The 110509-nt window shown below is 69.3% G+C and carries 105 protein-coding genes, 1 pseudogene and 1 riboswitch (2 of these 107 cut by a window edge); of the genes and pseudogenes, 44 read left to right on the forward strand and 62 right to left on the reverse strand.

The genetic code is table 11. From position 1 onward, the window contains the following. The 7 genes from AVKW3434_RS03250 to AVKW3434_RS03280 form a co-directional block, all read right to left on the reverse strand. A protein-coding gene (locus tag AVKW3434_RS03250) for a penicillin-binding protein 1A (protein WP_284404338.1) crosses the window boundary here: on the reverse strand, positions 1 to 1610 show its 5' portion. It extends 967 nt beyond the left edge of the window; only the first 1610 of its 2577 coding nucleotides appear in the window; the start codon lies at positions 1608 to 1610; its stop codon lies off the left edge, out of view. Positions 1611 to 1706: 96 nt separating this feature from the next. Continuing rightward, on the reverse strand, positions 1707 to 3938 hold the full coding sequence (gene ligA / locus AVKW3434_RS03255; protein ID WP_502869022.1) for an NAD-dependent DNA ligase LigA: 2232 nt from the start codon (positions 3936 to 3938) through the stop codon (positions 1707 to 1709). Then, positions 3928 to 4464, reverse strand: coding sequence for a hypothetical protein (locus AVKW3434_RS03260; RefSeq protein WP_284404341.1), 537 nt, complete (start codon positions 4462 to 4464; stop codon positions 3928 to 3930). Before AVKW3434_RS03260 ends, ligA begins: the two co-directional genes overlap by 11 nt. A gap of 33 nt (positions 4465 to 4497) precedes the next feature. Then, positions 4498 to 5604, reverse strand: a complete 1107-nt coding sequence (locus AVKW3434_RS03265; protein ID WP_284404343.1) for a cell division protein FtsZ — start codon at positions 5602 to 5604, stop codon at positions 4498 to 4500. A gap of 28 nt (positions 5605 to 5632) precedes the next feature. Further along, complete coding sequence (gene smc, locus AVKW3434_RS03270; protein ID WP_284404345.1) at positions 5633 to 9157, reverse strand: chromosome segregation protein SMC; 3525 nt, start codon at positions 9155 to 9157, stop codon at positions 5633 to 5635. 211 nt (positions 9158 to 9368) lie between these two features. Continuing rightward, positions 9369 to 9701 (reverse strand): YnfA family protein, encoded by a 333-nt coding sequence (locus AVKW3434_RS03275; protein ID WP_284404347.1) that lies wholly within the window; start codon positions 9699 to 9701, stop codon positions 9369 to 9371. Positions 9702 to 9777: 76 nt separating this feature from the next. Beyond that, positions 9778 to 12930: a bifunctional diguanylate cyclase/phosphodiesterase gene (locus tag AVKW3434_RS03280; RefSeq protein WP_284404349.1), complete on the reverse strand. Its 3153-nt coding sequence runs from the start codon at positions 12928 to 12930 to the stop codon at positions 9778 to 9780. A 239-nt stretch (positions 12931 to 13169) separates the two neighbouring features. Between AVKW3434_RS03280 and AVKW3434_RS03285 the strand changes: the two genes are divergently transcribed. Together AVKW3434_RS03285 and AVKW3434_RS03290 are read left to right on the forward strand one after the other, a co-directional pair. Beyond that, positions 13170 to 13640, forward strand: a complete 471-nt coding sequence (locus AVKW3434_RS03285; RefSeq protein ID WP_284404351.1) for a CopD family protein — start codon at positions 13170 to 13172, stop codon at positions 13638 to 13640. Positions 13641 to 13700: 60 nt separating this feature from the next. After that, positions 13701 to 14099 (forward strand): VOC family protein, encoded by a 399-nt coding sequence (locus tag AVKW3434_RS03290; protein WP_284404353.1) that lies wholly within the window; start codon positions 13701 to 13703, stop codon positions 14097 to 14099. Between the two features lie 218 nt (positions 14100 to 14317). Here the strand turns inward: AVKW3434_RS03290 and AVKW3434_RS03295 are convergent, their stop codons facing one another. From AVKW3434_RS03295 to AVKW3434_RS03305, 3 genes are all read right to left on the reverse strand, one after another. Further along, on the reverse strand, positions 14318 to 14662 hold the full coding sequence (locus tag AVKW3434_RS03295; protein WP_284404355.1) for a DUF3325 domain-containing protein: 345 nt from the start codon (positions 14660 to 14662) through the stop codon (positions 14318 to 14320). Next, positions 14655 to 16337 (reverse strand): PepSY-associated TM helix domain-containing protein, encoded by a 1683-nt coding sequence (locus AVKW3434_RS03300; RefSeq protein WP_284404357.1) that lies wholly within the window; start codon positions 16335 to 16337, stop codon positions 14655 to 14657. The genes AVKW3434_RS03295 and AVKW3434_RS03300 overlap by 8 nt, the downstream gene beginning before the upstream one ends. A gap of 87 nt (positions 16338 to 16424) precedes the next feature. Next, a complete protein-coding gene (locus tag AVKW3434_RS03305; RefSeq protein ID WP_272569545.1) occupies positions 16425 to 16724 on the reverse strand; it encodes an iron uptake protein in 300 nt (99 codons plus the stop codon). Between the two features lie 177 nt (positions 16725 to 16901). Between AVKW3434_RS03305 and AVKW3434_RS03310 the strand changes: the two genes are divergently transcribed. Continuing rightward, entirely contained in the window at positions 16902 to 17573 is a 672-nt protein-coding gene (locus AVKW3434_RS03310; protein ID WP_284404359.1) for a hypothetical protein, read from the forward strand. Between the two features lie 45 nt (positions 17574 to 17618). On the opposite strand, the gene AVKW3434_RS03315 is transcribed toward AVKW3434_RS03310, so the two are convergent. After that, positions 17619 to 18884, reverse strand: coding sequence for an SLC13 family permease (locus AVKW3434_RS03315; RefSeq protein WP_284404360.1), 1266 nt, complete (start codon positions 18882 to 18884; stop codon positions 17619 to 17621). Positions 18885 to 19126: 242 nt separating this feature from the next. Between AVKW3434_RS03315 and AVKW3434_RS03320 the strand changes: the two genes are divergently transcribed. Together AVKW3434_RS03320 and AVKW3434_RS03325 are read left to right on the forward strand one after the other, a co-directional pair. Next, entirely contained in the window at positions 19127 to 20962 is a 1836-nt protein-coding gene (locus tag AVKW3434_RS03320) for an ABC transporter ATP-binding protein (RefSeq protein ID WP_284404362.1), read from the forward strand. 234 nt (positions 20963 to 21196) lie between these two features. Next, the gene (locus tag AVKW3434_RS03325; RefSeq protein ID WP_284404364.1) at positions 21197 to 21349 is read left to right on the forward strand and encodes a hypothetical protein; all 153 of its coding nucleotides are present in this window, start codon (positions 21197 to 21199) and stop codon (positions 21347 to 21349) included. Between the two features lie 133 nt (positions 21350 to 21482). Here the strand turns inward: AVKW3434_RS03325 and AVKW3434_RS03330 are convergent, their stop codons facing one another. The 7 genes from AVKW3434_RS03330 to AVKW3434_RS03360 all read right to left on the reverse strand — a co-directional run bounded on the left by AVKW3434_RS03330 (position 21483) and on the right by AVKW3434_RS03360 (position 27705). Beyond that, on the reverse strand, positions 21483 to 22403 hold the full coding sequence (locus tag AVKW3434_RS03330) for an NAD(P)/FAD-dependent oxidoreductase (RefSeq protein ID WP_284404366.1): 921 nt from the start codon (positions 22401 to 22403) through the stop codon (positions 21483 to 21485). Then, positions 22393 to 22854, reverse strand: a complete 462-nt coding sequence (locus tag AVKW3434_RS03335; protein ID WP_284404368.1) for an Rrf2 family transcriptional regulator — start codon at positions 22852 to 22854, stop codon at positions 22393 to 22395. Before AVKW3434_RS03335 ends, AVKW3434_RS03330 begins: the two co-directional genes overlap by 11 nt. A 77-nt stretch (positions 22855 to 22931) precedes the next feature. Next, a complete protein-coding gene (locus tag AVKW3434_RS03340) occupies positions 22932 to 23492 on the reverse strand; it encodes a sugar O-acetyltransferase (protein ID WP_284404370.1) in 561 nt (186 codons plus the stop codon). 162 nt (positions 23493 to 23654) lie between these two features. Continuing rightward, positions 23655 to 23978 (reverse strand): helix-turn-helix domain-containing protein, encoded by a 324-nt coding sequence (locus AVKW3434_RS03345; protein WP_284404372.1) that lies wholly within the window; start codon positions 23976 to 23978, stop codon positions 23655 to 23657. A 31-nt stretch (positions 23979 to 24009) separates the two neighbouring features. Beyond that, a complete protein-coding gene (locus AVKW3434_RS03350) occupies positions 24010 to 25323 on the reverse strand; it encodes a type II toxin-antitoxin system HipA family toxin (RefSeq protein ID WP_284404375.1) in 1314 nt (437 codons plus the stop codon). A 114-nt stretch (positions 25324 to 25437) separates the two neighbouring features. Continuing rightward, complete coding sequence (locus AVKW3434_RS03355) at positions 25438 to 26727, reverse strand: M20/M25/M40 family metallo-hydrolase (RefSeq protein WP_284404376.1); 1290 nt, start codon at positions 26725 to 26727, stop codon at positions 25438 to 25440. Positions 26728 to 26817: 90 nt separating this feature from the next. Beyond that, positions 26818 to 27705, reverse strand: coding sequence for a LysR family transcriptional regulator (locus tag AVKW3434_RS03360; RefSeq protein WP_284404378.1), 888 nt, complete (start codon positions 27703 to 27705; stop codon positions 26818 to 26820). 98 nt (positions 27706 to 27803) lie between these two features. Here AVKW3434_RS03360 and AVKW3434_RS03365 point away from each other — a divergent pair, with 98 nt between their 5' ends. Next, complete coding sequence (locus AVKW3434_RS03365) at positions 27804 to 28232, forward strand: nuclear transport factor 2 family protein (protein ID WP_284404380.1); 429 nt, start codon at positions 27804 to 27806, stop codon at positions 28230 to 28232. Here AVKW3434_RS03365 and AVKW3434_RS03370 read toward each other — a convergent pair. Then, a complete protein-coding gene (locus AVKW3434_RS03370; RefSeq protein ID WP_284404382.1) occupies positions 28219 to 29145 on the reverse strand; it encodes a LysR family transcriptional regulator in 927 nt (308 codons plus the stop codon). The genes AVKW3434_RS03365 and AVKW3434_RS03370 overlap by 14 nt on opposite strands. 108 nt (positions 29146 to 29253) lie before the next feature. Between AVKW3434_RS03370 and metE the strand changes: the two genes are divergently transcribed. Continuing rightward, on the forward strand, positions 29254 to 31647 hold the full coding sequence (gene metE, locus AVKW3434_RS03375) for a 5-methyltetrahydropteroyltriglutamate--homocysteine S-methyltransferase (RefSeq protein WP_284404384.1): 2394 nt from the start codon (positions 29254 to 29256) through the stop codon (positions 31645 to 31647). A gap of 14 nt (positions 31648 to 31661) precedes the next feature. Here metE and AVKW3434_RS03380 read toward each other — a convergent pair whose 3' ends face one another. Next, positions 31662 to 32612 (reverse strand): hypothetical protein, encoded by a 951-nt coding sequence (locus AVKW3434_RS03380; RefSeq protein ID WP_284404386.1) that lies wholly within the window; start codon positions 32610 to 32612, stop codon positions 31662 to 31664. 214 nt (positions 32613 to 32826) lie between these two features. On the opposite strand from AVKW3434_RS03380, the gene AVKW3434_RS03385 reads away from it, so the two are divergent. Further along, on the forward strand, positions 32827 to 32985 hold the full coding sequence (locus AVKW3434_RS03385; RefSeq protein ID WP_284404388.1) for a DUF3309 family protein: 159 nt from the start codon (positions 32827 to 32829) through the stop codon (positions 32983 to 32985). Positions 32986 to 33115: 130 nt separating this feature from the next. Here the strand turns inward: AVKW3434_RS03385 and AVKW3434_RS03390 are convergent, their stop codons facing one another. The 4 genes from AVKW3434_RS03390 to AVKW3434_RS03405 form a co-directional block, all read right to left on the reverse strand. Beyond that, a complete protein-coding gene (locus AVKW3434_RS03390) occupies positions 33116 to 33646 on the reverse strand; it encodes an EF-hand domain-containing protein (RefSeq protein ID WP_284404390.1) in 531 nt (176 codons plus the stop codon). Positions 33647 to 33865: 219 nt separating this feature from the next. Next, entirely contained in the window at positions 33866 to 35332 is a 1467-nt protein-coding gene (cycA, locus tag AVKW3434_RS03395; RefSeq protein WP_284404392.1) for a D-serine/D-alanine/glycine transporter, read from the reverse strand. A 616-nt stretch (positions 35333 to 35948) separates the two neighbouring features. Beyond that, positions 35949 to 36404, reverse strand: coding sequence for a DUF2846 domain-containing protein (locus AVKW3434_RS03400; protein ID WP_284404394.1), 456 nt, complete (start codon positions 36402 to 36404; stop codon positions 35949 to 35951). A 107-nt stretch (positions 36405 to 36511) separates the two neighbouring features. After that, on the reverse strand, positions 36512 to 37420 hold the full coding sequence (locus AVKW3434_RS03405) for a LysR family transcriptional regulator (RefSeq protein ID WP_284404396.1): 909 nt from the start codon (positions 37418 to 37420) through the stop codon (positions 36512 to 36514). Positions 37421 to 37673: 253 nt separating this feature from the next. On the opposite strand from AVKW3434_RS03405, the gene AVKW3434_RS03410 reads away from it, so the two are divergent. The 4 genes from AVKW3434_RS03410 (at position 37674) to mmsB (ending at position 41923) form a co-directional block, all read left to right on the forward strand. Next, positions 37674 to 39212 carry a CoA-acylating methylmalonate-semialdehyde dehydrogenase gene (locus AVKW3434_RS03410; RefSeq protein ID WP_284404399.1) on the forward strand — a complete coding sequence of 513 codons (1539 nt, stop codon included), beginning with the start codon at positions 37674 to 37676 and terminating at the stop codon, positions 39210 to 39212. A 53-nt stretch (positions 39213 to 39265) separates the two neighbouring features. Then, entirely contained in the window at positions 39266 to 39691 is a 426-nt protein-coding gene (locus tag AVKW3434_RS03415; RefSeq protein WP_284404400.1) for a lysozyme inhibitor LprI family protein, read from the forward strand. An 80-nt stretch (positions 39692 to 39771) separates the two neighbouring features. After that, the gene (locus AVKW3434_RS03420; RefSeq protein ID WP_284404402.1) at positions 39772 to 40938 is read left to right on the forward strand and encodes an acyl-CoA dehydrogenase family protein; all 1167 of its coding nucleotides are present in this window, start codon (positions 39772 to 39774) and stop codon (positions 40936 to 40938) included. Positions 40939 to 41026: 88 nt separating this feature from the next. Further along, positions 41027 to 41923 (forward strand): 3-hydroxyisobutyrate dehydrogenase, encoded by an 897-nt coding sequence (gene mmsB / locus AVKW3434_RS03425; RefSeq protein WP_284404405.1) that lies wholly within the window; start codon positions 41027 to 41029, stop codon positions 41921 to 41923. A gap of 50 nt (positions 41924 to 41973) precedes the next feature. Here the strand turns inward: mmsB and AVKW3434_RS03430 are convergent, their stop codons facing one another. Beyond that, complete coding sequence (locus tag AVKW3434_RS03430; protein ID WP_502869023.1) at positions 41974 to 42549, reverse strand: retropepsin-like aspartic protease family protein; 576 nt, start codon at positions 42547 to 42549, stop codon at positions 41974 to 41976. Positions 42550 to 42835: 286 nt separating this feature from the next. Here AVKW3434_RS03430 and AVKW3434_RS03435 point away from each other — a divergent pair, with 286 nt between their 5' ends. Beyond that, positions 42836 to 43537: a superoxide dismutase family protein gene (locus AVKW3434_RS03435; protein WP_284404407.1), complete on the forward strand. Its 702-nt coding sequence runs from the start codon at positions 42836 to 42838 to the stop codon at positions 43535 to 43537. After that, entirely contained in the window at positions 43537 to 45636 is a 2100-nt protein-coding gene (locus AVKW3434_RS03440) for a TonB-dependent receptor family protein (protein WP_502869024.1), read from the forward strand. The genes AVKW3434_RS03435 and AVKW3434_RS03440 overlap by 1 nt, the downstream gene beginning before the upstream one ends. 42 nt (positions 45637 to 45678) lie before the next feature. Here the strand turns inward: AVKW3434_RS03440 and AVKW3434_RS03445 are convergent. The 3 genes and pseudogenes from AVKW3434_RS03445 to xopAJ form a co-directional block, all read right to left on the reverse strand. After that, positions 45679 to 46524: pseudogene (locus AVKW3434_RS03445) on the reverse strand (fumarylacetoacetate hydrolase family protein). 63 nt (positions 46525 to 46587) lie between these two features. Then, entirely contained in the window at positions 46588 to 46884 is a 297-nt protein-coding gene (locus tag AVKW3434_RS03450) for a hypothetical protein (protein ID WP_284404411.1), read from the reverse strand. Further along, the gene (gene xopAJ / locus AVKW3434_RS03455; protein WP_284404619.1) at positions 46881 to 47864 is read right to left on the reverse strand and encodes a XopAJ/AvrRxo1 family type III secretion system effector zeta toxin; all 984 of its coding nucleotides are present in this window, start codon (positions 47862 to 47864) and stop codon (positions 46881 to 46883) included. The genes AVKW3434_RS03450 and xopAJ overlap by 4 nt, the downstream gene beginning before the upstream one ends. Positions 47865 to 48330: 466 nt before the next feature. Here xopAJ and AVKW3434_RS03460 point away from each other — a divergent pair, with 466 nt between their 5' ends. The 3 genes from AVKW3434_RS03460 to AVKW3434_RS03470 all read left to right on the forward strand — a co-directional run bounded on the left by AVKW3434_RS03460 (position 48331) and on the right by AVKW3434_RS03470 (position 50713). Beyond that, a complete protein-coding gene (locus tag AVKW3434_RS03460) occupies positions 48331 to 48939 on the forward strand; it encodes a chromate transporter (RefSeq protein ID WP_284404413.1) in 609 nt (202 codons plus the stop codon). Then, entirely contained in the window at positions 48936 to 49535 is a 600-nt protein-coding gene (locus AVKW3434_RS03465) for a chromate transporter (protein WP_284404415.1), read from the forward strand. Before AVKW3434_RS03460 ends, AVKW3434_RS03465 begins: the two co-directional genes overlap by 4 nt. A 218-nt stretch (positions 49536 to 49753) precedes the next feature. Then, positions 49754 to 50713 (forward strand): aldo/keto reductase, encoded by a 960-nt coding sequence (locus tag AVKW3434_RS03470; RefSeq protein ID WP_284404417.1) that lies wholly within the window; start codon positions 49754 to 49756, stop codon positions 50711 to 50713. Positions 50714 to 50729: 16 nt separating this feature from the next. On the opposite strand, the gene ribB is transcribed toward AVKW3434_RS03470, so the two are convergent. The 4 genes from ribB to AVKW3434_RS03490 form a co-directional block, all read right to left on the reverse strand. Further along, positions 50730 to 51404 carry a 3,4-dihydroxy-2-butanone-4-phosphate synthase gene (gene ribB, locus AVKW3434_RS03475; protein ID WP_284404621.1) on the reverse strand — a complete coding sequence of 225 codons (675 nt, stop codon included), beginning with the start codon at positions 51402 to 51404 and terminating at the stop codon, positions 50730 to 50732. A 192-nt stretch (positions 51405 to 51596) separates the two neighbouring features. Further along, a riboswitch (FMN riboswitch) is annotated at positions 51597 to 51803 on the reverse strand. A gap of 3 nt (positions 51804 to 51806) precedes the next feature. Beyond that, a complete protein-coding gene (locus AVKW3434_RS03480) occupies positions 51807 to 52619 on the reverse strand; it encodes an SIR2 family NAD-dependent protein deacylase (RefSeq protein WP_284404420.1) in 813 nt (270 codons plus the stop codon). 16 nt (positions 52620 to 52635) lie between these two features. Next, positions 52636 to 53385, reverse strand: coding sequence for a 23S rRNA (guanosine(2251)-2'-O)-methyltransferase RlmB (gene rlmB, locus AVKW3434_RS03485; protein WP_272552603.1), 750 nt, complete (start codon positions 53383 to 53385; stop codon positions 52636 to 52638). Positions 53386 to 53499: 114 nt separating this feature from the next. Beyond that, positions 53500 to 54195: an ABC transporter ATP-binding protein gene (locus AVKW3434_RS03490; protein ID WP_272569367.1), complete on the reverse strand. Its 696-nt coding sequence runs from the start codon at positions 54193 to 54195 to the stop codon at positions 53500 to 53502. Between the two features lie 15 nt (positions 54196 to 54210). Between AVKW3434_RS03490 and AVKW3434_RS03495 the strand changes: the two genes are divergently transcribed. Then, entirely contained in the window at positions 54211 to 54870 is a 660-nt protein-coding gene (locus tag AVKW3434_RS03495; RefSeq protein ID WP_284404423.1) for an arylesterase, read from the forward strand. A gap of 84 nt (positions 54871 to 54954) precedes the next feature. Here AVKW3434_RS03495 and AVKW3434_RS03500 read toward each other — a convergent pair whose 3' ends face one another. From AVKW3434_RS03500 to AVKW3434_RS03510, 3 genes are all read right to left on the reverse strand, one after another. Then, positions 54955 to 55131 (reverse strand): hypothetical protein, encoded by a 177-nt coding sequence (locus AVKW3434_RS03500; protein WP_284399897.1) that lies wholly within the window; start codon positions 55129 to 55131, stop codon positions 54955 to 54957. Positions 55132 to 55240: 109 nt separating this feature from the next. Then, a complete protein-coding gene (locus AVKW3434_RS03505) occupies positions 55241 to 56464 on the reverse strand; it encodes a PLP-dependent transferase (RefSeq protein WP_284404425.1) in 1224 nt (407 codons plus the stop codon). A 103-nt stretch (positions 56465 to 56567) separates the two neighbouring features. Further along, positions 56568 to 57029: a BON domain-containing protein gene (locus AVKW3434_RS03510; RefSeq protein ID WP_272569363.1), complete on the reverse strand. Its 462-nt coding sequence runs from the start codon at positions 57027 to 57029 to the stop codon at positions 56568 to 56570. Positions 57030 to 57178: 149 nt separating this feature from the next. On the opposite strand from AVKW3434_RS03510, the gene AVKW3434_RS03515 reads away from it, so the two are divergent. From AVKW3434_RS03515 to AVKW3434_RS03530, 4 genes are read left to right on the forward strand one after another with little or no spacing between them, the layout of a single operon-like run. Further along, positions 57179 to 58849 carry a SulP family inorganic anion transporter gene (locus AVKW3434_RS03515; RefSeq protein ID WP_284399906.1) on the forward strand — a complete coding sequence of 557 codons (1671 nt, stop codon included), beginning with the start codon at positions 57179 to 57181 and terminating at the stop codon, positions 58847 to 58849. A 55-nt stretch (positions 58850 to 58904) separates the two neighbouring features. Next, positions 58905 to 59687: a GGDEF domain-containing protein gene (locus AVKW3434_RS03520; protein ID WP_372588176.1), complete on the forward strand. Its 783-nt coding sequence runs from the start codon at positions 58905 to 58907 to the stop codon at positions 59685 to 59687. Between the two features lie 10 nt (positions 59688 to 59697). Next, a complete protein-coding gene (locus AVKW3434_RS03525; protein WP_272569360.1) occupies positions 59698 to 60549 on the forward strand; it encodes a MinD/ParA family protein in 852 nt (283 codons plus the stop codon). A 43-nt stretch (positions 60550 to 60592) separates the two neighbouring features. Beyond that, a complete protein-coding gene (locus AVKW3434_RS03530; protein ID WP_284404428.1) occupies positions 60593 to 61375 on the forward strand; it encodes a sulfurtransferase in 783 nt (260 codons plus the stop codon). A gap of 55 nt (positions 61376 to 61430) precedes the next feature. On the opposite strand, the gene AVKW3434_RS03535 is transcribed toward AVKW3434_RS03530, so the two are convergent. The 4 genes from AVKW3434_RS03535 to AVKW3434_RS03550 form a co-directional block, all read right to left on the reverse strand. Further along, complete coding sequence (locus tag AVKW3434_RS03535) at positions 61431 to 62315, reverse strand: pirin family protein (protein ID WP_284404432.1); 885 nt, start codon at positions 62313 to 62315, stop codon at positions 61431 to 61433. Beyond that, positions 62312 to 62719: an OsmC family protein gene (locus tag AVKW3434_RS03540; RefSeq protein ID WP_272569354.1), complete on the reverse strand. Its 408-nt coding sequence runs from the start codon at positions 62717 to 62719 to the stop codon at positions 62312 to 62314. The genes AVKW3434_RS03535 and AVKW3434_RS03540 overlap by 4 nt, the downstream gene beginning before the upstream one ends. 51 nt (positions 62720 to 62770) lie before the next feature. Next, complete coding sequence (locus tag AVKW3434_RS03545) at positions 62771 to 63325, reverse strand: flavodoxin family protein (RefSeq protein ID WP_272569353.1); 555 nt, start codon at positions 63323 to 63325, stop codon at positions 62771 to 62773. Positions 63326 to 63407: 82 nt separating this feature from the next. Then, the gene (locus tag AVKW3434_RS03550; RefSeq protein ID WP_272569352.1) at positions 63408 to 64109 is read right to left on the reverse strand and encodes a pirin family protein; all 702 of its coding nucleotides are present in this window, start codon (positions 64107 to 64109) and stop codon (positions 63408 to 63410) included. A gap of 110 nt (positions 64110 to 64219) precedes the next feature. On the opposite strand from AVKW3434_RS03550, the gene AVKW3434_RS03555 reads away from it, so the two are divergent. The 5 genes from AVKW3434_RS03555 (at position 64220) to AVKW3434_RS03575 (ending at position 69210) form a co-directional block, all read left to right on the forward strand. Further along, complete coding sequence (locus tag AVKW3434_RS03555; protein ID WP_284404435.1) at positions 64220 to 65158, forward strand: LysR family transcriptional regulator; 939 nt, start codon at positions 64220 to 64222, stop codon at positions 65156 to 65158. 88 nt (positions 65159 to 65246) lie between these two features. Then, positions 65247 to 66392 (forward strand): NAD(P)/FAD-dependent oxidoreductase, encoded by a 1146-nt coding sequence (locus tag AVKW3434_RS03560; RefSeq protein ID WP_284404436.1) that lies wholly within the window; start codon positions 65247 to 65249, stop codon positions 66390 to 66392. Further along, positions 66389 to 67372: a tRNA glutamyl-Q(34) synthetase GluQRS gene (gene gluQRS, locus AVKW3434_RS03565; protein WP_284404438.1), complete on the forward strand. Its 984-nt coding sequence runs from the start codon at positions 66389 to 66391 to the stop codon at positions 67370 to 67372. Before AVKW3434_RS03560 ends, gluQRS begins: the two co-directional genes overlap by 4 nt. Beyond that, a complete protein-coding gene (gene trmB / locus AVKW3434_RS03570) occupies positions 67342 to 68136 on the forward strand; it encodes a tRNA (guanosine(46)-N7)-methyltransferase TrmB (protein ID WP_284404441.1) in 795 nt (264 codons plus the stop codon). The genes gluQRS and trmB overlap by 31 nt, the downstream gene beginning before the upstream one ends. Before the next feature lie 27 nt (positions 68137 to 68163). Then, positions 68164 to 69210, forward strand: coding sequence for a GGDEF domain-containing protein (locus AVKW3434_RS03575; RefSeq protein ID WP_284404443.1), 1047 nt, complete (start codon positions 68164 to 68166; stop codon positions 69208 to 69210). A 73-nt stretch (positions 69211 to 69283) separates the two neighbouring features. Here the strand turns inward: AVKW3434_RS03575 and alaS are convergent, their stop codons facing one another. From alaS to AVKW3434_RS03595, 4 genes are all read right to left on the reverse strand, one after another. Then, on the reverse strand, positions 69284 to 71911 hold the full coding sequence (gene alaS / locus AVKW3434_RS03580) for an alanine--tRNA ligase (RefSeq protein WP_284404445.1): 2628 nt from the start codon (positions 71909 to 71911) through the stop codon (positions 69284 to 69286). 214 nt (positions 71912 to 72125) lie between these two features. Continuing rightward, positions 72126 to 73250, reverse strand: a complete 1125-nt coding sequence (locus AVKW3434_RS03585; RefSeq protein WP_284404447.1) for an ROK family protein — start codon at positions 73248 to 73250, stop codon at positions 72126 to 72128. 216 nt (positions 73251 to 73466) lie between these two features. Then, positions 73467 to 74657: a YeeE/YedE family protein gene (locus tag AVKW3434_RS03590; RefSeq protein ID WP_284404450.1), complete on the reverse strand. Its 1191-nt coding sequence runs from the start codon at positions 74655 to 74657 to the stop codon at positions 73467 to 73469. 84 nt (positions 74658 to 74741) lie between these two features. Continuing rightward, positions 74742 to 75713, reverse strand: a complete 972-nt coding sequence (locus AVKW3434_RS03595; protein ID WP_272569341.1) for a sulfurtransferase — start codon at positions 75711 to 75713, stop codon at positions 74742 to 74744. 167 nt (positions 75714 to 75880) lie between these two features. Here AVKW3434_RS03595 and AVKW3434_RS03600 point away from each other — a divergent pair, with 167 nt between their 5' ends. Continuing rightward, complete coding sequence (locus AVKW3434_RS03600; protein WP_349816822.1) at positions 75881 to 76294, forward strand: c-type cytochrome; 414 nt, start codon at positions 75881 to 75883, stop codon at positions 76292 to 76294. Between the two features lie 27 nt (positions 76295 to 76321). Here AVKW3434_RS03600 and AVKW3434_RS03605 read toward each other — a convergent pair whose 3' ends face one another. From AVKW3434_RS03605 to AVKW3434_RS03630, 6 genes are all read right to left on the reverse strand, one after another. Next, positions 76322 to 77254, reverse strand: coding sequence for a CysB family HTH-type transcriptional regulator (locus AVKW3434_RS03605; protein WP_284404455.1), 933 nt, complete (start codon positions 77252 to 77254; stop codon positions 76322 to 76324). 188 nt (positions 77255 to 77442) lie between these two features. Beyond that, positions 77443 to 78513 (reverse strand): FecCD family ABC transporter permease, encoded by a 1071-nt coding sequence (locus tag AVKW3434_RS03610; RefSeq protein ID WP_284404457.1) that lies wholly within the window; start codon positions 78511 to 78513, stop codon positions 77443 to 77445. Further along, positions 78510 to 79508, reverse strand: coding sequence for an ABC transporter substrate-binding protein (locus tag AVKW3434_RS03615; RefSeq protein WP_284404459.1), 999 nt, complete (start codon positions 79506 to 79508; stop codon positions 78510 to 78512). The genes AVKW3434_RS03610 and AVKW3434_RS03615 overlap by 4 nt, the downstream gene beginning before the upstream one ends. Further along, positions 79505 to 80281: an ABC transporter ATP-binding protein gene (locus AVKW3434_RS03620; protein ID WP_272569337.1), complete on the reverse strand. Its 777-nt coding sequence runs from the start codon at positions 80279 to 80281 to the stop codon at positions 79505 to 79507. Before AVKW3434_RS03620 ends, AVKW3434_RS03615 begins: the two co-directional genes overlap by 4 nt. A gap of 1 nt (position 80282) precedes the next feature. After that, positions 80283 to 82445 (reverse strand): TonB-dependent receptor, encoded by a 2163-nt coding sequence (locus AVKW3434_RS03625; protein WP_284404462.1) that lies wholly within the window; start codon positions 82443 to 82445, stop codon positions 80283 to 80285. 401 nt (positions 82446 to 82846) lie between these two features. Beyond that, positions 82847 to 83575 (reverse strand): nitroreductase family protein, encoded by a 729-nt coding sequence (locus AVKW3434_RS03630; RefSeq protein ID WP_284404464.1) that lies wholly within the window; start codon positions 83573 to 83575, stop codon positions 82847 to 82849. Between the two features lie 134 nt (positions 83576 to 83709). On the opposite strand from AVKW3434_RS03630, the gene AVKW3434_RS03635 reads away from it, so the two are divergent. Next, entirely contained in the window at positions 83710 to 84273 is a 564-nt protein-coding gene (locus tag AVKW3434_RS03635; RefSeq protein WP_272569334.1) for a TetR/AcrR family transcriptional regulator, read from the forward strand. Positions 84274 to 84309: 36 nt separating this feature from the next. Here AVKW3434_RS03635 and AVKW3434_RS03640 read toward each other — a convergent pair whose 3' ends face one another. The 11 genes from AVKW3434_RS03640 to AVKW3434_RS03690 all read right to left on the reverse strand — a co-directional run bounded on the left by AVKW3434_RS03640 (position 84310) and on the right by AVKW3434_RS03690 (position 92436). Beyond that, on the reverse strand, positions 84310 to 84561 hold the full coding sequence (locus tag AVKW3434_RS03640) for a hypothetical protein (RefSeq protein WP_284404467.1): 252 nt from the start codon (positions 84559 to 84561) through the stop codon (positions 84310 to 84312). Positions 84562 to 84804: 243 nt separating this feature from the next. Next, positions 84805 to 85020 (reverse strand): TOBE domain-containing protein, encoded by a 216-nt coding sequence (locus AVKW3434_RS03645; RefSeq protein ID WP_284404470.1) that lies wholly within the window; start codon positions 85018 to 85020, stop codon positions 84805 to 84807. 79 nt (positions 85021 to 85099) lie between these two features. After that, the gene (locus AVKW3434_RS03650) at positions 85100 to 85921 is read right to left on the reverse strand and encodes an ATP-binding cassette domain-containing protein (protein ID WP_284404472.1); all 822 of its coding nucleotides are present in this window, start codon (positions 85919 to 85921) and stop codon (positions 85100 to 85102) included. A 4-nt stretch (positions 85922 to 85925) separates the two neighbouring features. After that, complete coding sequence (locus tag AVKW3434_RS03655; RefSeq protein WP_284404474.1) at positions 85926 to 86882, reverse strand: aliphatic sulfonate ABC transporter substrate-binding protein; 957 nt, start codon at positions 86880 to 86882, stop codon at positions 85926 to 85928. Positions 86883 to 87041: 159 nt separating this feature from the next. Continuing rightward, a complete protein-coding gene (gene ssuC, locus AVKW3434_RS03660) occupies positions 87042 to 87896 on the reverse strand; it encodes an aliphatic sulfonate ABC transporter permease SsuC (RefSeq protein WP_284404476.1) in 855 nt (284 codons plus the stop codon). Continuing rightward, a complete protein-coding gene (locus AVKW3434_RS03665; protein ID WP_284399990.1) occupies positions 87893 to 88267 on the reverse strand; it encodes a VOC family protein in 375 nt (124 codons plus the stop codon). The genes ssuC and AVKW3434_RS03665 overlap by 4 nt, the downstream gene beginning before the upstream one ends. A gap of 15 nt (positions 88268 to 88282) precedes the next feature. After that, positions 88283 to 89446 (reverse strand): FMNH2-dependent alkanesulfonate monooxygenase, encoded by a 1164-nt coding sequence (ssuD, locus tag AVKW3434_RS03670; protein WP_284404478.1) that lies wholly within the window; start codon positions 89444 to 89446, stop codon positions 88283 to 88285. A gap of 19 nt (positions 89447 to 89465) precedes the next feature. Then, positions 89466 to 89651 carry a hypothetical protein gene (locus tag AVKW3434_RS03675; RefSeq protein WP_272569327.1) on the reverse strand — a complete coding sequence of 62 codons (186 nt, stop codon included), beginning with the start codon at positions 89649 to 89651 and terminating at the stop codon, positions 89466 to 89468. A 12-nt stretch (positions 89652 to 89663) separates the two neighbouring features. Further along, entirely contained in the window at positions 89664 to 90626 is a 963-nt protein-coding gene (locus tag AVKW3434_RS03680; RefSeq protein WP_284400002.1) for a sulfonate ABC transporter substrate-binding protein, read from the reverse strand. A gap of 148 nt (positions 90627 to 90774) precedes the next feature. Next, positions 90775 to 91365, reverse strand: coding sequence for an NADPH-dependent FMN reductase (gene ssuE, locus AVKW3434_RS03685; protein WP_284404481.1), 591 nt, complete (start codon positions 91363 to 91365; stop codon positions 90775 to 90777). A gap of 48 nt (positions 91366 to 91413) precedes the next feature. Then, the gene (locus AVKW3434_RS03690) at positions 91414 to 92436 is read right to left on the reverse strand and encodes a sulfate ABC transporter substrate-binding protein (protein WP_272569324.1); all 1023 of its coding nucleotides are present in this window, start codon (positions 92434 to 92436) and stop codon (positions 91414 to 91416) included. A 143-nt stretch (positions 92437 to 92579) separates the two neighbouring features. On the opposite strand from AVKW3434_RS03690, the gene AVKW3434_RS03695 reads away from it, so the two are divergent. The 10 genes from AVKW3434_RS03695 (at position 92580) to AVKW3434_RS03740 (ending at position 103447) form a co-directional block, all read left to right on the forward strand. Further along, the gene (locus AVKW3434_RS03695; RefSeq protein ID WP_092743728.1) at positions 92580 to 92852 is read left to right on the forward strand and encodes an oxidative damage protection protein; all 273 of its coding nucleotides are present in this window, start codon (positions 92580 to 92582) and stop codon (positions 92850 to 92852) included. 28 nt (positions 92853 to 92880) lie between these two features. Further along, positions 92881 to 94845: a bifunctional tRNA (5-methylaminomethyl-2-thiouridine)(34)-methyltransferase MnmC2/FAD-dependent 5-carboxymethylaminomethyl-2-thiouridine(34) oxidoreductase MnmC1 gene (mnmC, locus tag AVKW3434_RS03700; protein WP_284404622.1), complete on the forward strand. Its 1965-nt coding sequence runs from the start codon at positions 92881 to 92883 to the stop codon at positions 94843 to 94845. A 170-nt stretch (positions 94846 to 95015) separates the two neighbouring features. Next, positions 95016 to 95819, forward strand: a complete 804-nt coding sequence (locus AVKW3434_RS03705) for a sulfite exporter TauE/SafE family protein (RefSeq protein WP_284404497.1) — start codon at positions 95016 to 95018, stop codon at positions 95817 to 95819. A 10-nt stretch (positions 95820 to 95829) separates the two neighbouring features. Further along, complete coding sequence (locus AVKW3434_RS03710) at positions 95830 to 97668, forward strand: nitrite/sulfite reductase (RefSeq protein WP_284400013.1); 1839 nt, start codon at positions 95830 to 95832, stop codon at positions 97666 to 97668. Positions 97669 to 97703: 35 nt separating this feature from the next. Continuing rightward, positions 97704 to 98084 (forward strand): DUF934 domain-containing protein, encoded by a 381-nt coding sequence (locus AVKW3434_RS03715; protein WP_272569319.1) that lies wholly within the window; start codon positions 97704 to 97706, stop codon positions 98082 to 98084. A 49-nt stretch (positions 98085 to 98133) separates the two neighbouring features. Continuing rightward, positions 98134 to 99066, forward strand: a complete 933-nt coding sequence (cysD, locus tag AVKW3434_RS03720; protein WP_272569318.1) for a sulfate adenylyltransferase subunit CysD — start codon at positions 98134 to 98136, stop codon at positions 99064 to 99066. Beyond that, positions 99066 to 100445, forward strand: a complete 1380-nt coding sequence (locus AVKW3434_RS03725) for a sulfate adenylyltransferase subunit 1 (protein WP_284404500.1) — start codon at positions 99066 to 99068, stop codon at positions 100443 to 100445. Before cysD ends, AVKW3434_RS03725 begins: the two co-directional genes overlap by 1 nt. Positions 100446 to 100547: 102 nt before the next feature. After that, positions 100548 to 100871: a ferredoxin FdxA gene (fdxA, locus tag AVKW3434_RS03730; RefSeq protein WP_092743740.1), complete on the forward strand. Its 324-nt coding sequence runs from the start codon at positions 100548 to 100550 to the stop codon at positions 100869 to 100871. Between the two features lie 53 nt (positions 100872 to 100924). After that, positions 100925 to 101977, forward strand: a complete 1053-nt coding sequence (locus tag AVKW3434_RS03735) for an NAD(P)/FAD-dependent oxidoreductase (protein WP_284404624.1) — start codon at positions 100925 to 100927, stop codon at positions 101975 to 101977. A gap of 189 nt (positions 101978 to 102166) precedes the next feature. Next, positions 102167 to 103447: a purine-cytosine permease family protein gene (locus AVKW3434_RS03740; protein WP_284404502.1), complete on the forward strand. Its 1281-nt coding sequence runs from the start codon at positions 102167 to 102169 to the stop codon at positions 103445 to 103447. Between the two features lie 175 nt (positions 103448 to 103622). Here AVKW3434_RS03740 and thiD read toward each other — a convergent pair whose 3' ends face one another. After that, entirely contained in the window at positions 103623 to 104477 is an 855-nt protein-coding gene (gene thiD / locus AVKW3434_RS03745; RefSeq protein ID WP_284404504.1) for a bifunctional hydroxymethylpyrimidine kinase/phosphomethylpyrimidine kinase, read from the reverse strand. A gap of 247 nt (positions 104478 to 104724) precedes the next feature. Here thiD and AVKW3434_RS03750 point away from each other — a divergent pair, with 247 nt between their 5' ends. Genes AVKW3434_RS03750 through AVKW3434_RS03765 form a run of 4 tightly spaced genes read left to right on the forward strand, consistent with a single transcriptional unit; the run spans position 104725 to position 107798 of the window. Continuing rightward, entirely contained in the window at positions 104725 to 105852 is a 1128-nt protein-coding gene (locus AVKW3434_RS03750) for an FAD-dependent oxidoreductase (RefSeq protein ID WP_284404507.1), read from the forward strand. Further along, complete coding sequence (thiS, locus tag AVKW3434_RS03755; protein ID WP_272569312.1) at positions 105849 to 106046, forward strand: sulfur carrier protein ThiS; 198 nt, start codon at positions 105849 to 105851, stop codon at positions 106044 to 106046. The genes AVKW3434_RS03750 and thiS overlap by 4 nt, the downstream gene beginning before the upstream one ends. A gap of 5 nt (positions 106047 to 106051) precedes the next feature. Next, positions 106052 to 106882, forward strand: a complete 831-nt coding sequence (locus AVKW3434_RS03760; protein ID WP_284404511.1) for a thiazole synthase — start codon at positions 106052 to 106054, stop codon at positions 106880 to 106882. Further along, positions 106875 to 107798 carry a thiamine phosphate synthase gene (locus AVKW3434_RS03765; RefSeq protein WP_284404513.1) on the forward strand — a complete coding sequence of 308 codons (924 nt, stop codon included), beginning with the start codon at positions 106875 to 106877 and terminating at the stop codon, positions 107796 to 107798. The genes AVKW3434_RS03760 and AVKW3434_RS03765 overlap by 8 nt, the downstream gene beginning before the upstream one ends. Before the next feature lie 93 nt (positions 107799 to 107891). On the opposite strand, the gene AVKW3434_RS03770 is transcribed toward AVKW3434_RS03765, so the two are convergent. Next, on the reverse strand, positions 107892 to 110102 hold the full coding sequence (locus tag AVKW3434_RS03770; protein WP_284404515.1) for a hypothetical protein: 2211 nt from the start codon (positions 110100 to 110102) through the stop codon (positions 107892 to 107894). 112 nt (positions 110103 to 110214) lie between these two features. Here AVKW3434_RS03770 and AVKW3434_RS03775 point away from each other — a divergent pair, with 112 nt between their 5' ends. Then, positions 110215 to 110509, forward strand: the start of a protein-coding gene (locus tag AVKW3434_RS03775; RefSeq protein WP_284404517.1) for a 3-hydroxyacyl-CoA dehydrogenase. 1238 nt of this gene lie beyond the right edge of the window; only the first 295 of its 1533 coding nucleotides appear in the window; it begins with the start codon at positions 110215 to 110217; its stop codon lies beyond the right edge, outside the window.

The raw sequence follows: 110509 nt of genomic DNA on the forward strand, positions 1-110509 counted from the left end.
GACTCGCGCACGCCCATGGCCTGCGCCCACCGCGCCACGCGCTCGGGGCCGACCCTCTGCATGACCTGCGCGGTGATGGTGTTCTTGGAGTAAGCCAGGCCGTCGGCCAGCGTCATGGGCGCGTTGCTGGGCGGGCCTTCGTCCGTGGGGCGCCAGACCTGGCGGCCGCTCAGGGGAATCTCCACCGCCTCGTCCATCAGCGTGTCGGAGGGCAGCATCCCGTTGGCGAAGGCCGCACCGTACACGAACGGCTTGAAGGTCGAGCCCGGCTGGCGGCGTGCGGCCTGCACGTGGTCGAAGGGGTCGGTGGCGAAATCGCGGCTGCCCACCCAGGCCCGCACCTCGCCGCTGCGCGGGTCCAGCGCCAGGAAGCCGGCCTGCACGCGCGTCTTTTGCTGCCGCAGCTGGCGCATGAAAGCGGCGTCGTCCAGCAGGCCCTGCAGGGCTTCGTCGGGTGTGGCGCCCTTGGCCACGGCGGCCTCGTACTGCGCCGATTCGCGCACCAGCGCCTGCACCAGCGGGCCCTTGGGGTTCCAGGCGCTGCGCGAGGCCCAGGCGCCGTCGGCCACGCCCTGCAGCTGCCGGCCCTGGCGGGCGACCGCCTGGTTGGCAAGGGTCTGCAGGCGCGAATCGATGGTGGTGCGGACCACCAGTCCGTCGGCATACAGGCTGTAGCCGTTGCGGTCGGCCCAGTCGATGAGCTGCTTGCGCAGCTGCTGCGCCAGGTGCGGCGCGGGGCCGGCGGTTTCGATCTGGCGCTCGAAGCGGATGCGCAGCGGCCGGCGCGACAGGGTGTCGTACTGCTCGGCGGAGAGCTTGCCGCGCTTTTTCATCTGCGACAGCACGGTGTTGCGCCGCTCCTGCGCGCGCTCGGGGTTGAGCACGGGGTTGTAGTAGCTCGTGCCCTTGAGCATGCCGATGAGGGTGGCGCTCTCCAGCACGGTGAGCTTGTCGGCCGACTTGTCGAAGTACGTGCGCGCGGCCATCTCGATGCCGTAGGCGTTGTACAGGAACGGCACGGTGTTCAGGTAGGTCTCCAGGATCTCGTCCTTGGAGTACAGCACCTCGATCTTGAGCGCGGTGATGGCCTCCTTCAGCTTGCGCGTGAGCGTGGGCGCGCGGCCGATGTCCTCGGGGTAGAGGTTGCGCGCGAGCTGCTGCGTGATGGTGGAGCCGCCCTGCTTGTCGCCGCCCAGGGTGCGGATCAGCGCCGAGCCGGTGCGCCGCCAGTCGAGGCCGAAGTGGTCGTAGAAGCGGTGGTCCTCGGTGGCGATGAGCGCGTCCTTCACCGAAGGGGCGATGTCCTCCAGCGCCACCCATTCGCGGTTGACCCATTTGTATTCGGCCAGCAGGCGGCCATCGGCCGAGACGAGTTGCGCGGGCTGTTCGGTCTTGGCCTTGCGGATGTCGCTGATGGCCGGGGTGAACGGGACCAGGGCCAGCACGTACAGCAGCAGGGCCAGGGGCACGGCCAGCAACGCCCAGAGCACCGCGCGGCGGGACCGCAGGTGGCGGGCGGCGAAGGCCCAGGCGCGCGCCAGCAGCGGCGCGGCGTGGCCCCGCCACGCGGCCGTCAGGCGCGCGCGCAGGGAAGCAAGCACAGGGGGCATCGGGGGCTCAATGGTCGAAAAGGGCTCATGCCCTAGATTTATATGCCTTGATAGCTATCAAATACATAGCAAATGCACGGTAGCGACAGCGCATGCTCATGCGCTCTCGCGGCCCAGCAAGGCCAGCATGCCGGCCTCGTCGAGCACGGGCACGCCCAGCTCCTGCGCCTTCACCAGCTTGCTGCCGGCCTCCTCGCCGGCGACGACGTAGCTGGTCTTCTTGCTGACCGAGCCCGCCACCTTGGCGCCGGCCGCCTCCAGCAGGTCCTTGGCCTCGTCGCGGCTGAGGGTGGGCAAGGTGCCGGTGAGCACGATGGTCTGGCCAGCCAGGGGCAGCACGGCCCGCTCGGCCGGCGCGCCCTCGGGCCAGGTGACGCCGCAGGCGCGCAGTTGCTCTACCACCTCGCGGTTGTGCGGCTGGTCGAAGAAGGTGCGAAGGGACTCGGCCACGATGGGGCCGACGTCGTTCACCTCCAGCAACTGCTCCACGCTCGCGTCCATGATCGCGTCCAGGCCACCGAAGTGGCGCGCCAGGTCCTTGGCGGTGGCCTCGCCGATGTGGCGGATGCCAAGGCCGAACAGAAAGCGCGGCAAGGTGGTCTGCTTGGATTTCTCCAGCGCGGCGAGCACGTTCTGGGCCGACTTTTCCGCCATGCGCTCCAGGCCGCTGAGGGCGGTGAGGCCCAGGCGGTACAGGTCGGGCAAGGTGCGGATGACCTGGCCCTCGACCAGCTGGTCCACCAGCTTGTCGCCCAGGCCTTCGATGTCCATGGCGCGCCGCGCGGCGAAGTGCAGGATGGCCTCCTTGCGCTGCGCGGCGCAGAACAGCCCGCCCGAGCAGCGGTGGTTGACCTCGCCCTTTTCGCGCACCACGGCGCTGCCGCAGATGGGGCACTGCCGGGGCATGCGGAAATTGGGCACGTAGGGCTGGCGCGGCGGTGCGGGCAGGCTGACGGGCGCGTCGCTGCCGGCGGCATCGGCCAGATCGACCAGGTCCACCAGCGCATCGGTGGCCGCCGCGGCGGCGGCGTCTTCACGGACGGGCTCGGGCGCCGGCATGGCCGCGCCCAGCGCCGGCGGCACCACGGCCACGACCTCGGGAATCACGTCGCCCGCGCGCCGCACGATCACCTGATCGCCCACCCGGGCCTTCTTGCGGCGCAGCTCGAACAGGTTGTGCAGCGTGGCGTTGGTGACGGTCACCCCGCCCACGAACACCGGCGCCAGCCGCGCCACGGGCGTGAGCTTGCCGGTGCGGCCCACCTGCACATCGATGCCGTCCATGCGCGTGACCATCTCCTGCGCGGGGTACTTGTGCGCCACGGCCCAGCGCGGCTCGCGCGTGACGAAGCCCAGCTGGCGCTGCAGGTCCAGGCGGTTGACCTTGTAGACCACGCCGTCGATGTCGTAGGGCAGGCGGTCGCGCGAGGCGCCGATCTCCTGGTGGAAAGCGATCAGTTCGTCTGCGCCGTGCGCCACGCGCACCTGCGCCGCCACCGGAAAACCCCAGCCTTTCAGCGCCTGCAGCATGTCGTAGTGCGTGCCGAAGTCGGGCCCGCCCTCGCCGGCCGGCGTGACGTCGCCCAGGCCATAGGCGAAAAAGCTCAGAGGCCGCTGCGCCGAGATGCCCGAATCGAGCTGCCGCACCGCCCCCGCCGCCGCGTTGCGCGGATTGACGAAGGTCTTGCCGCCGGCCTCGCGCTGGCGTTCGTTGAGCTGGTCGAAATCGGCGCGGCGCATGTAGACCTCGCCGCGCACCTCCAGCACCGGGGGGGCGCCGTTCTTGCCGCCCGTGGGCAGCGTCAAGGGAATCTGGCGGATGGCGCGCACGTTGTGCGTCACGTCCTCGCCGACCTCGCCGTCGCCGCGCGTGGCGGCCTGCACCAAGCGGCCGTTTTCGTAGCGCAGGCTCATGGCCAGGCCGTCGAATTTGGGCTCGGCCACGTATTCGACGGGCGCATCGCCTTCGGCCAGCTTCAGCTCGCGCCGCACGCGGGCATCGAAGGTGCGGGCGCCGCTGGCTTCGGTGTCGGTTTCGGTGCGGATGCTGAGCATGGCCACGCGGTGGCGCACGGGCGACAGGCCCTCCATCACCGCGCCGATCACGCGCTGGGTGGGCGAGTCGGGGGTGACGAGGTCCGGGTGGGCCTCTTCCAGCGCTTGCAGCTCACGGAACACCCGGTCGTACTCGGCATCGGGCACCGTGGGCTCGTCGAGCACGTAGTACTGGTGGGCCCAGCGGTTGAGCTGGGCGCGCAGCGCGTCGACGGCCTCGGCGGCTTGCAGGGGCAGCGCTCCGGCTGCGGAAGGTTTGGAATCAGTCACCACGGATGGAACCCAGAAAAGTAGGAGGCTCCTGCACGTTCACAGGAATGGCATCGGGCATGGCGCGCTGCAGGAAATCCACGACCCGCGCATCGAGCCGACCGAACCCGGGGCGCACCTCGATGGGCTCGCCCGCGTGGCGCTCGAACACGTAGCTTCGCTGGCCCGGCGTGCCCTTGACCACGATGGCCCGGACGTCTGCCAGCGGCACCTGCACGTGGCCGGGGCGCACGTTTTGGGGCAGGCTCAGGAAGACTTCCGAACCGTCGATGCGCACCAGGGGCTTGCCCATGCGGCCGAATTGGCGCCGGGCACGCCAACCGGCGATGGCGGGGGCGATGAAAAACCCCAGATAGAACAGGCCAAAGTAGTTGAACCTGCCGATCGTCCGGTACTGCCACAGCGCAACACCCGCGACCACCAGGCAGCCGATGGCTGGCAACCACCGATCCAGGACGGCGTTCGAGGGGCGAAACAGCCCCTGGGGTGTTTCCACCACCGGGGGAAACAGCACGTGCCACCAGCGCATGGGGTGTCCTTTCGGCCCGGGATGACCGGCCACTCAGCTGAACAGGCGGCGCGCCAGCAGCGAGCCGGCCGACAGCTCGCGGCTGTCGAGCTTGTCGTACAGCAGCTCCAGGTCGGCGGCGATGGGGTCCATGGTCATGGCGGGCAGCGGCGTGCCGTTCTGGTCGCACAGCGCGCCGTCCATGGCCTCGCCCAGGGCGGCGGCCACCTCGCGCAGGCGCGCGAACGGCTGCTCGGAGCGGTGCACCTGGGCCACGTCCAGGCTCAGCGTGATGTCGCGGATGGCCGACTGCTCGGGGTCGTCGGACAGGGCGAACTGCGTGTCGTAGGCCAGGGTGAGGACCGGCGGCAGGCCCGGGCCGCTCGCGGGCAGCACCAGCCGGCCGGGAATGGCGCCCGGCGTGAACCCCAGGCGCACGGCGTTCTGCTGCACGTAGCCGGGGCTCCAGGCCGCATGCCGCGCACGCAGCACGAAGGCCAGTTGCGCGTCGTGGTCGCCGGCGAACTGGTCCAGTTCGCGGGCGCGGGCCACCTCGTGCAGCATGTCGGGGAAGTCGGCCGCGGCGTTGATGGCGTCGGCGAAGCCCTGGGCCTTGACGACGAACTCCGAGAACTCGATCTCGTTGAGCGCGCCCACGCGGTTGGCCAGCTGCACGCCGGCCTGGAAGTGGCTGTAGCGCTGGCCTGCCACGGGCGTCTCCCACTGCTGCGTGGATTCGTTGAAGCCCTCGATGGCGAAGGCCTTGCTGCCGGCGCGGCGCGTGGGCGGCAGGGCCACCAGGGCCGCGTCGCCCGAGACGATCTGCTCGGCCACCAGCGGGGCGATGGCGTCGATCAGCGGGTCCAGCCCGCCGCGGCGCTCGGACGGCGGCACGGGCAGCTGCATCGCATCGCGCAGGTCCACGGTGTGGCCGTCGAAGGACGGGTCCGTTCCCGCGCCGGGCGCATCGGCACCCTCCACCGGGGCGCCGCCGGCATCGAAGGCGGGCTCCTGGCGCAGCGCGGGCTCGGCCGCGCCGTCGGGCTCGGGCGGTTTCGCGCGCTTGGGGGCGTTGCGGTGGGCGGACCAGGCGTTGAAGGCGACGATGGCCGCCAGAACGACGCCGCCCGCGATGATGAGGCCGAGTTGGAAGTTGCTCATGGTGAAAAAACGTGCGGCTTCTGGGGGTTCAGGCATCGGCCATGGACAGCGCGGACTCCATGTCCACGGCCACGATACGCGAGACGCCCTGCTCCTGCATGGTCACGCCGATCAGTTGTTCGGCCATTTCCATGGCGATCTTGTTGTGGCTGATGAAAAGGAACTGTGTGCCGCTGCTCATGCTGGACACGAGCTTGGCGTAGCGTTCGGTGTTGGCATCGTCCAGCGGCGCGTCCACCTCGTCCAGCAGGCAGAACGGTGCGGGGTTGAGCTGGAAGATGGCAAAGACGAGCGCGATGGCAGTCAGGGCCTTCTCGCCGCCGGACAGCAGGTGGATGGTCTGGTTCTTCTTGCCCGGCGGCTGCGCCATCACCTGCACGCCGGAGTCGAGGATTTCGTCGCCGGTGATGATGAGGCGCGCATTGCCGCCGCCGAACAGCTCGGGGAACATGCGCCCGAAATGGCCGTTCACCGTCTCGAAGGTGCCCGAGAGCAGTTCGCGGGTTTCGGCGTCGATCTTGCGGATCGCGTCCTCCAGCGTGTTCATGGCTTCGGTCAGGTCGGCGGTCTGCGAGTCGAGGAAGGTCTTGCGCTCGCGCGCGAGGTTCAACTCCTCCAGCGCGGCAAGGTTGACCGCGCCCAGGGCCGCGATCTCGCGGTGCAGGCGGTCGATCTCGCTTTGCAGGCCGGCCGAGCGCACGCCGCCGGCCTCGATGGACTGCGCCACCGCCTCCAGGTCGGCCTGTGCGTCGGCCAGCAGCGTGGTGTATTGCTCCAGGCCCAGGCGCGCGGCCTGCTCCTTGAGCTGGAATTCGGTGATGCGGGCGCGCAGCGGATCGAGCGCGCGTTCCAGCTGCATGCGGCGCTCGTCGCTCGCGCGCAGCTTGGCGGTGAGGTCGTCGTATTCGCTGCGCTGGGCGCCCAGGGCTTTCTCGCGCTCCATCTTGAGGTCCAGCGCCTGCTGCAGGCCGCCCTGCGCCGCGGCGTCGGACAGCCGCGCCATCTCGTCGCGGGCGCGCTGCTGTTCATCGGCCAGCGCGCGGGTCTGGCTGCCCGCCGTGTCCAGCGTGCGGGCGAGTTCGGCCCGGCGCGCCTCCAGGCTGCGGCGGGAGAACGTGGCCTCCTGCGCCTGGCGCTCCAGGCTGCGCTGCTGCTCGCGGCATTCGGCGAGCTTGCGCTCGGCGGCGATCACGCGCTCGTCCAGTTGCGCGTGGCGCTCCTGGCTGTCGGCCAGCTGCATGTCCAGCTCTTCGAAGCGCACCTCGGCCGTCACGCGGCGCTCCTGCAGGTCGGCCAGCTGCGCCTCGACCTCGGCCAGGTCGGCGCCGATCTGCTCGCTGCGCGCGCGGGCCTGGTCGGCCAGTTGGGTCAGGCGCAGCGTTTCCACCTGCAGTTCGTGGGCACGGCTTTGCGCCTCGCTGGCTTCGCGGCGCGCGGCCACGAGGCGCTGCGAGGCGTCCGCGTAGGCCGACTCGGCGCGCACCAGGGCCGTGCGCGACTCCTCGCTGATGAGGGCCTGGGCGCGCAGTTCCTTTTCGAGGTGCTCGATCTCCTGCGCGCGGGCCAGCAGGCCGGACTGCTCGGAGTCCTGTGCATAAAAGCTCACGCTGTGCGCGCTGACCGCATGGCCCGTGGGCACGTAGACCACCTCGCCGGGCTGCAGCGTGGGGCGGCGGTTCAGGGCCTCGTCGAGCGTCTGCGCGGTGTAGCAGCCCTGCAGCCAGTCGGTGAGCACGGCGCGCAGGCCGGCATCGTTCAACCGAAGCAGATCGGACAGGCGGGTGGCGGCGCCGGTGGGCTCGGGGATGCCGGCGGGCGGCGCGGTGTAGAAGGCCAGCCGGGCCGGTGGCGCATCGTTGCCGCCCGCGCCGAGAAAGCCGCGCACGCTGTCCAGCCGGCTGACTTCGAGGGCGCCCAGGCGCTCGCGCAGCGCGGCCTCCAGCGCGTTCTCCCAGCCGGGCTCGATGTGGATGCGGCTCCACAGGCCCTGCAGGCCGTCGAGGCCGTGGCGCGCCAGCCAGGGCTGCAGCTTGCCATCGGTCTTGACCTTCTCCTGCAGCGCCTTCAGCGCCTCCATGCGCGCCGACAGGTCGGCCTGGCGGGCGCTTTCCACGTTCACGGCCTGCTGGCGGGTGCGGCGGTCCTCGTCCAGCTGCGGCACGGATTCCTGCAGTTCGGCCAGCCGGGCCTCTGCCATTTCGGCGCCCTCCTGGGCGGCATCGAGCTGGCCGCGCAGATTGACCAGCCGCGCCTCGTCGGGCGCGGCCAGCGCGTTGCGGTCGGTGCGCAGGCGCTCGTGGCGGGCATCGAGCTGGCGGCTTTGCTCGTCGATGCTGCGCTGCTCGGCGGCCAGCACACCGATCTGCTGCTGCACCTGCACCACGGCGCCGCGCTGCTCGTTGGCACGCTGCTGGCCCTGGCGCAGCGCCTCTTCGAGGTCGGGCAGCTGCAGGGCCTGTTCCTCGACCTGGGCGGCCAGCAGTTCGGCACGTTCGTCGGCGTCCACGCCGGCACCGGCGAGGTTCTCCATCTCGTGTTCGGCCTCTTCCTTGCGGGCCGACCACTGCGCGATCTGCTCGGCAAGCTGGGCAAGGCGCAGTTCCACGCGCTGGCGGCCTTCCACCACGTAGCGGATCTCGGCCTCCAGGCGGCCCACTTCGGCCGTGGCCTCGTAGAGCTTGCCCTGGGCCTGGTTGACGTGGTCGCCCGCGGCGTAGTGCGCCTGGCGGATGGTTTCGAGGTCGGATTCGACCGAGCGCAGGTCGGCCATGCGCGATTCGAGGTCGTTCACGGCCTGCAGGCCGTCGGCGCGCACCTTGGCCTGCTCGGCCTCGGCATCGGCGCGCTTCAAGAACCACAGCTGGTGCTGCTTGAGGGTGACGTCGGCCTGCAGCGCGTTGTAGCGGGCGGCCACCTCGGCCTGCTTTTCCAGGCGCTCCAGGTTGGCGTTCAGCTCGCGCAAAATGTCTTCGACCCGCGTGAGGTTCTCGCGCGTGTCCGACAGGCGGTTTTCGGTCTCGCGGCGGCGCTCCTTGTACTTGGAGACGCCCGCGGCCTCTTCCAGGAACAGGCGCAGCTCTTCGGGGCGCGACTCGATGATGCGGCTGATGGTGCCCTGGCCGATGATGGCGTAGGCCCGCGGCCCCAGGCCCGTGCCCAGGAACACGTCCTGCACGTCGCGCCGGCGCACGGGCTGGTTGTTGATGAAGTAGCTGCTGTTGCCGTCGCGCGTGAGCACGCGCTTGACGGCGATCTCGCCGTACTGGTTCCACTGCCCGCCGGCGCGGTGGTCGGCGTTGTCGAAGACCAGCTCCACGCTGGCGCGGCTGGCCTGCTTGCGGCTGGTGGTGCCGCTGAAGATCACGTCCTGCATGGACTCGCCGCGCAGTTCGCTGGCCTTGGACTCCCCCAGCACCCAGCGCACCGCATCCATGATGTTGGACTTGCCGCAGCCGTTCGGGCCCACCACGCCCACCAGTTGGCCCGGCAGCATGAAGTTGGTGGGTTCTGCGAACGACTTGAAGCCGGCGAGTTTGATGGAGTTGAGACGCACGGGTCTGTGGGCGGGCTGGGGGGCGTTGAAGCGCTCAAAACGGCGCGGCCGCGCCGCCGGGCGGGCCAGCGTGGCCAAGCCCCGGATGATACCGTGCCGGGGTGGCGCGACTGCCAGGGAAACGGCCCGCTCCTACAGCCGCCGCCGCTTAGAGCCAAAAAGGCCTCCAGCACAATCAGCACTAGGGCATATAGCTATCAAAAAAGTAGCATCAGCCAGCGCGGGGCGCGAAGGCGATGATCGCCATGCCGGCCAGGGTGACGGCCACGCCCGCCAGGTCCCACGCGGTGGGGCGCACGCCGTCCACCGCCCAGAGCCAGCCGAGGGCCACCGCCACGTAGACGCCGCCGTAGGCCGCATACACCCGCCCGGCCGCGGCCGGATGCAGGGTGAGCAGCCAGGCGAACAGCGCCAGACAGGCAGCGGCCGGCACCAGCAGCCAGGGGCTCGCGCCCTGGCGCAGCCACAGCCACGGCAGGTAGCAGCCCACGATCTCCGCCAGCGCGGTAACGGCGTACAGCGCCAGGGTTTTCAGTTCGAACATGGGAGGGCTCGAAGCGATCGGCAGGGGCCGGCGGGCCCGCAGGCGTTGCGGGGCGGCGGGCGGCGGCCGGGGCCCCTCACACGATCAGCGGGCTCTGGCCCGCGGCGTGGTCGATCACCAGGCGTTCGAATCCGTCCGCCGGCAGCGGCGGGCTGAGCAGGTAGCCCTGCCACACGTAGCACTGGTTGCGCGCCAGGAAGGTACGCTGCGCCTCGGTCTCCACGCCCTCGGCGATCACGCGCAGCCCCAGGCTGGTGCCCAGGGCGACGATGGTGCGCGCGATGGCAGCGTCGTTGGGGTCGGTGAGCACGTCACGCACGAAGCTCTGGTCGATCTTCAACTCGTCCAGCGGCAGGCGCTTGAGGTAGGCGAGCGAGGAATAGCCCGTGCCGAAATCGTCGAGCGAGAAGCCCACGCCGTAGGCGCGCAGCTGGGCCATCTTGTCGATGGTGTCCTCCACGTCCTGCAGCAGCAGGCTTTCGGTCATCTCCAGCTTGAGCCGGCGGCCATCCGCCCCGGTGCTCGCCAGCGCCGCCAGCACCTGGCCCACGAAGCCGCTCTGGTGGAACTGGCGCGCGCTCACGTTCACCGACAGGCCCAGGTGCGAAAGCGCCGGCCGCTGCGCCCACCGCGCCAGCTGAGCGCACGCCGCCTGCAGCACCCATTCGCCCAGCGGCAGGATGAGTCCGGTCTCTTCGGTCAGGGGAATGAAATCGGCCGGGGAGACGAAGCCGCGCACCGGGTGGCGCCAGCGCAGCAGCGCCTCGGCGCCGGTGATGCGCCCGTTGTCCATCTGTGGCTGGTAGAACAGCTCGAACTGCTGGAGCGCGATGCCCTCGCGCAGGTCCGATTCGAGTGCCGCGCGGGCCGCCACCAACGCCTGCATCCGCGGGTCGTAGAACTGCAGGCTGTTGCGCCCGCCGGCCTTGGCCTGGTACATGGCCAGGTCGGCGCGCTGCAGCAGTTCGTCCACCGTCTCGCGCACACCCTGGAAGATGGTCACGCCCATGCTGAGCGTGCTGTGGTGGGCCTCGCCCTCCAGCACGAACGGCCGGCGCAGGGCCGCAAGGATCTTCTGGCCCATCTCTTCCGCCCGCGCGGCAGCGTCTTCGGGGCTGTCACCCAGGTCTTCCAGCACCACCACGAACTCGTCGCCGCCATGGCGCGCCACGGTGTCTTCGGCCCGCACGCAGTCGCGCAGCCGCAGCGCCACCTGGCGCAGCAGCATGTCGCCGCGCTCATGGCCCTGGGTCTCGTTCAGGGTCTTGAAGTTGTCCAGGTCGAGCATCAGCACCGCGCCGCAGCGCTGGCTGCGGGTGCTGGCGGCCAGGGCCTGCTGCAGCCGGTCGAGCAGCAGCCGGCGATTGGGCAGCTGGGTGAGCGGGTCGTAGTAGGCGAGGTAGCGGATCTCTTCCTCGGCCGCCTTGTGCTGGCTCATGTCCACCACGGTGATGAGGCGGTCGTCGCCCAGCGCCACGCCGGCCAGGTCCACCGTGCGCAGTTGCCCGCCCTTGCAGGTGATGGCGTGCTCGCGAGGCGCGACGGCCTCCTTGCCGGGCGGCTCTGCGCAAACGGCCAGCCAGTCGGCGATGGCCTGCTCGCGCTGCGCCGCATCGGGAAACGCCAGGCGCCACCAGTCGTCCACCGTGGGGGCGTCCTCGGCGGTGTAGCCGCAGATCTGCACGAAGCGCTCGTTGCGAAAGCTCACCCCGCCGTCCTTGCGCACCAGGCACACGCCCACGGGCAGGCGGTACAGGATGCCGCGCAGGCGCAGCTCGCTGTCGCGCTGGCTCTCTTCCATCTGCTTGCGCTCGGTGATGTCCTGCACCACGGCGATGGAATGGTTGGCGGGGTTGCCAGGCATGCGCATGGGCGACACCGTGAGGTCGGCCCAGATGACGCGCCCGTCCTTGTGGAAGTAGCGCTTTTCGTAGCGGAACTCCTCGATCAGCCCCGCGGCGATCTGCTGCATCAGCGACTCGCTGGCGACCAGATCGTCGGGGTGCGTGATGTCGCCCACCGTCTTGGCCGACAGCTCGGCCTCGGTGTAGCCCAGGATGTCGCAGAACTTGCTGTTGGCCCGCACGAAGCGGCGGCTGGTGGCCTCGACCTGCGCCACGCCCACGGCGGCCTGGTTGAACAGCGCGCGAAAGCGCTCTTCGCTCTCGCGCAGGGCCGAGCCGGCGGCGGTGGCAAAACTCACGGCCTGGGTGCGACGGCGCACCAGCAGCGTGATGAGCGCGGACAGCAGGGCCGTCACCAGCAGGCCGCCGCCGCCCATCATCGCCGGCAACTGCGCCTCCGAGCGCGACAGGAAGGGCTGCAGGGGCTGGAAGGTGAGCCGCCAGCGCCGGTCGTGCACGCGCAGCTCGCGTTCGTAGCGCTCCATGGCGGGACGCACGCCGCTTTCCAACGCCAGCAGCGTCCGCTCGGAAGACGCGGAGCCATCGCTCACGGAGCCGATGTCCCGCACCGACATGCCCACGCCCCGCAGTTGGCCCTCGGACTGCAGGGCCTTCACCATGTCGTAGAAGCGGATGGTGGCGGCCACCGAGCCGATGTAGCGGCGCACGCCGCCCGCGCCGTCGTCGAACACGGGCAGCCGGATCACGAAGCCGGCGCGGTTGTCGCGCTCCTGCAGCAGGTCGAACGGTTCCGAGGCCACGACCTGCCCGGTGTCGCGGCTGTAGCGGATGGACGCCATGGTGGCCGGCAGCGAGCCGACATCCAGGCCCACGACGTACTCGTTGCCCACGATCGGCCAGATGTAGTCGGCGACTTGGTATTCGGGCCGGTCGCCGGGCGGGCGGATGGCGAACGTGGACGGCGCGCCCGTTCGCGCCAGGTCATCGGCCCGCACCCGGGCCTCGTAGGCCTCCTTGTCGGCATGCGGCACAAAGCGGGTGAAGGCCACGTTCTTCACGCCGGGGTAATGCTGGGCAAGGCGCAACTCACGCGCCGCATGTTCGAAATCGGCGCGCCCCAGCCGTGGGTTGACCAGGAACAAACTGCGCAGGCCGACCACCAGTTCGGTATGCGAGGCGATGCGGGCCTCCAGCGCCGTGGTGAACGACCGCGCCTCCTGGGTGAACCGCTCGCGTGCGATGCGCGCCACCGAATCGCTCTGCTGCTGCCACAGTGCCCAACTGACAGCCATGCCGAGCAGCGCGCAGAGCACCCCTGGCAGCCAGGGCCAGCGTTGCAATCGCAGTGCTTTTGGAAGCGTCATGGGCAGATGGAGGAAATCCCGGGCGCGGCGCGGGGAATCCGTCCACGATAACCCACGAGGATAGCCACAATCGACGTCGGTTTTGGCGTCAATAGCCTCAATGTTCTTTTTTGTAACAATGGCTTGGCCATTTTCCATAGCCATGCCGTGCGCGCACCGGTGTTGGCGCCCTATCCTCTCGCCCTGGTGCCCTGCCCGGGCGCCCGTCCCAGCTCCCGAACCCCTCAGAAAGTTGCCCCATGCTATACAACGCACTCCAATTGGTCCATGTCCTGGCGATCATCGTTTGGCTGGGGGGCATGGCCTTCGCCCATTTCTTCCTGCGCCCGGCGGCCCAGGCGCTGGAGCCTGCCCAGCGCGTGGCGCTGATGCACGGCGTGCTGCAGCGTTTTCTGGGGGCGGTGCTGGTGGCCGTCGTGCTGGTGCTGTCCAGCGGGCTGTGGATGATCGGCAACGTCGCCCGCGCCGCGGCGCAGTCGGGCGGCCGGTTTTCCATGCCGTTTTCGTGGACGATCATGGCCACGCTGGGCATCGTGATGATGGCCCTGTTCGGCCACGTGCGGTTCGCGCTTTTCAAGCGCCTGCAGCGTGCCGTGGCGGTGAGCGATTGGGCCGCCGGCGGCAAGGCGCTGGCTGCCATCCGCACCTGGGTGGGAGTCAATCTGGCGCTGGGGGTGATCGTGGTGGCGGTGGTGTTCCTGGTGCGGTGACAGCCGACCCTCTGCCCGGCACAATCGCCGCTGCCCATAACCACACAGAGGGAGTCTGAGATGAGCCGACCCAAATCCGGCGCCGTGATTTTCGCCAGGGACTTGCCCAAGGTCGCCCGTTTCTACGAGGTGCTGCTGTCCATGCGGCTGGTCGAGCGGCAGCCCGGCCACATCGTGCTGGAGTCGGACGATGTCCAGCTGGTGGTGCACAGCATGCCTGCAGCGGCACGGTCCGCTGCGGGGGCGGCCTCGTCGTCCACGCCCCCGGCCCGCAGGACCGAAGTGCCCGTCAAGCTGTTCTTTGCCGTTGACAGCCTGGCCGCCACCCGCGACGCCGCAGTGGCACTGGGTGGCGGGCTGAGCCCCGCGCAGCGCGAGTGGGAAGCCCGCGACTTCCGGGCCTGCGACGGGTACGATCCGGAAGGGAACATAGTGCAGTTCAGGGAAATCGCCGAATAGCGTGGCATGCCGGCAGGCAAAAGAAAGAAAGAAAAGCCCCTGAGGATTTAAGCCACGCCTAAGTTGGCGCCGCAATCATGGCACCCAGGCAGCCCGCTTTGATTGATCTCCTCCTCCCTCCTGGGCTGTCTTTTCCAACCCGCTTCGGCGGGTTTTCTTTTTTTGCAAGGCGTTCGCGCGCGAGCGTGAAACAGGCAGGAAGCCTGCGCCCTCCCTGGTCAGCCTCTGGCGGCGTCTGCCCCGCGGACTCGCACCCACGGAACCAGAAGACCCAGCACGCGCGGGCGCCAGGCCAGCGTGAAGGCGATGCACAGCGCCGCGCCCGCCAGCGCCATCACCCAGACCAGCGACGCCATCGAACCGTGGTCCACGCTCAGACACAAGGCCAGCGATCCCGCCAGCGCGGCGGCACCGGCCCAGCGCAGCCACGCTACGGTGCGCCGGGGCTGCGGCACGCCATCGCCCAGCGCCTGTGCCCAGTGCACCTCCATGGCCAGGGCCAGCCAGCCCAGACCGACCCCATTGGCGGCCAGCGCAGCCAGCAACAGCAGCGCGTCAAGCACGGGTGGCCTCCGGCACGCCCTGCGCGGCGCGGGCCTGTGGCGCGGCGGCGCCCAGCGCGCGGCGGCGAAGCCTGCGCGCGGCCACCATGGCGAGGGCCGCGCTGGCGAGCAGCGCCAAGTCCATGCCGGCCACGGGCCAGTAGCCGTTGGCGATGGTGCGCAGCAGGTGGTCCCCGGTCGTCGCCCAGTTCAGCAGCACCGCCGCCACCGCCAGCGCAGCAGCGGCCCAGCACTGCTCGCTCCAGGCCGGCGCCATGCGGGCCTGCGCCACCGGGGCCGTGCGCCACACGCCATGCAGGAAGGCCAGCACCCAGGCGCCCCAGAACACGGATTGTTCCCAGGTGCCCCGGCCCGGCAGATCGGTCGGCAGCACCCGGTTGCCGATCAGCATGGCGAAGGTGGCGATGAGCATGCCGGTCACGGTGGTCACCGCGAAGGCGTCCACCCAACGCGCGCCGGAGAGGCCTTGCCTGGCGTGCTGGCGCTTGCGCTTTTCCACGAAGAAGATGAAGCCGGTGGCAATGCACACGCAGCCCGACAGGCCGCCCAGCACGTACAGCCAGCGCAGCAGCCAGTGCCGGAAATGCTGCAGGTGCAGGCCGGTGAGGAAGTTGTTGATGCCCGCGACCGCCGTGGGCGGCGGGTCTTCGCGCAGCACCTCGCCGGTGGCGCCCTTGAAGTGGATGCCCTCGCCCGTGAGCGTGACGCGGTCGGTGCCGGCGCGGAACACGCTCACATAGGCATTGGCATCGCCCACGTGCTGCACGTTCAGGTAGCCGACCTCGCCCGCCATGCCCTTGGCGGCCCAGCGGCGCTGGGCCTCGGCCACCATGGCGTCCACCGAGGCGAGGGTGCCGGGCGTGCCTGCGCGCTTGGCCGGCAGGCCGGTCTCCAGCGCCTCGTGCTGCTCATGCAGTTCGTGCAGCGGATGCAACTGGGTTTCGGTGACGGGAAAGTAGATGCCGCCGAAGATCACCAGGCCCGAAAGCGCGAAGATGAAATGGAACGGCAGCGCCACCACGCCGGTCAGGTTGTGCAGATCGAGGGCGCTGCGCTGGGTGTGCTTGCGCGGCCGGAAGGTGAACATCTCGCGGAAGATCTTGCGGTGCATGACCACGCCGCTGACCAGCGCCACCAGCATCATCAGCGCGGCGAAGCCCACGATCCAGTAGCCCAGGCTCTTCCATTCCAGGTGCAGGCTGTAGTGCAGCGGGTAGAAGAACCGGCTGCCGATCTTGAGGTGGTCGTCCGGCAGCGGCTGGCCGTTGCGCGGGTCGATGGTGCGCGTGCCCCAGACCTGGTCGTCCGCGTCCTTGGCGTTGGGCAGGGCAAAGCTGGCGAACATGCCGAGCACCGGATCGCGGTGGGTGGTGTAGGCGCCCCAGCTGTTCACGACGGGGAAGGTGTCGGCCAGCGGGCCGTTCACCCGGCTGCGCGCCGCCTCGAGGTTGGCGGCATCGGGCCGCGTCATGGTTCGGAAGGCCGGCTGCAGCACGCGGTCGAACGACGGCATGGGCTGCGGGGCGAACCGGGTTTCAGGAATGGCCCAGCGGTCGATCTCGCGGTCGAACACCGACAGCGAGCCGAAGAAGAAAACGACCATGAGCACGAAGCCCAGCACCAGGCCGAACCAGGTGTGCAGCCAGGCCATGGTGAGCCGAAAATTCTGGAACACGGGACGAATGCCTTTCCGCTAAAGACAGCACAGACAGGACCGACACGGCAACGGGACGGACACGAAAACCGCCGGCACAGGGGCCGGTCAGATCAGGGCCATCTGCACCAGCGACGCGGTGCCGGCCATCAGGGCGCCGCCCCCCGCCAGCACCAGCCAGACGCGGCCGAGCCGGGAATCCGAAAAGGCCCACAGGAAGGCCACCAGAAACACGATGAAGCCCACGATGTAGCCCATGGCCTCGGCATCGTGGAAGGGCATGCCTGCCGCGAATGCCAGGCCCACGCACAGCGCGATGAACCCCCAGGTGAACGCGTAGCCGCCCAGCATGCCGGCCGCGATGCGCGAGACCACATGCAGGCGGGACGCTGCAGTGCTGCCAGCCATCGTTTGCCTTGATTTCAAAATGCGATTAGTTCTCAATTATGCCTGCGGATGTTTTCCCCGAAAACCCATGCGAGGCATGGGCCCACCCTGCCGGACCGGACTGTCGCGCCAGCCGGCTATGCTCTGCGCCTTGCCCTGCCCGGCCTTCTTCGCACCTTCTTCGCCTCTTCCTTGCTTATGTCACGTGCCCGCCTCACCCTCCTGACCCTGCTGCTGGCCATGCTGGCCGCCATCGCCGCCACGGCCTGGTGGGTGGCGCAGGGCCGCATGCGCGCCGCACGCGCCCAGGTCGCGCAGTTGCAGCAGGAGGTGAGCCAGAAGACCGAGCAACTGCTGGGCTACACGCGCTACACCGACTACCTCACGGTGGGCAAGCAATCGCTGTCGGAGCAGATGAAGCTCATGGCGGCCACCGTGGTGCGCGAGGAAGGCACCACCCAGATCGTCGAAAAGTCCGTGCTGGGCCTGGCCTCCACGGGCGTGGTGGCGATCTGGTACTCGGCCGAATACTCGTTCGGCTACGACCTGCGGCCCCAGAGCTACGAGCTGCGCAGCACCCCGGCCGGCATCGAGATCCACCTGGCCAAGCCGACGCTGGTGGCGACCCCGGCCATCAGCCAGCTGCGCCACCGCGTGCTGTCGGGCGGCCTGCTGACCGACAACAAGGGCGCGGTCATCCGCCTCACGCAGGAGGCGTCGCAGCGCGCGGCCAAGCAAGGCGCGGCCATGGCATCGGACCCGGCCGTGATGGCGCTGTGCGAAAAGAGCCTGATCGCGTTCCTGTCGGATTTCCTCTCGCGCCAGCCCGGTGTCAAGGCCGTGCCGCGCATCACCGTGGTGTACCGATAGGCCTTCGGGCATCGGCCGAAGGGCCGCGTTGACACAGCCAATCGATCAGCGCAGCGCGACCTGCGTGATCCACAGGGTGAACAGCGCCGCGCCCAGCCCCAGGGGCATCACCCAGGCGCCCAGCCGCAGAAACTGCCAGCCGCTCACCGATTGGCCTTCGCGCCGCAATGCGGCCAGCCACAGCAGCGTGGCCAGCGAACCCGTGATCGACAGGTTGGGCCCGATGTCGATGCCCATCAGCGCCGCGGCCCGCATCGACGGCGAGGCGTTCGCGGCATCCAGCGCCGCCCCCGCCAGCAGGCCGGCGGGCAGGTTGTTGACCAGATTGGCGGCGATGCCCAGCAAGGCGCCCACCCCCACGTCCGCGCCGCCCGGCCAAGCCGTGGCCGCCTTGCGCAAGGCATCGGCCAACAGCCCCACCACGCCGGTGTACTCCAGGGCCTGCACGAACACGAACAGCCCCGCCACCAGCGGCAGCACGCTCCAGGACACCGAGCGCACCGTGGGCCAGACAGCGCTGCCGCACCCGATGCGCAGCAGCGCCAAGGTCACCAGGGCCGCCCCCAGCGTGGGCCAGCCCAGCGGCACCCGCAGCCACGCGCAGGCCACCAGCACCACCACCGACACGGCCAGACCGGCGGCCGCCAGGGCGCCGCCCCGGCTCAAGGGACTGGGAGGCACTTCGGTGCGGATGGTGGCGTCGATGCGGTGGCGCAGCGCGAACCGCAGCGCCAGAAAGGTCGCGGCGATGGACGCCAGCGAAGGCAGCGCGAACAGCGCCAGCCACTGCGGCAGCGGCGGCATGTGCCCGCCCCAGAGCACCAGATTGGCCGGGTTGGAGATGGGCAGCACGAAGCTCGCCGCATTGGCGACGAAGGCGCAGATGAACAGGTAGGGCAGCGGAGAAGCGCCCACCGCGCGGGCCACGGCGAACACCGCGGGGGTCAGCACCACCGCGGTGGCGTCGTTGGACAGGAACACCGTGACCAGCGTGCCTACCAGATAGACCCAGGTGAAAAGCCGGCTGCCCGAGCCGCCGGCACGGCGGGCCGCCAGCGCCGCCAGCCAGTCGAACACGCCTTCGCGGCGCGCCATCTCGGACAGCAGCATCATCCCGGCCAGGAACAGGTACACGTCTTCGCCGCTCAGCACGCCCTTCCAGGCCTGGCTGGCCGGCAGCAGCCCGAAACCCACCAGCGCCAGGGCACCCGCCACGGCCCAGACCGCTTCGGGCAGGCGCCAGGGGCGAAGGATGACCGCACTGGTCGCCACGGCGACCACGCCCCAAATCCACTGCTGCGGTGCAAGCATGAAAGCCTTTTTCCAAAAGATTGATCGACGGCAGGAAAGAAGGCAAAAAAGCGTGCCAGGGACACGGGCGGCGCGCCTGCCGTTCGCCCGGGCCGCCCTGCGGGTGGATTCTATGCAGCGGCCCGAAGCGCGACACGTCGGACACGATCGAAGGATCGGGATGGCGAAACGGCAGCGCCAAGACCCCGCGGGCACACGGCGGGCCGCGGCCCCTTACGATGGCGGCCCAAGGAGTTGAGCCTGTGTTTGAGTTTTTCGAAAAGCGACTGCCCCCCTACCCCGGCAACGAACCCACCCTGCCCCCCAAGGATTTCATGGCTTTCGTGTGGTCCGGCACACGCGGGCTGCGCCGCTACGTGGTGATGATGGCGGGCCTGTCGGCCGCCATCGCGGTGTACGAGGCCCTGTTGTTCGCCGTGCTCGGCCATGTGGTGGACTGGCTCACCCAGGTCAGCCCCGCGGCACTGTGGGCCGAGCGCCGGGGCACGCTGGCGCTGGTGATCGGCATGCTGCTGGGCAGCATCGTGCTGGTGGCGGTGCAGACCAGCGTCAAGCACCAGACGCTGGCCATCAATTTCCCGCTGCGCCTGCGCTGGAACTTCCACCGGCTGATGCTGGGCCAGAGCATGGCCTTCTACGCCGACGAGTTCGCTGGCCGCATCACCACCAAGATCATGCAGACGGCCCTGGCGGTGCGCGACATGATCTTCACCACCACCGACGTGGTGATCGGCATGGGGGTGTACCTGTTCACCATCCTGCTGCTGGCCGCCGGCTTCGACCTGCGGCTGCTGGTGCCCTTTCTGGTGTGGATCGTCTGCTACGGCCTGGCGTGCTGGTACTTCGTGCCGCGCCTGGGCCAGGTGGGCAAGGCGCAGGCCGATGCGCGGTCGGTGATGACCGGGCGCATCACCGACGCCTACACCAACATCGCCACCGTCAAGCTGTTCTCGCACACCCGGCGCGAGGCCGAGTTCGCCCGCGCGGCCATGGATGCGTTCAAGCACACGGGCTACGCGCAGATGCGCCTGGTGAGCCGGTTCGAGATCGTGAACCACATCCTGGTGGTGGCCATGATGATGGGCGCCTGCGGCACGGCACTGTGGCTGTGGTCCCTGGGCCAGGTGGGCGCGGGCGCGGTGGCGGCCGTCACCGCGATGGCGCTGCGCGTGTCGGGCCACGCTCACTGGGTGATGTGGGAGATGACCACGCTGTTCGAGAGCGTGGGCACCATCCAGGATGGCATCAACACCCTCACCCGGCCACGCACGGTGGTGGACGCCCCCGATGCGCGCCCCCTGGCCGTGCCGCGCGGCGAGGTGCGGTTCGACAACGTGACCTTCGCCTACCAGGGCGGCAAGCCGGTCATCGACCGCTTGAACCTCACCATCCGGCCGGGCGAGAAGATCGGCCTGATCGGCCGCTCGGGCGCCGGCAAATCGACGCTGGTGAACCTGCTGCTGCGCTTTCACGACGTGCAGTCCGGCCGCGTGTTGATCGACGGCCAGGACATCGCCCACGTGACGCAGGACAGCCTGCGCCAGGCGATCGGCATGGTCACGCAGGACACCTCCCTGCTGCACCGCTCGATGCGCGACAACATCCTCTATGGCCGTCCCGACGCCAGCGAGCAGGACCTGCATGCGGCGGCCCTTCGGGCGCAGGCCGCGGACTTCATCGACACGCTGACCGACCTGCAGGGCCGTCGCGGCTACGACGCCCACGTGGGCGAGCGCGGCGTGAAGCTCTCGGGCGGCCAGCGCCAGCGCGTGGCCATCGCGCGGGTGATGCTCAAGGACGCGCCCATCCTGCTGCTGGACGAGGCCACCAGCGCGCTGGACTCCGAGGTCGAGGCCGCCATCCAGCAGAGCCTGGACGGGCTGATGCAAGGCAAGACGGTGATCGCCATCGCCCACCGCCTGTCCACCATCGCCGCGATGGACCGCCTCATCGTGCTGGATGCCGGGCAGGTCATCGAAGAAGGCACGCACGCGCAGCTGCTGGCACAGGGCGGTGTGTATGCCCGGCTTTGGGGCCATCAGAGCGGCGGGTTCCTGGGCGAGTCGGAAGAGGACTGAACGCGCCGCGCCAGGCCCTGGCTTCGGCAGGGCCCCGGCGCAGATTCCAAGCTGGCAGATAGCTATCATTCATATAGCAATCTGGCAACCATGTCCGAGCGCATTACCGGAGGTTACAGGCCGGCGGCGCCGTGCTCTTTAGACTCGCGCCTTTCCCAGCGCAATGCGGTTGACGCCGCAGGCCGCACCTTCCCTCCCCTTCCTACCCATTCACCACTCTTCAGAGGGAATCCCATGTCCGTTGCATCCATTCTCGGCATCTCGATCGGCGCAGGCGTCGGCACCTATTTTTCGCTCAAGAAGAACCCCATGCCGCAGGGCAAGCGCGTGCTCATGTGCGTGGGCGGCGGCGTCGTCGTTTTCGTCCTGCTCAAGATCATTCTCTGAGCGGCGCGACGGCCCCGCGCTGCGGCAGCGGGGCTTTGCAGCCCATGGCGAGGCGGCCGCCACAGCGCCGCCGCACTCCCCTTCCTCCCTTCTTCCCTCCTGCGCCTTCGGACTGTCTTCCAGCGCCCGGGCATCACGTCCCGAACACCAGCGCCTTGTGCAGCCACACGCCCGCCATCAGCCCGTTGGCGGATGCCAGCGTCGCGTTGTGGCCCGGCATGGCCGCGTCTCCCGCGGCGAACACACCGGGCACCGTGGTCTGCTGCGTGGCATCGGTGCGGATCACCAGGCCGGCCGGCCCCTCGTCGAAGGCGCAGCCCAACTGCTCGGCCAGCGGGCTGGCCATGTGCGTGCGCGGCGGCACGAACAGGGCCTCGATCGGCACGCGGCGGCCGTCCTCCAGGCGCACGGCGGACAAGGCGGGCGCGACCCCTTCCAGGCCCGCGATGCGCGCCGGCTCGAGGGCGATGCCGCGGGCAGACAGTTGCGCCAGCGATTCGGCATCGGGGGCCTCATGGCCATTCAGGAACAGCGTCATCGGGCCCCAGTCGGCCACGAGCAGCGCGTGGTGCACCGAAGCGGGCGCTGCGTACAGCGTGCCCAGCGGTCGGCCACCGACCTCGTAGCCGTGGCAATACGGGCAATGCAGCACGGTGGCGCCCCAGCGCTCGCGCAGGCCATCGACGGCCGGCAGTTCGTCCCGCACGCCGGTGGCCAGCAGCAGCTTGCGGGCGGCCAGCAACTCGCCCGAATCCAGCGTCACGGCGAATCCACCGTCATCGCCTTCGAACACCGGGCCAGTGGCGCGCGCCTGCGTGGCCGTTCCCGCCTTGAACGTGACGGACGGATAGGCCAGGAGCTGGCGGCGCGCCAGCGCGATCATGTCCTGCGGCCGCTCGCCGTCCTGGCCGAAGAACCCGTGCGACGCCTTCGCGAAGCGGTTGCGCGGCGCGCCCGCGTCCACCACGCACACGCTGCGCCGGGCGCGAGCGATCTGCATGGCGGCGGACAGGCCGGCAAAACTGCCGCCGATGACCAAGGCATCAAACCGCATGGGACACCTCCTTCATCGACAGGCCGCTCTGGGCGAAGCGGCGGTGGAAATCGCGCGACAGATCGGCCAGGGTGATCTGCTCCAGGCGCGCCAGCAGCAGCGCCTCGGCCTCTCGATAAGTGCCGTCGAGCGCGGCGTTCACCGCCTGCTCCACCAGGCATTCCGGGCGCTCCGTGCGGTGGCCGACCGCCAGGAACGGCGGCTCGCCCACGGCGCGGTGGATGTCGGCCAGGCTCACCTCCTCCAGCGGGCACGACAGCACCCACCCGCCGCCATGGCCCTTGGCCGAGGCGACGAAGCCCGCCTCGCGCAGGCCCGCCATCACCCGCCGCACGACGACGGGATGCGTGTGCATGGCCTGGGCCAGCGATTCGGAGGTGGACGGGGTCTCGTTCTCGGCCATGTGCAGCAGCACGTGGAGAACGCCGGATAGCTTGCTGTCTTGTTTCATGCAACATTATTAGTTGCATGAAAAAGATCTGGCAAGCGAAGGGGCATGCGAGGCGGGCGTCTCCCCGCGCCGGTGTTTCAGCCCTGGCGCGGCGGCAGCACCCTGGCCGGGTTGCCCACCACGGTGGCGCCGGCAGGCACATCGCGCGTGACGACGCTGCCCGCGCCGATGATGGCGTCGTCGCCCACCGTCACGCCGGGCATCACCAGGGCGCCGGCACCGATCCACACGTTGCGGCCGATGGTCACCGGGCGGCCGAACTCCAGGCCCTGGGCCCGCTCCTGCGGCGACCGCGGGTGGTCCGCCGCGAGCAGTTGCACGCCGGGCCCGATCTGCGTGCCGTCGCCGATGCGCACTTCGACCACGTCCAGGATCACGCAGTTGAAGTTGAGGAACACGCCCGTGCCCAGGTGGATGTTGAAGCCGTAGTCGCAGTGGAACGGCGGGCGCACCACGGCGCCTTCGCCCACCGAGCCCAGCTGCTCGGCCAGCAGCGCGCGCCGATCGGCGGGGTCCGCGGCCAGCGCCGCGTTGTAGCGCACGAGCCAGCGCTTGTTGGCGGCCAGATCGGCCTGCAGTTCGGGATCGCCGGCGTGGTAGGGCCGGCCGGCCAGCATGTGTTCTTTCTGTGAGGTCATCGGGCCATTGTGAACGCGCCGCGGGCGCGGGCGGTCGCCCGGGTGACCCCGTGAAGGGGTTCAAACCAAAATGGCCTCCAGCACAATCAACACTAGGGCATATCGCTATTAAATCAATAGCAAACAGAATGCTGCGCGTTGTGTGCCGCGCGTTGTGGCCCGTCAGGCAACGGGGCCACCGCCGCCGTCCGGCGCCACGGGCTCCACCGGTGCCCGCACCACCCCCAGCCGCAGGCCGAGCACGCCCAGGATGCGGTTCATCGTCTGCACCGTGCCCGGGCTGCGGCCCTGCTCGATGTCCTGCAGCGCGCGGTGCGAGATGCCCGCCAGGCGCGCCAGTTCGGCCGAGGTCAGCCGCAAGGTGCTGCGCAGGTGGCGGATGGACTCGCGCAGGGTCCATTGCGGGTGGTCCAGCAGGTCCTGCACGGCCTGGCGGCGCAGCAGCAGTTGCTGTGCCAGTGGAAGGGGGGTGTAGCGCTTGTCCATGCGAAAGGGGCCCGCTTTTCAAGTGTTCAGGTCACAGGGCCTGCAGCGCCTGCACCTGGGCCGCGATGGCGGGCTGCAGAAAGCGGTGCACCTCCGGCTCCAGGCCGAAGCCACCGCCGTCACGCGCCACTGCTTCCAGGGAGCCGGCCAGGTCTTGCAAGGCCTGGGCCAGCGGGGCGCGCGGCAGTCCGCATTCGGCGGCGACGGTGTCCAGCACCCGGCGCCAGTCCGGCGCACCGTCGTCCCCCACCGCCCAGCGGATGCGCCGCGCGATGCCATCGGGGTGCAGGTACATGGGCGCGAAGTCGAACACCGGCGTGAGGGCGATGTGCCCGTCGAAACCGCGCTGCACGGCCGTGTTGCGCGCGTGGTTGTCCTTGTTGCCCAGCGCCAGGTTGGCCACGTCGCGGCGCAGGTACTCCGCCACTTCGGCAGCGGGATCGGTGCACACGCGGGCCAGCTGGCGGCACACTTCCTCGTGCGAGGGCACGGCGCCGAAGCCCGCCCGGCCGGTGAGCGTGGCGATGCTTTCCTGCGCCAGCCGAACCACGCCGCCGCCCTGCCCCGAGCCACGCGCCGCGTCGCCGGCGATGCGGTCGAAGCGCGGAATGAAAAGCGCCCGGTCGCGCAGCACCAGCGGCGCGTGGACTCGCAGCCCCAGGTGCCGGGCGATGTCCATGTAGGGCGCCTCGTGCCGCAGGATGGCCGCGAGACGCTCGTTCGTGCCGCGGCCGAACTTGACGATGAAATGCGCCGCCGCCTCGCCATCGGGCAGCGAGTGGTCCAGGTGCAGCAGGCCATCGCTGGCCGAGCGCGTGAGCAGCACCTTGGGCCATTCGCCCTGCACGCCCGACGACCCGGCCACGAAAAGCCCGTGGCGGCCCAGGTAGTCCATGAAGTCGGACGACCGCTCGGCCACCTCGGCATCGGTGAAGCCGCGGCGCGGTCCGGTGCGCGCCTGCAGCCAGTCGGCCGCCTCTTTCACGCGCAGGTGGCCGATGGGGTTGCCGGCCCCGGCCAGCAGCAGCGGCCAGTCGGCCACGGCTTCCGACGCCTCGGGCAGACCCAGCTGGCGCAGCAGTTCTTCGCGGCCATGGCCCTGGGGCAGCAGGTCCGCCAGAAAGCCGGGCCACTGGCGCAGCTCCAGCGGCTCCAGCCCGGTGGCGAAGCCGCTGGCCAGCGCCCAGGCATCGCGCCGGCCCCCATGCTCGACAGCCCATCCCACCGCATACCCGGTGTAGCTGGGCGTGCGCCAGCCCTGGGCGGAATCACCCAGCAACAGGACGCTGGCGGCGTCGTGCCACCGGCCCTGGGCGTGGATCTGGAGCGTGCATTGCGGCTGCATATGCACAGAAATATATCAATATTGCTACTATTTAGCCATGCAATATGGATAGTTTTCTACCAAAAAACAGTGAATTGCGGAGCGGAACCTTCCTTGCCCCGCGACGCCATCGGCTTACTTGAGCACGCCGCGCGAAATATCCATCACCATGCGCGTGGCCAGGTACAGCCGGGGCACGATGGTGTCGATCTGGACGTATTCGGCGTTGTTGGAATGCGCCCCGTAGCCCGACAGGCCCATGCCCTCCACCACGGCACCGCGGGTCTTCAGCGCGGCGAACGCCGCGTCGGTGCCGCCGCCGGTGGCCTTGTCCAGCACGTTCAGGGGCAGGCCCAGTTCCTGGTAGATGGCCTTGCCGTGGCCGGCCACGCGGCGCGAAGCGTCGTTGGCCTCCAGCGGCGGGCGGCGAACCTCGAACTTCACCGACACCTTGGATTCGGGCTGCAACTTGATCTGCACCTTGGCTTGCAGTTCTTTTTCCAGCCCGTCGAAATCCGACACGCGCAGGGCGCGGGCATCGGCCTGGGCCGTGGCCTCGGCGGGAATCACGTTGCGGTTGGTACCAGCCTGGGCCACCGTCCAGTTCAGTTTGAGGCCCTGCTCGGGCTTGGACAGGTCCTTGAGCTGCAGCAGTTGGTGCGACAGCTCGTAGAGCGCATTCACGCCCTTTTCGGGCGAGGCACCGGCGTGCGAGGCCCGGCCCTGCACCGTCAGGTAGGCCGCGCCGATACCGCTGGTGGCCAGGCGCAGGCTGCCGTCCGTGCCGCCGCCCTCGAAGGAAAACACCGCATCCTGGTCGGCCGCGACGCGGGTGATGGTGCTGCGCGCACCGGGCGAGCTGATTTCCTCATCGCCGTTGATCAGCACGGTGAGCGTGCCGTACTCCTTGAAGCCGAGCTTTTGCAGCAGGCCCACGGTGTGCAGGATGGTGGCCACGCCCTGCTTGTCGTCCGCGATGCCCAAGCCGTAGGCCTTGCCGCCATCGATGCGAAAGGGCTGGTCCTTGAGCATGCCCTTGAGATACACCGTGTCCATGTGCGCGATGAAGAGGATCTTCTTCGTGCCGGAGCCCTTGAACTCGGCATGCACCGCCGGGCCCACCTTCTCGGGCGTGTCGTCCAGACGATAGATGTCGGTGGGCTGCAGGATCTCGACGGTGCCGCCCTGTGCCTTGAGTTGCCCGGCGATCAACGCGGCGATCTGGTTCAGGCCCTCGATGTCCTTGCTGCCCGATTCGATGTGCACCAGGTCGCGCAGCGTGTCGAGCAGCGGCTGCTGCTCTTTCTGCGCCAGGGCGTGCACATCGGCCACTGGTGCGGCCTGCGCCAGGGTGCCGGCGAAAGCCAGGGACAGGAGTGCGATCAATGGGCGCACGAACAATGGAGGGGTCTGCGAGGAATGCATGGTGGCACCAGTGGGCATGAATGGGAGAAAAGCCATTATGGGCCGCTGCAACGGAAACTTCACGCCCTCTGATTTCTTGCAATATCCCATTCAACCGCGGGACTGCGATAGGGAGGGATCGGTGGCGACCCACTGCGGATCGATGCGCGATGGCCGGGTACGCAGTTCGAACAGCCACATGCCATACAGCGGCAAGGCCTCGGCGAGTTGAAGCGCCCTGACCACCGGCGTCGCGGCGCCAAGCAGTGCCGGATGGGGCACGACGGCCAACAGATCGGATTGCCCCACCAGATGGAGCATGCTGGCGAAATCGGGACAGCGCACCGCGATCTTGGGCACAGGCATGCGGCGCACGCGGTGCGCCTCGGTGAGCACATCGACGGGACCTTTGACGCTGGGCCCGACGCAGGCCCACGCGGCACCCTGCAGCTCTGCCAACGTTCGGGCCCGTGCCAGAGGATGGCCGCGGCGGGCATAGACCTGCGGCTGCAGCTCGTAAAGCAGGCGCTCGGACAGGTCCGGGTGGGCAAATTGGCGCGGCTTGGGCGCGATGACCGCATCGAACTGCCCTTGCAGCAGCCCGGCGAGCAGCGCGCCCTCGTCCGCCGTCGCCATGTCGAGGCAGCGCCGGGGATCAGGAAGGCACCAGCGCGCATAGAGCACGGGGCCCCAGACCAGCGCGGCGGATGGCGTCAGCCCGATGCGTAGCACATTCCGGTCGGGCGCAGGCAGCGGCTCCGACCCCAGCGTCCCCATGCCCTGCCCCAGCGACGACGATTGCGCCGCCACCGATCGCGCCAGTTCGGTCGGCACATAGCGACGCCCCGCACGGACCAGCAAAGGGGCGGAAAAGTGCGCCTGCAGCGCCTTCATGCCCTGGCTGATGGCAGGCTGGGAGACGCCACAGGCCTGTGCGGCCTGGGCAAAAGAGCCGTGCTCGACGACCGACCGAAGGTATTGCAGATGGCGCAGATACATAAGCACCCTTTATGTATTGGCACCGATTGTGGCTTGCCGGGCAGCGCCGGCGCCGCCAAGCTAGCGCGATCTCCCCAGCGACCCACCAAGGACACCGCATGACCACGCACCCGCTCGACACCGTCAAGGCCTACCTGGGCCACCTCCACGCCAGCGATACAGAGGGCCTGATCGCCTGCTTCGAAGACGACGGGCTCGTGCACTCGCCTTTTCTCGGCACCCTGGGCGCCCGCGACTTTTTCCACCGGCTCGCGCAGGCCTCGAATGGCAGCGTGATCACCGTGCTGGACCTCTTTGCCTCGGTGGCACCGCAGGACGGCGGCGCCGTGCGCATCGCGGCCTACTTCCGCTACGACTGGACTTTGAGCGACGGCCGCGAGGTGACCTTCACCTGCGTCGATGTCTTCACCTTTGACCCAGGCAGCCCACGCATCCGGGCCATGCAGATCGTCTACGACACGCATCCCCTGCGCGAACAGGTCGGCGACAAATACGCACCGGCACCGCCGACGACTACAGCAGCGTGACGGCCTTGAGCGCAACGAAGCTCGTCTCGCGGATCACGCCCACGAAGTCCTGCAGGTAGTGCCGGCCCGACAACTGCGGCAGGCAGGCCGCGTGCAGCTCGCCCATCAGGCCCTGCTCGCCCACGGGCCGGGCGGTGACGTAGCCGCGGTCCAGATAGCTTTGCACCGCCCAGAGCGGCAAGGCCGCCACGCCGCGACCGCTCGCCACGAGCTGCAGCATGGCGACGGTGAGTTCCGTGGTGCGCCGGGGTGGGCGGATGCCGGCGGGCTCCAGCACCTGGCGCACGATGTCCAGCATCTCGTCAGGCACCGGGTAGGCGATGAGGGTCTGGTCGGCGAAGTCCTGCGCGGCCAGCCACGGCTTGTCGGCCAGCGGGTGTCCGTTGGCCAGCAGCGCGCGGATCTCGAATCCGAACAGCGGGTGGTGGTCGACGCCCGCCTCGTCGCCGTCCACCTCCGACACGATGGCCAGGTCGGCCCGGTCCTGGTGCAGCAAGCCCACCGGGTCGGCGTGAAAGCCGCTCACGATGTCCATCTCCACCTCGGGCCAGCGGCTGCGGAAGGCGTCCATCGCGGGCATCAGCCAGTCGAAGCAGGTGTGGCATTCCACGGCGATGCGCAGTTGCCCGGCGGACGCCATCGACAGCCGCGCCACGTCGCGCTCGGCCGCCTCCACCTGGGGCAGCAAGGCGTCGGCCAGCGCCAGCAGCCGCGTGCCGGTGGCGCTGAACTGGGGCGGCACGGACTTGCGCTCGAACAGGGGCGCGTTGTAGCGGTCTTCCAGCAGCTTGATCTGGTGCGACAGGGCCGACTGGGTGAGATTGAGCAGTTGCGCGGCGCGCACCAGGCTGCCGCTGTCGCGCAGGGCGGCCAGGGTGCGCAGGTGACGGATTTCCAGAATCGACTGGTTCATTAGATATTCTCAAGATGAAGGCACAAAACTTTCGTTTGAATAATAAAGGCAATCACCGGACCATGGCGGCCTGCCTCAGCGCACCACCCATTCAAAGGAATTTCGACCATGGCCCAATCACCCATCTCCACCCACACCCTCGGTTTTCCGCGCATGGGCGCGCACCGGGAACTCAAGGTCGCCCTCGAAAAGCACTGGCGCGGCGACCTGACGTCCGAGGCGCTGGAGGCCGTGGGCGCCGATCTGCGCGCCCGCCATTGGCAGGCCCAGCGCGACGCGGGCCTGGCCTTCGTCACCGTGGGCGACTTCGCCTACTACGACCATGTGGCCAACCACATCCAGCTGCTGGGTGCCGAGCCCGCGCGCTACGGCTTCCTGCCCAGCCAGCCCGAGCTGGCCCGCTACTTCAAGATGGCCCGTGGCGAGTCCATCGCCACCGCGGCCCCCTGCCAGGGCGAGTCGGGCCAGGGGGGCGCCTGCGGCCACGCGCCGGCCACGCCGCACGCCAGCCAGTTCGCGCTGGAGATGACGAAGTGGTTCGACACCAACTACCACTACCTCGTGCCGGAATTCACGCCGGCCACCACCTTCCGGTTGGCCAGCGAGCGCCTGTTCAACGAGGTGGCCGAGGCACAGGCCCTGGGCCACCCTGTCAAGGCGGTGCTGCTCGGGCCGCTGAGCTTCCTGTACCTGGGCAAGGAAAAGGCCGAGGGCTTCGACCGCTTCTCGCTGCTGCAGCCGCTGCTGGACGTGTACGAACAGATCCTCGCGCGGCTCAAGCGCCAGGGCGTGGCCTGGGTGCAGATCGACGAGCCCATCCTGGGCCTGGACCTGCCCGATGCCTGGCGCCACGCATTCGAGCCGGCGTACTGGCAGCTCAACCGCGCCGGCGCCCAGGTGCTGCTGGCCACCTACTTCTCGCCCCTGCAGGAAAACACCCGGCTCGCGTGCCAGCTGCCCGTGGCCGGCCTGCACGTGGACGCCGTGCGGGCGCCGGAGGACCTGGTGGCCGTGACCGACTGGCTGCCCAGCCACAAGCTGCTGTCGGTCGGCATCGTGGACGGCCGCAACATCTGGCGGGCCGACCTGGACGCCGCGCTGGAGCGCCTGGCCGCCATCGCCGCCAAGCACCAGGGGCCGCTGTGGATCGCGCCTTCGTGCTCCCTGCTGCACGTGCCTTTCGGTCTGGCGTCGGAAGACCGGCTCGATGCCGAGGTGAAATCCTGGCTGGCCTTCGCCCTGGAAAAGCTCGGCGAGCTGCAGACCCTGCAGAGCGCCCTCAACGGACAGCCCGATGCGGCGGCCCTGGCCAGCGCGCGCGCCGCCATCGACAGCCGCCGCGCCAGCCAGCGCGTGCACCGCCCCGATGTGGCCCGGCGCCTGGACGGCGCCCCGGCCGGTGCCGACCAGCGCACCGCGCCCTTCCCTGTCCGGCAGGCCGCGCAGCGCCAGCGGCTGCAACTGCCGCTGCTGCCCACCACGACCATCGGCTCGTTCCCGCAGACCGCCGAGATCCGCGCCGCCCGCGCCGCCTTCAAGCGCGGCCAGCAAGCACCGGACACCTACCGCGCCGCCATGCAGGCCGAGATCGAACGGGCCGTGCGCACGCAGGAGGCCCTGGGCCTGGACGTGCTGGTGCATGGCGAGGCCGAGCGCAACGACATGGTCGAATATTTTGGCGAACAGCTCGACGGATTCGCCTTCACCGCCAACGGCTGGGTGCAAAGCTACGGATCGCGCTGCGTGAAGCCCCCCATCCTCTTCGGCGACGTCGCCCGCCCCCGGCCGATGACTGTGGACTGGACCGCCTTTGCGCAAAGCCTCACCCCGCGCCCCATGAAGGGCATGCTGACCGGGCCCATCACCATCCTGCAGTGGTCCTTCGTGCGCGACGACCAGCCGCGCAGCCGCACGGCCGAGCAGATCGCCTGGGCGATCCGCGACGAGGTGACCGACCTGGAAGGCGCCGGCATCGGCATCATCCAGATCGACGAGCCCGCCATCCGCGAAGGCCTGCCGCTGCGCCGCGCGGACTGGAAGACCTACCTGCAATGGGCGACCCGGGCGTTTCGCATCAGCGCCTCGGGCGTGCGTTCGACCACGCAGATCCACACCCACATGTGCTACAGCGAGTTCAACGACATCCTGCCCGAAATCGCGGCCATGGATGCCGACGTGATCACCATCGAGACCAGCCGCTCCGACATGGAGCTGCTGCGGGGGTTCGGGGCGTTTCAGTACCCCAACGAGATCGGGCCCGGCGTGTACGACATCCACTCGCCCCGCGTGCCCGGCGTGCAGGAAATGCGGCGGCTTTTGGAGAAGGCCGCGCAGGTCGTTCCGGTGGAAAACCTCTGGGTCAACCCCGACTGCGGCCTGAAAACCCGCGGCTGGCCCGAAACCGAAGCCGCGCTGCGCAACATGGTGGACGCCACTCGCGCGCTGCGACGCGAGTGGGCGATCTTGAACGTGGCAGAGCCAGAGGTGGCAGCCAGCGCCTGAGAACTTTTGATGGCTTATTTGGGTGCTGCGTCGACCATCGCTTTGGCCGCAGCTTCGACGGTCTTGCGATTAGCCTCAGCCATTTTGGCAATCACGTCGCGAATAGCCGCTTGTTCCTGAATCCTGACATTCAACTCAGTCAGCGCGTTCGCGTTGGCCTCCTGCTGTTCTTGCATCCGTATCAGCCGCTGCGTCTTTTCGTCAACCTGGATTTCTTCATGAAAACCTTGGTTTCCTGGACCAGCATTGATGTGCACATCGACATCGATGTCGCGCTCATCGTCGGAGCCGCTGTCCGAAGGAGGCGGCCCTTCCATGTGCACATCGATTTCTTCATGGGTGTCATGATTTTTCGGCGCGGTGCTGATGTGGACATCCAGGTCCAGCTCAGTCTCGCTGTCGGAATCGGTGTCCGAAGGAGAGGGCGCGTCCATACCCAACTTGATTTCTTCCGGGCTGCTGTGGCTCGGCTTCACCGGCAACGGTGGTGGCGGGGGTGGCGTGGGCGGGCCGCTGACAGGCACCTCGGTCGCTTCGGCAGGTACCTGCTCCTTGGAAGGAGGCGTCATCGTGATGATCGCGTCTTCATTACCGCTATTGGTCTTCTGCATTTTCTGGAAAAGCGGGCTGCTGTGAATGTCATTCAGCAGGGAGGCTTTACCGTCATCGGAATTTTTACCATCGCGCGATTTGATCAGGCTGTCGCGTACCGCTTCGGCACTCAGTTCTCGCTTCTGGCTCTGAATCAGCGAGTTCTTTCGCAGCAAATTGATGTTGGAGCGCGGTGCCAAGCTGCCTCCAAGCTCCCCTTTCGATTGGCTATTGGCCTGCAGGCCGTCGGGGCCACCCAGGCTTTTGCGCGATTCCGACCTCTGAAGGGTCGGCTCCTTGATGGAACCTGAATCCTTCAGGCCGGGAAGCCCTCCCAGCTTATTGGAGGAAAGGTTATTCACAGAAGTAGTCATGGCAAGCCTGGGCGTGGATCGATGGTGATCGAAGTGTGCGCAAGCCCGCTGCCCTTCCCCCAAAAGTAGCGAAGGCATGACCCTCGAAGCGAAGGCGGCAGCACAACTTTGCATCGGACCCCTCCTACGAGTTCAGGGCCCCCAGTCCTGCCGAAACAATTGTTTCAGCATTCGACACTTGGTCTACCGATACTCACCTACTCCAAAGGAAACCATGTCTATTTCTCTCATCCTGCTCATCGTGCTGATCTTGATCTTGATCGGTGCCCTGCCTACCTGGGGCCACAGCCGCTCGTGGGGATATGGTCCCAGCGGCGGTATCGGATTGGTGGTGGTGATCCTGTTGGTCCTGCTGCTGATGGGCCGGATATAAGCCCCATCGACGCCGTGCTACCGCGGTGTCGATTTTTCAAAAAGGCGGCCTACCAGGCCGCTTTTTTTGTTTGCCCGTTGATGGCGCCAGCGAGGCCAGCAGTCCACCACTCCATCCCCAAAACGATTGATCACGCAGGCCGTTTCTCCGCCGCGATGAATGCCATCGAGAATTGGGCGAACTCCTTGCCGTCCACCACCCCATTGGCATTGCCCCCCTGATCCATCAACTGCAGGATGGCCTGCGACAGTTCGCTGTTGCCGGTCTTGGCGCCAGAGGTGTCTCCCAGGCCCTTCATGAATTCTTCCTGGGAGATATTGCCGTCGTGGTTGGCATCGAACCCGGCCGTCAGCTGCTCTTTCTGCGCCTGGGTCGCACCGAACTGGGTGAGCAGCTCTCCAAAACTCTCCGCGGAGACCGACCCGCCCTGAGACGACGCGAGGGAAGACCGCGCCGCCACGCCCCGGGTGGATGCGGCCGCGCTCTGGCCCGCAACGCCGGACAGCGCCTCGGCTTCTTTGCTCAAGGTGATCTGCGTGGAGGGCTCGGCGGGCGAAGCGTCGCTGCCCCGCGCGGAAGCCGAGGGTTTCGCCGCTCCGGAGGACGACGCGTTGAACAGCAGGGATGCGACCGATGCAAGGCCGGAAATAAGGGGTGTCATCGCCAAAGTACTCCTGTCGGTGGCGAAGCAGTCCACACAAGAAAACGCCCTTCGCCCGGCCCATGCAGGGTAGGCCCTGGCGAAAATTCCAATGCGGTGAAAAAGCCCCGATCTCCAGGCCATTAACTTCCCATGGACTGTTCAGGACCGGGCCCCGCCTGGGCCCATGGGTGGCCCATCCCAGAAGCGAGGCGTGACGGAGCCTGAAAGATCCGAAAATCACCCCCGCTCAGGCGACACGCGGGCTCCCAGTGCTCCGGTCGGAGCATTGCCCGGCAGCGAAGCGCGCGCGCCCGGCGGCCGGCGCCGCACGAACTGATACGCCAGCGCCAGCAGTACGAACCAGGCGGGCGTGGTCAGCAGGGCCTGGCGCGTATCAGCCTCGAACGACAGCAGCACCACGATGCCGGCGAAGAACGCCAGGCACACGCCGCACATCCAGGCACCGCCCGGCATCTTGTACAGCGAGGCCGCATGCAGCTTCGGTCGCTGTCGGCGGTAGGCGATATAGGACAGCAGGATCATCGACCAGACGAACATGTAGAGGATGGCCGAGACGGTGGTCACCAGCGTGAAGGCCTCCACCAGGTCCGGAATCACCCACATGAGAAAAGCGCCGGCCAGCAGGCAGGTGCACGAAAACAGCAGTCCGCTCGAAGGCACGCCGCGGCGCGACAGCTTAGCGAAGCGCCTTGGCGCCACGCCTTTCTCGGCTAGGCCGAACAGCATGCGGCTGGTGGAAAACACCCCGCTGTTGGCCGACGAGGCCGCCGAGGTCAGCACCACGAAATTGATCACGCTGGCCGCCGCGGGCAGCCCGGCCAGCACGAACAGCTCGACGAACGGGCTCTTGCCGGGCACCACCTCGCGCCACGGGGTGACCGCCATGATGGCCACCAGCGAGAACACATAGAACACGATGATGCGCAGCGGGATGGAGTTGATCGCGCGCGGCAGCGTGCGCTCCGGGTCCTTGGCCTCCGCGGCGGTCGTGCCCACCAGCTCGATGCCCGCGAAGGCGAACACCGCGATCTGGAAGCCGGCGAAGAACCCCATCCAACCGTGCGGGAACATGCCGCCGTCGTTCCACAGGTTGGCCACGCTCGCCGTGCGGCCCGAGGGCGAGACGAAATGGGCGTAAACCATGTAGAACCCCGTCGCCACCAGCGCCATGATGGCCACGATCTTGATCATGGCGAACCAGAATTCGATCTCGCCGAAAAGCTTCACCGTGAGCAGATTGAGCGACAGCAGCAGCCCCACGCAGGCCAGTGCCGGCGCCCACTGCGGCAGGTGGGGGAACCAGAACTGCGAGTAAGCCGAGATGGCGATCACGTCGGCGATGCCCGTGATGATCCAGCAGAACCAGTAAGACCAGCCGGTGAAGAACCCGGCCCAGGGGCCGAGCAGATCGGCCGCGAAATCGATGAAGGACTTGTACTGCAGGTTGGACAGCAGCAGCTCGCCCATGGCCCGCATCACGAAAAACAGAATGAAGCCGATCATCATGTAGACGAACACGATCGACGGCCCCGCGAGGCTGATCGTCTTGCCCGAGCCCATGAAGAGGCCGGTGCCGATGGCCCCGCCGATGGCAATGAGCTGGATGTGCCGGTTGGACAAACTGCGCTGCAGATGGTCGCTGTCGTGCCGGCCCGGAATGTCGGGCGAAACCTGGGTTGCCATGGAAAACCTCCTGATTGATGTTGTTTCTTCGGCGCGAAGGGCATTCAGGGCGGCCACTGCCGTGTCTGGATGGATCGCGCTTCCGGGCTTCTCTCCCAAGACGCACGGCGCGGTACGCCGGACTGGCCCGGCTCAGGGTATTCCCTCCCTGACCGATGGAAGGGCGGGAGGATAAACCAGCCACGCCCCAAATGGGTGCAGCGCTGCATCCAAAGGTTGGCGGGTCGAGTCGGCCACCTACCCTGTTTGGCGCACGATAAACCGGGCGGCGGCTCTGCGACGGGACCCACCATGGAGCGGTGTATCAAGAGAGCGGATCGTTCGCCGGCTCGGATTGATTGTTCCGATTCAAATCTGGATTTTTTGAAACAGCGGTTATTGAAACAGGCTGACCGATTATCGCGAGGGCCGGCTATTTCCAAGCGAATGCAGTGGAATCGTCGCGCCGTCCATATCCAAGACAGACCGGACGGAATCCGCGCAGTCATCCCGTTGGATCAAAACGGCTGCGCCGACCGCGGGCGCGCCACTGGGTGCAGCAGACGCCCTGGAATTCGAAATCAGCATGGCCATGAAAGACCGGACCGACCGCTACCGAAGCGGCGATCCGCTGGCGTTATTTGCTGCAGGTGCCTGCCGTCGCCATTTCGAGCTTCGCCACGGCGGCCTTGCCTTCTGCCTCAGGGATCAGTTCGACGTCGGAGCCGCCGATGAATGCACCGATCTTCATGTACTGCCGGACGAAGTAGTTTTTGCCTTTCTCGAACATCACTTTCAGCTCGTTGGGCGAGAACTCGGAATCCGTGGCAATCACGTGTTCCTGTCCACCCGTGACTTCCGTGTGAAAGAACACGTCAGGACCCGATTCCCCCAGGCATTTTCCGTCCACCCAGATATTTCGTTTGATCGCCTTGCCCACGAAACTGTCGCGATAGACATAAAGCCCCGAATGGCCTTCGCTGGGCTGCGCAAATTCCTTGGCCTTTGCCGAAGCCTCCTTGCTTTCCATCTTCACGGAAGCGCATCCAGTGAACAGCGCGGACATCAAAACAATCAAAGCAATCTTCTTCATGGGTTTCTCATCAGGGATATTCGCATGGCATGTCCTCGGGCATGCGAAAAATCAAACCACTCCCGTGGCTCCGAGGCGGCGAGATCATACATTTAGTTACGTTCGTATTATTCCGACGCATCCGGCGCGTGAACGATTTTCAGCGTCTGGTCGGAGGACACCTCCTTCAGCCAGGTCCAGACCGCCTGGATGCGCGCCTGGTGCTTGGCCTCCGCCGGCATGCTCATCCAGAAGGTCCGCGTGAACCGGGCCTCTTCGGGCAGCACCCGGGCCAGCACCGGATCGCGGTCGGCCAGAAAGGCCGGGAGCACGGCCAACCCTGCGCCGGCGCGCACCGCTTCGTACTGCGCCGTGATGCTGGTGCTGCGAAACGCGAACCGCGCCGGCCGGTGCAATGCGTCCAGAAACTGCAGTTCCTTGGTGAAGAGCAAATCGTCCACATAGCTCACGAAGGCATGGTGGCGCAGATCGTCCCGGGTCGAGACCAGCGGGCGACGGGCCAGGTACTCGCGCTGGCCGTACAGGTGCAACGTGTAGTCCGCCAGCTTGGCGACGATGACCGATCCCCGCGCGGGGCGCTCCAGCGAGATGACGATGTCCGCCTCGCGCCGGGACAGGTGCAGCATGCGCGGCAAGGCCAGCAGGTCGATGGTGAGGCCGGGGTTCTTCTGCGTGAGCCGTGCCAGGTGCGGCGCGAGGATGAGCGTGCCGAAGCCTTCCGTCGCGCCCACGCGCACCACCCCGGACAGGCCCGCCGCGGCATTGGCCGGGGCCGCGCGCTCCAGGCCGAGCACCGCGGTTTCCATGGCCTCGACGGCGGGCAGCAGTTGCCGGCCCGCCTCCGTCAGGCGGTGCCCGCCGGCCTCGCGTGCGAACAGCGGTGCGCCCATCTGCTTTTCCAGCGACTGGATGCGGCGGGCCACCGTGGTGTGCTCCACGCCCGTGCGGCGTGCCGCGCCGGCCAGGGTGCCGGAGCGCGCCAGCTCCAGAAAGTAGCGCAGGTTGTCCCATTCCATTCGTGTGAGGCCCTCTCATCCATGTGTTCTTCGTGGGGCGCGTGCTGGCCGGCCAGCCGCCGCCTGTGCAAATTTGCAAACCCAAGGTGCATGCATGCGCCTTGTGCTGGCAATTTCGCACAGCTAGGATGCGCAGGCCACCGGGATTTGCCCGCGGTTGCGGCCCGGGCGCCCTGCCGGGCCGCCAGCCCCGGCCGGGCAAATGCCATTGTCCCGGCCCCACATGACAGACAGATACAGGAGACAAGACACCATGGACGCATCCATCACCGCTCAACAGGCCCCACAGGCCGCCCTGGCCCCCACCGTCAAGCTGCTGATCGGCGGCCAGTTCATCGAGTCCCAAACCACCCAGTGGCGCAACGTAGTGAACCCCGCCACGCAGGAAGTGCTGGCGCGCGTGCCCTTTGCCACGCCAGAGGAGATCAACGCCGCCGTCGCCTCGGGCAAGGAAGCCTTCAAGACCTGGAAGAAAACGGCCATCGGCGCCCGGGCGCGCATCTTCCTCAAGTACCAGCAGCTGATCCGCGAGAACATGGCCGAACTGGCCGCGATCCTGACGGCCGAGCAAGGCAAGACGCTGCCCGATGCCGAGGGCGACGTGTTCCGCGGCCTGGAGGTGGTGGAGCACGCCAGCGCCATCGGCAACCTGCAGCTGGGCGAGTTGGCCAACAACGTGGCCGGCGGCGTGGACACCTATACGCTGATGCAGCCGCTGGGCGTGTGCGCGGGCATCACCCCGTTCAATTTCCCCGCCATGATCCCGCTGTGGATGTTCCCCATGGCGATCGCCACGGGCAACACCTTCGTGCTCAAGCCCTCCGAGCAGGACCCGATGGTGACCATGCGCCTGTGCGAGCTGGCGCTGGAGGCCGGCGTGCCCCCGGGCGTGCTGAACGTGGTGCACGGCGGTGAGGACGCGGTGAACGCCATCTGCGACCACCCGGACATCAAGGCGATCAGCTTCGTGGGCAGCACCAAGGTGGGCACGCACGTGTACAACCGCGCCAGCCTTTCGGCCAAGCGCGTGCAATGCATGATGGGCGCGAAGAACCACGCCATCGTCATGCCCGACGCCAACAAGGAGCAGACGCTCAACGCCCTGGCGGGCGCCGCCTTCGGCGCTGCGGGCCAGCGCTGCATGGCGCTGTCGGTGGTGGTGCTGGTGGGCGAGGCCCAGCAGTGGATTCCCGACCTCGTCGCCAAGGCCAAGACGCTCAAGGTGAGCGGCGGCACCGACAAGGGCACCGACGTGGGCCCGTTGGTCTCGTGCGCAGCGAAGGACCGGGTGGAACACCTGATAGAGCGCGGCATCGCCGACGGCGCCACGCTGGAGCTGGACGGCCGCAAGCCGCAGGTGGCGGGCTACGAAAAAGGCAACTTCGTCGGCCCCACGGTGTTCAGCGGCGTGAAGCCCGGCATGTCCATCTACGACCAGGAGGTCTTCGGCCCGGTGCTGTGCCTGGGCGCGGCGGCCGACATCGATGAAGCGATCGCCTTCATCAACGACAACCCGAACGGCAACGGCACGGCCATCTTCACCCAGTCGGGCGCGGCAGCGCGCAAGTTCCAGGAAGAGATCGACGTGGGCCAGGTGGGCATCAACGTGCCGATTCCCGTGCCCGTGCCGCTGTTCTCGTTCTCGGGCTCGCGTGCCTCCAAGCTGGGCGACCTGGGGCCGTATGGCAAGCAGGTCGTGCTGTTTTACACGCAGACCAAGACGGTCACAGCGCGCTGGTTCGACGACAGCACCATCTCGCACGGCGTGAACACCACCATCAGCCTGAGGTAGCCCGCTGGCGCGGGAGCGGCCGGCCGGGGCCGCGCGGTGCTACAACGCCAAGGATGCACATTCTCAAGATCACGACGAAACGGTGGGCGGCGCTCGCCTGGGGTGGCGGCGCGGCCTGCGCCCTGCTGTTCAGCGCGGGGGCCCACGCCCAGGCGGGCGCACCCTGCCGGCCCGAGGGCACGGTGGCCGAGACCAATGCCTGCGCGGTGCAAACCTACCAGCAGGCGGACACGGCCATTGCGATTCTCTACAGCGACGTGATGCGCGCGCTGTCGGCCCACGAGCGGCCACAGCTGCGGCAAGAGCAAACCGCCTGGCAGCGCCAGCGCACCATGATGTGCAAGCAGGGCACCCAGTCCACCGAGGGCCTGCCCGAGTGGCCGCGCCTGTACCACGCCTGCCTGACCGCCGAGACCGAGGCGCGCCGCCAGGGGTTGATGCGCTGGCTGACGCTGGACCATCCCTCCGCCAAGCCGTGACGCATCCGCCACCGTCCACCCCGCCCCGCCCGCAACGAGACAAAGCAGAACAACGAACGACCGCCAGCGAGACCCGACCCATGGACTTTGAACTGACCGAAGAACAGCGCGCCTTCGCCGAGACGGCGCGCGACTTCGCGCGCGCCGAACTGGCGCCGCACGCGGCCCGCTGGGACGCCGAGGGCACCTTCCCGCGCGAGGCGATCGCCGCGGCCGGCGCCCTGGGCTTTTGCGGCCTGTATGCCCCCGAGAACGCGGGCGGCCTCGCCCTGCCCCGGCTCGACGCCACCCTGGTGTTCGAGGAAATGGCGGCGGTGGACCCGTCCACCACCGCCTTCATCACCATCCACAACATGGCCACCTGGATGCTCGGCACCTGGGCGACCGACGCCGTGCGCAACCGCTGGGGTCCCCTGCTGGCCAGCGGCGAGAAGCTCGCCTCGTACTGCCTGACCGAACCCGGCGCGGGTTCGGACGCGGCCTCGCTCAAGACCCGGGCGGAGTTGGCGGGCACCGAATACGTCATCAACGGCGCCAAGGCGTTCATCAGCGGCGCGGGCAGCACCGACGTGCTGGTGCTGATGGCCCGCACCGGCGACGCCGCATCGGGCGCGGCGGGCATCAGCGCCTTCGCGGTGCCGGCCGATGCACCGGGCATCCAGTACGGCAAGAAGGAAGAAAAGATGGGCTGGAACAGCCAGCCCACCCGCACCATCAGCTTCGACAACGTGCGCATTCCGGCCGACCACCTGCTGGGGCGCGAGGGCGAGGGCTTCAAGATCGCCATGAAGGGCCTCGACGGCGGGCGCATCAACATCGCCACCTGCTCGGTGGGCGCGGCGCAGGGCGCGCTGGCCCAGGCGCAGCAGTACATGCACGACCGCAAGCAGTTCGGCAAGCCGATTGCGAGCTTCCAGGCGCTGCAGTTCAAGCTGGCCGACATGGCGACCGAACTGGTGGCCGCGCGCCAGATGGTGCGGCTGGCGGCCTCCAAGCTGGATGCGGGGGCGCGCGATGCCAGCACCTACTGCGCCATGGCCAAGCGCTTCGCGACCGACGCGGGCTTCAACGTGTGCAACGAGGCGCTGCAGCTGCACGGCGGCTACGGCTACATCCGCGAGTACCCGCTGGAGCGCCTGATGCGCGACGCGCGCGTGCACCAGATCCTGGAGGGCACGAACGAGATCATGCGGGTCATCATCGCCCGCCGCATGCTGGAGGGCGACGCGCCCGATGCCATCCGCTGACCGCATTCACTATCAATTCCATAGCAGAACGCCCTAGTACTTATTGCGCCAGGGGCCTGTTTCATTCAAAACCAAAGGAGACACTTCCATGAAGATCGCATTCATCGGCCTGGGCAACATGGGAGGCCCCATGGCGCTGAACCTGCACAAGGCGGGGCATGAGGTCAGCGCGTTCGACCTGTCCCCGCCCGCGCGCGACAGGCTGGCCGAAGGCGGCGTGGCCATTGCGGCCGATGCGGCGGCCGCCGTGCAGGGCGTCGAGGTGCTCATCAGCATGCTGCCCGCCAGCCAGCACGTGGAATCGCTGTACCTGGGCAACGGGCAGCAGCCCGGCCTGCTGCCCCTGCTGGCCGCCGGCACGCTGGTGATCGACTGCTCCACCATCGCCGCCGCCACCTCGCGCAAGGTGGCCGAGGCCGCCCAGGCGCGCGGCCTGGCGTTCATCGACGCGCCCGTCTCGGGCGGCACCGGCGGTGCCGTGGCCGGCACGCTGACTTTCATGGTGGGGGGCGATGCGGCCGATCTGGAGCGCGCCCGCCCCATCCTGGAAAAGATGGGCACCAACCTGTTCCATGCCGGCGCCGTGGGCGCGGGGCAGACGGCCAAGATCTGCAACAACATGCTGCTGGGCATCCTGATGGCGGGCACCAGCGAGGCCATCGCCCTGGGCGTGGCCAACGGGCTGGACCCGAAGGTGCTGTCCGAGATCATGCGCCGCAGCTCGGGGGGCAACTGGGCCCTGGAAAAGTACAACCCCTACCCCGGCGTGATGGAAACCTCCCCCGCCAGCAAGGGCTACGCGGGCGGCTTCGGCACCGACCTGATGCTCAAGGACCTGGGCCTGGCGCAGGAGAACGCCATGGCCGTGAAGGCCGCCACGCCGCTGGGCGGGCTGGCGCGCAGCCTGTATGCCGCGCACAGCCTTGCGGGACAGGGGGCGCTGGATTTCTCCAGCATCATCCAGGCGGTGCAAAAGAAGGGCTGACCCGGGCGGCGGGGCAGCGACCAGCCCCGGGGGCCTGCCCTCAGCTGCCCTCAACTGCGGGGCCGCAGCACCATGCGGTCGCGCCCGATCTCCACGTCGAAGTGCTGCAGGAAATTCTGGCCCAGCAGCGCGTCCTCGTCGTCGTCGCCCGTGTACCCCGTGCCCACGCGCAGGCCGGACACTGCCAGCGAGCGCACGGTGACCGAATCGGCCACCACCACGCGGCCCTGGCGCGTGCCATTGGCCGTGCGGAACTGCGTCACTTCCCCGCCCGTGAGGCGGGCCTTGCTCGCGAGCCCATCGGTCACGCCCACCAGGCTGGCGCCGGTGTCCACCATGAACATGACGGGCTGGCCGTTCACCGTGCCGGCCACGCGAAAGTGCCCGTCGCGGTGCCGGGGGATCACCAGGGCACCCTGTGCCGTCACGCTGGCGCCGCGCGGCTTGAGGTAGTGGTCCATGGCCACGTAAAGCACGCCCATCAATGCGAGCCAGAAGGCCAGGATGCCCCACATGCCCCGTCGGGCGAGCGCGCGCGTGCGGCGCTCGCCGGGCATGTGTGCGTCTTCCACGTCGCCACCGCTCCGCGAGCCCAGGCGCTGGCGGTCTTCGCCATCCGATGCCATTCGTTGTCCTTCCGGAAATGTGCTTGGGGCGAGTATGGCCCAGGCACTGCACGGTGCCGCGCCGCGCCAGGCGCATCGCCGCCGTTGTCCTACGCCTTGCGGGCCCGCATGCGGTCATCCTCGGGCCTTCGCCCGCGGCGCCGCCAGGGCACCGCGCGAACGCGGTTGCAGCCACCGATCCACCCTTGGCGCCAGGGCCGCGCAACGCATCACACGACACCCGTCCCTGCCGCTTCCTGCACCATTCCTTTCGTCGATCCCGACGCACCCTTCCCAGGAGAATTCCATGGCCCCTCTTCCTTCCAATCCATTGCGCACCGCATTTCAATGCCGCGGCGCCCTCGCTGCCAGCACCGCCGCGGTAGCGGCCGCTCTGTTCCTGGCGGGCTGCGCCGGCAACGCCTCGGACAATTCCCGCTCCGCCGTCGCCAAGACCCCTGTGCCGGGCCTGGAACGCGCCACCGCCACTGCACGCCTGGTCACGCCCGAAGGCGCACCGGCCGGCAATGCCGTCCTGACCGAAACCGCCGCTGGCGTGGAGGTGGCCATCCAGGTGCAGGGCCTGTCGCCGGGCAAGCACGGCTTTCACATCCATGCCAATGGCGCCTGCTCGCCCGGACCGGACGCCACCACCGGCCAGACCATCGCGTTCGGCGGTGCCGGCGGCCACTTCGATCCCGGCATGGCCAAGAAGCACGGCCATCCCGGCCAGCCCTCGCACGAGGCCCATGCGGGCGAACTGCCCAACATCACCGTGGGCGACGACGGCCGGGGCAGCGTGCGTTTCGTGAACGCCAACGTCTCGCTCACGCCGGGCAAGACCTCGGTGGTGGGCCGCTCGCTGGTCGTGCATGAAAAGGAAGACGACTACACCACCAATCCCGCCGGCAACTCCGGCGGCCGGCTGCTGTGCGGCCTGATCCAGCCGGCACCGGCCAGCACCGTGGTGGGCGACAAGGCCGCCGCCCCCTCCCTGCTGGTCCGTTGATGCGCCGCGCGCGGCGCGCGGTGCCTCAGGCCGCTTTGTGGTGCTGCGCGCTGGCATCTGCCGGGTTCGCACGGGCCCAAAACCCTCCTCCGCAGGACCCACCGGCGGCCACGCTCCCGGCGGTGCAGGTGCCGGGCCAGGCCGAGGCGCAGCGCCGCTTCGATGCCGCGGCCAGCCACACCAGCGTGGCGGTCGATGCGTTCTCCACCCCCAGTCCGCTGGTGAACCTGTCCGAGCTGCTCGCGGCCCAGGCGGGCGTGGTGGCGCTGGACCGGCAGAACTACGCGCAGGACCTGCAAATCGCGGTGCGCGGCTTCGGCGCACGCTCCACCTTCGGCGTGCGCGGGGTGCGCATCCTGGTGGACGGCATTCCGGCCACCATGCCGGACGGCCAGGGCCAGGCGGCCACCGCACAACTGCAGTCGGCCTCGCAAGTGGAGGTGCTGCGCGGGCCGCTGGCCCAGCTCTACGGCAACGCAGCGGGCGGCGTGCTGCAGGTCACCACGCGGGAGCCGCGCGAAGGTGGTGGCGCTGGCGCGTCGGTGGCGGCGGGCTCGTTCGGGCAGCGGCTGGTGGATGCCTCGCTCGACTTCGGCGACCGCACGCTCGGCGGGCTGGTGGATGTGTCGTACTTCGAGACCGACGGCTCGCGCGACCACAGCGCGGCGCGGCGCACGCACCTCAACGGCAAGCTGGTCGCGCGGCCCGATGCCGACACCCGGATCACCGCGTTGCTCAATCTCTACGACCAGCCCCTCGCGCAGGACCCGCTGGGCCTGACCCGGGCGCAGTTCGAGGCCGATCCTCGCCAGGCACCGGCCGTGGCGACGGACTTCGGCACGCGCAAATCCGTGGCGCAAAACCAGTTCGGCGTGGTGCTGGAGCGGCAACTGGGCGCGGCCGACAGCGTTCGGGTGCGCGCCTATGGCGGCACGCGCACGCTCACGCAATTCCTGTCGTTCAGCGGCGCCGCGGCCAGCAGCGCAGGCGGCGTCGTGGACCTGGACCGCGACTACTACGGTCTGGGCATGGCCTGGACTCACACCGTGCGCCGCGCCTCCGGCCTGCCCCTGACCTGGACGCTGGGGCTAGACGCCGACCGCCTGTCCGAGCACCGGCAGGGCCGGGTCAACAACAACGGCACGCCCGGCGCGCTGCGGCGCGACGAGCAGGACCGCGCGGGCAACACCGATTGGTTTGCCCAGGTGGACGCCTGGCTCACACCCACCTGGCGCGCCGTGGCCGGGGTGCGCGCCAGCCGCGTGCGCGCGAGCGTCAACGACCGCTTCATCACCGCCGCCAACCCTGACGACAGCGGCCAGCGCACTTGGCGCCAGACCAGTCCCGTGCTGGGCCTGGTATGGAGTGCCACCGACCAGCTCAACCTGTACGCCAACATCGGCCGCGGCTTCGAGACGCCCACCCTGGCCGAGATGGCCTACAGCACAGGCAACACCGGCCCCAACTACGGCCTGAACGCTTCGCGCAGCCGGCAGATGGAGGTCGGCGCCAAGTGGCAGGGCGCGGTGCACCGCATCGACGCGGCCTGGTTCGACGCGCAAAGCCGCGGCGAGATTGTGCCGGCGGCCACCGTGAACGGCCGCACCGTGTACCAGAACGCCGACCGGGTGCGCCGGCGCGGGCTGGAGCTGGCCTGGAGCGCCCAGGCTGGCGCCTTCAAGCCGCGCGTTGCCTACACCTACCTTGATGCGTTCTTCGACAGCCCCTACGCTGTGGCGGGCGGCGCCACCGTGCCCTCGGGCAACCGGCTGCCGGGCGCGGCGCGCCAGACCGTGCAACTGGCCCTGGACCATGCCCTTTCGCCCGCATGGCAATGGGGTGCGACGCTGGACGTGTCCGGGAAGGTGTATGCCAACGACGTGAACACCGAGGCCGCCGCAGGCTTTGCCGTGGCCGGGCTGCGGGCGGGCTACGCCTTTCGCACCGGGGACACGCGCTGGCAGGCCTGGGCGCGGCTCGATAACCTGTTCGACCGCCGCTACGCGGGCTCGCTCATCGTGAACGACGGCAACGCGCGCTTCTTCGAGCCCGCGGCGGGACGGCGCATCATGGTGGGGCTGCGCGCGCAGTTCCTGTAGCCGCCCTGTCCGTGGCCCGGGGGCGCGGGGACCCGGGTCGGCTCAGCCGCCCTCGCACACCAGGCGCTGCTCGCCCAGGCCCGTGGCCCCCAGCCGCATCACGTCGCCCGGCCGCAGAAAGCGCGGTGCGGGCTTCTTGCCCAGCCCCACGCCGGCCGGCGTGCCGGTGAGCACGATGTCGCCCGGCTCCAGCGTCATGAACTGGCTGATGTACGACAGCACCCGGGGCACCCCGAAGATGAAGTTGCGCGTGTTCCCGTCCTGCATGCGCTCGCCGTTCACCTCCAGCCACAGGCCGATGGCGTGCGGGTCGGGCACCTCGTCGGCCGTCACCAGCCACGGGCCGATGGGCGCGAAGGTGTCATAGGCCTTGCCTTTGTCCCACTGCCCGCCGCGCTCCATCTGGTAGCTTCGTTCGGACACGTCGTTGGCGAGCACTTAGCCCGCCACATGCTGCAGCGCCGCGTCTTCGGCCACATGCTGCGCGCGCGTGCCGATCACGATGCCCAGCTCCACCTCCCAGTCGGCCTTCAGCGCGCCGGGCGGGATGCGCACCGGGTCCGTGGGCCCGCTCAGCGCGGTGGTGGCTTTCATGAACAGCACGGGCTCGGCCGGCGCGGCCAGGCCCGCTTCGGCCGCATGGTCGGCGTAGTTGAGCCCCACGCACACGATCTTGCCCACGCCCGCCACCGGGCAGCCCAGGCGCTCCGATTCGGGCACCACGGGCAGGCGCGACAGGTCCAGCGCCGCGAGGGCGGCCAGGGTGCGGGGCGACAGCTGGGCGGGGCCGATGTCGGGCAGCAGCATGGACAGGTCCCTGACAATGCCTTGCGCATCGACGAGCCCGGCACGCTCTGCGCCCGGCTGGCCATATCGGATCAGTTTCAAAGTGTCTCCTACCGGTGGAAGTTTCCAGACGCGAAAGCGGGCGACGGGAGCCCGTCCGAAGCATCACGACCAGTAGTCGATCCCGTCCAGGCTGCGGGCGAACGCCTGCAGGTCAGGCACCTGCGGATACTCCACGTAGTAGAGGTACTCGTAGGCCACTGCCTGTTGCGCGAGATCGGCCCAGCGGCCGCGCTGCGTCGTATCGTAAAGCGTCTGGAGCTTCCCGAGGTCGAAGGCCTCCTTGCCGCTCGATGCGGCCTGCGCCTTGGCGTCCTGCAGCCGCGCCGTCCGCTGCTGCTGCGCGCGTTCCCTGAGCTGCCGATGAAAAGCCAGGGCGGCTTCGCCTTTGAGTTGGGTCATCTTCGATCCTGTCCAGTCAGCGTGCAGTGGATTCCGAGCGCCTGGGACCACGACAGGCCGGCATATTTCTGCAAGGCTTCGCGAGCGGTCTCGGCGATGGCGGCGGGCATGGCGTGCGTCAGCTGCCTGATCGTCCCGTCGTCGATCACCTGTTCGCCGATGTCGCTGGCGGACAATTCGGAGAGCGCCACGATCTCGGCGTATTGGTCCGCGTCGTGGATGGTCAGCTCCCCGTTCGCAACGGTCGCGACAGGCGCCTTCTCTCCCGTCGCCGACGTGCCCATCAGGTGGTAGGTGCCGATCTGCGGCTTCGCCAGGAACTGTTCGATGACGTCCAGGCGATTGCCGCGAATGGCGCAGTGGCCGGCGACGACGGCGGCATAGGGCGGACGCGGATCGTCCCCGTCGGGATGCCTTTGCAGGACACCGAGCAGCGAACGCTCCAGCGGCATGTCGATGTCGTACATCTCGACCTGGCGGCCGGTTTCCTCGGACAGCGCGATGCAGCGGGCGACTTCGTGCGCACCGCCCAGCCGTTTATCGACCAGCATGCTGGCCGGCTTTCCGCTCGCCGTCTTCCCTGTGGCGATCTGGCGCTCCAGCCGGTCGGCGAGCACGCACGACTCCGCGTGCACGTTGGCCGGGGTCAGCCGGGGCTGGCCGGGCACCTTCCTGAGCCGCGACTTGAACGCGTCCGGATTGATGCTGCCCCCGCCGCTTTCCTCCAGGGCCTCGGCGAGGGCCGGCACGGCCGATCGGGCCAGCCGGGTCTTTCCGGCGGCCGTGTTGCCGCGCAAGGCGAACAGCGTCGGACTGTAGCCCAACCGTTCCACACATTCCGCGAAGACAGTGGCCTTGCGAAGGGAGTCGTCGATGAGCGCATCGTGCAGCTTGCGGCGCTCGGGATGCCAGTGGGCCGGATCAGCCAGGTAGGCCCATCGCCCGGGCCCGACGGGCGGCAGCGTGCCGACGGCGAACATCTCCACGGAGACGTTGGCGTGCGTGCCATTGAAGGCCGCGGAATGGGTGGTTCGCCGCGCAGGCAGGCTCCGCAGCGCCGGGATTGCCGAACGGACAGGAGAAAGACTCTCCCGGCCTGCGCCACGGGGGGCGGCCTTCAATGCAGGGGAGGCGCCCTGCCGTATCGATGGGGAGTCTGCCGGCAGCGAAGGGCCCGATGGCGGTCTGGTGGGAGGTTGGCGCGGCACGCGCGCCCGAGCGGCAAGGCGATAAATCATTGGGGCGGCAAGTTAGCGGCTGCCACTCGGCGGCGCCATGCCACACGCGAAGACGGGGCAGGTTCTGCGAAACCCTGCCCTGCCCGCCGGCGCGGTGCCTGGGTGCCCCACCGAGCCTCGCCCATCGCCAGGGCGGGCATCCGCCACGCGCCGTAATATCGGCCCGAACCACCGACCGCTCGCGGCCCCCTTCCGCCCCGAATCCGCCATGCCCCGCTCACCCACGCCCCCTGCCCCCGCCACGCTGCCCCCTGCAGCGGCCGACCGGCCCCGCCCGGCCCATCTGGCCGACCTGTTCTGGTCGTTCACCCTCCTGGCGCTGCAGGGCTTCGGCGGCGTACTGGCTGTCGTGCAGCGCGAACTGGTGGACCGCAAGGGATGGCTCACCAACGAGGAGTTCCTCGAAGACTGGGCCGTGGCGCAGATCCTGCCGGGGCCGAACGTGGTCAACCTCGCCGTGGTAGTCGGCGACCGCTATTTCGGACTGCGTGGCGCCCTGGTGGCACTGGCGGGCATGCTGCTGTTTCCCTTGCTGCTGGTGCTGGCGCTGGCCGTGGTCTATGCGCAGTTTTCCGGGCATGCCGCGGTGAGTGGCGCCTTGCGCGGCATGGGGGCGGTGGCGGCCGGCCTGGTCGGCGGCGTGGCGCTGCGGATGGCGGGGGCCTTGCGCACGCACCCGCTGGGCCCGGTGGCCGGGTGGGCCTTCGTGGCCGCGACCTTCGGCACCATGGCGCTGCTGCGCTGGCCGCTGGCCTGGGTGCTGCCCGTGGTGGGCGGCGCGGCATGCGCTGTGACCTGGCGGAGGATCGCCCCATGACGCCGGCCGCCACCCTCGTCCTGCAGCCGGTGGACTGGCTGAACCTGTTCCTCTACTACGCCTCGATCTCGCTGCTGGCAGTGGGAGGCGCCATTGCCGCCGCGCCCGACATGCACCGGTTCCTGGTGGAGCGGCAGGGCTGGATCACCGACCTGCAGTTCAACGCCTCGGTCGCCATCGCCCAGGCCGCACCGGGGCCCAACGTGCTCTTCGTCGGCCTGCTGGGCTGGAACGTGGGCCTGAACGCCGGCGGGCCGGGCGCGGCGGGCTGGGCCGCGGCCACGCTGGGCATGGCGCTGAGCCTGGTGGGCATCATGATGCCCAGCACGGTGCTGACCTGGCTGGCCACGCGCTGGGGCCACCGCAACAGGCACCGGCGCAGCGTGCGCGCCTTCAAGCAGGGACTGGCGCCCGTGGTGATCGGCCTGCTGCTGGCCACCGCCTGGCTGCTGGGCAGCGTGCACCATGGCGCCGGCACCGACCTGCGCCTGTGGCTGCTGAGCGGCGCGTGCGCGCTGGTGGTGTGGCGCACGCGCCTTCACCTTCTGTGGCTGCTGGCGGCGGGTGCGGTGCTGGGGGCGCTGGGCGTGGTGTGACCGGGCGCGCCCGTTGGGTGAAAGGCCTGTCTTGAACCCACGGGGCGTGAAGATTCAGCGGTCGTCTTACCGCGCCGGGTGGCGTGTGCCGTAACAATGGCTTTGGCACCTTCGCCATCGGCGTTGGTCGGGCCTCCCCGGGCCTGCTGCCGCACCCCGTGTTCTTCGTGGCCCGATCCGCATCGGGCCTGTCTTTTCCGCAATCCAAGGAGTCCCCCATGCAATTTCGCCCCCTCGGCCGTTCGGGCCTGCAGGTTTCGCCACTGTGCTTCGGCGGCAACGTGTTCGGCTGGACGGTGGACGAGCCCACCACGTTCTCGCTGCTCGATGCCTGGGTGGACGCAGGCTTTAATTTTATCGACACCGCCGACGTGTACTCGCGCTGGGCGCCGGGGCACATGGGCGGCGAGTCCGAGGCCATGATCGGCCAGTGGCTCAAGCGCAGCGGCAAGCGCGACCGCATCGTGCTGGCCACCAAAGTGGGCAAGGACATGGGCCATGGCAAGGTGGGCCTGGGCGGCGACTACATCCGCCGCGCGGTGGACGACTCGCTGCGGCGCCTGCACACCGATGTGATCGACCTCTACCAGTCGCACGACGACGATGCCAGCACCCCGCTGGAGGAAACCCTGGGCACCTATGCCGACCTGATCCGCGAGGGCAAGGTGCGCGCCATCGGTGCCTCCAACCATTCCGCGCAGCGCCTGGCCGAGGCCCTGGACACCAGCGAGCGCCTGGGCGTGCCGCGCTACGAAAGCCTGCAGCCGCTGTACAACCTGTACGACCGCGACGTGTTCGAGAAAGAGCTGCGCCCCCTGTGCCTGGAAAAGGGCGTGGGCGTGATCAACTTCTACGCGCTGGCCGCCGGCTTCCTGACCGGCAAGTACCGCAGCGCAGCGGATGTGGACAAGAGCCCGCGCGGCGCCAAGGTGGTGCAGACCTACCTGAACGACCGGGGCCTGCGCATCCTGGCCGAACTCGACCAGGTGGCCGAGCGCTATGAGGTCACCCCCGGCCAGGTGGCGATCGCGTGGCAGATGGCGCAGCCCGGCATCACCGCGCCCATCGCCAGTGCATCGTCGCTGGAGCAACTGCAGGAACTGGTGCAGGCCGCCAGTCTGAAGCTGGATGCCGATGCACTCGAATCGCTGAGCCAAGCCAGCGCCGAAGCGGCCTGAGGGGCCCCGGAGGCCATCAGGCGGTTTCGCCGACCGCCTCCTGGGCGGCAGGCGCTCCGCCGCCGCCCTGCCCGCCTTCTTCCGCCAAGGCCTGCAATCCCTGCCGATGCGCCACCAGCGCCTGCACGGTCGTGCACAGCAGACCGTGCGCCTGGGCGAACCGGGCCACGTCCGCACCGCGGGCCATGCTGCCGTCCGGATTCATCAGCTCGCACAGCACCCCGGCGGGTGCGCGGCCGGCCAGGCGCGCCAGGTCCACGGCCGACTCGGTGTGGCCGGTGCGCTCCAGCACCCCGCCCGGGCGTGCCACCAGCGGAAAGACATGGCCGGGGCTGACGATCTGCGGGGCCCCGCCCGGCGCCGGTACCTGCAGGGCGCAGCGGATGGTCTGCACCCGGTCGGCCGCCGACACGCCCGTGCTCACGCCATGGGCCGCCTCGATGGACTGGGTGAAGGCGGTGGCGAACGAGGACCGGTTGACCTCCACCATCGGCCGCAGGCCCAAGGCGCCCGCATGACCGGGCGTGAGGCACAGGCAGACGATGCCGCTGCCCTCGCGGATCATCAGGGCCATGGTGGCCTCGGTCAGGTTGTCGGCCGCGCAGATGAGGTCGGCCTCGTTCTCGCGGTCGGCATCGTCCATGACGAGCACGGGACGGCCCGCGGCAATGGCGGCGATGACCTCGGGCATGGGCGCCAGCTGCACGCCGTGATCGACGGCCACGGCCACAGGCGTGGAAGGGGAAGAGGAAGAAAAAACGGAAACGGCGGTGTTCATGAAACGCTCCTGGAAGGTGAGGAAACGCCTCAAGGCATGCAAGAAGCACCGGCGCACGCCCGAATGGCAGGCGCGCGCAGGCACCAGGGCGCGCATGGCTGCGCGCCCCATCTTCTTTCATCCGGACTGTGACCGTCGGCCCCAGACTGAACGGGCCAGGAACCGTGTTCCTTGGAGCCGCGTCGCACTGGGTCTGCTGACCTCCGCCCATCCCGAAGGACGCATGCGGAGCGCTCGCGGGCTCGCGGCGCGGGGAAACCTCCCGCACCGCCTACCGCCGGTGGGGAATTCCACCCCGCCCTGAAGACCGGGCGATTATCGCGGCGCTGCCGCCGGTGGCGTGTCGCCTGCGGGGCGATCCCGGCCCAGCAGCAGGGGCAAGACTTCGGCCGACGGGCCGCGCAGCACCGCATGGGCCGTGCTGTCGAGTTCGCTCGGCGCCGGGTTGACGATGAGCACGCGCGCCCCGATGCGCCGGGCCATGTGGGCGAGGCCGGCCGCTGGATACACGGCGCCGGCCGTGCCCACGACCAGCATCAGGTCGCAGGCGCTGACCGCCTCCTCCGCCTGACCGAGGATGTCGATCGGCAACGACTCGCCGAACCACACCACGGCCGGGCGCACGAGATTGCCGCAGGTGGCGCAGCGCGGCGGGGCGCCGGCCTCGGCGTGGGCCATGTCGCAGCAGCCGCGCGGATCGTCCAGCCAGCGGTTGCCGCGCAGCTCGCCATGCAGGCACAGCACGCCCTCGCTGCCGGCCATCTGGTGCAGGCCATCCACGTTCTGCGTGACCAGCGTGAGGCGGCCGGGATGGCGCCGGGCAAAGTCCGCCAGCGCCCGGTGGCCCGCATTGGGCTGCACGCCCTGCAGCAGCGCGCGGCGGTGCTCGTACCACGCCCAGACACCCGCGGGATCGGCGCGAAAGCCGGGCTCGCTGGCCATGTCTTCGGGGCGCACCTGCGCCCACAGCCCGGTCTGCGCATCGCGGAATGTGGGCACGCCGGACTCGGCGCTCACGCCCGCGCCGGTCAGCACCACGATGCGCTGCGCGGCGTCGACCCAGGCGATGGCGGTGTTCAGGTCGCCCGAGCCGCTCCACGCGACGTCGGGGGCTGGCACACGCGGCATGGCGAAAAGACCGGGTTCAGACGGTGCGCTGGCGCAGGGCCTCGTACAGGCACACGCCGCTGGCCACCGACACGTTCAGGCTCTCCACCGCACCTTTCATGGGGATGGAAACCAGCTCGTCGCAGGTCTTGCGCGTGAGCTGGCGCATGCCGTCGCCCTCCGCGCCCAGCACCAGGGCCACGGGGCCTTTCAGGTCCACTTGGTAGATGGTCTTGGGCGCATCGTCGCTGGTACCGATGCACCAGATGTTGCGTTCCTTGAGCTCGTTCAGGGTGCGCGCGAGGTTGGTCACCATGAAGTACGGCACCGTCTCTGCGGCACCGCTGGCCACCTTGGCCACCGTGGCGTTCAGGCCCACCGCATGGTCCTTGGGCGCGATCACGGCCTGCGCGCCGGCGCCGTCGGCCACCCGCAGGCAGGCGCCCAGGTTGTGCGGATCGGTCACGCCGTCCAGCACCAGCAACAGGGGCTGGGCGACGCCGGAGGCTTCCAGGTCTTCGAGCAGCTCGTCGAGCGAGGTGGCCAGGGCCACCGGCTCCACCCGCGCCGCCACACCCTGGTGGCCCTGGCTGCCTGCCAGCTTGGCGATGCGCGCGCTGTCGGCTTCGATGAGGCGCGCGCCGGCGGCGTTGGCGCGGTCGAGGAACTGGCGCATGCGGGCATCGCGCCGCGTGGCCTCGTAGTAGATCTCGATGATGGATTGCGGCGCGGTCTTCAGGCGCACGCCGACGGCGTGGAAGCCGAAGAGGACTTTGGGGCTGGACATGCGGGGATTATCCGCGCCACGGACCGAGCGACCGACTGCTATTTATTTGATAGCAATCAAGGCATGCAATATCCCGGCACAAGGCACAAACGGCCCAAAGCCCTCACGAAAGCCTCAGGCCTCGGACACGCGCCCCGCGTCGATGGTGATGCGCCGCTCGCACTGCGCGGCGATGCCCCGGTCGTGCGTGACGAGCACGAGCGTGGTGCCCTGCTCGCGGTTCAACTCGAACATCAGCCGCATGATGGTCTCGCCCGTGGCGAAGTCCAGGCTGCCGGTGGGCTCGTCGGCCAGCAGCACGGCCGGCTCGACCACGAAGGCCCGCGCCAGCGCCACGCGCTGCTGCTCGCCGCCCGACAGCACCTTGGGGTAGTGCGACAGGCGCTGGCCCAGCCCCACGCGCCCCAGCATGTCGGCCGCGAGCTTGCGCGCGTCGCGGCGGTCGGCCAGCTCCAGGGGCAGCATGACGTTCTCCAGCGCGGTCAGGTTGCCCATGAGCTGGAAGCTCTGGAACACGAAGCCCACTTTCTGCGCGCGCAGTGCGGCGCGGGCATCTTCGTCGATGGCGAACAGGTCCTGCCCATCCAGGCGCACGGTGCCGCGGGTGGGCGTATCGAGCCCCGCGATGATCGACAGCAGCGTGCTCTTGCCCGAGCCCGAGGCGCCCACGATGGCCGCGGTTTCCCTCGCAGCCAGCCGGAAATCGATATCCCGCAGAATGTCGAGGGTGCCGGTCGAGTCCGTCACCGACTTGTGCACGTGCTCCACGGCGATGATGGGGTGGGTGGGCAAGGAAGGAGTTTCCGACATGAAAGGTGCTTTGCTGTGAATCGAGATCTGTTGTACCGGCGTCACTTTATCGCGGCCCTGGCGGCCGGCGCGGCCGCAGGGCTTTGTGCCCCTGCTGCGCTGGCCGCTGCGGCGGCAAAGCCGGTCATCCTGGTGGTGGGCGATTCGCTGAGCGCCGAGTACGGACTGGCCCGCGGCACGGGCTGGGTGGCGCTGCTGGAAAAGAAGCTGGCCGAAGAGAAGATCGACGCCGCGGTCGTGAACGCCAGCGTGAGCGGCGACACCACCTCGGGGGGCCGCTCCCGCCTGCCGGCCCTGCTGACCCAGCACCGGCCCAGCCATGTCGTGATCGAGCTGGGCGGCAACGACGCCCTGCGCGGGCTGCCGCTGCAGAACACGGCCGACAACCTGAAGGCCATGGCCCAGGCGGCCAAACAGTCGGGTGCCAAGGTCCTCATCGTGAGGATGCAGGTGCCGCCCAACTACGGCACCGATTACGCGAAACGTTTTGCCGGCACCTTCGCCAGCGTGGCCAAGGACACCCAGTCGGCGCTGGTGCCCTTCCTGCTCAAGGGCGTGGCCGATGCGGCCGACCCGACCGCCATGTTCCAGCCCGACCGCATCCACCCCAAGGCCGAGGCCCACCCAGCCATGCTGGCCAACGTGTGGCCCGAGCTGCGCAAGCTGCTGCGCTGACGGGCGGCGCCCTGGCGGGCCCGGTCGCCGGGCGGAGCGCCTGGACCTGGGCCGGCGGTGCGGCGGCTGCGGACCGTTAAGGGATCAGGCCGCAGGCGCGTTGCCGTCGGCGGGCGGTGCGCTCTGCTGGCCGTCATCCTGCGCGGGGCCTTCCCGCGGGTCGTCCTTGCGGTGGGACTTGGCTTGCGCCTTCTCTTCCTTTTTCTTCTTCTTGGCGAGCTCGCGCTGGCGCTTTTCGTATCCGTAGTTGGGTGTTGCCAAGGTAGTACCTTCCTGAATTGAAGCGGTCAATGTAACAGCATGCCCTCAAGGCCCCGGGTCTCCCGGTGGCTGCGCCGCACCGGGCGCAGCCACCGGACTCCTCAGGGCGTCAGGGTGCGGGAAAGGCATGCGCCAGGGCCTGCGCCAGGTCGCGGCGGAGATCGGCTTCGGCCTCCAGGCCGATCGAAAAACGGACCACGGTGCCAGGCACGAGCTGCGGCGTCGGGCGGCTGCGCATGGTCGCCAGCTCGTATGGCACGACCAGGCTCATCGGTCCGCCCCAGCTGTAGCCCAGCTTGAAATATTGCAGCCGGTCGCAGAAAGCGTCCACCTGCGCCTGGGAGTACCGGGGGTCGATCACCACGCTGAACAGGCCCGCCGCGGCGCCCTCCCCGCCATCGGCCGCGCACAGCGCACGCCATTGGTCGTGTCCGGGCGATCCCGCCAGCGCGGGGTGCAGCACCTGGGCCACCGCGGGCTGCTCCGCCATCCAGCGCGCCAGCGCGCGCGCCGCCACGTCGTGGGCGCGGTAGCGCAGGCCGATGCTGGGCAGCGAGCGCAGCACGGATTCGACGTCGTTTGCGCCCACGCCCAGCCCCAGGCGCATGTGGCACAGCTTCATGCGCAGGTGCAGGGCCTGGTCGCGGGTGACGATGCTGCCCATGAGCACGTCGCCGCCGCCGCTGGGGTATTTGGTGAGCGCATGCACCGACACATCCACGCCCCACTGGCCGTCGCCCCGCAGGTCGAAGGGCGCGAACGCCAGACCCGCGCCCCAGGTGTTGTCCAGGGCGCAGACCACGCCGCGCTCGCGGCAGATGCGCACCTGCTCGACCAGGTCGGGGAACTCCAGGGTCACCGAGCCCGGCGCCTCCAGCCACACCAGGCGCGTCGCAGGCGTGATCCGGGCAGCGAGGTCGGCAAGGTCCATCGGGTCGTACAGCACGTGGCGGATGCCGTAGTGGGCCAGCTCCACCTCGGCCAGCGCCTTGTTCGGGCCATAGGCGTTGTCGGGAATGAGCACCTCGTCGCCGGCGCGCAGCAGCGCCAGCGAGACATTGGCGATGGCGGCGAGGCCGCTGGGCACCAGCAGGCACTGCTTGCCGCCCTCCAGTTCGCACAGGCGCTCTTCCAGCTGGTAGCTGGTGGGGGTGCCGTGCAGGCCGTAGGTGTAGCTGGTCTTGTCCTTCCACTCGCGGGCGCGCATGGCCGCCACATTGGGGAAGATGACCGTGGAGGCCTTGTAGACCGCAGGCTGCGGCGCGGCGAAGCCTGCAGGGGGCACGTAGTCGTGGTGGACGATGCGGGTGGCGAGGTCGGCGGGTGAAGTCATGGGCGCCATGGTAGCGCCCGGCGCACCCGTCGAGGGTGGGCCGGGCGGCGCACGGTCAATGGCCCTGGCACCCGTGCCGGGTTGGCAGAAGCCGGGCCGGAGATCAGCCGGCGCTGGAGATGGTGAGTTGGTTGACCACCGAGTTCACGCCCTGCACGTTCTGGGCGATGTTCGTGGCGCGCTCGCTGGCCTGCTTGGATTTGACCGGACCGTTCAGTGTCACGATGCCGTTGCGGGTGTCCACGTCGATCTTGACGGCGCTCAGTTCCGCGTCCTGGGCCAGGCCGGCGGACACCTTGGCCGTGATGCCGGCATCGTCCATCACCGCGGCGGCGCGCTCGGCCGCCTGGCGGGTCGCATCGCCGGCTTCGTTGGCAGCGGCTTCCATCTTGCGCTGGGCGTCCGAGGCCACCTGGCCGCTCTTGGCGACGGCGGAGTCGATCTGCTGGCCCACCGTGCGGTCATCGGCCTTGTCGCAGGCGGCCAGTCCGAAAGCCAGCAGCGTGGCGGAAAGGATGCTCACCATCCGGTGGGAAGGGCTGTGGGGCGTGCGGGTTGCGTTCATGGGAGGCCTCCTTGCAGGAAATGGGGGAATCTGGTGGGCACTTTAGGTTTGCGGCGCCCTGCACCCGGTGGGAAGGCGCCGAAGCTCGCGTAGGACAAGGCAGTCGAGATGCCGCTGGCGCCCGCCCGCCGCCGCGCGACAATCGCGGGATGCGCCTGCAGTCCCTTTCCCGATGGTTCCCTTTCCTGGCCTGGCCCCGTCCGGACCGCCACCTGATGCGGGGGGAGTTCTGGGCCGGGATGACGGTCGGCCTCATGCTGGTGCCCCAGGGGGTGGCCTACGCAGCGCTGGCGGGCATGCCGGTCATCACCGGCATCTACGCGTCGCTGGTGCCGGCGCTGATCGCGGTGCTGTGGAGTTCCTCCACCCGCCTGGGCGTGGGGCCCACCGCGCTGACCAGCCTGTTGATCGGCGCGTCGCTCACCGGCCTGGCGGAACCCGGCAGCGCGCACTGGGTGGCGCTGGCCGCATGGATGGCGCTGCTGTCGGGCCTGCTGCAGATGCTGCTGGGGGTGGCACGGTTCGGCTGGCTGCTCAATTTGGTCACCTCGCCCGTGCTCAACGGCTTCACCCAGGCGGCGGCCCTGCTCATCCTGGCCTCCCAGTTGCCGGACCTGCTGGGGCTGCGCACCACCTGGAATGCGCTGGCCGTGTCGCCGTCGCTGCACCATTTCGACCTGACGGCGGCGGCATTCGGCCTGGGCAGCCTGGGGCTGCTGGTGGCCGCGCGGCGCTGGCGCGCCACGTTTCCGGCGGCCATCGTGATCGTCGGGCTGGCGGCCTTGGTCAGCTGGGCGATCGGCTACGCCGACCACGACGGCGCCGTGGTCGGCCACCTGCCCGCCGGGCTGCCCCAGCCCTACTGGCCCGGCTGGCTGTCGTGGGACGAGTTCGGCGCGCTGGTGCTGCCGGTGCTGGTGGTCACGCTGGTGAGCTTCCTGGAGACCGCCTCCAGCGCCAAGGTCGAGCACCAGCAGGGCGGCACCCGCTGGAACGAGAACCAGGACCTGATTGCGCACGGCCTGGCCAAGATGAGTTCGGGACTGTGCGGCAGCTTCGCCACAAGCGCCTCGTTCTCGCGCTCGGCGATCAACCTCTACGCGGGCGCCAAGAGCGGCTGGGCCACCCTTTTCGCCCTGGCGCTGGTGCTGGCGGTGCTGCTGTGGCTCACCCCGGCGCTGTACCACGTGCCCCATTCGGTGCTGGCAGCGGTGGTGGTGACGGCGGTGACCAGCCTCATCAAGCCCGGCACGCTGCTGCGGCTGTGGCGGGTGTCGCGGGTGGAGACGGTCATCGGCGGCGTCACCTTCGCGCTGACCCTGGCGACGGCGCCGCGCATGTACTGGGGCGTGCTGGTCGGCCTGGTGCTGAACCTGGGCCACTTTCTCTACCAGCGCCTGCACCCGCGCATCATCGAGGTGGCCCCCCACCCGGACGGCAGCCTGCGCGACCGCCACCTTTGGCTTTTGCCCCCCATCGCGCCGGGGCTTTTCGCCCTGCGGATGGATGCCGAGCTGGACTTCGCGTCCGCCGCGGCCCTGGAACGCCGCATCGCCGAGCACTGGGCCGCCCACCCGGAGATTCGGCACCTGTGCCTTTTTGCGCAACCCATCAACCGCATCGACGTGACCGGCGTGGAAACCTTCGCCCGCCTGCGCACGCTGGCCGCCTCCCGCGGGGGGCAACTGCACGTGAGCGGCATCAAGCTGCCAGTGGAACAGGTGCTTCGCCGCGCCGGGCTTCTGGAAGCGGGACCGGGTCTTGCGCTCTACCGCACCGATGCGCAGGCACTGGCGGTGTTGCAACAATTAACGGAATGAGCCAGGATCGCAGGGGTCAGAAGCCAACCCCGCTGCTACACTCGGTACATACTGTTTGTTGCATTTTGTGACTGAATCTGCGACCCCTCAATTCGTGAACCTGCGCGACCTGCGCCTGACGACAGCGCATGCGTTGGTTGCACAGGCCGCGGGCTCAGAAGCTGCTTTGCCCTCCGACACGCCGCTGCACTACCTGCAGGGCTTGATCGATGGCCTGTGCGAGCTGTCGCTCAAGGATCCCCTCACCGGGCTGGCCAACCGGCGCCACTTCCGCACCGTGCTGGAGCGCGAGATCGACCGCGTCACCCGGGCGGGCGAGGCGGCGCTGCTGCTCATGCTCGACATCGACAATTTCAAGCGGGTGAATGACACCTACGGCCATCTGGCCGGAGACATCGTGCTGCAGTCGGTGGCACGCACCCTGAACGGCTGCGTGCGCCCCATGGACACCCTGGCCCGGTACGGCGGCGAAGAGTTCGCCGTGGTGCTGCCGGCCTGCCAGGCGGGCTTCGGCCGCGTGGTGGCGGAACGCATCCGCCGCGCGATCGAGCGCACGCCGGTGCGCATCTCGCCCTCCGTCGATCTCAACGTCACTGTCAGCATCGGCGGGGCTTTCGCCCTGCAATGGATCCGCAGCACGACGCTCCTGTGGAGCGAGCGTGCCGACAGCCAGCTCTATAAAGCCAAGATGGCCGGCCGCAACCGCGTCAGCATCGAAGAACAGCCGGACAGCACCGTCAGTGCCGAAGAGAAGAGCCTGCTCTTCGGCCCGCTATACACTCCGTCGGGATGGGGCGATCTGCCACCGCCCATGGATTCCACAGGCAGCGCCTATTGAAAGCCCAGAGATGACCGACGCGCTGTCCCCGCAACCCACCACACCCGCCGGCCCCAACATGCCTGCGCGCACCGCTAGCCCGCCGCCTGGCGCCCGCATCATCGCCATCACGAGCGGCAAGGGCGGCGTGGGCAAGACTTTCGTTTCCGCCAACCTGGCGGCCGCCCTCACCCGCCGTGGCCACCGCGTGCTCGTGCTCGATGCCGACCTGGGCCTGGCCAACCTCGACGTGGTGCTGAACCTGCACCCCAAGGTGACGCTGCACGACGTGTTCACCGGCAAGGCCGACCTGGACGATGCCGTGATCGACGCGCCCGGCGGCTTTTCGGTCGTGCTGGCCGGCTCCGGCATGGTCGAGTACTCGCGCCTCACCCCCGAAGTGCGCAGCGAATTTTTGAACGTGATTCAGACCCTGGCACCGCGCTTCGACGTGATCCTGCTGGACACCGGCGCGGGCATCTCCGACGTGGTGCTGTTCTCGGTGTCGCTCGCGTCCGAGGTGCTGATCGTCGCCACGCCCGAGCCCACTTCCCTCACCGACGCCTACGCCGCGATCAAGGTGCTGGCCACGCAGCAAAAGCGCCAGCACGTGCGCATGGTGGTCAACCAGGCCGCGCGCCCCGGCGACGGCCGCGCCATCACAAGCCAGTTGCAGCAGGTGCTGGACCGCTTCGTGAGCACCGAATCGGGCCGCTCCATGCGCTTGCTGCACATGGGCGACATCCCGGCCGACACGTCGGTGCGCGATGCCGTCATGCGGCGCCAGCTGCTGCTGATGCAGATGCCCGGCTGCCCCGCGGCGCTGGCCATTGCCCAGCTGGCCAACAAGATCGACACTGCGCTGCTCACCCCCGCCAGTTAGCCGAACGCCGGGGCCACGCCGTTGGCCGTCCGGCCCGCCTGCCATGCCCGAGTCCACCGTGAACGACGTTCTCAATATCTCCTGCTACCTGTTCGTGCCCCTGCCGGACGCGGCCGAGCTGCGCGACGTGCTGCATGCGCGGGCCGAGGCGGCCCACCTCAAGGGCACCATCCTGCTGGCCGAAGAAGGCATCAACCTGTTCCTGGCCGGGCCGTCGACGGCGGTGCGCGGCTTCATCGATGCGTTGAAGACGGACGAACGCTTCGAACCCCTGGCCCCCAAGGAAAGCTGGTCGGCCAAGCAGCCGTTTCGCAAGATGCTGGTGAAGGTCAAGCGCGAGATCATCCGCATGGACCACCCCACCATCCGCCCGTCGAACGGCCGGGCGCCCGCGGTGGACGCACCCACCCTGCGCCGATGGCTGGCGCAGGGGCACGACGACGCGGGCCGGCCGGTGGTGACGCTGGACACGCGCAATGCCTTCGAGGTGGACCAGGGCACGTTCGACAACGCCATCGACTGGCGCATCGACAAGTTCACCGAGTTTCCGCCGGCGCTGCGCGAGCACAAGGCCGAGTTCGCGGGCAAGACGGTGGTGAGCTTCTGCACGGGCGGCATCCGCTGCGAAAAGGCCGCCATCCTGATGCGCGAGGAAGGCATCGAGAACGTCTACCAGCTCGAAGGCGGCATCCTCAAGTACTTCGAGGAAACCGACGGGGCGCACTACCACGGCGGCTGCTTCGTGTTCGACGAGCGCCGGGTGCTGGCGAACGACCTGTCGACGCAGCCGGAATCAGCCGCAGAGCCCGCCGCTATCAAAATGTGAGCTGCCGGGGCATGATTTTCTAGGGCATCGGGCTGTTTTGGTCCGATTTTTCAGTTCAAGGCTTGAAGCGCCGCTCCGGCAGCGGAATCCATTCGGTCTCGCCGGGCACGTGGCCCATGCGCTGGGCGTCCCAGTCGTCGGCGGCCTGCACGATGCGGTCCTTGCGGCTCGACACGAAATTCCACCAGATGTGGCGCGGGGCATCCAGCGCGTCGCCGCCGATCACCATCAGCCGCACCGCCCGGTCCGGCGCGCGCAGCGCGGCGCCGGCGCCCGTCTCCAGCACGGCCAGCGTGTGAGCCGCGAACGGCTCTCCGTCGAGCAGCAGGTCGCCGTCCACCGCATAGATCGCCATTTCCTGCGCCAGGGGCGGCAGGGTCAGCGCACCGCCAGCGGCCAATTGCACGTCGAGGTACAGCGTGGGCGACAGCGTCGCCACGGGCGAGGCGTGGCCGAACGCCCGGCCGATCAGCACGCGCACCGTGGCGCCCTCGTGCGACAGCTCGGGAATGTCGGCGGCCGGCGTGTGCACGAAGCTGGGTGCGTCGTCCTCGCTGGCCATCGGCAGCGCCGCCCACAGCTGGATGCCATGGTTCACGTAGCTGCGGTCGCGCAGCGCATCGGGCCGCCGCTCGGAATGCACGATGCCGCGCCCCGCGGTCATCCAGTTGATGGCACCGGGTTCGATCTGCTGCAGCGAGCCCAGGCTGTCCCGGTGCACGATGGCACCGTCGAACAGGTAGGTGACGGTGGCCAGGCCGATGTGCGGGTGAGGCCGCACGTCGTATTCGGACGCCGGCTCCACGGTCACCGGCCCGAAATGGTCGAAGAAGACGAAGGGCCCGACCGAGCGGCGCTGCAGCGATGGCAGGAGCCGGCGCACGGTGAATCCGCCGCCCAGGTCCTTGTCGTGCCCCTTCAGGATGGCCGGCCCGCTCATGGCATGCGCTCCACGGCGGTGGTGATCTCGGTGGTGACGCTGGTCATCAGCTTGTGCACCGGGCACTTGGCGGCCACGGCCTCCAGCTCCGCGATCTGGGCGTCGGTGAGATCGCCGCTCACCTGCAGGCGGGCGGCCAGGCGGTAGGTGCCGCTGCGCTCGGCCGAGGCGTCGCGGTCGATCACCGTGCGCACGTCGTCCACCGCCATGCCCTTGCGGCGCGCGTACCACAGCACGGTGAGCGCCTTGCACGCGCCGAGCGCGGCGTCGTACAGGTCGTGCGGATTGGGGCCGGTGTCATCGCCGTCCTCGGCCACGGTGCCGTCCACGACAAGGCGATGCCCGCGAACCGTCAGGGTCTGCGCCAGCGGTGCGCCGGCAATGCGCCGCAATTCGAGGGTCATGGGAAGGTTCCGGTGAGGGGAGGGATCGAGGGGGATGGGCCGGCCAATCTATCAGCCGTGCAGGCGGCGCGCAATCTCCGCCACGCGTGCGCCGTACGACCGGCCCGTGTCCAGGTCGCCCTGGAGCATTTCCTGCACACTGGCGTCGGAGGGCGACTGGGCCAGCACGCCGACCGAGCCGCCCAGGTTGTTCAGGTCGTTGCGGGTGGCGGCCTTGGAGTTGCTGGGCAGCAGGCCCAGGCTCACCCAGATGCCGCCGTGCTGCGACGCCAGGGTGTGCAGGTAGGCCAGCGTGCCCTGCTTGTCGCCGTTCAGGCTGGCGCTGTTGGTGAAGCCGCCGAACACCTTGTCCTGCCAGCTGCGGCCGAACCAGGCCTTGGAGGAGGCATCGGCGAATTTCTTGAACTGCCAGCTCGGGCCGCCCATGTACGTGGGCGTGCCGAACAGGATGCCATCGGCCGCCTGCAGGGTGTCCCAGCCGCCTTCGGGCAGGTTGCCATCGGCATCGATGGCAACGAGCTGCGCGTTCGCGCCTTCGGCCACGGCCTGGGCCAGGCGCTGCGTGTGGCCATAGCCGGAATGAAAGACCACTGCGATTTTTGCCATAAATGAACTCCTCGAACGGGTGGTTGGGTGAAGAAAAAAGAGAGGGGACAGGGAGAGAAGGAAAACGAGAGTCGGCCGATTCTCAGGCCGCCAGGTCGAACACCAGCACTTCCGCCTGCGTGCCCTGCCCGAACGCCAGCAGGGGCTCGTGCTCTGCGAAGGCCGCATCGCCGGCCGCCAGGGCAAGCCCGTTGACCTGCAGCGCCCCGCGCACCAATTGCACGTAGCCCTTGCGGCCAGGTGGCAGCGCCAGCGTGGCGGCCTCTGCCCCATCGAACAGGCCGGCGTACAGCCGGGCATCCGCGTGGACGGTGAGCGAGCCGCACGCGCCATCGGGCGAGGCCAGCAGTCGGAGCACTCCGCGCTTGTCCGCATCGGCGAAGGTCTTTTGCTCGTATTCAGGGGCGATGCCGCGGGCATCGGGCTCCAGCCAGATCTGCAGGAAATGGGTGGAGCGCCCGGGGGCATGGTTGAACTCGCTGTGCGTCACCCCGGTGCCGGCGCTCATGCGCTGCACGTCGCCCTGGGGAATGCCCCGCACGTTGCCCAGGCTGTCCTTGTGCGCCAGTTCGCCGCACAGCACGTAGCTCAGGATTTCCATGTCGCGGTGGCCGTGGGTGCCGAAGCCGGTGCCCGGTGCGATGCGGTCTTCGTTGACGACGCGCAGGCTGCCGTAGCCCATGTAGCGGGGGTCGTAGTAGCCGGCGAACGAAAAGCTGTGGTACGACTGCAGCCAGCCATGGTCGGCATGGCCCCGGTCTTGGGATTTTCGGACGGTCAGCATGGGCGGCGGGTGTTCATTCGGTGCAGCGACTTTAGAAGCAGGGTGCGGCTTGCAAGCCCAAGCGGATTGAAGGCATCATTCAAAATCTTTGAAGCTCAGCCGCACCCACCATGCAAAACGCCCGCGACGCCCTGACCCCCGACAGCCTGGCCATGCTGCAGGTCATAGCGGACACCGGCAGCTTCGCCGCGGCGGCGCGGCGGCTGGGACTGGTGCCCAGCGCCCTCACCTACCGCGTGCGCCAGATCGAGGACGCGCTCGACGTGCTGCTGTTCGACCGCAGCGCGCGGCAGGCGCGCCCGACGGAGGCCGGCACCGAACTGCTGCGCGAAGGCGCGCGGCTGCTCGAAGAAGTGGACGCGGTGGCGCACCGCGTTCGCCGCGTCGCCACGGGCTGGGAGCCGCAGTTGACCATCAGCGTGGACGGCATCATCTCGCCCACCACCCTGCTGGAGCTGACCGAGGCGTTCTACGCCATGGAGCCCCCCACGCGGCTCAAGCTGCGCACCGGCATCCTGTCGGGCACGCTGGAGATGCTGACCTCGGGCCGGGCCGACCTGGCCATCGGCGTGGCGGTCAACGCCTCCACCGTCTCCGGCCTGCAGCAGGAGACGATGGGAGAGGTGGAGTTTCTCTACGCCATCGCCCCCCACCACCCGCTGGCCGATGCGCAGGAGCCCATCACCGACACCGTGCTGCGCATGCACCGCGCCGTCGCCGTGGCCGATTCCGCGCAGCGCGGCAGCGTCACCATGGGCCTGCTCGGGGGGCAGGATGTCTTCACCGTGGACAGCATGCAGGCCAAGCTGCAGGCGCAACTGCGCGGCCTGGGCGGCGGGTTCATTCCGGAGCCCATGGCCCGGCCCTACCTGGAGGCGGGGCGCCTCGTGACACGGCGGGTGGCCCGCGCACGGCGCAATGTGCAGTTGCACTACGCCTGGGGCGGGCCCGGCCACAGCGCGCCGGGCCGGGCGCTGCAGTGGTGGCTGTCCCAACTGCAAAGCCCCGCCACGCGCAAGGCACTGCTCGAAAACCATCATCATTTCTAGCGCACGAAGCCACGCGGCCAAGGGCCGCGCGTGTAGAGTGGGCCTTGTTTCACTGCTCCTGAACTTCGCTTCCGAAAGGCCCGGCCCCATGCCCCCAGCACCTGCCCAACGATCCAAGCAACGGCTGCGACGCAGCCCCTCCACGGAGACCCCGGCCCCATCCCCCGAGCCTTCGGCACCGGCCCGCCGCTTCGCCGTCATCGGTGCCGGCATGGCGGGCATCGTGTGCGCCCGCACGCTGGTCCAGGCAGGCCATGAGGTCACGGTGTTCGAGAAGGCCCCCCATGCCGGTGGACGCACCACCACGCTGGACACGGCCTTCGGCAGCTTCGATGCCGGCGCGCAGTATTTCACCGTGCGCGACTCGCGCTTCGAACGGGCCCTGGAAACCGTGCCCGGCCTGTGCCGGCCCTGGAGCGCCAACACCGTGCGCGTGCTCGATGCGGCAGGCCGCGTGGCCGCCGCGGCGCCACCGCCGGGCGAGCCCCACTGGGTCGCCAGCCCTGGCATGCAATCGCTGGTGGATGCCTGGTCGCGGCCGCTGTCGCAGGCCGGCCGCCTGCTCACCGGCTGCCGCGTGACCCGCATCGAACGCGACCCCATGGACGGCAAGCGCTGGCAACTGCGCACCGAGTCGCCCGATGGCGCGGCGCAGGTGCATGCGGGGTTCGACGTGGTGCTGCTCGCGCAGCCCTCCGTGCCGGCGCTGGCGCTGCTGCAGGCCTCCGGCACCGCGTCGGGCACGACCGTCGCGCCATCGCTGCACGCACCGCTGGCCCAGGTCACCATCGCCCCCTGCTGGACGCTCATGCTGGCGTTTCCCCAGGCGGTGCGGCCGGGCCTCACCACGCTGGGGCCGCAGTGGAACGCGGCGCGCAGCACCCACCACCGCATCGCCTGGCTGGCGCGCGAGTCTTCCAAGCCCGGGCGCGGCCCGGTGGAGCGCTGGACCGTGCAGGCCAGCCCCGCGTGGTCGAGGGAGCACCTGGAGGACGGCGAAGCCCGGGTGCAGGCCAAGCTCACCAAAGCGTTCTCCGAGGTGACCGGCATCCGCGCCGAACCCGCGCACGCCGAGGTCTGCCGCTGGCGCTATGCGCAAACGCTCGCGCCGCTGGGCCGCTCGCACCTGTGGGACGCCAAGGCCGGCATCGGCCTGTGCGGCGACTGGTGCCTGGGCCATCGCCTGGAAGACGCCTTCGTCTCCGGACTGGAACTCGCTCTCGCGGTGGCATGACGCTGGACGCCCTCTCCCGCTACATCGGCCGTTTCGCGCCGTCGCCCACGGGCCCGCTGCATGCGGGCTCGCTGGTGGCGGCGCTGGCCAGTTGGCTGGACGCGCGTTCGGCGCACGGGGGGCGCGGCGGGCAATGGCTGGTGCGCATCGAAGACGTCGACACCCCGCGCTGCGCGCCTGGGGCCGACGCCATCATCCTGTCCCAGCTGGCCGATTGCGGCCTGCTGCCGGATGGCCCGGTGATGCGGCAATCGGAGCGTGGCCTGCCGTACCAGCAAGCGCTGGACCGCCTGCTCGCCCAGGGACGGGCCTACCCCTGCGCCTGTTCGCGCAGCGACATCGAGCAAGCCCATGCCCGGCTCGGCCATGTGCGCCAACCCCATGTGGAGCTGCCCTACCCCGGCACCTGCCGTGGGGGGCTGCAGGGTCGGCCGGCGCGGTCCTGGCGGTTCCGCTCATCGGAAATTCAGAAAAAATTACCTGCCCGTCCAGGGCCGTGCGAGCGCGATGCCGGGCCTTCGGTCTCGCGCGACGGCGTGGTCTGGGAAGACCGCCGGCTGGGCGTGCAATCGCAGGACGTGGCGAGCGCGGTGGGCGACTTCGTGCTGCGCCGCGCCGATGGGCTTTGGGCCTACCAGCTCGCCGTGGTGGTGGACGATGCCGACCAGGGCGTCACCCACGTGGTGCGGGGTGAAGACCTCGCCGACAACACGCCGAGACAGATCCTGCTGCAGCACGCCCTCGGCCTGGCCACGCCGCGCTACCTGCACACGCCGCTGGTGTATGCGCCCGACGGCGCCAAGCTCTCCAAACAGCACGGCGCGCCGCCGGTGGACACGCGCGAACCCGTCAAGGCGCTGGCCGCCGCCGCGCACCAGCTCGGCCTGCCGCCGCTGGTGCGGCCAAACGACACCCCGGTCGGCCATGCGCTGGAGCTCTGGGCGCGGGCATGGTCCGGAATCTACAATCGCTCACCGTGACAGAAACGCAATTGCCCCTGGCCGATGCCGGCCCGACGAATCCCCCCGAGCAGCGCCCTGCGCGCGCGGGCGGCGGTGCCCCCGCCGACGTCCCCTATCCCAAGACCATCAAGAGCTATGTGCGCCGCGCAGGCCGCACCACCACCGGCCAGGCCAAGGCCTTTGAAGAGCTGGGCCCGCGCTTCGTGCTGGACTACGCGCCCCAACCCATCGACGCACCCGCCGTGTTCGGCCGCACCGCCCCGCTGGTGCTGGAGATCGGGTTCGGCATGGGCGAGGCCACCGCGCACATCGCCGGCGTGCGCCCGCAGGACAACTTCCTGTGCTGCGAGGTGCACGAGCCCGGCGTGGGCGCGCTGCTCAAACGCATCGGCGAGCAGGGCCTGACCAACATCCGCATCCTGCAGCACGACGCGGTCGAGGTGATCGACCACATGGTGCCGCCCGGCACGCTGGATGGGATCCACATCTTCTTTCCCGATCCGTGGCACAAGAAAAAGCACAACAAGCGCCGCCTGATCCAGCCGCCGCTGGTGGCCAAGCTGGCGGCCCGGCTCAAGCCGGGCGGCTACCTGCATTGCGCGACGGACTGGCAGCCGTACGCCGAACAGATGCTGGAGGTGCTGTCGGCCGAGCCCCAATTGGCCAATACCGCTGACGGCTACGCGCCGCAGCCCGACTACCGCCCCCTCACCAAGTTCGAAAACCGTGGCCTGCGCCTGGGGCACGGCGTATGGGACGTGGTGTTCGTGCGCCGAAGTTGACCGCATGACTGCAGAATCGACGCATCCATGAAGCCCATTCTCGACAACCTGGTCGAAATGACCGGCCACCGCGACCATCTTCGGCTGGAGGTGTCGGTGCTCTCCACGCTGCAGAAGCTGCCCGCGATCAAGGCAGTGCGTGCGCTCGAAATCTTCAAGGACGATGGCGTTCCTTACGTGCGGCCGCGCACCTGGTGCGATCAGGGCCAGATGGTGTCGACCAACTCCGAAGCCGCGGCCGATTCCCGCCGCGAGCCCCTCACCCAATACGCCGCGCTGCACGAATGCATCTTGCAGAAGGAGCGGCGCGCGTTGCATTCGCTGCGCAAGGGCGAGCACACGCTGTGGATGCCGGTGTGGATGCACGACGAGGTGCACGCCTGCATCGAAGTGACGCAGTCTCGGCCGTTCTCGGTGCACAAGCTGGACGTGATCCAGAGCGTCTTCTATGTCTACCAGAACTACCAGAGCCTGCTGGACTATAGCGAGCGCGATGCGCTCACGGGGCTGTTCAACCGCAAGACCTTCGACGAGCAGTTCGCGCGCCGCGCAGGCGTGTCCGGCAGCGTGCGCATCGCGGCCGACGAGATGCTCGCGGACGGAGACGGTTCCGACGCGAGCGAGCCGCTGCAGCAGTGGCTGGCGGTGGTGGACATCGACCATTTCAAGCAGGTCAACGACCGCTTCGGCCACCTGTATGGCGATGAGGTGCTGATCCTGATCGCCAACATCCTGCGCTCGTCCTTCCGCAGCCACGACCGCATCTTCCGCTTCGGGGGCGAGGAGTTCGTGGTCCTGCTGCGCTCGACCACGCTGTCGACCGCGCACAAGGTGTTCAACCGCTTCCGCCTGGCGGTGCAGGAGTACAACTTTCCGCAGGTGGGCCGGGTCACCGTCAGCCTGGGCTTCGTGTGCACCGACCGCGGTGCGCCGGTCGAAATCCTGGGCCAGGCCGACCAGGCCCTCTACTTCGCCAAGGAAAACGGCCGCAACCGGGTGTGCTACTACGACGAACTGATCGACCAGGGCCACCTGCACACCAAGGTGTCCAACGACGACGTCGAACTGTTCTGACCGGCCGCCCCTGCGGCTGCCCAAACAACAAAGGCCCGCGATGCGGGCCTTTGTTTTTGCGGCGCCCTGAAAATCAGAGGCGTTCGACCACCCAGCCTTGCACGGACGCCAGCGCCGCGGGCAACGCGGACGCATCGGTGCCACCGGCCATGGCCATGTCGGGCTTGCCGCCGCCCTTGCCGCCGACCTGTTGGGCCACGAAGTTGACCAGCTCGCCGGCCTTGACCTTGCCCACGCTGTCGGCGGTCACGCCGGCCGCCAACTGCACCTTGTCGCCATCGACGGCCGCCAGCACGATCACGGCGGACTTGAGCTTGTCCTTGAGCTTGTCCATGGTGTCGCGCAGGGTCTTGGCATCCGCGCCGGGCAGCTGGGCCGCCAGCAGCTTCACGCCCTTGATGTCCACCGCCTGGGCGAGCATCTCGTCGCCCTGCGCCGAAGCGAGCTTGCCCTTGAGTGCGGCCACTTCGCGCTCCAGCCCCTTCACTTGGTCCAGCGTCTGGCCGATGCGGCCGTTCAGCTCGGCCACCGGTGCCTTCAGCACGCTGGCCGCACGGGTCACGGTGTCTTCGAGCTGCTGCAGATAGGCCAGCGCGTTGCTGCCGGTGACGGCTTCGATCCGCCGCACGCCGGCCGCCACGCCGCCTTCGGCCACGACCTTGAACAGCCCGATGTCGCCGGTGCGCGCCACGTGCGTGCCGCCGCACAGCTCGCGGCTCGTGCCGATGTCCAGCACCCGCACGCTTTCGCCGTACTTCTCGCCGAACAGCATCATGGCGCCGGTCTTCTGGGCCGACTCGATGTCCATCACGCGGGCGCCGGTGGCAGTGTTGGCCAGGATTTCCTCGTTCACGCGGCGCTCGATCTCGCGGATCTGCGCATCGGTCACCGGGGCATTGTGGGCAAAGTCGAAGCGCGTGCGCTCGGCGTTCACCAGCGAACCCTTTTGCTGCACATGGCTGCCCAGCACTTCGCGCAGGGCCTTGTGCATCAAATGGGTGACGGAGTGGTTGCGCATGGTGGCCGCGCGCAGGGCCGTGTCCACCTCGGCATGGACCGTGTCGCCCACGTTGAGGGTGCCGGCTTCCAGGCTGCCGTGGTGGCCGAACACATCGGCCTTGATCTTGAGCGTATCGGCCACCGCGAAGCGGGCCGAGCCGCTGGTGATGACGCCCTGGTCGCCCACCTGGCCACCGCTTTCGGCATAGAACGGCGTGGTGTCGAGCACCACGACGCCCTCTTGCCCGGCGCGCAGCGCGGCAACGCCGACGCCGTCCACATAGATGGCAGTGATCTTGGCGGTCTTCTCGGCCAGTTGCTCGTAGCCTGTGAAGCGGTTGACGTCGCCGGTGTACTCCAGCGCCTTGTCCATCTTGAACTTGCCGGCCGCACGGGCCTGGGCCTTTTGCTTGTTCATGGCTTCGGCGAAACCGGCCTCGTCCACGGTCACGCCGCGCTCGCGGCACACGTCGGCCGACAGGTCGAGCGGAAAGCCGTAGGTGTCGTGCAGCTTGAAGGCCACTTCGCCGGGCAGCACCTTCGCGCCGCCGGCCAGGGCGGCGTCCAGGATCTCCATGCCGTTGGCCAGCGTCTCGAAGAAGCGTTCCTCTTCGGTCTTGAGCACATCGGTGATGCGCTGCTCCTGCTCGCGCAGCTTGGGGTAGGCGTCGCCCATCTGCTGCGCCAGGTCCTTGACGAGCTTGTGGAAGAACGGCGTCTTCTGGCCCAGCTTGTAGCCATGGCGGATGGCGCGGCGCACGATGCGGCGCTCGACGTAGCCGCGGCCCTCGTTGCTCGGCAGCACGCCGTCCACGATGAGAAACGAGGTCGCGCGGATGTGGTCGGCGATCACCTTGAGCGACGGGTTGGACAGATCGGCCGTGTGCGTCTCACGGCCCGCGGCCTTGATGAGCGCATCGAACAGGTCGATCTGGTAGTTGCTGTGCACGTGCTGCAGGATGGCGGCCAGGCGCTCCAGGCCCATGCCCGTGTCCACGCACGGTGCGGGCAGCGGCTTGACGGAGCCGTCCTCGGCCATGTCGAACTGCATGAACACGTTGTTCCAGATCTCGATGAAGCGGTCGCCGTCCTCGTCGGGGCTGCCGGGGGGGCCGCCGGGGATCTCGGGGCCGTGGTCGTAGAAGATTTCGCTGCAGGGGCCGCAGGGGCCCGTGTCGGCCATCATCCAGAAATTGTCGGACTTGTAGCGGCCGCCCTTGTTGTCGCCGATGCGGATCACGCGCTCGGGCGGCAGGCCGATTTCCTTCGTCCAGATGTCATAGGCCTCGTCGTCCTCTTCGTAGACGGTGGCCAGCAGGCGTTCGGCCGGCAGCTGATAGACCTCGGTGAGCAGCTCCCAGGCCCACTTCAGCGATTCGCGCTTGAAATAGTCGCCAAAGCTCCAGTTGCCCAGCATTTCGAAGAACGTGTGGTGGCGGGCCGTGTAGCCCACGTTCTCCAGGTCGTTGTGCTTGCCGCCCGCGCGCAGGCAGGCCTGGACGGAGGTCGCGCGCTGGTAGGGACGCTTGTCGGTGCCCAGGAACACATCCTTGAACTGCACCATGCCCGAGTTCGTGAACATCAGCGTCGGGTCGTTGCCCGGCACGAGCGGGCTCGACGGAACGATGGTGTGGCCCTTCGACGCGAAGAAGTCGAGGAAAGTCTTGCGGATGTCTGCGACGCTGGAAGTGGGCTGGCTCATCTTGGAATCTGGTGGGGTGCCGAGGTGCCTCAACGCATGTGAGGCCCATGAAGGCCCGGCGAGGGCTGGGGACGTCGATTATAGGTTTCGGGGCATGCCGGAGCGCGGCCCGCCCTATTGGGCAGCGCGGCGCCCGTCCCAAGGCGACGCGGATCGGACCCGTCCTGTCCTGCGGGCCTTCCGCGCCCGGCCCCGCCAGGCGCGGGCCTGCGGCTCAGCCGTCCGCGCGGTTCGTGTAGCTGGCGTTGCCCAGGCCCGTGCCCACGGTGAGCACGGCCCAGCGCTTCACGTCGGTGGTGAAGGGCAGCTCCGACAGGCCCTGCACCACCGCATCGTTGTGCAGGCAGACCTGCGTGCGGCCCTGGCCGATGTAGGGCAGACGCTCGCACAGGTCGCGCGGCAGGTGAAAGCGGATGCTCTCCCAGTTGCCCGGCAGGTTCTGCGTGCCGCCCGCCAGCGACCCGTCTTCGCAGACCAGTCCCGGGCAGGCCACGCCGACGTAGGGCGCTAGGCGGATGTTTTCCTTCTCGGCATGGGCCACCAGGTCTTCCAGCATTTCCGCGATGCCTTCGACCAGTTCGTCGCGCTTGGGAGCATCATCCGCATGGCCCCACTTCTCGCGGATCAGCACCTCGGCCTTGGACATGTCGGGCGCGCTGTGCAGGTGGGTCTGCACGATGCCGCAGCGCACGTTGGTGCCGCCGATGTCCACGGCCAGGATGGCGTCGTAGCTCTGCAGCAGTGCCGGCGGCGCCAGGTGCACCCAGCCGATCAGGCCACCCTCGTCCGCGTGGTGGTGCAGGGTGCGCAGCTCGATGGGCGTCTTTTCCTTTTTGAGAATTTCGGCGGCACGGGCGATGGCCCTCTCGCCCACTTCGCTCTGGTGAAAGCCCCCGCCGATGATCACGCGCTTCACGCCGCGCCACGTCTTGTGCTTGAGAAAGCACTGCACCACGTGGGACAGCTGCAGCGCGTAGTCCTCCGAGGCGGCCTCGATGGCGCGGGCGGCGGTGCCGTCCTTTTCGAGCAGCTCGTCCAGGCGTTGTTTGCTGATCTCGCGTGTGGGCTTGCTGCCCAGCGGGTCCTTGCCGGCCATGTCGGTGTAGAGCGTGCGCCAGGCATCGAGCATTTCGCGGAAGGCGGTGCGGCTGGCGTTGTCGCCCACAAAGCCATCGCCGTCGCGCAGCTCCAGGCTGTAGCCGTCGATGGTGACCGAGGCCAGGCGCAGGTCGCCGTGCGGTCCCAGCACGCACAGATCGCGCTGCGCCTTGATGTCCTTCTCGCTCACGGCCGGACCGGCGGGTTTGTCTTTTTCTTTCTCTTTGTCTTTGGATGCCATGCGTTCCCTGAATCGGATGCGGGCCCGCGGCGCGGGCGACCCGCCGATGGTGGCTCGACCGGGCCCCGGCCCTCCGTCAGCCAAGACGCCCTTTGTCGTCGGACAGTGCCGCGATGCACACCCGGCCCCACAAGTCACAAAAACGTGATCTGCTACGAATTTAGTAGCAATACAGGCATGAAATCCGCCGGCATCGAGGCCAAAACACTTCAAGCATCAGCGGGCGGCCCGGCCCGCCCGCCAGGCCCGCGCCCTCACCCCGCCCCAGACCGCCACGAACACCGCGGCCCCGAACACCCAGCCCGACAGCGCGCCGGCCATCCCCCCCGACAGCAGGGTACCGACGGTGCATCCCAGCCCGGTCATCGCGCCCCAGCCCAGCAGCACGCCGCCACCCAGGCCCCGCACGGCGTCGCGCCCGTTGGGCCAGCGGGGCGCGAACTGGCCGCTGGCCAGCGCCGCGATGAAAGCGCCCGCGACCAGCCCGCCGATCAGCACCGCGTTGGGCGTGAGCCAGGTCGCCTGCAGGGCCGTGGCGCATCCTGCCAGGCTGTCCAGGCCGTCGAGCCGGTCGGGGATCCACCCCTGCCCCTGCGCCAGCGAGCGGGCCGCGCTGCCCAGCGTCGCCGTGACACCCAGCGGCCGCATGCGCACGATCACGAAGGCACCGATGATCCCCACCGCCAACCCGCCCGCCCAGTACGGCCAGCGGCCCGCCCACAATCGCCGCCATGCCTCGCGCAGGCCGGGCACGCCCGGGGGCGCGGTGGCGGCCCCGGGCGCCTCGCGGGCGAATCCGCGCCACAGCCAGGCGGCGATGGCCGCCAGCACGCCCAGCTGCAGCGCCAGCGCGCCGCCGTAGCCCAGGTGCGCCGGCAGCCACACGACCGGTGCGTCGGCCACGCTGGCGCTGTACAGCGGGTTCCAGGTGCGAAACCCCAGGATGAACCCGCCGGCCGATCCGATCAGGGCGAAAGGCGCGACGGGCGAGCCCTCCGCCAGCCGGTACCAGTGCGCGCTGATGCACGAGCCTGACACCACCATGCCGGCGCCGAACGCCAGGCCCGCGGCCACCAGGGCCAGGCTCACCGGGCCGATGTGCATGTCCGCCGGCAATTGCCCGGCCGTGGGCACCGGCACCCAGCTGCCCAGCACGACGGTGTATCCCACCGTGCCCACGGCCAGCGCCAGGACCAGGGACAGCAGGCCGCGCGGGTTGCCGTCGACGAACCAGTCGCGGGCATGGCAATAAAAGCAAAAGCGCGACCGCTGCAGCACCACGCCCAGCACGGCGCCCACCGCCAATGAGAAAGCCAGAGTGCGTCCGCCCGGCTGGGCCTGCAGCGCCAAGGCGGCAACCCCCACCGCGGCCAGCAGTCCCCATGACAACAGTCCCGCAACGCGCATGGCCAAAACCTCCGGACAAAAAAAAGCCCGCACGCGGCGGGCTTGAAAAGAGACCCCCTACTGACAAACTGTTTTGGCCCGGCGCTACTTGGCGGCCCAGAGGGTGCCGGCCGGGTTGGTGATGGGCACGCCCACGGCGTTGCCGTATTCGGTCCACGAACCGTCGTAGTTGCGCACCTCGTAGCCCAGGATCTTGCTCAGCGCGAACCAGGTGTGGCTGGAGCGCTCGCCGATGCGGCAGTACGTGATGATCGGCTTGCTGCCGTCGATGCCCGCAGCGGCGTAAAGCTTCTTCAATTCTTCGGCCGATTTGAACGTGCCGTCTTCGCGCACCGCCTGGCCCCACGGCACATTGGCCGCGCCGGGAATGTGGCCCGCGCGGACCGACAGCTCGGGCACGCCGGCCGGGGCGAAGACCTTGCCGGTGTATTCGTCCGCCGAGCGGATGTCCACCAGCCGGGCATCGCTGCGCCCTTCGGCCACCGCCAGCGCGTCGGACAGCCGGGCCCGCAGCTGGGTGTTGACGCTGGCGACGCGGTAGGTGGTGGCCACGGGTTCGGGCACCCGGTTGTTCAGCGGCCGGTTCTCGGCCTCCCATTTCTTGCGGCCGCCGTCCAGCAGCTTCACGTCCTTGACGCCGTAGATGTCGAACACCCAGGCGCCCCAGGCAGCGAACCAGTTGCTGGTGTCGCCGTAGAGCACCACCGTGGTGTCCGGCGCCACGCCGGCCTTGGACAGCAGCGCCTCGAATGCCTCCTTGCCCACGATGTCGCGGCGCACCTTGTCGTTCAGGTCGGAATGCCAGGAGAAGTTGACCGCGCCGGGCACGTGGCTGCGCTCGTACAGGCCGGGGTTCACGCTGACCTCGATCACGCGGACCTTGGCGTTGTCCAGGTTCTGCGCCAGCCAGTCGGTGGTGACCAGCGGACCCTGCGGCACCGGCGTGGCCGCGAAGGCGGTGCCGCACAGCGCGATGGCCGCGCCCAATGCCAGGGCATACAGGCCGTCGCGCCATGTCGGGAGGTGGCGTTGAAATCGCAGTGCTGCAGTCGTCATCCCTCGTCCTTTCGCTGGAGTGCCCACTGCGCCGTGCGGTGGGCTTGAAGCGAATCTATCGGGGCCGACGCGCTGGCCCAAGCGACAAGAACGCGTTTGGATATGCGCAAAACGGCAGGCCGGACAGCGAAGGAAGTGCGTGGGCGCGCACCGCTATGCTCGACGGCATGACCAACGCCCTTTTCCGCACCGCCATGGCCCCACGCACCCTGCCCCGTTCCGCAGGCCCGGCCACCGGGCCGCGGCTGGGCTGGCACGGGGCCGTGACGGTGCTGGCGGGCTTGTGGCTGGCGAGCGCTGCCGTCACCGGCGAGGCCGCCGAGGATCGGCACCTGGGCCAGGAGCATGGCTGCATGGCCTGCCACGGCATGGTCCGCAAGCAGGTGGGGCCGGGGTTCGCGCAGATCGCCGAGCGCTACCGCAACGACCCGCAGGCGCCGGCCCGGCTGGCCGGCAAGATCCGCAACGGCAGCGTCGGCACCTGGGGCCGCGTGATCATGCCGCGCCAGGCGCGCATCACCGAGCCCGAGGCGCGGGCCCTCGCGCTGTGGGTGTTGTCGCAGCCTGCCCCGCCGCCTTGAGCGCTGGCTGGCCCTCTTTCGCCCGGCTCAGGGCGCGGGCGCCTTCATGGCGGCTTCCACCGCCTCGCGTGTGAGGGTGGGCACGAAGCTCTCGATGAAGCGGTAGGCATAGCCGCGCATCCAGCTGCCGCGCCGCAGGCCCAGGCGGGTCAGGTTGACCTCGAAGAGGTGGCGCGCGTCCAGCATGCGCAGGTGGCGGTCGCGGTCGGGGTCCACGGCGATGGAGGCGACGATTCCCACGCCCATGCCCAGTTCCACGTAGGTCTTGATCACATCGGCATCCATGGCGGTCAGCACCACGTCAGGCGTCAGGCCCTCGCGCGAGAAGGCCTCGTCGATGTGCGCGCGGCCGGTGTAGCCCAACTCGTAGGTGATGATCGGAAAGCGCGCCAGCTGCTGCAGCGTGACGGGCTCGGCCTGGTCCAGCAGCGCATGCCCCGGCGGCACCACGATGCTGTGCGACCACCGGTAGCACGGCAACGTGGCCAGGCTGTCGTAACCGGCCAGCGCCTCGGTGGCCACGCCGATGTCGGCCTCGCCGGACAGCAGCATTTCGGCCACCTGGCGGGGCGAGCCCTGGTGCAGGTGCAGCGACACGTGGGGGTACAGCGCCCGGAAGTCGCGCACCACCTGGGGCAAGGCGTAGCGCGCCTGGGAGTGCGTGGCCGCCACGGACAGGCGCCCTTCCTGCGCGGCGCTGAAGTCCAGGCCGGCGCGCTTGAGGTTCTCGGCCTCCAGAAGCAGCCGCTCGACGATGGGCAGCAGCGTGGCGCCGGGGGGCGTGAGCCCGGTGAGGCGCTTGCCCGCGCGGGCGAAGATTTCAAGGCCCAGCTCTTCCTCCAGCTCGCGGATCTGGCGGCTCACGCCGGGTTGCGAGGTGTAGAGCATGGCGGCCACCTCGGTCAGGTTGAAGCCGCAGCGCACGGCCTCCCGCACGGAGCGCAGTTGCTGAAAGTTCATGCGCCGCCCCTTGCGGGCCAGGCGTCAGCCGATCGTGGAAGGCCTGGGGAAATGTCGGTTGCCACGGAGAGCGGTCGGATCACGGAGAACACCTTTCAGGGAAGCTGCCGCGATCTTAGGAGTCGGCCCTTCAAACCAGAAAGAATATATTTCCATGACTTAGGATCAAAAACATCTGATGATCCATGTCAGTCCGCCAGCCGACGCCGCAGCAGCGCCATCACGAACACGGCGCCGATGCCCGCCGTGACGATGCCCACCGGCAATTCCTGCGAGCCCAGCAGCGTGCGTGCCACCAGATCGCTCGCCAGCAGCAATGCGCCCCCCATCACCCCGGCCAACGGCAGGAACGCGGCATGCAGGGGCCCCGACAGCCGCCGCGCCAGATGCGGCACCATCAGGCCGACGAAGCCGATCACCCCGGCCAACGCCACGCAGCAGGCCGTCGCCACCGCGGCCACCACGAAGGCCTGCGTGCGCAGCCGCTCGGGCGCGATGCCCAGGCTGTGGGCGGTGTCGTCGCCGGCCAGCAGCGCATCCAGTGCGCGGTGGCGGCGCCAGACGAACACCATGGGCACGGCCAGCCCCAGGCATGCCAGCCACAGGTTGTCCCACCGCGCCAGCCCCAGGCCGCCGAGCGACCAGAAGACCACGGCATGCGCCGCGCGCTGGTCGCCTGCAAAGACCAGCCCGTGCGTCAGCGCGCCGAATAAAAACGACACCGCCAACCCGGCCAGCACAGTCTGCGCGGGCCCCTGCCCGCCGGCGCGCCGCACCAGCAGCAGCACGGCGCCCGCCGCCACCGCGGCCCCGGCGAACGTGGCGGCCGGCAAGGTCCAGGCGCCCAGCCATTCGCCGGTCAACGTGATGACGGCCACGGCGCCCGTGGAAGCCCCCGAGGACAGGCCGAACAGGAACGGATCGGCCAGGTCGTTGCGCGTGGTGCTTTGCAGCAGGCCGCCCACCAGGGCCAGCGTGGCGCCCACCAGCAGCGCCAGCACCACGCGCGGCAGGCGCAGGTCGCGCACGATGGCCTGCGCCATGTCACCCGCGGGCGCGCCGAACGCCCCGGCCCAGGGCCCCGCCAGCGCCGCGGCGGCCTCGCGCCACGACACGGGCGCACTGCCCGCGGTGAGCGACGCCATGACCAGCAGCGCCAGGGCCAGCGCGATCCCCCATGGCGCCGCGCGGCGCAGCGTGATCCGCAGAGGCACTGCACTGCGCCGCGCGGTGCGGGCATCCGCCCCCGGCGGCGTCATGGTGCCTGCCTCAGGGCGCGGGCCAGCTTCTCGATGGCGTCGATGTTGGCGGGCCCGGGCGTCAACTCGGCATAGCGCAGCGTGACGAAGCGGCGCTGGCGCACGGCGTCGGTCAGCCGCATGGCCGGGTGCGCCTGCAGGAGGCGATGAAGGTGTTCCGGGCCCTGGCCATTCTGGTAGTCCAGCAGGACGATGACCTGCGGGTTGCTCGCTGCGACCGTCTCCCAGGCGCTGGTGCCCCAGCTCATGGGGACATCGCCCAGCACGTTGCGCCCGCCCGCGGCCTCGATCAAAGCCGTGGGCATGGCGGCGCGGCCCGCGGTGAAGGGCTTGTCCTCGCCCGAGTCGTAGACGAACACGCGTGGCGGCTGCGGCAGCGGCGACCGGGTCGCGGCCCGGACCCGCTCGCGCCATTGCGCGATGAGCCGCCCGGCCTCGGCACGGCGGCCGAAAACGGTGCCCAGGCGCAGCAGGTCGCCGTACAGCAGGTCCATCGTGGCGCGCGGTTTGTCGCCGAGCGTGTGCGCGCAGCTTTCGGTCAGGATCAGCGTCTGGATGCCGTGCGGCGCCAGGGTGGCCGGGGTCACCTCGCCCCCGGGCTGCATGCCGTAATACCAGCCGGCGAAGAACAGGTCGGGCTTGGCGGCCAGCAGCGTTTCCAGCGTGGGGTACTTGGGAGCCAGCTCCGGAATGGCCCCCAGGCTGCGCAGGAACGCCGCATCGGTCTTGTACCAGCCGGTGATGCCCGTCACGCCCACCATGGACGACTGCAGCCCGAGCGCCATCGCCATCTCGACCATGTTCAGGTCGTGCACGACCATGCGCTTGGGTGGCGCGGCGATGCGCAGCGTGTCGCCGCAGTTGGGCACGGTGACGGGGAACCCCGGCACCGCACCCGCGCCCTGCGCCAGCGCGGGGCCCGCGCCGCACAGCACGCCGGCCACCGCCAGCGCCAGGGATCGGCCGGCCGCCCACCGCCGCAGCGCGCGCCTCATGCCGCCACCTTGCGCTCGAACGACCACAGCGTGCCGCCATGGCGCGGGTGCCGCGTGTGAACCAGTTCCATGCCGAACACGCCGGCCACGCGGTCGGCGCTCAGCGCCTCATCGGGCGGGCCGTCGGCCACCAGGGCGCCGCGGTCCAGCATCCACACCCGGTCGGCGAACGAAGGCACCAGGCCCAGCTCGTGCAGCGCGGCCACCACCGTGATGCCGAGCCCGCGTACCAGGGCCAGCAGGTCGGCACGTGCCGCGAGGTCGAGGTGGTTGGTGGGCTCGTCCAGCAGCAGCAGCGCGGGCTGCTGCGCCAGGGCGCGGGCCAGGTGCACGCGCTGGCGCTCGCCGCCCGACAGGGTGGACAGCGCCCGATGCGCCAGGGAGTCGACCGCGCAGGTGTGCAGGGCCTCGTCCACCGCCCGCGCGTGCTCCGCGCGGCCGGCATGGTGCTGGTGGGGCAGCCGCCCGAGGGCGACGTAATCGTGCACGCGGAACGCGAGGTCGGCGGTTTCGGTCTGCCCCAGCACGGCGATGTGCCGCGCACGCTCGGGCGCCGGCCAGGCGGCCAGGTCGTGCCCGAGCACGCTCACCCGGCCCTCGGTGGGCACGGCCCGCGCGCCCAGCAGCCTCAAAAGCGTGCTCTTGCCCGCGCCGTTGGGGCCGACCAGGGCCACGCATTCGCCGCGGGCCGCGCTGGCGTTCACACCGTGCAGCAGCGGGCGCCCCTGCGGGGTGCGAAAGCCCAGGCCCTCGGCCCGCAGCAGCGCCTGCATGTCACAGCGTCCAGCGCAGGGCCAGCTCGAAGCTGCGCGGCGCGCCCAGCAGGATCTGGTCCGGGTAGAACGGATCGGCCCAGGCCGCGTACACGCGGTTGGTCAGATTGCGCCCGCGCAGGGTCAGTTGCACGCCGCGGGCCACGTCCACGGCCACGGCGGCATCCAGCGCGGTGTAGGCCGCCAGCCGCACGGTGTTCGCATCGCTGTGGAACCGCTCGCCCACATGCCGCAGCGAGGCCGATACCTGCACCGGCACGCCGGCCACGAAGCGGTAGCCCACGCCGGCATTGGCCACCACGCGCGGGGCGTTGGGCGGCGTGTTGCCCGAGAGCGAGCCGCCACCGGCCAGTGCGTAGTCCTGGTAGCGCGCGCGGTTCAGCGCCAGGTTGGACCACAGACTCCAGTGCGCATCGGGCCGCAGCGCCACCGAGGCCTCGGCGCCCCGCGACTGCAAGGCCCCCGCCACGGCCAGCGACTGCCCGCCCTGCGCGGCATAGACGTTGCGGCGCTCGGTGTCGTACACCGCGAACGTCCATTCGCCGCGGTCCTGCCAGAACGACTGCTTGACCCCGGCCTCCACGTTGCGCGTGCGGGTCAGGTCCAGCGGCTGCGTGCCGCGCAGCAGGAACAGGTTGTTGGCCGCCACGTCGGCGCCGGTGGCGTACTGGCCATACATGGTGGTGCCGGCGGCTGGGGTCCAGGTCAGGCCGACGCGCCCCGTGGTCGGGTGCCAGGCCTTGTCGAACGGAAAGCCGGCGCGCGGCGCACCGGCGGCATCGGTGGAGGTGCGCGACAGCTCGATGGATTCGTGCCGCAGTCCGCCGAGCAGCATCCAGCCCGGCGCCACCGAGAACCGGTCTTCCAGCGCGAGCACCGTGTTGCGCACGCCGCTCGTCTGCCATTGGCGGGTGAGCGGGCCGTAGGTGCCGCGATCGGGGTTCACCAGGCTCACGCTGTCGCCGGGGAAGTTGGCCGCGCCGGGGCGGGTCAGGTCGAGGTCGCTGTATTCGAGCGCCGCCACCCAGCGGTTGTCGCGGCCGGCGATCTGGCCGTCCCACTGCAGCTCGGTCTTCTGGCCCACTGAGGTCTGGTCCTGGGCCACGTAGAAGCGCTCGCGGTCCACCAGGCCGGTGCCGGCGTTGAACGCGGCGATCTCGTTGTTGAACCAGGTGCGCGTGGCCGTATAGCGGTAGATCTGCGTGCGCAGCGTGAAGGCGTTGTCGATGCGCCAGTCCATGCCGGTGCGCAGCCAGGTCTCGCGCGCGTCGTTGCGGTTGTCCAGCACGTTGTAATTGGTGCGCAGCGTGCGCCGGTCGATCGCGACCGGGCCGAGCGCGCTGCCGTTGAAGCCCGACGTGTAGGTACCGGACACCACGCCGCCCTCGGGCTCGATGCCGGGCGCGGCGGCGGAGACCAGCGGCGTGCCCCAGTAGCTGCTGCCCCGGTCGCGCTTGACCTCGGCCGCCACGAAGAACTTGAGGCCGGGGCGCACATGCCAGTCCAGCCCGCCCGACAGGTGGCGGTTGTGCTGTTGGGTGCCTTGCACGGGGCCGTCGCTGTCCGAGCCGCTCAGGTCGATGCGGTAATCCAGGTCTTTCCAGGCGGTGGTGCCACCCGAGCCCAGGCGGACGCGGCGCTCGCCGAACGAGCCGGCCGCCGTCTCGACCTCGGTCTGGACCGGGCCGCGGTGCGGCGCGCGGGTGACGAAATTCACCGCTCCGCCCGAGGCGCCCTCGCCCGACATCAAGGAGGCCGCGCCTTTCAGGAATTCGATGCGCTCCAGATTGGCGGTGTCCATGACGCGCGAGGTCATGTTGGGCGGACCGATCTTGATGCCGTTGTAGAGCGTGTTGATCTGGCTGTTGGCAAAGCCGCGCATCGAAAACGCACTGGGCTCGGCCGGAAAGTCCCCAGCCGTCACGCCCACGGCCGCTTGGGCCGCTTCGGTGACGGTGCGCAACCCGCGTTCACCCAGCACTTGGCGCGAGACCACGTCGATGGACGCCGGTGTTTCGCGCACCGACAGGCCCAGGCGGGACGCGCCCTCGGCCGGCTGGTCCAGCGCGCCCGGCGTGGCTTGCTCCTTCACGACCACCGTGGGCAGCGCGGCGGTGCTGCCGCCCTCCTGGGCCATGGCGCCGGGCGCGGACAGCGCCAGCAAGGGGGTCAACCAGAGAGAAGCTGTCGGGCAGAGCGGTCGCATGATGGGATGGAAAAAGACAAGGAGCGGCCGCTGAGAGCGAGGCCGGCGTGGACGGTGGAAAAAGGCAGGCCCCGATGCGCGCGAGCCGTGCGGATGCCAAGGCCGCCGGCGGCCGGGGCAGAGCGCCACGGCGGGATCACAGGGAAAGGTGCCGCAGTTTAAAAGGGGATGAGGACGGTCGAATGTGAATTTATTTACTACTGCAACTGAGTTGCAACAGCGAATTCTAGATCCAATAACGCAACTTATGTGCGTTATTAAAAACTTCCATGCCCTGTGCCTGAACAAAGGCCGAAGGCGAGCCGCCCTCCTCCGGGCCGGCACAGTGCATGCCGGCCACGTGGCCGTCCCCCTTTCTCTCAATGGGTGACGACCGACTCTTCCAAAGGCAGGCGCCAGCGATCCTCGACGCGGGCGTCATCGGCCCGGTAGCCCAGCGCCACAACGAGGGGGATGACGGTGCCGCGCGGCAGTCCCAGCAGCTTGGCGACGGCGGACGCGGAGAAGCCCTCCATGGGGCACGAGTCGATGCCTTTCGCCGCCGCGGCCAGCAGCAGGGTCTGGGCCGCGAAGATCGCATTGCGGGCGGCCCACTGGCGGCCGCCGATGTGCCCCACCGGCAGCAGCGACAGCGTGGGGCGCACCCAGGCGGCCAGCAGCAGCCACGGCGACCACAGCACCGACGAGCCCGCGCCCAGGATCCGCTGGAACATGCCGATCTGCTTGCGGTAATAGGCCTTCGATTCCGGCCCCAGCCCGGTCGATCGTTCGACATGGTCGAGCTGCGCCTGGGCGGTCCGCCGCCCGATGGCGGGACTGGCGGCGAAGACGACGAAATCCGCGGCCGATGCCGCCGCCTTTTGCCCGTTGCAGGCCTGCGCGAGGCGGGCTTTCACGGCCGGGGTGCGAACCCAGTGCAGCTCGTACGGCTGCATGTTTCCGCTGGACGGGGCGAAGGTGGCCTCGGCGAGCAAGGCCCGAACGTCCTCTTCCGGAATCGGTGTGGGCCGGAATCGGCGGATCGCCCGGCGAAAGCGGTTGGCGGCTTGGAAGGCATCCCAGGGATGCAGCAGGTCTTGTGTTTTCATGCTTTAAATCGTAAGTTAAAGCTTTTATTTCCGAAACTCGCGTTCCCATGCCGTCCCCGCGCAAAAGCAAAACCGCCGCCGAGCCCCGCAAAATCCCGGTCCAGGCGCGCTCGCGCGCCACCGTGGATGCCATCATGCAAGCCGCGACTTACATTTTGACCAAGGTGGGCTGGGCAGGATTCACCACGAATGCCATCGCAGAGCGCGCGGGCGTGAACATCGGCTCGCTCTACCAGTTCTTTCCGAACAAGGAGGCGGTGATCGCGGAATTGCAGCGGCGCCACGCCGTCGAGACGCGCTCCGACCTGCGCAAGGCACTGCAGGTCCTGCCGGAGCAGCCCTCCCTGCGAAAGGCACTGACGGTGGTCGTCGAAATGATCGTGGAGGAGCACCGCGCCGCACCCGCCGTGCACAAAGCCATCTACGACGAACTGCCACGCACGGTGCGCGGCCTGGAAGAAGACAAACACCAGCTGCGCGGGGAATTCCTGGAGGTGATCCGGCCGCTCATGCAAAACGTGCCGGACCCGGACCTGGCGACCTACCTGGTGGGCGTGGCCGCGCATGCGGTCGTGCACACCGTGACCGCGGAGCGGCCCAAGTTGCTCGGCGACCCCCGCTTCGCCCCGGAGCTGGTCACCTTGCTGGAGAACTACCTGTGCCGCACCGCGCCTTCGCAGCGGGACGAAAACGCCTGAGACAGCCGCTTCGCTTGGCCGCGCCGGGCGTGCGCCCTACCAGCGCCGGCCCAGCGGCAGGTACCGCAGGACGCTGGCCAGGCCCTGGCGCCCGCTGGCGGCCCGCACCAGCAGCGCACTGCCCAGCGCAGAGCCGACGGTGCGCCGCAAGGGCGAGGGGCTGCGGCGCGAGGCCAGCAGCAGCGCGGCGCCCGCGCCCAGCACCAGCCAGTGCTCGCCCTGGAAGCCGGGGCGCCGGTCGTCGTACCGCTGGAGCCGCTTGAACGATTCGATGGGAGAAGGATTCATGGGAGTGCCTCGTTGGAACAGGCCTCGACGCTACCGAGGCGCCGCACGCAACGGTGTCGGAAAGTACCCGCACGGATGAAGGCGGACACGCCGGGCGCCTGTGCCGCAGCACGCCCCCCACCGAGATCGCCCCGCCATGAAAAAGGCGGCCCGCAAGCCGCCTTTCAAAACAGATGCTACTTTTTTTATAGCACGATGCCCTAGTGAATCATGTGCCGGGGCCGTTTTTGGCCCTGATTCCCTTCACAGCTTGGCGATCGACACCTCGGTGGATTTGACCAACGCCACGACGTCGGAGCCCACGGCCAGGCTCAGCTCATCGACCGAGCGCGTCGTGATGACGGAGGTGACGATGCCCCAGGGCGTCTCGACATCGACCTCGGACACGACGTCGCCGCGGACGATCTCGCGCACTTTGCCCTTGAATTGATTGCGCACGTTGATGGCTTGGATGGACATGGTTTTCTCCTTGAAAAGTCCGGGAACGGAAAACGGTGGGATCGAAAATCAGGGGAACGGAACGATGGAAGGCGTCGTTTCAGACCGCCCAGCGCAGCCCGTGCGCGGGAATGCCGGGCCAGGCCGGATCGGCCGGCGGGTCGGCGTCGGGCTTTTGCAGCACGCGGTCGAGGATGCGTTTTTCGATGGCGGCGAACGCGGCGTCGCCCTGCGAGCGAGGGCGGGCCAGGTCGATGCGCTCGTCCAGCGCGATGCGGCCGTCCTCGATCAGCACCACGCGGTCGGCCAGGGCCACGGCCTCCTGCACGTCGTGGGTGACGAGCAACGCCGTGAAGCGATGGCGCTGCCACAGCCCCTCGATGAGGCGGTGCATCTCGATGCGGGTGAGCGCATCCAGCGCGCCCAGCGGCTCATCGAGCAGCAGCAGGCGCGGCTGGTGCACCAGGGCGCGCGCCAGGGCCACGCGCTGGCGCTGCCCGCCCGACAGCCGGGCCGGCCATTCCCCCTCGCGGTCGGCCAGGCCCACCTGCACCAGCACCTCGCGGCCCCGCGCCTGCGCGGCCTTGGGCAGGCCGATCGTCACGTTGTCGAGCACCCGGCGCCAGGGCAGCAGCCGGGCTTCCTGGAACATGATGCGCGTGTCGCCGTGCAGGCCGGCCACGGCTTGGCCGTCGGTGGTGAGCGTGCCGCTGCTGGCGGCCTCCAGCCCGGCCACCAGCCGCAGCAAGGTGCTCTTGCCGCAGCCGCTGCGGCCCACGATGGCGATGAATTCGCCGGGTTCGATTTCCAGCTGCGCGTTGCGCAGCACCTCGCGCTGGCCGTAGCGCTTGGACAGGCCGCGCGCCTGCAGGCGCACGCCGCCGGCGGGGGATGCAGAAGAGGAAGGTCGGGCGTCAGACATGGGGTCAGGCTCCGGGCTTGAACAGGGGAACGGCCAGGGCATCCACCCGGCGCGGGATCAGCTTCTCGGCAAAGAAGGCATCGGCGATGCGCTGCTGCTCGGCCAGTCCTTCGGGCACCACGGGCCGCACGGAATAGCTGCGGCGGCCGTTGGCCTGCTCGATGACGGCCGCATCCAGGCCCCACACGGGCGCCAGCAGCGCGGCGGCCTCCCTGGGGTAGGCCTTGGTCCAGCGGCCGGCCTTTTCCAGTTCGGCATACAGGGTGCGCAGCACGTCGGGCCGCGCCTGGGCGAACCGGGTGCTGGCCAGGTAGTAGCGCTGGTACGACGCCAGGCCCGTGCCGTCGGCCAGCACCCGGGCGCCGGACTGCTGCCGCGCGGCCGCGAGGAACGGGTCCCACACCACCCAGGCATCGATGGCGCCGCGCTCGAAGGCGGCCCGGCCGTCGGCGGGCGTGAGGTAGGCCGGCTCGATGTCCCTGAACGACAGGCCGGCTTTTTCCAGCGCGGCGATCAGCAGGTAGTGCGCGCCCGCCGCCTTGGCGAAGCCGACCTTCTTGCCCTTGAGCTCGGCCACGGTCTTGAGCGGCGAGTCCGCCCGCACCAGGATGGCCTGGGCCGTGGGCGACGGTGCCTCCTGTGCCACGAAGGTCACGCGGGCCCCGGCGGCCTGGGCGAACACCGGCACGGTGTCGGCCACGTCGGCGCTGAAGTCCAGGTTGTCGAGGTTGAGCGCCTCCAGCAGCGGCAGGCCGCTCGTGAACTCGTGCCACACGGGCTGCACGCCCAGCGGCGCGAGCTGCCTTTCCAGCGTGCCCTGCACCTTGAGCAACGCGGTCAGTGTGGACGACTTCTGGTAGCCGATGCGCACGGTGGCGCCCGCAGGCTGCGCATTAGCCAGCCCCGCTACGGACAACCCCAACGCGGCCAGCAAGGCACGGCGATCGAAATGCAAACTCATGACGTTCCTGTACAGATAAGAGATGTCAAAAACCGGCGCGGCTCAGGGCCAGCAGACGCCGTGGAACCGGCTTTGCCGGGCCACCGGCGGCGTCCCCCTTCCCGACTCGCCGCGCGAGTCGAGAGAAGGGGGAAGGCGCGCAGCGCCTCAGGGGGTTGTTCACTGATACCCGGGGTGCCAGCGCAGCCACCAGTGCTCCAGCCCGCGGGCGAACACATCGGCCAGCTTGCCGAGCAGCGCATACAGCAGGATGCCCACCAGCACGATGTCGGTCTGCAGGAACTCGCGGGCGTTCATGGTCAGGTAGCCGATGCCGGCCTGGGCCGAAATCGTCTCGGCCACGATCAGGATCACCCACATCAGCCCCAGCGAAAAGCGCAGGCCCACCAGGATGGACGACAGTGCGCCGGGCAGGATGATTTCGCGGTACAGCTGCCAGCGCGACAGGCCGTAGGTGCGGCCCATCTCGATCAGGCCCGGGTCCACGTTGCGGATGCCGTGGAAGGTGTTCAGGTAGATCGGAAAGAACACCGACACGCTGATGAGGAACAACTTGGCCGACTCGTCGATGCCAAACCACAGGATCACCAGCGGAATGAGCGCCAGCGCCGGGATGTTGCGCACCATCTGGATGGTGGAGTCGAGCAGCGTCTCGGCCAGCCGCAGCGAGCCGGTGAGCAGCCCCAGCACCAGCCCCAGGCCGCCGCCGATCGCCAGGCCCGCCAGGGCACGGCTGGCGCTCACCTTCACATGGGTCCACAGCTCGCCCGATTCGGTGAGCGTCCACGCGGCCTTGACCACGTCCAGCGGCGCCGGCAGCACGCGGGTGGACAGCCACCCCAGGGCGGACGCCACCTGCCACAGCGCGATCAGCGCGACCGGCACCAGCCAGGGCAGCAGGCGGCGCCACACGGCGGCCGCCAGCTGCACCAGCGGCGCGGGCAAGGCGCCCGCCGGGCCTTCGGGCGACTCGGGCAGGGGCGAGACCTGCAGCTCTCGTACCGTATCGGTCATGCGTCGTACCTCGGTTCGTTGTCGGGTTCGAGGAATTCCAGCTGGTTGCCCGCCGGGTCCTTCACATAAAAGCGCAGGTAGCCGGGCAGCGCCCGGTTCTCCACCAACGGCAGCTCGGCCTGCAGCAGCCGCCCGCGCAGCTCGGGCAGGTTCTCCACCTCGAACGCCAGGTGGGACACGGCAGGCGCCGGCTGCCAGCGTTCGGTGGGCACCAGCTCGATGCGCTGCGCGCCCGCGGCAAAGCGCAGGGTGCTGCCGATGGGGTGGATCAATTCCGGCAGCCCCAGCAGCGTGCTGTAGAAGTTGCGGATCTGGCCCTCGGCGCCCGCCGGAAAGGCCAGTTGCACATGGTTGATGGAATGGATCGCCATGGTCTGCCCCGCCGCTCAGCTTTGCGACGCGCGCGGCGCGTACTGGTTGCCCACGACCTCGCCGAACGGCCCGCCGGGCGCGCCGCCCGCGAGCTTTTCCTGCAACGCCAGCGGCAGCAGCGGAAACACCAGCTCGGCAAAGCGGTACGCCTCTTCGAGGTGCGGGTAGCCCGACATGACGAAGGTGTCGATCCCCAAGGCGGCGTACTCCTTGATGCGGTCAGCCACGGTCTGCGGATCGCCCACCAGGGCCGTGCCCGCGCCGCCGCGCACCAGGCCCACGCCGGCCCACAGGTTGGGGCTGATCTCCAGGTCGGCCCGGGAGCGCTTGGCCCCGCCCGAATGCAGCGCGGCCATGCGGCGCTGCCCCTCGGAGTCCATGCGCGCGAACACGGCCTGGGCCTGCACCACGGTTTCGTCCTTCACGCGGCTGATGAGGCTCTCGGCCGCGGCCCAGGCCTCGGCATCGGTCTCGCGCACGATCACGTGCAGGCGGATGCCGAACTTCACCGTGCGGCCCAACCGCGCGGCCTTCTCGCGCACATCAGCCACTTTCTTGGCCACTTCGGCGGGTGGCTCGCCCCAGGTCAGGTAGGCCTCCACCTGTTCGGCGGCCAAGTCGTGCGCGGCGGCCGAGGAGCCGCCGAAGTACACCGGCGGATACGGCTTTTGCAGCGGCGGGAACAGCAACTTGGCGCCCTTGACCGAGAGGTGCTTGCCCTCGTAGTCGAAGGTGCCGCCGTCGTGGCTGCGCGTGAGTATCTCGCGCCAGATGCGGATGAACTCGGCCGACTGCTCGTAGCGCGCCGCATGGTCGAGGAACACGCCGTCGCCTTCCAGCTCGACCTGGTCGCCGCCCGTCACCAGGTTGATCAGCAGCCGCCCGCCCGAGAGCCGGTCGAACGTGGCCGCCATGCGCGCGGCCAGGCTGGGCTGGTGCAGGCCCGGCCGCACGGCCACCAGGAACTTGAGGCGGCGCGTCACCGCCACCAGGCTGGACGCCACCACCCACGGGTCTTCGCACGAGCGTCCGGTGGGAATGAGCACGCCTTCGTAGCCCAGGCTATCGGCCGCGACGGCCACCTGCTTCACGTAGTCGTGGCTGAGCTGGCGCGCGCCTTCAGTGGTGCCCAGGTAGCGGCTGTCGCCATGGGTGGGAATGAACCAGAACACTTGCATGCGATGACCTCGTCGTCGTTCAGTAGGAGATGGCGAAAAATGGCGCCCGCGCCACGGCCCGGCGCCGGCGCGCAGCCCGGGGTGCGGGGGCGAGCGCCAACACGCGGGCGCTTTCGCGCGGCGCCGCCAGACCCCAGGCCTGGGCGGTCACGCCCAGCACCCGGCGCACGCGCACCTGCAAAGGGGTTGGGAAAGGTGCGGACATGGGTGCGCCCTTTCAGAGCAGGTCCACCGGAGCGGCGTCCTGCAGGTTGAGCTTGCGGGGGATGAGCTTCAGGTCGAAGAAGGTGTCGGCGATCACCTGCTGCTCGGCCAGGATGTCGCGCGACACCAGCGAGGTGCCGTAGCCCGCCCGGCCCACGAACAGCTCGGTGACCGAGCGGTCCAGCCCCAGCACGGTGGACAGCTCCGCCGCGGCCTCGGCCTTGTGCGCGGCGATCCACTTGTCGATGGCGTCCACCTCCTGGATGGCGATGCGCAGCACGTCGGCGTTCCTGGCGGAATAGTCGCGCGAGGAAAAGTAATAGGCGCGGTTGTTCGCCACGCCCGTGGCATCGGCCAGCACGCGGGCCTGCAAGGTCTTTTGCGCGGAGGCGAGGAACGGGTCCCAGATCACCCAGGCGTCCACGGCGCCTTTCTCGAAGGCCGCCCGCGCATCGGGCGGCGCAAGGAAGACCGGCTGCACGTCACGGTAGTGCAGGCCGTGCTTTTCCAGCACCTTGACCAGCAGGTAGTGCACGTTCGAGCCCTTGTTGAGCGCCACGCGCAGGCCCTTCAGTTCGGCCACGCTCTGAATCGCCGAGCCCTTGGGCACGACGACCGCCTCCAGTTGCGGGCGCGGCACCGTGGCCCCCACGTACACCAGCGGCGCGCCGGCCGCCTGGGCGAAGATGGGGGGCGCTTCGCCCACGTCGCCGAAGTCGATCGAGCCGACGTTCAGTGCCTCCAACTGCACCGGGCCGGCATTGAACTCGGTCCAGGTCACCTTCACGCCCAAAGGCGCCAGGCGTTTTTCCAGCGTGCCGCGGGCCTTGAGCAGCGACAGCCAGCCCTTTTGGTGGCCCACGCGCAGGACGCGGTCGCCCTTCTGGGCAAAAGCGGGCGGCAGGCCGGCGGCCAGCACGGTGCCGAGGCCGGAAGCCACCATCCGGCGGCGCAGGGAAGAGAAATTCGAAGTCATGCGATCGGTCTTTCTGGCGAGGTCCACCGGGTGCGGGCGGCGATGCAGCGGCCTGCCCGCGGCGAGCGGGTTCTCAAAAATGGGGTAAGGCTTGGGGAGGAGCGGACGGCGGGGGCCGGCCCACAGGCCAGCGCCGCCCGGGGGCGCGTCAGACGCTACATCGCACCTGGGAGAAATGCACCGGCGCGAACCGCGTGGCCTGGGCCGGCGCGGGCCGCAGGGTTTCGGTGATGAGCACGTTCACGGCGTCGTCCAGCCGGGAGGACACGTCGTGCCCCACCTCGTAGGCGCCCTCGGGCGTGAGCGTGACCTGGGCATCGGTGGCGTAGATGCCCGGCAGGATGTGCTTGGCACCCAGCGACTGCAGCACCGGCCGCAGCGCGTAGTCCAGCGCCAGCATGTGGTGGGCGCTGCCGCCGGTGGCCAGCGGCAGCACGGTCTTGCCCTTGAGCGCCGTCTGCGGCAGCAGGTCGAGAAAGACCTTGAGCACGCCGCTGTAGGCTGCCTTGTAGACGGGCGTCGCCACCACCAGCACGCTGGCCTCGGCCACGCTGTCCACCGCGTGGGCGATGGAGCGGTGGCCCGTGTCCGCCAGCAGCAGCGCCTGGGGCGACAGGTCGCGGATGCGCAGGCGCTGCACCAGCGCACCGCGCACCGACAGGCGCTGCGACACGGTATCCAGCAGGGCGGCGGAGCGGGAACGCTCCGAGGGGCTGCCGGCGATCAGGAGGACGGACATGGAATGGGGCTTTCTAGCGCGGGCGGATTGGCAAGAGCGCCGTCGTCTTCACTTCTTGGTGTAGATCTGGTCGAAGCTGCCGCCATCGGCGAAGTGAGCCTTGTCGGCCTTCGCCCAACCGCCGAAGGCCTGGTCGATGGTCACCAGCGTGAGCTTGGGAAACTGCTTGTCGTACTTGGCCTTGGCCTTGTCGCCCGTGGGGCGGTAGAAGTTCTTGCCGGCGATGTCCTGGCCTTCGTCGGAGTACAGGTACTTGAGGTATTCCTCGGCGACGGCGCGGGTGCCCTTCTTGTCCACGTTCTTGTCCACCACCGCCACGCTGGGCTCGGCCAGGATGGACAGCGACGGCACGACGATCTCGAACTTCTCGGGACCGAACTCCTTCAGCGCCAGAAAGGCTTCGTTCTCCCAAGCCAGCAGCACGTCGCCCACGCCGCGCTGCACGAAGGTGATGGTGGAGCCGCGGGCGCCGGTATCCAGCACGGGCACGTTGCTGTACAGCTTGGCGACGAAGTCCTTGGCCTGTGCGTCGCCACCGTACTTGCGCTTGGCGAATTCCCAGGCGGCCAGGTAGTTCCAGCGGGCGCCGCCGGAGGTCTTGGGGTTGGGGGTGATCACCTGCACGCCGGGCTTGGCCAGGTCGTCCCAGTCCTTCAGGCCCTTGGGGTTGCCCTTCTTCACCAGGAACACGATGGTCGAGGTGTAGGGAGCCGAATTGTGCGGCAGGCGTTTTTGCCAATCGGCCTTGACGAGGCCGCCGTGCGTGACGAGCGCATCGATGTCGCCGCCCAGTGCCAGCGTGGCCACGTCGGCATCGATGCCGTCGATGATCGAGCGCGCCTGCTTGCCGGAGCCGCCGTGCGACTGCTTGATCGCCAGATCCTGCCCGCTCTTGGCTTTCCAGTGCTTGGCGAACGCCTGGTTGTATTCGACGTAGAGCTCCCGGGTGGGGTCGTAGGACACGTTCAGGAACTGCACCGGCTGGGCCAGCGACGGCAAAGCCGTCAGGGCCATACCGGCCAGCAGGGCGGCGGCGAGAGGAAACTTGATAAAGTCGCGGCGAACGTTCATGAGAGGCTTTCTTTTGTGGAATGCGGTCCGGTGCAAATCACCAATGCAACGCATTCTGGAAGTCCCTCTTCAAAACTGGAACTACTGAAATTTCAGTTTGAAATACCCAAAACATCTAAACCATCCTTCTAGGACCCTTCCCCATGGCACGTACCGTTCAATGCATCAAACTCGGCAAGGAAGCCGAAGGCCTCGACTTTCCCCCCTACCCCGGTGACCTGGGCAAGCGCATCTGGGAGAGCGTCAGCAAGGAAGCCTGGGCCGCCTGGCTCAAGCACCAGACGATGCTGGTGAACGAAAACCGCCTGAACCTGGCCGACGCCCGCGCCCGCCAGTACCTGGCCCGGCAGATGGAGCAGCACTTCTTCGGCGAAGGCGCCGACGCCGCCCAGGGCTACGTGCCGCCCAGCGCCTGAACCGCCGGGAATGAACCCGGCTCGGTTCCTGCCGGAGCCCATCGACTGGCTGGCGGACGGCACCCCTTACAGCCCGCGGTTCGGCGACCGTTACCACAGTGAAAACGGCGGCCTGGGCCAGGCGCGCCGCGTGTTCCTGCACGGCTGCGGCCTGCCCCAGGCCTGGGCCGGCCAGCCGCGCTGGCGCATCCTGGAGACCGGCTTCGGCCTGGGGTTGAACTTCCTCGTGACCTGGGCGGCCTGGCGCAGCGACCCCGATCGCCCTGCCCTGCTGCACTTCGCCTCGTGCGAGGCCTACCCCGTGGCCGCCGGCGACCTGCTGCGCGCCACCAGCGCCCACCCCGACCTCGCGCCCCTGGCGCAGCAGCTGCACGACCAGTTCTGGGGGCTGCTGCCGGGCGTGCACCGCCTGTCGTTCGAGCAGGGCCGCGTGCTGCTCACGCTCTATGTGGGCGATGCCCAGGCCATGCTGCGCCAGCAGATGCCGACGGCCGATTCGGTCTACCTGGACGGCTTCAGCCCGCAGCGCAACCCCGATCTCTGGAACGAACACACCCTGAAGGCCGTGGCGCGCTGCTGCCGGCGGGGCACGCGGCTGGCGACCTGGACCATCGCGCGGGCGGTGCGCGACACGCTCGCGCAGTGCGGCTTCACCGTGGCCAAGGTGCCCGGCGTGCCCCCGAAGCGCGACAACCTGCAGGCCACGTTCGATCCGGCCTGGGAACCCCGGGCGGCGCGCAACGCCCCGCCGCCGCTGGAAGTGGCGGCGGCGTCCGAATGCCTGGTGATCGGCGCGGGACTGGCCGGCGCCTCGGTGGCCGCGAGCCTGGCGCGTCGCGGGTGGAAGGTGCGGGTGCTGGACCGCGCCGAGGCGCCCGCGCGCGGCGCCTCCGGCCTGCCCGCCGGCCTGTTCGCCCCCCATGTGTCGCCCGACGACAGCGTGCTGTCGCGCCTGTCGCGCAGCGGGGTGCGCACCACGCTGCAGGCGCTGTCGGCCCTGCCGGTGGGCGAAGCCTGGAGCCCCTGCGGCGTGCTGGAGCACCGCGTGGACGGCAGCCCGGGGGTGCCGCCGACCTGGGCCGGCGGGAACGGCGGCGAATGGAGCCGCCCCGCCGACGCCGACGCGCTGCGGCAGGCCGGGCTGCCGCCCGGCACCACGGCCTGCTGGCACGCCCGCGCCGGCTGGGTGCGCCCGGCGCGGCTGGTGCAGTCCCTGCTGGACCACCCGGCCATCGCATGGCACGGCGGCGCACAGGTTGCGCGGTTGCGCCGCGTGCCGGCCGGCGAGGACGGAAAGAGCGACGGCAAGAGCGACGACACTGGGCCGGCGGGCTGGCAAGCCATCGGTGCGCAGGGCCAGGTGCTGGCCGAGGCCCCCTACGCCTTCGTGGCGGCCGGGCCCGACAGCATGCCGCTGCTGGACCACCGCTGGACCCTGCAGCCGCTGCGCGGCCAGGTGTCGTGGGCCGAAGAAGGTGAAGACACCGCGGGCTGGCCGCCCTTTCCGGTCAATGGCAACGGCAGCCTCGTGCCCCACATTCCCGGGCCGGAGGGCGCGAACGGCGCCCGGCGCTGGTACGCCGGCTCCACCTTCGAACGCCACGCCACCGAGCTTCCGCCCAGCAGCGCCGACGAGACGGCCGCCCACGCCACCAACTGGAAAAAGCTGCGCACCTTGCTGCCGGCCGTGGCGGACCAGTTGGCGCCCGCCTTCGGCCAGACCCATGCGGCCCCAACGGACCGAGTGCCCGGCAGGGAAATCCCCCCCGTTTCGGTCTGGGCCGGCCTGCGCTGCGCCTCGCCCGACCGCCTGCCGATCGCCGGCCCGGTGGACCCGCACGCCCTGCCCGGGCTGTGGGTGTGCACGGCGATGGGCGCGCGCGGAATCACGCTGGCGCCGCTGTGCGGCGAACTGGTCGCCGCCCGGCTGCATGGCGAACCCTTGCCGCTGGACGCCCGCCTGGCCCAAGCGCTGGGCACGGAACGCCTGTGAACCTGGACTGACCCGCGGGCCGGGCAGAAACGGCGCCCAACCCCTTATCGCCGTTTTCCGCCGTCCGCCCCCTGCCAACCCGCGCCAGTCTTGAGGAATATGCTTATCCGCATAACGGCCTCACAAAACAATCGTTTGTTTCCATAAAGACTCCCACTACATTCGCCCGCATGCATGATTTGGCATTCGTTTTCGCGGGCTTCGCGGTGGGCTTGATCGTCGGCCTCACCGGGGTGGGCGGCGGCTCGCTGATGACGCCGATCCTGATCTTCTTCTTCGGCGTGAAGCCGCACCTGGCCATCGGCACCGACCTGCTGTTCGCCGCCTTCACCAAGATGGGCGGCACCGTCAGCCTGGCACGCCAGCGGCTCGTGCCCTGGAAGGTGGTGGGCCTGCTGTGCGCCGGCAGCGTGCCGGCGGCGCTGCTGTCGCTGTGGGCCCTCCAGGTGATGGGTCCCAGCAGCAGCACCGCCCAGCGCATCATGACGACCACGCTGGGCGTGGCCCTGCTGCTGACCGCCGCGGCCATGCTGTACAAGGCCTTCGTGTTTTCTCCGGCCCGACAGGCGGCCGACCGGGCGGCGCGTGCCGACGCGGGCACAGACGCCGCACGGCCGCGCCACTGGAGCCTGCCGGTGCTGCTGGGCGCCGTGATCGGCACGCTGGTCACCTTCACCTCCGTGGGCGCGGGCGCCATCGGCGTGACGGTGCTGCTGATGGTGTTTCCCCTGCTGCCGTTGCCGCGCATCATCGCGGCCGACATTGCCTATGCCGTGCCGCTGACCCTGGTGGCCGGCCTGGGGCATGCGTCGCTCGGCTCCGTGGACTGGCCGCTTCTGGTCCAATTGCTGGCGGGATCGCTGCCAGGCATCTGGCTGGGCTCGCGCCTCGTATCCCGCGCGCCGGAGCGGTTGATCCGCTCGGCCCTTTCCGTGCTGCTCGCCTGGGCGGGCGCCAAACTGGTTTTGATCTGAGTGACCCACGATGTACCAATACACAGACTTCGACCGCGAATTCATCCGCCTGCGCGCTGAGCAGTACCGCGACCAACTCGAACGCTTCCAGGCCGGCAAGCTTTCGGGCGACGAATTCAAGCCCCTGCGCCTGCAAAACGGCTGGTACGTGCAGCGCTACGCGCCCATGCTGCGCGTGGCCGTGCCCTACGGCGAGCTGTCCAGCACCCAGCTGCGCGTGCTGGCCAAGGTGGCCCGCGAGTACGACCAGCCCGATGCCGCCCTGCTGGCCGAGGCCCAGGCCACGCAGGAAAAGCTGGGCGACATCCCCCTGCACGACGGCCGGCGCATCGGCACGCAGCTGAAGTACGGCTACGGCCACTTCACCACGCGCACCAACGTGCAGTACAACTGGATTCCGCTGGACAAGAGTGCCGATGTGATGGACCTGCTGGCCTCCGTGCAGCTGCACGGCATCCAGACCAGCGGCAACTGCATCCGCAACATCACCAGCGACGCGCTGGCCGGCATCGCCGCCGATGAGATCGCCGACCCGCGCCCGTTCTGCGAAATCCTGCGCCAGTGGAGCACGCTGCACCCCGAGTTCGCCTTCCTGCCGCGCAAGTTCAAGATCTCACTCAACGGCGCCCTGGAAGACCGTGCCGCCCTCGGCTGGTACGACGTGGGACTGCAACTGCACAAGAACGATGCCGGCGAGCTGGGCTTTCGCGTGCGCGCCGGTGGCGGCATGGGCCGCACCCCCGTCATCAGCCCGGTGCTGCGCGAGTTCCTGCCCTGGAACCAGCTCATGAACTACCTGGAAGCCGTGATCCGCGTCTACAACCGTTACGGCCGCCGCGACAACGCCTGGAAGGCGCGCATCAAGATCCTCGTCAAGTCCGAAGGACAGACCTACATCGACCAGGTCGAGGAGGAGTTCCGCCAGATCGTGGAGATCGAAGGCGGCCCGCACACCATCACCCAGGCCGAGCTGGACCGCGTGACCGCCTCGTTCCGCGAACCCGAGCTGGACCTGCGCCCGGCCGACGCCGAAGCCGAGACCGTGGCCCTGCTGCGCACCGCCGCCGAGAACGACCAGGACTTCGGCCGCTGGCTCACGCGCAACGTGATGCCGCACCGCCATCCGCAGCTGCGCGCCGTGGTGCTGTCGTTCAAGCGCCTGGGCTACGCGCCCGGCGACGCCACCGCCGAGCAGATGGAAGCCGCCGCCGACCTGGCCGACCGCTTCTCGGGCGGCGAGGCGCGTGTGACGCACGAGCAGAACCTGCTGCTGCCCTGGGTGCGCCGCGACCAGTTGCCCGAGCTGTACAAGGCCGCCAAGGCGCTGGGCCTGGCCAAGCCCAACATCGGCCTGCTGACCGACATGATCGCCTGCCCCGGCGGCGACTTCTGCTCGCTGGCCAATGCCCGCTCGCTGCCCATCGCCGAAGCCATCACCGAGCGCTACCAGGACCTGGACGAGCTGTGGGACCTGGGCGAGATCGACCTGCACATCAGCGGCTGCATCAACAGCTGCGGCCACCACCACAGCGGCCACATCGGCATCCTGGGCGTCGACAAGGATGGCAAGGAGTGGTACCAGATCACGCTGGGCGGCGCCGACGGCACGAACCTGTCGGGCCCGGCCATTCCCGGCAAGATCATCGGCCCGTCGTTCAGCGCCAGCGAAGTGCCCGGCGTGATCGAGGCGCTGCTGGCCACCTACCGCACCGAGCGCCTGCCCGTGGTGGACGCCGCCCACGGCCCCCGGCACGAGAACTTCATCGACACCGTGCGCCGCGTGGGCATCGAGCCGTTCAAGGCTGCCGCCAACGCCGCGCGCCACCCGGCCGAAGTCCTCTCCGCCTGACATCCGCCGCCGTCCTCAAGCCCCATCGAATCACTATGAAAATAATAGCTGCCAGCGCACACAGCACCAGTGCAGAAGGCCAAAAAGTCCTTGAACTGGCCAACGACGCCGACCCGCTCGCGCAAGACCTTGCAGGCATCGAGCGCATCGACCTGCACTTTCCGAAATTCACCGACGGCCGCGCATTCAGCCAGGCCCGCCTGCTGCGCCAGCGCCTGAAGTTCGCGGGCGAGATCCGCGCCACGGGCGAGGTGCTCATCGACCAGTTGGTGCAGATGGCCCGCTGCGGCTTCGACGTGGCCGTGCTGCGCGAGGGCGTGGACATGGCCGACGCGCAGCGCCAGCTGGACCGCTTCCACGCCTTCTACCAGGGCGACGTGACGCACCCGCTGCCGCATTTCCGCGACGCAGCCTGACGCGACGCCCCCCGCCCCGCACACCGACGCCCCCAACGAGATCCCCCGCATGAATGCCCGTACCGAATCCCATGTGCTGAGCCACCTCAGCAACCGCCACCTGGACGCGCTGGAAGAAGAAACCATCTTCATCCTGCGCGAGGTGGCCGCCGCCTTCGAGCGCCCCGCACTGCTGTTTTCGGGCGGCAAGGATTCGCTGGTGATGCTGCGGTGCGCCGAGAAGGCTTTCGGCGCAGGGCGCATTCCCTACCCGCTGCTGATGATCGACACCGGCCACAACTTCCCCGAGGTGACGGACTTCCGCGACTTCCGGGCGAAGGAGCTGGGGGCCGAACTCATCGTGCGCAGCGTGGAAGACTCCATGGCGCGCGGCACCGTGCGCCTCGCGCATCCGGGCGAGAGCCGCAACGTGCACCAGTCGGTCACGCTGCTGGAGGCCATCGAGGAATTCCGCTTCGACGCGCTGATCGGCGGCGCCCGCCGCGACGAGGAAAAGGCCCGCGCCAAGGAGCGCATCTTCTCGCACCGCGACAGCTTCGGCCAATGGCAGCCCAAGGCCCAGCGGCCCGAGCTGTGGACGCTGTTCAACACACGGCTGGCGCCGGGCGAGCACTTTCGCGTGTTCCCCATCAGCAACTGGACCGAACTCGACGTGTGGCAGTACATCGACCGCGAGCAGATCGCCCTGCCCTCGCTCTACTACACCCACAAGCGCCAGGTGGTGGAGCGCAAGGGCCTGCTGGTGCCCGTGACCGACCTCACCCCGCCACGCGACGGCGAAACGGTGGAGACGCGCGACGTGCGCTTTCGCACCGTGGGCGACATCACCTGCACCTGCCCGGTGGAGAGCCCGGCCGCCACGGCCGCCGACATCGTGATCGAGACCCTGGCGGCCGATGTGAGCGAGCGCGGCGCCACGCGCATGGACGACAAGACCTCCGACGCCTCGATGGAAAAGCGCAAGAAAGACGGGTACTTCTGATGACCACCACTACCAATTCGATAGCATCACAGGCAAGCAATCCGCCGGCATCGGGCCAAAACGATGCCATTTCTGCACTGAAGTTCATCACCTGCGGCTCGGTCGACGACGGCAAGAGCACCCTCATCGGCCGCCTGCTGGTGGACAGCAAGGCCGTGCTGCAGGACCACCTGGCCGGCGTGCAGCGCCAGGGCGAGACCGACCTGGCCCTGCTGACCGACGGCCTGTCGGCCGAGCGCGAGCAGGGCATCACCATCGACGTAGCCTACCGCTACTTCGCCACCGAAGAGCGCAAGTTCATCATCGGCGATGCGCCGGGCCACGAGCAGTACACGCGCAACATGGTCACGGCCGCCAGCAGCGCCGATGCCGCCGTGGTGCTGGTCGATGCCACCAAGCTCGACTGGAAGAACCCCGGCCTCGAACTGCTGGTGCAAACGCGCCGCCACTCCCTGCTGGTGCACCTGCTGCGCGTGCACTCGCTGGTGTTCGCGGTGAACAAGCTCGATGCGGTGGAAGACCCGGCACTCGCCTTCCGCCACATCCGCGATGCGCTCGGCGCGTTCGCACAGGCCGCCGGCATCGCCGCGCGGGCGACGGTGCCCGTGTCCGCCCTCAAGGGCTGGAACGTGGTGGATGCGCACCCCGGCTGGTGCGGCTACGAAGGCCCGAGCCTGCTGCAGATCCTGGAGCGCCTGCCCAACACGCCCACCGACGTCGCGCTGCCACTGGCCTTCCCGGTGCAGTGGGTCGAGAAATTCTCGTCCTCCGCCGACACCTCCCAGGGCCGCCGCGTGTTCTGGGGCCGCGTGGCGGCAGGCGCCGTGGCGCCGGGCACGGCCGTGCAGGTGTTCCCGAGCGGCCAGCAGGCCACCGTGGCCCAGGTGCTGGACCACGCACGCCGCCCCGTGGGCGTGCCGGCCGGCCAGAGCGCGGGCATCGTGCTCGACCGCGAGGTGGACGTGTCGCGCGGCGACTGGATCATCGCCGCACCGCAGGCCGCCGCCGTGGCCGCCGACGATTTCGACACCCCGGCATCGACGCCCTCCTGGCCCGGCCGGCGCGAGTTGCGCGCCACCGTGGCCTGGATGGACGACGAGCCCCTGGTCGCCGGCCGCGTGTACTGGGCGCTGCACGGCCACCGCTGGGTCAAGGCCAAGGTGCAGCGCGTGGTGCACAAGCTCAACATCCACACGCTGGCCGAAGAAGACGCCGCCCAGCTCGACCCCAATGCCATCGGCCACGTGGACCTGCTGCTGCAGGAGCCCCTGCCCGCCGCGCCGTTCACCCAGGCGCGCGTGCTGGGCTCGCTGATCCTGGTGGATACCGCCAGCCACAAGACCGCTGGCGCGGTGCTCGTGAACGCCCCGGCGGCCTGACCGGAGGCGCCGAATCCTTGCCGTTGCAGGGGCGGCCCCCGGGCCGCTCCCTGAAACGCCCTAAAATCGCGGGTTACCCCCGATCCAACGACAACTCCTGCCATGACTCACGTCGTCTCCGAAAACTGCATCAAGTGCAAGTACACCGACTGTGTGGACGTGTGCCCCGTGGACTGCTTCCGCGAAGGCCCCAACTTCCTCGTGATCGACCCCGATGAATGCATCGACTGCGCCGTGTGCATTCCCGAGTGCCCGGCCAACGCCATCTTTGCCGAGGAAGACCTGCCCCCGGACCAGATCGCCTTCATCAAGATCAACGCCGACCTGTCGCCCCAATTCAAGAGCATCACCAAGCGCAAGGCGCCCCTGCCCGACGCCGACGAATGGAACGGCAAGCCCGGCAAGGTGGCCGACCTGATCCGCTGAAGCAGACAGGCCCCCGACACCCCGTGAAGACCGAAGCGCCCCCATCGACCCCGATGGCCATCGAGACGGATGCCGCCGTCATCGGCGCGGGGCCGGTCGGGCTGTTCCAGGTGTTCCAGCTCGGGTTGCAGGGCATTGCAGCCCATGTGATCGATGCGCTGCCCCACGTGGGCGGCCAGTGCGCCGAGCTGTACGGCGACAAACCCATCTACGACATTCCCGGCATTCCCGTCTGCACCGGACGCGAGCTCGTCGCGCTGCTGCAGCGGCAAATCACCCCGTTCCATCCCACCCTCCACCTGGGCCAGCGTGTCGCCACGCTTGCGCCGCAGCCCGACGGGCGGCTTTTGCTGCAGACCACGGCCGGCACCGCGCTGCTGGCGCGCACGGTCTTCATCGCCGCGGGCGTGGGCGCGTTCGTGCCGCGCGCCGTCAAGGCCGAAGGCATCGAGCGCTTCGAAGGCACGCAACTGCATTACCACGAGGATGCGGCCGACACCGCCGGCCGGCATGTAGTCGTGCATGGCGGCGAAGACACCGCCGTGGCCCGCGCCATCGCCTGCGCCCAACCGGGCCCGCACGCCGCCGCCAGCGTGACCCTGCTGCACCGGCGCGATGCCTTCCAGGCGCCGCCCGAGGCCCTGGCCCAGCTGCAGGCCCTGCGCGATGCCGGCCGCATCGCAGTGATGGCCGGGCAGATCGTCGGCATCGAGGTGCAGCACGACCGCCTGGCCGCGCTGCAACTGATCGACCCGGACGGCCAGCCACGACCGTTGCCGCTCGACGTGCTCATCGCCTGCCTCGGCATCTCGCCGCGCCTGGGCGCCATCGCCGACTGGGGCCTGGCGATGGAGCGCAAGCAGCTCGTGGTCGATACCGCCACGTTCCGCACGGCCATCCCCGGCATCCATGCGGTGGGCGACATCAACACCTACCCCGGCAAGCGCAAGCTGATCCTGTGCGGCTTCCACGAAGCCACGCTGGCGGCCTTCGGCGCGGCGGAATACCTGTCCGGCGCGCCCGTGGCGTTGCAGTACACCACCACCAGCGCCCGGCTGCACGAGCGGCTGGGGGTGACGGTGCCGGCGGCCTCGGCACCGCCCTAGAATCGCGGCTTCGCCAGGGGTGCAACCGGCCGACCGGTCCCCGTCTGAGACTTTCCCCTTGAATCGGCCGGGGTCATCCTCGCGCAGGCCATTCGCCTCCCGCCGCCACGCCCACCGCATGCCGTCCCGGCGTGCCTGCGGCCCAGCCCGTGCCGCGTCCCTGCTGTGCCTGCCATCCACGGAGCTTCCATGCCACCCTCCTCGCCCCCTGCACCCGCCAACGACGCGCTGATCCCCATCGCGCCCGACCGCCGCGTCTTCCGTTTCGGCGACCATGCCTCGCTGTGGTTCAGCCTGGGCGTGGGCCTGCTGGTGATGCAGGTGGGCGCCTATCTGATGCCCGCGTTGAGCCCGCGCGAGGCGCTGGCCGCCATCGTGGCTGGGTCGCTGATCGGCGCCGGCCTGCTGGGCTGGGTAGCCAAGATCGGCTGCGACAGCGGCCTGGCGAGCGCCGGCCTGATGCATGCCGTCTACGGGCGCGCGTTCGCGGGCCTGCCCATCGGGCTCAACATCGTGCAGCTCGCGGGTTGGGGCGCGTTCGAGCTGGTGGTGATGCGCGATGCCACGGTGGCCATCGGCCGGCAGACCGGCGCCATGGGCGAGGCCCATTGGCCGGTGCTGGCCACGCTGCTGTGGGGCGGCGTGGTGATGCTGCTGCTCAGCGGCTCGATGGTGCAGCTGGTGCGCCGGCTCATCGCGCGCGTAGCGCTGCCCCTGGTGGTGCTGTCGCTGCTGTGGCTGAGTTGGCAGTTCGTGTCGCTGGCGCAGGCCCAGGGCTTCGCCACGCTGTGGACGCGCCCCGGCGCGGGCGGCATGGGCGTGCTGCCGGCTCTGGACCTGGTGATCGCCATGCCCATCTCCTGGCTGCCGCTGGTGGCCGACTACGCGCGCCACGGCACGTCCGGCCGGTCCGCGCTGCGCGGCACCTGGTTGGGCTACGCGCTGGCCAACCTGTGGTGCTACGCGCTCGGCGTGCTGGTGGCGCTCACGCTGCCCAGCCAGGACCTGGTGACCGCGCTGCTCCTGGCCCAGGGCGGGCTGATCGCGCTGTCGCTCATCCTGATCGACGAGGTGGACAACGCCTATGGCGATGCGTATTCGGGCGCGGTCTCGGCCCACAGCCTGCTGCCGCGCTGGGGCGTGCGCCGCTGGGGCATGGCCATGGCGGCGCTGTGCACGGCGCTCGCCCTGGTGCTGCCGATGCACAGCCTGGAGCCGTTTCTGCTGCTGCTCAGTTCGGTGTTCGTGCCACTGTTCGGCGTCATCCTGGGCCGGCTGGCATTCGGCGCGCCGGTGCAGCAGGTCCTGGCAAAGGCGCGGCAGGTGGAGTGGCTGCCCGTCGGCCTCTGGATCGCGGGCATCGCCTGCTACCACGGGCTGCCGCGGGTGCTGCCGGCGCTGGGCGCGGCGCTGCCGACACTGTGCCTGTGCTTCGCGCTGGCGTTCCTCACCCGGCCGGGCCGGCGCTGACCCACGCCTGCGGCGCACACGGCCGGCTTACCTGGCCGGCTTACCTGGCCGCGTGATGGTTTGAGGCAAAAATCGGGCTCCAGCACAATCAAGTCGCCGGCATGCAGCTATTATTTTGATAGCACAACCACCAGCCTCGGTAGGTGAGGGACGGGCAGGCAGCGCCCCTGCGCGGTCAGCCCTGCAAGATGCGCTGCGCCACCGGGCTGTGCCCGTGGTTCAGCGGCCCGTGGCCCCGGCCGGTGTGCACGTCGGCGCCCGCGGCAATGGCCGCCAGGATATAGGCGCGGGCATGCTCCACGGCCTGCACGAGCGTCTCGCCGAGCGCCAGGTGCGCGGCGATCGCGGACGACAGCGTGCAGCCCGTTCCGTGGCCGTTGTGCGTGGCGATGCGGGCCGACTGCAGCCGGTGGTACAGGCCCTGCGGCCCGGCCAGCACGTCGATCACCCAGTCGCCCGGCAAATGGCCGCCCTTGAGCAGCACGGCCGGCGCGCCGAGCGCCAGCAGGTCCTGCGCCGCAGCGTCCAGCGCGTGGTCGCCATCCACCGCCCGGCCCAGCAGCAAGCCCGCCTCGTCGAGGTTGGGCGTGACCAGCGTGGCGAGCGGGAACAATGCCTCGACCAGCACGCCCACGGTTTCTTGCGCGATGAGCCGGTCGCCGCTGGTGGCGACCATCACCGGGTCCAGCACCACATGGGGGAGGCGGTGGCGGCGGATGGCATCGGCCACCACGCGCACCACCTCGGGCGAATGCAGCATGCCGATCTTCACGGCGTCCACGCCGATGTCCTCCACCACCGCATCGATCTGCTGGCGCAGCATGTCCGGCGGCACGCCGTGGATGGCGCGCACGCCCTGCGTGTTCTGCGCGGTCAGGGCGGTGATGGCCGTCATGCCGTAGCAGCCCAGGGCGCTGAAGGTTTTCAGGTCGGCCTGGATGCCCGCTCCGCCGCCGCTGTCCGATCCGGCGATCGACAGCACGCGTGCGTAGCGGCGGACGGCCGGCGGCGAGAGGGTCTCAGTATTCATGGGCAAAAATTATGGCCCATGCGCCAGGTCAAACCGGCGGGCGCGGTCACTGTGCTGTAATCCCTGCACGGACGAAACAGGGGTGTCCCGCCCATGGCGCGCGACTGAGAACATACCCTGGGGCCTGGCGGCCACACCACCGCCCCGCGTGCCCCGCGACCCGATCCAGGTCATGCTGGCGTGGGGAGTTTCATCGGCGGAGCCTTCCCGTTTTGTCCCCCTGTTGGCTTGCAGACAGACGGACCCGATGCGCCCCCCTCTTCTTTCCCCTTCCTCGCCCTCTTCCCTTGCCATTCTGGGCGCCGGCCTCATGGGCCGGCTGCTGGCCGTGGAGCTGGCCCACCAGGGCCATGCGGTCACGGTCTACGACGCCGCCGGGCCCGATGCGCAAGGCGCCGCAGCGCGCATCGCCGCGGCCATGCTGGCACCGTTGGCGGAGTCCGCGGTGACCGAGCCCGGCGTGGTGCGCATGGGCCACTACGCGCTCACGCGCTGGCCCCAGTTGCTGGCCCGGCTGAACGGGCCCGTTTTCTTTCAGCAGGAAGGCACGCTGATCCTGTGGCACCGCCAGGACGCGCCCGAGGCCGCGCGGCTGCGCGGACAGCTCGAACGCACCACGGCCGTGCTGCCCGAACTGCCGGCTTTGCAGGTGCTCGACAGCGCCAGCGTGCAGGCGCACGAGCCCGCCGTGGGCCAGCGCTTCTCCCAGGGGCTGTATCTGCCCGGCGAGGGCCAGTTGGACAACCGGCAGCTGCTGGCCGCGCTGGAGGCCAGCTTCGCCGGCCTGGGCATCGAGGCCCATTGGCACTGCCCGCGCGCACCGTCGGACTTTTCGCCCGGCACGCCTGGCCAGCCCGACTGGGTGATCGACTGCCGGGGCCTGGGCGCCCGCCCGCAGTGGAGCGCACTGCGCGGCGTGCGCGGCGAAGTCGTGCGCGTGCATGCGCCCGAGGTGACCCTGCGGCGGCCGACCCGCCTGGTGCACCCGCGCTACCCGATCTACATCGCCCCCAAGGAAGACCACCTGTTCGTGATCGGCGCGACCGAGATCGAATCGGACGACCTGTCCCCTGCCAGCGTGCGCTCCACGCTGGAGCTGCTGAGCGCGGCCTACGCGGTGCATTCGGGCTTTGCCGAGGCCCGCATCCTCGAAGTGGCCACGCAATGCCGCCCGACCCTGCCCGACAACCTGCCCGCCCTCCGCCAGGTGCGCCCGCGCGTGCTGGAGGTCAACGGCCTGTACCGCCATGGCTTCATGATCGCCCCGGCCATCCTCGACGCCGTCATGGAATGGTTGAACCAGGGACAATCGGCACTGGCCTCCCGTTTCGATTTGGCCCTGCACCTCGACGAAGAGGCGGCCCTTTCCCCATGAACATCACCATCAACCAGACCGCCGCGACCCTGCCGGAGACGGCCACCGTGGCCGACGCGCTCGCCGCCATCGCCGCGCGCCCGCCCTTCGCCGTGGCCGTGAACACCGTTTTCGTTCCCAACACCCAGTACCACCTGCGCCAGCTCGCCGCGGGCGACCGGGTGGAAGTGATCTCGCCCGTGACGGGCGGCTGAGCACCATGCATTCCCCTTCCGACCCTTCCCACGACAACGACGACACCGATGCACTGGTGCTGTACGGCCAGCGCTTTTCCAGCCGCCTGCTGCTGGGCACCGCCCGTTACCCTTCCCCCAGCGTGCTCGAAGCCGCCGTGCAGCGCGCCCAGCCCGCGATGGTGACCGCCTCGCTGCGGCGCCAGGGCAGCAACGCCGCCGAAACCGGCAGCGGCTTCTGGGAGCTGCTGCGGCGCCTGGACGTGCCCGTGCTGCCCAACACCGCCGGCTGCCACAGTGTGCAGGAGGCCATCACCACCGCGCAGATGGCGCGCGAGGTGTTCGGCACGCCCTGGATCAAGCTGGAGCTGATCGGCGACGACTACACCCTGCAGCCCGACACGCTGAACTTGGTCGATGCCGCCTCGCAGCTGATCCGCGACGGCTTCCAGGTGCTGCCCTACTGCACCGAGGACCTCGTGCTCTGCCAGCGCCTCGTCGATGTGGGCTGCCAGGCGGTGATGCCCTGGGCCGCGCCCATCGGCACCGGCCGCGGCCCCGTCAACCCCTACGCGCTGCAACTGCTGCGCGAGCGCCTGGACGTGCCCATGCTGGTGGACGCCGGCCTGGGCCTGCCCTCGCATGCCTGCCAGGTGATGGAATGGGGCTACGACGGCGTGCTGCTCAATACCGCCGTGGCCCTGGCGCAAGACCCGGTGGCCATGGCCGGCGCCTTCGCCGACGCGGTGCAGGCCGGCCGCACCGCCCGACGCGCGGGCGCCATGGCCGCGCAGGAAGCCGCCCAGCCGAGTACCCCGGTGCTGGGCACCCCTTTCTGGCACCACGACCATGGCTGAAATCCTGCACGGAACCGCTTCGGGGCACGCCGCATTGGTGCGCGCCATCCTGGCCGCGCATGGCGCCGCCTTCGCCGACTTCCCGTCCCAACCGGCCCCCGTGCCGCTGTCGGGCGGCCCGGTGTACCGCGCCGCGCTGGAAGCCTGCAGCGCATTGGGTTTCATCGCCAGCGATGCCGAATGCCTTGCCCGGGCCTGGCAGGCGCAGACCGACCGCACCGGCGGCTTCGATGCCGCGCAGTGGCCCGATGCCCCCGAGGACTTCGGGCTGCAGCCGCTGCCGCACCGCCAGCCCTTCCCCGCCTGCCCCGAGCGGCTGGGCCTGTATGCGGTGCTGCCAAACGCGCAATGGGTGGGCCGCATGGCCCGTGCCGGCGTACCCACCGTGCAGCTGCGCTACAAGACGGACGACGCACAAACCATCGTGCAGGAAGTGCGGGCCGCCGTGGACGCCGTGCGCGGCACGCATGCCCTGCTGTTCATCAACGACCACTGGCAGGCCGCCATCGACGCGGGCGCCTACGGCGTCCACCTGGGCCAGGAAGATCTCGATGCGCTGGCGCCCGCGCAGCTGCAGGCCATCCGCGATGCCGGCCTGCGCCTGGGGGTCAGCACCCACGGCTATGCGGAAATGGTGCGCGCCGATGCCGCGGCGCCCAGCTACGTGGCCATGGGGGCCGTGTTTCCCACCACGCTCAAGAAGATGGCCACCGTGCCCCAGGGGGTCGCACGCCTGGCCGGCTACGCCCGCCTGATGCGGCACTACCCGATGGTCGCCATCGGCGGCATCGGGGCGCCACAGTTCGGCGAGGTGCTCGCCACGGGCGTGGGATCGATCGCCGTGGTGCGGGCGCTCGTCAATGCCGACGATCCGGAAGCCGCGGCACAGGATCTGATGGCCCGCATGGCGGGCTGAGGCCGGCAGCCCGTCAGCCGCACCGCCACGCAGAAAGCCGCAACGCGCGGCATGCCCTGCATCGAAAAAGGCCCCGAAGGGCCTTTTTTTACGTCACTTGTCCGTGCGCTGCTTTCGCTCCAGCTCTTCCAGCTCCAGCCGCAGTTCCATCTTGTCGTTGTCCATGCCGAAGCCGACCGGTTGCCCGGCCGACGGCGGCGCGGTGACGGGCACCGGGGGCAGCTCGCTCAGCGTGAGCGGCGGCGGATCCGTCAGGTCGATGTCCAGCATGGCCTCGGAGATCGGCTTGGGGGCCAGCGGCGCCGGGATCGACTCCCAGGAGAACCCGGCAGACAGCGAGTCCAGCGATTGCAGTTCCTGCTCCCGGCGCGCGGAGAGGCTGTCCACGCCGAAGGCGCTGGCGGAAGGCAATTCCGGCTCGGGCTCGATTTCCAGCGGCGGGGGCGTGAGGGGTGTGGTGCGGGTGCGTGGCGGCGGAGCACCGCGGGCACTGGCCGGCGTGGTCTGCGCGATGGCCAGCAACAGCAACAGATCGTCGTAGGCCGCCAGATCGAACGGCGACGCGATGGCGTCTTCGCCGCGACGGAACAAGCAGCCTTCGAGGGTTTCCAGCACCTCGGGGGACGACCATTCGGCCTCGATGGCTGCCAACGCTTCCGTGTAGCTCTCCAGCGTCAGGCCCGTCCGGTGGAACGAGGAGAACTCCGGCACCTGCGCATTGAACTGCGCCTGGAACTGGGCCCGCAGCTGATTGAAGCTCTCCACCCGGCTGAGCGTGTGGTACAGGCGCAGCAACTCCAGGTAGGCGAAGGGCGAGGTCTCTCCATGTTCGGCAATGTGGCGCTTGAGCACGCCGATGGCCTGGTCATGCTCGCCCACCGACACGAAGAAGTCGGCCTGCTGCTGGATGTCGAACAGGTCCTCCGGGTGCACGATGGGTGCGGCGCGGACAGCGGATGGCGGCGGCACCAAGGACACGGGCGGCACGGGGGCCGGCGGCGCCAGGGGCGCGGGCGCGCTGCGCAACGAGGGCTCGGTGCGGCGCATCACCGGCGGCGGAGCGCGCTCGGGCAAGGTGGCGGCGCGCGGCGCGGGCTTGGCGGGTGCCGGGGCCGGCATCGGCGCAGGCACGGGCACCGCCACAGGGGCCGGGGGCACGACCGGCTCGGGCATGCCCGCCCAATCGTCTGCCGCCTGCGGCGCGGTCTGGAGGGACTCGCGCCCTGCCGGCCCATCCACCACCGCGCCGGCTACGGGGCCGTTGCCGCCACTGGCAGCGACGGCATGGCTCCAGGCCAGCGCCGACTGGCGGCGTGCGCGCGCCCAGATCCAGGCAGCCAACCCCAGTGCCAGGACCAGCAAGGCCAGCAACCCGTAAACCACCGTGGCCGAAAACCGCTCGGTCTCGGCGGCTTCCAGCTGCTGCTTGAGCTGGGCGGCGGCCGCGCGCTCGGAGGTGGCCTGGGCACGCTGCGCTGCCACCTCGGCCTCGAGCTTGCCGGTGCGTGCCGCGGACTGCTGCAGTTCTTCCACCGGAGTGTTCAGGGCCTTCCACAGCGCAGCGGCCTCGGTGCGCTGGGGGCTGGCATCGGTGGCGGTGGGCGCGGCCATCTCCGGCGCCGCACGCAGCGGCAGCGGAGCGTCGAGCCACACATCCAAAGGCTCCATCACGAGGCGGGGGCGCTCAACGGGCGCCGGCTGCTGCGGGCTGGTGAACACCGCGCGGCCCGAGGCGGGCGTGGCGGGGGCCGCCGCGGCACGGGGTGCGGGGGCATTCGCGGCAGGGGCCCGTGGGGGACGGGGCGCCGCCGCGGGCCTGCGTGGGGGTGCATCGGTGGTGGCTGCGGCGGAAGTCCGTCCCGAACCCGTTGCGGCCGCGCCGTCGCCTGCCAGCCCGGCACCTGTGGCCGGTGCCGTGCGAGGCAGCGCCAATTGGCCCAGGTCCACGGGGCGGGATGTGCCAGCCGCCGATTCGGGCAATTGCGCGAAAAAAGTGTAGTTTCGTGTAACACCGCCGCGGCATCCCGCGGTGAGCTTGGCGGTGAGAATGGGTTCGTCGGCCGACACATTGGCCTGCACGCGCACGGCGGCAGATCGGCCGGCCGAGGCGGGTATCGGCGTTACCCGCACCTTGGAGTCCGGTACCGGGGTCTCGCCGGAAACCAGGCGGGCCGCCACGCAGGAGGATTCGATGTCCGTGCCCGGGTCGGGCTGCACCTCGAACACCAGATCCACCGGAGCGCCCAGCACCACGGCGCCGCGGCTCGCGCCCAGCGAAAGTGCCGTGGCGCTGCAGGCAACCATCGACAAACTTGCACCAAGAATCGCGTTACTTATTTTCACAACAGTTTCTTTTTTGTTCGGCCCATTCTGGCACATAAGTACTCCCCAATACGCCGCCGCCATAATGCGCCCCATGACCAGCAACCCATTTTCCTTCGTGGGCATCATAGGCACCGGTGCCATGGGCCAGGGCATTGCCCAGATGGCGGCACAGGCCGGCAGCAATGTTCTTCTATTTGATGCCAAGCCTAACTCAGCAGGCGAAGCGATTGACCATATCAAGCAGCAATGGCTGCGCCTCGTAGGCAAGGGCCGCATTACCGAAAGCCAGGCCGGCGACTGGCAGGCGCGGTTGACGGCGGTGTCCTCGCTGGAAGGTCTGGCGCAATGCGACCTGATCGTCGAAGCCATTGTGGAACGGCTCGACG

This window comes from Acidovorax sp. SUPP3434, from assembly GCF_030159015.1.
Lineage (GTDB): Bacteria > Pseudomonadota > Gammaproteobacteria > Burkholderiales > Burkholderiaceae_C > Paracidovorax.

What these genes read in the sequence shown, in the direction of transcription:
- AVKW3434_RS03260 (WP_284404341.1), bottom strand. Translation starts at nt 4,464, where the DNA reads ATGCGCTGGTGGCACGTGCTGTTTCCCCCGGTGGTGGAAACACCCCAG.
- AVKW3434_RS03265 (WP_284404343.1), bottom strand. Translation starts at nt 5,604, where the DNA reads ATGAGCAACTTCCAACTCGGCCTCATCATCGCGGGCGGCGTCGTTCTG.
- AVKW3434_RS03275 (WP_284404347.1), bottom strand. Translation starts at nt 9,701, where the DNA reads ATGTTCGAACTGAAAACCCTGGCGCTGTACGCCGTTACCGCGCTGGCG.
- AVKW3434_RS03280 (WP_284404349.1), bottom strand. Translation starts at nt 12,930, where the DNA reads ATGACGCTTCCAAAAGCACTGCGATTGCAACGCTGGCCCTGGCTGCCA.
- AVKW3434_RS03285 (WP_284404351.1), top strand. Translation starts at nt 13,170, where the DNA reads ATGCTATACAACGCACTCCAATTGGTCCATGTCCTGGCGATCATCGTT.
- AVKW3434_RS03290 (WP_284404353.1), top strand. Translation starts at nt 13,701, where the DNA reads ATGAGCCGACCCAAATCCGGCGCCGTGATTTTCGCCAGGGACTTGCCC.
- AVKW3434_RS03305 (WP_272569545.1), bottom strand. Translation starts at nt 16,724, where the DNA reads ATGGCTGGCAGCACTGCAGCGTCCCGCCTGCATGTGGTCTCGCGCATC.
- AVKW3434_RS03310 (WP_284404359.1), top strand. Translation starts at nt 16,902, where the DNA reads ATGTCACGTGCCCGCCTCACCCTCCTGACCCTGCTGCTGGCCATGCTG.
- AVKW3434_RS03315 (WP_284404360.1), bottom strand. Translation starts at nt 18,884, where the DNA reads ATGCTTGCACCGCAGCAGTGGATTTGGGGCGTGGTCGCCGTGGCGACC.
- AVKW3434_RS03325 (WP_284404364.1), top strand. Translation starts at nt 21,197, where the DNA reads ATGTCCGTTGCATCCATTCTCGGCATCTCGATCGGCGCAGGCGTCGGC.
- AVKW3434_RS03330 (WP_284404366.1), bottom strand. Translation starts at nt 22,403, where the DNA reads ATGCGGTTTGATGCCTTGGTCATCGGCGGCAGTTTTGCCGGCCTGTCC.
- AVKW3434_RS03335 (WP_284404368.1), bottom strand. Translation starts at nt 22,854, where the DNA reads ATGAAACAAGACAGCAAGCTATCCGGCGTTCTCCACGTGCTGCTGCAC.
- AVKW3434_RS03340 (WP_284404370.1), bottom strand. Translation starts at nt 23,492, where the DNA reads ATGACCTCACAGAAAGAACACATGCTGGCCGGCCGGCCCTACCACGCC.
- AVKW3434_RS03345 (WP_284404372.1), bottom strand. Translation starts at nt 23,978, where the DNA reads ATGGACAAGCGCTACACCCCCCTTCCACTGGCACAGCAACTGCTGCTG.
- AVKW3434_RS03350 (WP_284404375.1), bottom strand. Translation starts at nt 25,323, where the DNA reads ATGCAGCCGCAATGCACGCTCCAGATCCACGCCCAGGGCCGGTGGCAC.
- AVKW3434_RS03355 (WP_284404376.1), bottom strand. Translation starts at nt 26,727, where the DNA reads ATGCATTCCTCGCAGACCCCTCCATTGTTCGTGCGCCCATTGATCGCA.
- AVKW3434_RS03360 (WP_284404378.1), bottom strand. Translation starts at nt 27,705, where the DNA reads ATGTATCTGCGCCATCTGCAATACCTTCGGTCGGTCGTCGAGCACGGC.
- AVKW3434_RS03365 (WP_284404380.1), top strand. Translation starts at nt 27,804, where the DNA reads ATGACCACGCACCCGCTCGACACCGTCAAGGCCTACCTGGGCCACCTC.
- AVKW3434_RS03370 (WP_284404382.1), bottom strand. Translation starts at nt 29,145, where the DNA reads ATGAACCAGTCGATTCTGGAAATCCGTCACCTGCGCACCCTGGCCGCC.
- metE (WP_284404384.1), top strand. Translation starts at nt 29,254, where the DNA reads ATGGCCCAATCACCCATCTCCACCCACACCCTCGGTTTTCCGCGCATG.
- AVKW3434_RS03380 (WP_284404386.1), bottom strand. Translation starts at nt 32,612, where the DNA reads ATGACTACTTCTGTGAATAACCTTTCCTCCAATAAGCTGGGAGGGCTT.
- AVKW3434_RS03385 (WP_284404388.1), top strand. Translation starts at nt 32,827, where the DNA reads ATGTCTATTTCTCTCATCCTGCTCATCGTGCTGATCTTGATCTTGATC.
- AVKW3434_RS03390 (WP_284404390.1), bottom strand. Translation starts at nt 33,646, where the DNA reads ATGACACCCCTTATTTCCGGCCTTGCATCGGTCGCATCCCTGCTGTTC.
- cycA (WP_284404392.1), bottom strand. Translation starts at nt 35,332, where the DNA reads ATGGCAACCCAGGTTTCGCCCGACATTCCGGGCCGGCACGACAGCGAC.
- AVKW3434_RS03400 (WP_284404394.1), bottom strand. Translation starts at nt 36,404, where the DNA reads ATGAAGAAGATTGCTTTGATTGTTTTGATGTCCGCGCTGTTCACTGGA.
- AVKW3434_RS03405 (WP_284404396.1), bottom strand. Translation starts at nt 37,420, where the DNA reads ATGGAATGGGACAACCTGCGCTACTTTCTGGAGCTGGCGCGCTCCGGC.
- AVKW3434_RS03410 (WP_284404399.1), top strand. Translation starts at nt 37,674, where the DNA reads ATGGACGCATCCATCACCGCTCAACAGGCCCCACAGGCCGCCCTGGCC.
- AVKW3434_RS03415 (WP_284404400.1), top strand. Translation starts at nt 39,266, where the DNA reads ATGCACATTCTCAAGATCACGACGAAACGGTGGGCGGCGCTCGCCTGG.
- AVKW3434_RS03420 (WP_284404402.1), top strand. Translation starts at nt 39,772, where the DNA reads ATGGACTTTGAACTGACCGAAGAACAGCGCGCCTTCGCCGAGACGGCG.
- mmsB (WP_284404405.1), top strand. Translation starts at nt 41,027, where the DNA reads ATGAAGATCGCATTCATCGGCCTGGGCAACATGGGAGGCCCCATGGCG.
- AVKW3434_RS03430 (WP_502869023.1), bottom strand. Translation starts at nt 42,549, where the DNA reads ATGGCATCGGATGGCGAAGACCGCCAGCGCCTGGGCTCGCGGAGCGGT.
- AVKW3434_RS03435 (WP_284404407.1), top strand. Translation starts at nt 42,836, where the DNA reads ATGGCCCCTCTTCCTTCCAATCCATTGCGCACCGCATTTCAATGCCGC.
- AVKW3434_RS03440 (WP_502869024.1), top strand. Translation starts at nt 43,537, where the DNA reads ATGCGCCGCGCGCGGCGCGCGGTGCCTCAGGCCGCTTTGTGGTGCTGC.
- AVKW3434_RS03450 (WP_284404411.1), bottom strand. Translation starts at nt 46,884, where the DNA reads ATGACCCAACTCAAAGGCGAAGCCGCCCTGGCTTTTCATCGGCAGCTC.
- xopAJ (WP_284404619.1), bottom strand. Translation starts at nt 47,864, where the DNA reads ATGTTCGCCGTCGGCACGCTGCCGCCCGTCGGGCCCGGGCGATGGGCC.
- AVKW3434_RS03460 (WP_284404413.1), top strand. Translation starts at nt 48,331, where the DNA reads ATGCCCCGCTCACCCACGCCCCCTGCCCCCGCCACGCTGCCCCCTGCA.
- AVKW3434_RS03465 (WP_284404415.1), top strand. Translation starts at nt 48,936, where the DNA reads ATGACGCCGGCCGCCACCCTCGTCCTGCAGCCGGTGGACTGGCTGAAC.
- AVKW3434_RS03470 (WP_284404417.1), top strand. Translation starts at nt 49,754, where the DNA reads ATGCAATTTCGCCCCCTCGGCCGTTCGGGCCTGCAGGTTTCGCCACTG.
- ribB (WP_284404621.1), bottom strand. Translation starts at nt 51,404, where the DNA reads ATGCCCGAGGTCATCGCCGCCATTGCCGCGGGCCGTCCCGTGCTCGTC.
- AVKW3434_RS03480 (WP_284404420.1), bottom strand. Translation starts at nt 52,619, where the DNA reads ATGCCGCGTGTGCCAGCCCCCGACGTCGCGTGGAGCGGCTCGGGCGAC.
- rlmB (WP_272552603.1), bottom strand. Translation starts at nt 53,385, where the DNA reads ATGTCCAGCCCCAAAGTCCTCTTCGGCTTCCACGCCGTCGGCGTGCGC.
- AVKW3434_RS03490 (WP_272569367.1), bottom strand. Translation starts at nt 54,195, where the DNA reads ATGTCGGAAACTCCTTCCTTGCCCACCCACCCCATCATCGCCGTGGAG.
- AVKW3434_RS03505 (WP_284404425.1), bottom strand. Translation starts at nt 56,464, where the DNA reads ATGACTTCACCCGCCGACCTCGCCACCCGCATCGTCCACCACGACTAC.
- AVKW3434_RS03510 (WP_272569363.1), bottom strand. Translation starts at nt 57,029, where the DNA reads ATGAACGCAACCCGCACGCCCCACAGCCCTTCCCACCGGATGGTGAGC.
- AVKW3434_RS03515 (WP_284399906.1), top strand. Translation starts at nt 57,179, where the DNA reads ATGCGCCTGCAGTCCCTTTCCCGATGGTTCCCTTTCCTGGCCTGGCCC.
- AVKW3434_RS03525 (WP_272569360.1), top strand. Translation starts at nt 59,698, where the DNA reads ATGACCGACGCGCTGTCCCCGCAACCCACCACACCCGCCGGCCCCAAC.
- AVKW3434_RS03530 (WP_284404428.1), top strand. Translation starts at nt 60,593, where the DNA reads ATGCCCGAGTCCACCGTGAACGACGTTCTCAATATCTCCTGCTACCTG.
- AVKW3434_RS03535 (WP_284404432.1), bottom strand. Translation starts at nt 62,315, where the DNA reads ATGAGCGGGCCGGCCATCCTGAAGGGGCACGACAAGGACCTGGGCGGC.
- AVKW3434_RS03540 (WP_272569354.1), bottom strand. Translation starts at nt 62,719, where the DNA reads ATGACCCTCGAATTGCGGCGCATTGCCGGCGCACCGCTGGCGCAGACC.
- AVKW3434_RS03545 (WP_272569353.1), bottom strand. Translation starts at nt 63,325, where the DNA reads ATGGCAAAAATCGCAGTGGTCTTTCATTCCGGCTATGGCCACACGCAG.
- AVKW3434_RS03550 (WP_272569352.1), bottom strand. Translation starts at nt 64,109, where the DNA reads ATGCTGACCGTCCGAAAATCCCAAGACCGGGGCCATGCCGACCATGGC.
- AVKW3434_RS03555 (WP_284404435.1), top strand. Translation starts at nt 64,220, where the DNA reads ATGCAAAACGCCCGCGACGCCCTGACCCCCGACAGCCTGGCCATGCTG.
- AVKW3434_RS03560 (WP_284404436.1), top strand. Translation starts at nt 65,247, where the DNA reads ATGCCCCCAGCACCTGCCCAACGATCCAAGCAACGGCTGCGACGCAGC.
- gluQRS (WP_284404438.1), top strand. Translation starts at nt 66,389, where the DNA reads ATGACGCTGGACGCCCTCTCCCGCTACATCGGCCGTTTCGCGCCGTCG.
- trmB (WP_284404441.1), top strand. Translation starts at nt 67,342, where the DNA reads ATGGTCCGGAATCTACAATCGCTCACCGTGACAGAAACGCAATTGCCC.
- AVKW3434_RS03575 (WP_284404443.1), top strand. Translation starts at nt 68,164, where the DNA reads ATGAAGCCCATTCTCGACAACCTGGTCGAAATGACCGGCCACCGCGAC.
- alaS (WP_284404445.1), bottom strand. Translation starts at nt 71,911, where the DNA reads ATGAGCCAGCCCACTTCCAGCGTCGCAGACATCCGCAAGACTTTCCTC.
- AVKW3434_RS03585 (WP_284404447.1), bottom strand. Translation starts at nt 73,250, where the DNA reads ATGGCATCCAAAGACAAAGAGAAAGAAAAAGACAAACCCGCCGGTCCG.
- AVKW3434_RS03590 (WP_284404450.1), bottom strand. Translation starts at nt 74,657, where the DNA reads ATGCGCGTTGCGGGACTGTTGTCATGGGGACTGCTGGCCGCGGTGGGG.
- AVKW3434_RS03595 (WP_272569341.1), bottom strand. Translation starts at nt 75,713, where the DNA reads ATGACGACTGCAGCACTGCGATTTCAACGCCACCTCCCGACATGGCGC.
- AVKW3434_RS03600 (WP_349816822.1), top strand. Translation starts at nt 75,881, where the DNA reads ATGACCAACGCCCTTTTCCGCACCGCCATGGCCCCACGCACCCTGCCC.
- AVKW3434_RS03605 (WP_284404455.1), bottom strand. Translation starts at nt 77,254, where the DNA reads ATGAACTTTCAGCAACTGCGCTCCGTGCGGGAGGCCGTGCGCTGCGGC.
- AVKW3434_RS03610 (WP_284404457.1), bottom strand. Translation starts at nt 78,513, where the DNA reads ATGACGCCGCCGGGGGCGGATGCCCGCACCGCGCGGCGCAGTGCAGTG.
- AVKW3434_RS03615 (WP_284404459.1), bottom strand. Translation starts at nt 79,508, where the DNA reads ATGAGGCGCGCGCTGCGGCGGTGGGCGGCCGGCCGATCCCTGGCGCTG.
- AVKW3434_RS03620 (WP_272569337.1), bottom strand. Translation starts at nt 80,281, where the DNA reads ATGCAGGCGCTGCTGCGGGCCGAGGGCCTGGGCTTTCGCACCCCGCAG.
- AVKW3434_RS03630 (WP_284404464.1), bottom strand. Translation starts at nt 83,575, where the DNA reads ATGAAAACACAAGACCTGCTGCATCCCTGGGATGCCTTCCAAGCCGCC.
- AVKW3434_RS03635 (WP_272569334.1), top strand. Translation starts at nt 83,710, where the DNA reads ATGCAAGCCGCGACTTACATTTTGACCAAGGTGGGCTGGGCAGGATTC.
- AVKW3434_RS03640 (WP_284404467.1), bottom strand. Translation starts at nt 84,561, where the DNA reads ATGAATCCTTCTCCCATCGAATCGTTCAAGCGGCTCCAGCGGTACGAC.
- AVKW3434_RS03645 (WP_284404470.1), bottom strand. Translation starts at nt 85,020, where the DNA reads ATGTCCATCCAAGCCATCAACGTGCGCAATCAATTCAAGGGCAAAGTG.
- AVKW3434_RS03650 (WP_284404472.1), bottom strand. Translation starts at nt 85,921, where the DNA reads ATGTCTGACGCCCGACCTTCCTCTTCTGCATCCCCCGCCGGCGGCGTG.
- AVKW3434_RS03655 (WP_284404474.1), bottom strand. Translation starts at nt 86,882, where the DNA reads ATGAGTTTGCATTTCGATCGCCGTGCCTTGCTGGCCGCGTTGGGGTTG.
- ssuC (WP_284404476.1), bottom strand. Translation starts at nt 87,896, where the DNA reads ATGACCGATACGGTACGAGAGCTGCAGGTCTCGCCCCTGCCCGAGTCG.
- AVKW3434_RS03665 (WP_284399990.1), bottom strand. Translation starts at nt 88,267, where the DNA reads ATGGCGATCCATTCCATCAACCATGTGCAACTGGCCTTTCCGGCGGGC.
- ssuD (WP_284404478.1), bottom strand. Translation starts at nt 89,446, where the DNA reads ATGCAAGTGTTCTGGTTCATTCCCACCCATGGCGACAGCCGCTACCTG.
- AVKW3434_RS03675 (WP_272569327.1), bottom strand. Translation starts at nt 89,651, where the DNA reads ATGTCCGCACCTTTCCCAACCCCTTTGCAGGTGCGCGTGCGCCGGGTG.
- AVKW3434_RS03680 (WP_284400002.1), bottom strand. Translation starts at nt 90,626, where the DNA reads ATGACTTCGAATTTCTCTTCCCTGCGCCGCCGGATGGTGGCTTCCGGC.
- ssuE (WP_284404481.1), bottom strand. Translation starts at nt 91,365, where the DNA reads ATGTCCGTCCTCCTGATCGCCGGCAGCCCCTCGGAGCGTTCCCGCTCC.
- AVKW3434_RS03690 (WP_272569324.1), bottom strand. Translation starts at nt 92,436, where the DNA reads ATGAACGTTCGCCGCGACTTTATCAAGTTTCCTCTCGCCGCCGCCCTG.
- AVKW3434_RS03695 (WP_092743728.1), top strand. Translation starts at nt 92,580, where the DNA reads ATGGCACGTACCGTTCAATGCATCAAACTCGGCAAGGAAGCCGAAGGC.
- AVKW3434_RS03705 (WP_284404497.1), top strand. Translation starts at nt 95,016, where the DNA reads ATGCATGATTTGGCATTCGTTTTCGCGGGCTTCGCGGTGGGCTTGATC.
- AVKW3434_RS03710 (WP_284400013.1), top strand. Translation starts at nt 95,830, where the DNA reads ATGTACCAATACACAGACTTCGACCGCGAATTCATCCGCCTGCGCGCT.
- AVKW3434_RS03715 (WP_272569319.1), top strand. Translation starts at nt 97,704, where the DNA reads ATGAAAATAATAGCTGCCAGCGCACACAGCACCAGTGCAGAAGGCCAA.
- cysD (WP_272569318.1), top strand. Translation starts at nt 98,134, where the DNA reads ATGAATGCCCGTACCGAATCCCATGTGCTGAGCCACCTCAGCAACCGC.
- AVKW3434_RS03725 (WP_284404500.1), top strand. Translation starts at nt 99,066, where the DNA reads ATGACCACCACTACCAATTCGATAGCATCACAGGCAAGCAATCCGCCG.
- fdxA (WP_092743740.1), top strand. Translation starts at nt 100,548, where the DNA reads ATGACTCACGTCGTCTCCGAAAACTGCATCAAGTGCAAGTACACCGAC.
- AVKW3434_RS03735 (WP_284404624.1), top strand. Translation starts at nt 100,925, where the DNA reads ATGGCCATCGAGACGGATGCCGCCGTCATCGGCGCGGGGCCGGTCGGG.
- AVKW3434_RS03740 (WP_284404502.1), top strand. Translation starts at nt 102,167, where the DNA reads ATGCCACCCTCCTCGCCCCCTGCACCCGCCAACGACGCGCTGATCCCC.
- thiD (WP_284404504.1), bottom strand. Translation starts at nt 104,477, where the DNA reads ATGAATACTGAGACCCTCTCGCCGCCGGCCGTCCGCCGCTACGCACGC.
- AVKW3434_RS03750 (WP_284404507.1), top strand. Translation starts at nt 104,725, where the DNA reads ATGCGCCCCCCTCTTCTTTCCCCTTCCTCGCCCTCTTCCCTTGCCATT.
- thiS (WP_272569312.1), top strand. Translation starts at nt 105,849, where the DNA reads ATGAACATCACCATCAACCAGACCGCCGCGACCCTGCCGGAGACGGCC.
- AVKW3434_RS03760 (WP_284404511.1), top strand. Translation starts at nt 106,052, where the DNA reads ATGCATTCCCCTTCCGACCCTTCCCACGACAACGACGACACCGATGCA.
- AVKW3434_RS03765 (WP_284404513.1), top strand. Translation starts at nt 106,875, where the DNA reads ATGGCTGAAATCCTGCACGGAACCGCTTCGGGGCACGCCGCATTGGTG.
- AVKW3434_RS03770 (WP_284404515.1), bottom strand. Translation starts at nt 110,102, where the DNA reads ATGGTTGCCTGCAGCGCCACGGCACTTTCGCTGGGCGCGAGCCGCGGC.